Annotated in this window: 79 protein-coding genes, 1 riboswitch and 1 other annotated feature (1 of these 81 only partly in view); of the genes, 16 read left to right on the forward strand and 63 right to left on the reverse strand. The window is 45.4% G+C overall.

The features are described 5' to 3' along the window. From lepA to gpr, 4 genes are all read right to left on the reverse strand, one after another. A protein-coding gene (gene lepA, locus GC093_RS20200) for a translation elongation factor 4 (protein WP_171653680.1) crosses the window boundary here: on the reverse strand, positions 1-1,751 show its 5' portion. 61 nt of this gene lie to the left of the window's left edge; the window shows 1,751 of its 1,812 coding nt (coding positions 1-1,751); its start codon is at positions 1,749-1,751; the stop codon falls past the left edge of the window. A gap of 78 nt (positions 1,752-1,829) precedes the next feature. Beyond that, positions 1,830-2,249 (reverse strand): hypothetical protein, encoded by a 420-nt coding sequence (locus GC093_RS20205; protein ID WP_171653681.1) that lies wholly within the window; start codon positions 2,247-2,249, stop codon positions 1,830-1,832. Positions 2,250-2,304: 55 nt separating this feature from the next. Then, positions 2,305-3,552 (reverse strand): stage II sporulation protein P, encoded by a 1,248-nt coding sequence (locus tag GC093_RS20210; protein ID WP_171653682.1) that lies wholly within the window; start codon positions 3,550-3,552, stop codon positions 2,305-2,307. Between the two features lie 391 nt (positions 3,553-3,943). Then, a complete protein-coding gene (gene gpr, locus GC093_RS20215) occupies positions 3,944-4,936 on the reverse strand; it encodes a GPR endopeptidase (RefSeq protein WP_171653683.1) in 993 nt (330 codons plus the stop codon). A gap of 192 nt (positions 4,937-5,128) precedes the next feature. Between gpr and rpsT the strand changes: the two genes are divergently transcribed. Next, complete coding sequence (gene rpsT, locus GC093_RS20220; RefSeq protein ID WP_171653684.1) at positions 5,129-5,401, forward strand: 30S ribosomal protein S20; 273 nt, start codon at positions 5,129-5,131, stop codon at positions 5,399-5,401. Positions 5,402-5,470: 69 nt separating this feature from the next. Here the strand turns inward: rpsT and holA are convergent, their stop codons facing one another. The 3 genes from holA to GC093_RS20235 all read right to left on the reverse strand — a co-directional run bounded on the left by holA (position 5,471) and on the right by GC093_RS20235 (position 8,900). Next, entirely contained in the window at positions 5,471-6,490 is a 1,020-nt protein-coding gene (holA, locus tag GC093_RS20225) for a DNA polymerase III subunit delta (protein WP_171653685.1), read from the reverse strand. Between the two features lie 366 nt (positions 6,491-6,856). Next, positions 6,857-8,209 (reverse strand): hypothetical protein, encoded by a 1,353-nt coding sequence (locus tag GC093_RS20230; RefSeq protein ID WP_171653686.1) that lies wholly within the window; start codon positions 8,207-8,209, stop codon positions 6,857-6,859. Positions 8,210-8,342: 133 nt separating this feature from the next. Further along, entirely contained in the window at positions 8,343-8,900 is a 558-nt protein-coding gene (locus GC093_RS20235) for an RNA polymerase sigma factor (protein ID WP_171653687.1), read from the reverse strand. Positions 8,901-9,191: 291 nt separating this feature from the next. On the opposite strand from GC093_RS20235, the gene GC093_RS20240 reads away from it, so the two are divergent. After that, a complete protein-coding gene (locus GC093_RS20240; RefSeq protein WP_171653688.1) occupies positions 9,192-10,334 on the forward strand; it encodes a DUF2264 domain-containing protein in 1,143 nt (380 codons plus the stop codon). A 141-nt stretch (positions 10,335-10,475) separates the two neighbouring features. Here GC093_RS20240 and GC093_RS20245 read toward each other — a convergent pair whose 3' ends face one another. Both GC093_RS20245 and GC093_RS20250 read right to left on the reverse strand, forming a co-directional pair. After that, positions 10,476-11,174: an S-layer homology domain-containing protein gene (locus GC093_RS20245; protein ID WP_171653689.1), complete on the reverse strand. Its 699-nt coding sequence runs from the start codon at positions 11,172-11,174 to the stop codon at positions 10,476-10,478. A gap of 13 nt (positions 11,175-11,187) precedes the next feature. Continuing rightward, on the reverse strand, positions 11,188-12,114 hold the full coding sequence (locus GC093_RS20250) for an EamA family transporter (protein WP_171653690.1): 927 nt from the start codon (positions 12,112-12,114) through the stop codon (positions 11,188-11,190). A gap of 251 nt (positions 12,115-12,365) precedes the next feature. Between GC093_RS20250 and GC093_RS20255 the strand changes: the two genes are divergently transcribed. Next, positions 12,366-12,809, forward strand: a complete 444-nt coding sequence (locus GC093_RS20255; RefSeq protein ID WP_171653691.1) for a hypothetical protein — start codon at positions 12,366-12,368, stop codon at positions 12,807-12,809. A gap of 50 nt (positions 12,810-12,859) precedes the next feature. On the opposite strand, the gene GC093_RS20260 is transcribed toward GC093_RS20255, so the two are convergent. The 4 genes from GC093_RS20260 to GC093_RS20275 form a co-directional block, all read right to left on the reverse strand. Then, a complete protein-coding gene (locus tag GC093_RS20260) occupies positions 12,860-15,490 on the reverse strand; it encodes a DNA internalization-related competence protein ComEC/Rec2 (RefSeq protein WP_171653692.1) in 2,631 nt (876 codons plus the stop codon). 156 nt (positions 15,491-15,646) lie between these two features. Then, entirely contained in the window at positions 15,647-16,159 is a 513-nt protein-coding gene (locus GC093_RS20265) for a deoxycytidylate deaminase (RefSeq protein ID WP_171653693.1), read from the reverse strand. 16 nt (positions 16,160-16,175) lie between these two features. Continuing rightward, on the reverse strand, positions 16,176-17,468 hold the full coding sequence (locus tag GC093_RS20270) for a homocysteine synthase (protein ID WP_171653694.1): 1,293 nt from the start codon (positions 17,466-17,468) through the stop codon (positions 16,176-16,178). Positions 17,469-17,564: 96 nt separating this feature from the next. Continuing rightward, entirely contained in the window at positions 17,565-18,173 is a 609-nt protein-coding gene (locus tag GC093_RS20275; RefSeq protein ID WP_246314874.1) for a ComEA family DNA-binding protein, read from the reverse strand. A gap of 169 nt (positions 18,174-18,342) precedes the next feature. Between GC093_RS20275 and comER the strand changes: the two genes are divergently transcribed. Further along, positions 18,343-19,176, forward strand: a complete 834-nt coding sequence (comER, locus tag GC093_RS20280) for a late competence protein ComER (protein ID WP_171653695.1) — start codon at positions 18,343-18,345, stop codon at positions 19,174-19,176. Positions 19,177-19,244: 68 nt separating this feature from the next. Here the strand turns inward: comER and leuS are convergent, their stop codons facing one another. The 10 genes from leuS to GC093_RS20330 all read right to left on the reverse strand — a co-directional run bounded on the left by leuS (position 19,245) and on the right by GC093_RS20330 (position 29,062). Further along, complete coding sequence (gene leuS, locus GC093_RS20285) at positions 19,245-21,695, reverse strand: leucine--tRNA ligase (RefSeq protein WP_171653696.1); 2,451 nt, start codon at positions 21,693-21,695, stop codon at positions 19,245-19,247. An 84-nt stretch (positions 21,696-21,779) separates the two neighbouring features. Next, positions 21,780-22,037: a binding site (T-box leader), on the reverse strand. 284 nt (positions 22,038-22,321) lie between these two features. After that, complete coding sequence (locus GC093_RS20290; RefSeq protein WP_171653697.1) at positions 22,322-23,116, reverse strand: class I SAM-dependent DNA methyltransferase; 795 nt, start codon at positions 23,114-23,116, stop codon at positions 22,322-22,324. Positions 23,117-23,179: 63 nt separating this feature from the next. Continuing rightward, a complete protein-coding gene (locus GC093_RS20295; protein ID WP_171653698.1) occupies positions 23,180-24,079 on the reverse strand; it encodes a CvfB family protein in 900 nt (299 codons plus the stop codon). Continuing rightward, entirely contained in the window at positions 24,076-24,423 is a 348-nt protein-coding gene (rsfS, locus tag GC093_RS20300; protein WP_171653699.1) for a ribosome silencing factor, read from the reverse strand. The genes GC093_RS20295 and rsfS overlap by 4 nt, the downstream gene beginning before the upstream one ends. Positions 24,424-24,463: 40 nt before the next feature. Next, positions 24,464-25,063 (reverse strand): bis(5'-nucleosyl)-tetraphosphatase (symmetrical) YqeK, encoded by a 600-nt coding sequence (gene yqeK / locus GC093_RS20305; protein ID WP_171653700.1) that lies wholly within the window; start codon positions 25,061-25,063, stop codon positions 24,464-24,466. Further along, complete coding sequence (locus GC093_RS20310) at positions 25,053-25,640, reverse strand: nicotinate-nucleotide adenylyltransferase (protein ID WP_171653701.1); 588 nt, start codon at positions 25,638-25,640, stop codon at positions 25,053-25,055. Before GC093_RS20310 ends, yqeK begins: the two co-directional genes overlap by 11 nt. A gap of 29 nt (positions 25,641-25,669) precedes the next feature. After that, positions 25,670-25,963 carry a ribosome assembly RNA-binding protein YhbY gene (gene yhbY / locus GC093_RS20315; RefSeq protein ID WP_171653702.1) on the reverse strand — a complete coding sequence of 98 codons (294 nt, stop codon included), beginning with the start codon at positions 25,961-25,963 and terminating at the stop codon, positions 25,670-25,672. A gap of 406 nt (positions 25,964-26,369) precedes the next feature. After that, a complete protein-coding gene (locus GC093_RS20320; RefSeq protein WP_171653703.1) occupies positions 26,370-27,227 on the reverse strand; it encodes a shikimate dehydrogenase in 858 nt (285 codons plus the stop codon). Between the two features lie 208 nt (positions 27,228-27,435). After that, positions 27,436-28,557, reverse strand: a complete 1,122-nt coding sequence (yqeH, locus tag GC093_RS20325) for a ribosome biogenesis GTPase YqeH (protein ID WP_171653704.1) — start codon at positions 28,555-28,557, stop codon at positions 27,436-27,438. A gap of 7 nt (positions 28,558-28,564) precedes the next feature. Beyond that, entirely contained in the window at positions 28,565-29,062 is a 498-nt protein-coding gene (locus GC093_RS20330) for a YqeG family HAD IIIA-type phosphatase (RefSeq protein ID WP_171653705.1), read from the reverse strand. 211 nt (positions 29,063-29,273) lie between these two features. Here GC093_RS20330 and GC093_RS20335 point away from each other — a divergent pair, with 211 nt between their 5' ends. Together GC093_RS20335 and GC093_RS20340 are read left to right on the forward strand one after the other, a co-directional pair. Continuing rightward, on the forward strand, positions 29,274-29,684 hold the full coding sequence (locus tag GC093_RS20335) for a MarR family winged helix-turn-helix transcriptional regulator (RefSeq protein WP_171653706.1): 411 nt from the start codon (positions 29,274-29,276) through the stop codon (positions 29,682-29,684). 139 nt (positions 29,685-29,823) lie between these two features. Then, positions 29,824-30,663 (forward strand): SDR family oxidoreductase, encoded by an 840-nt coding sequence (locus GC093_RS20340; protein ID WP_171653707.1) that lies wholly within the window; start codon positions 29,824-29,826, stop codon positions 30,661-30,663. Positions 30,664-30,742: 79 nt separating this feature from the next. Here the strand turns inward: GC093_RS20340 and GC093_RS20345 are convergent, their stop codons facing one another. From GC093_RS20345 to GC093_RS20390, 10 genes are all read right to left on the reverse strand, one after another. Next, entirely contained in the window at positions 30,743-32,977 is a 2,235-nt protein-coding gene (locus GC093_RS20345) for a transglutaminase TgpA family protein (RefSeq protein ID WP_171653708.1), read from the reverse strand. Beyond that, the gene (locus tag GC093_RS20350; protein WP_171653709.1) at positions 32,974-34,221 is read right to left on the reverse strand and encodes a DUF58 domain-containing protein; all 1,248 of its coding nucleotides are present in this window, start codon (positions 34,219-34,221) and stop codon (positions 32,974-32,976) included. Before GC093_RS20350 ends, GC093_RS20345 begins: the two co-directional genes overlap by 4 nt. 2 nt (positions 34,222-34,223) lie before the next feature. Further along, positions 34,224-35,183 carry an AAA family ATPase gene (locus GC093_RS20355; RefSeq protein WP_171653710.1) on the reverse strand — a complete coding sequence of 320 codons (960 nt, stop codon included), beginning with the start codon at positions 35,181-35,183 and terminating at the stop codon, positions 34,224-34,226. 305 nt (positions 35,184-35,488) lie between these two features. Continuing rightward, entirely contained in the window at positions 35,489-35,839 is a 351-nt protein-coding gene (gene spoVAE, locus GC093_RS20360; protein WP_171653786.1) for a stage V sporulation protein AE, read from the reverse strand. A gap of 12 nt (positions 35,840-35,851) precedes the next feature. Beyond that, positions 35,852-36,868: a stage V sporulation protein AD gene (gene spoVAD / locus GC093_RS20365; RefSeq protein ID WP_171653711.1), complete on the reverse strand. Its 1,017-nt coding sequence runs from the start codon at positions 36,866-36,868 to the stop codon at positions 35,852-35,854. Position 36,869: 1 nt separating this feature from the next. Continuing rightward, on the reverse strand, positions 36,870-37,352 hold the full coding sequence (gene spoVAC / locus GC093_RS20370; RefSeq protein ID WP_171653712.1) for a stage V sporulation protein AC: 483 nt from the start codon (positions 37,350-37,352) through the stop codon (positions 36,870-36,872). A gap of 680 nt (positions 37,353-38,032) precedes the next feature. Then, positions 38,033-40,906: an RCC1 domain-containing protein gene (locus GC093_RS20375; protein WP_171653713.1), complete on the reverse strand. Its 2,874-nt coding sequence runs from the start codon at positions 40,904-40,906 to the stop codon at positions 38,033-38,035. A gap of 70 nt (positions 40,907-40,976) precedes the next feature. Next, positions 40,977-44,111 (reverse strand): efflux RND transporter permease subunit, encoded by a 3,135-nt coding sequence (locus GC093_RS20380; protein WP_171653714.1) that lies wholly within the window; start codon positions 44,109-44,111, stop codon positions 40,977-40,979. After that, positions 44,108-46,174, reverse strand: coding sequence for an efflux RND transporter periplasmic adaptor subunit (locus GC093_RS20385; RefSeq protein ID WP_171653715.1), 2,067 nt, complete (start codon positions 46,172-46,174; stop codon positions 44,108-44,110). The genes GC093_RS20380 and GC093_RS20385 overlap by 4 nt, the downstream gene beginning before the upstream one ends. Before the next feature lie 527 nt (positions 46,175-46,701). Next, the gene (locus GC093_RS20390; protein WP_376768666.1) at positions 46,702-47,205 is read right to left on the reverse strand and encodes a L,D-transpeptidase; all 504 of its coding nucleotides are present in this window, start codon (positions 47,203-47,205) and stop codon (positions 46,702-46,704) included. Positions 47,206-47,388: 183 nt separating this feature from the next. On the opposite strand from GC093_RS20390, the gene GC093_RS20395 reads away from it, so the two are divergent. Beyond that, complete coding sequence (locus GC093_RS20395) at positions 47,389-48,027, forward strand: GGDEF domain-containing protein (protein ID WP_171653717.1); 639 nt, start codon at positions 47,389-47,391, stop codon at positions 48,025-48,027. 180 nt (positions 48,028-48,207) lie between these two features. Here the strand turns inward: GC093_RS20395 and GC093_RS20400 are convergent, their stop codons facing one another. Next, complete coding sequence (locus tag GC093_RS20400; protein WP_171653718.1) at positions 48,208-48,972, reverse strand: sugar phosphate isomerase/epimerase family protein; 765 nt, start codon at positions 48,970-48,972, stop codon at positions 48,208-48,210. A gap of 263 nt (positions 48,973-49,235) precedes the next feature. Between GC093_RS20400 and GC093_RS20405 the strand changes: the two genes are divergently transcribed. Beyond that, positions 49,236-50,291, forward strand: coding sequence for a tartrate dehydrogenase (locus tag GC093_RS20405; RefSeq protein WP_171653719.1), 1,056 nt, complete (start codon positions 49,236-49,238; stop codon positions 50,289-50,291). 84 nt (positions 50,292-50,375) lie between these two features. Here the strand turns inward: GC093_RS20405 and GC093_RS20410 are convergent, their stop codons facing one another. The 10 genes from GC093_RS20410 to GC093_RS20455 form a co-directional block, all read right to left on the reverse strand. Then, positions 50,376-51,140: an SDR family NAD(P)-dependent oxidoreductase gene (locus GC093_RS20410; protein WP_171653720.1), complete on the reverse strand. Its 765-nt coding sequence runs from the start codon at positions 51,138-51,140 to the stop codon at positions 50,376-50,378. Positions 51,141-51,159: 19 nt separating this feature from the next. Next, positions 51,160-51,942, reverse strand: a complete 783-nt coding sequence (locus tag GC093_RS20415) for an SDR family NAD(P)-dependent oxidoreductase (RefSeq protein WP_171653721.1) — start codon at positions 51,940-51,942, stop codon at positions 51,160-51,162. Positions 51,943-51,952: 10 nt separating this feature from the next. Then, positions 51,953-52,948 (reverse strand): sugar phosphate isomerase/epimerase family protein, encoded by a 996-nt coding sequence (locus tag GC093_RS20420; protein ID WP_171653722.1) that lies wholly within the window; start codon positions 52,946-52,948, stop codon positions 51,953-51,955. A 43-nt stretch (positions 52,949-52,991) separates the two neighbouring features. Then, positions 52,992-53,759: an SDR family NAD(P)-dependent oxidoreductase gene (locus GC093_RS20425; protein ID WP_171653723.1), complete on the reverse strand. Its 768-nt coding sequence runs from the start codon at positions 53,757-53,759 to the stop codon at positions 52,992-52,994. Positions 53,760-53,901: 142 nt separating this feature from the next. Beyond that, positions 53,902-54,744, reverse strand: a complete 843-nt coding sequence (locus GC093_RS20430) for a carbohydrate ABC transporter permease (protein WP_216624709.1) — start codon at positions 54,742-54,744, stop codon at positions 53,902-53,904. Positions 54,745-54,762: 18 nt separating this feature from the next. Continuing rightward, positions 54,763-55,641 carry a carbohydrate ABC transporter permease gene (locus tag GC093_RS20435; protein WP_171653724.1) on the reverse strand — a complete coding sequence of 293 codons (879 nt, stop codon included), beginning with the start codon at positions 55,639-55,641 and terminating at the stop codon, positions 54,763-54,765. A 48-nt stretch (positions 55,642-55,689) separates the two neighbouring features. After that, positions 55,690-57,036 carry an ABC transporter substrate-binding protein gene (locus tag GC093_RS20440; RefSeq protein WP_171653725.1) on the reverse strand — a complete coding sequence of 449 codons (1,347 nt, stop codon included), beginning with the start codon at positions 57,034-57,036 and terminating at the stop codon, positions 55,690-55,692. An 82-nt stretch (positions 57,037-57,118) separates the two neighbouring features. Beyond that, positions 57,119-57,925, reverse strand: a complete 807-nt coding sequence (locus GC093_RS20445; protein ID WP_171653726.1) for an SDR family NAD(P)-dependent oxidoreductase — start codon at positions 57,923-57,925, stop codon at positions 57,119-57,121. Positions 57,926-58,013: 88 nt separating this feature from the next. Continuing rightward, positions 58,014-59,012, reverse strand: coding sequence for a zinc-dependent alcohol dehydrogenase (locus GC093_RS20450; protein WP_171653727.1), 999 nt, complete (start codon positions 59,010-59,012; stop codon positions 58,014-58,016). Between the two features lie 32 nt (positions 59,013-59,044). Further along, positions 59,045-60,193, reverse strand: a complete 1,149-nt coding sequence (locus GC093_RS20455) for a mandelate racemase/muconate lactonizing enzyme family protein (RefSeq protein WP_171653728.1) — start codon at positions 60,191-60,193, stop codon at positions 59,045-59,047. A 206-nt stretch (positions 60,194-60,399) separates the two neighbouring features. On the opposite strand from GC093_RS20455, the gene GC093_RS20460 reads away from it, so the two are divergent. Then, a complete protein-coding gene (locus tag GC093_RS20460; RefSeq protein WP_171653729.1) occupies positions 60,400-61,206 on the forward strand; it encodes an IclR family transcriptional regulator in 807 nt (268 codons plus the stop codon). Positions 61,207-61,310: 104 nt separating this feature from the next. Here the strand turns inward: GC093_RS20460 and GC093_RS20465 are convergent, their stop codons facing one another. The 5 genes from GC093_RS20465 to GC093_RS20485 form a co-directional block, all read right to left on the reverse strand. Then, the gene (locus GC093_RS20465) at positions 61,311-62,309 is read right to left on the reverse strand and encodes a glycerophosphodiester phosphodiesterase family protein (RefSeq protein WP_171653730.1); all 999 of its coding nucleotides are present in this window, start codon (positions 62,307-62,309) and stop codon (positions 61,311-61,313) included. A gap of 171 nt (positions 62,310-62,480) precedes the next feature. Further along, positions 62,481-63,971 (reverse strand): L-arabinose isomerase, encoded by a 1,491-nt coding sequence (gene araA / locus GC093_RS20470; RefSeq protein ID WP_171653731.1) that lies wholly within the window; start codon positions 63,969-63,971, stop codon positions 62,481-62,483. A gap of 329 nt (positions 63,972-64,300) precedes the next feature. Further along, entirely contained in the window at positions 64,301-65,971 is a 1,671-nt protein-coding gene (locus tag GC093_RS20475) for a ribulokinase (protein WP_171653732.1), read from the reverse strand. Positions 65,972-66,036: 65 nt separating this feature from the next. Further along, entirely contained in the window at positions 66,037-66,726 is a 690-nt protein-coding gene (gene araD, locus GC093_RS20480) for an L-ribulose-5-phosphate 4-epimerase (protein ID WP_171653733.1), read from the reverse strand. 81 nt (positions 66,727-66,807) lie between these two features. Next, complete coding sequence (locus tag GC093_RS20485) at positions 66,808-67,902, reverse strand: GntR family transcriptional regulator (protein ID WP_171653734.1); 1,095 nt, start codon at positions 67,900-67,902, stop codon at positions 66,808-66,810. 240 nt (positions 67,903-68,142) lie between these two features. On the opposite strand from GC093_RS20485, the gene mraY reads away from it, so the two are divergent. Next, the gene (gene mraY, locus GC093_RS20490) at positions 68,143-69,090 is read left to right on the forward strand and encodes a phospho-N-acetylmuramoyl-pentapeptide-transferase (RefSeq protein WP_171653735.1); all 948 of its coding nucleotides are present in this window, start codon (positions 68,143-68,145) and stop codon (positions 69,088-69,090) included. Between the two features lie 80 nt (positions 69,091-69,170). On the opposite strand, the gene GC093_RS20495 is transcribed toward mraY, so the two are convergent. The 8 genes from GC093_RS20495 to GC093_RS20530 all read right to left on the reverse strand — a co-directional run bounded on the left by GC093_RS20495 (position 69,171) and on the right by GC093_RS20530 (position 79,887). Continuing rightward, positions 69,171-70,163: a Gfo/Idh/MocA family protein gene (locus GC093_RS20495; protein ID WP_171653736.1), complete on the reverse strand. Its 993-nt coding sequence runs from the start codon at positions 70,161-70,163 to the stop codon at positions 69,171-69,173. Between the two features lie 6 nt (positions 70,164-70,169). Beyond that, the gene (locus GC093_RS20500; RefSeq protein ID WP_171653737.1) at positions 70,170-71,381 is read right to left on the reverse strand and encodes a Gfo/Idh/MocA family protein; all 1,212 of its coding nucleotides are present in this window, start codon (positions 71,379-71,381) and stop codon (positions 70,170-70,172) included. Positions 71,382-71,412: 31 nt separating this feature from the next. After that, complete coding sequence (locus GC093_RS20505; RefSeq protein ID WP_171653738.1) at positions 71,413-72,225, reverse strand: AraC family transcriptional regulator; 813 nt, start codon at positions 72,223-72,225, stop codon at positions 71,413-71,415. 924 nt (positions 72,226-73,149) lie between these two features. Beyond that, positions 73,150-73,971, reverse strand: a complete 822-nt coding sequence (locus tag GC093_RS20510) for a sugar phosphate isomerase/epimerase family protein (protein WP_171653739.1) — start codon at positions 73,969-73,971, stop codon at positions 73,150-73,152. Positions 73,972-74,233: 262 nt separating this feature from the next. Beyond that, positions 74,234-75,394 (reverse strand): dihydrodipicolinate synthase family protein, encoded by a 1,161-nt coding sequence (locus GC093_RS20515; protein ID WP_171653740.1) that lies wholly within the window; start codon positions 75,392-75,394, stop codon positions 74,234-74,236. Positions 75,395-75,409: 15 nt separating this feature from the next. After that, positions 75,410-76,561, reverse strand: coding sequence for a Gfo/Idh/MocA family protein (locus tag GC093_RS20520; protein ID WP_171653741.1), 1,152 nt, complete (start codon positions 76,559-76,561; stop codon positions 75,410-75,412). Positions 76,562-76,823: 262 nt separating this feature from the next. Beyond that, positions 76,824-77,933, reverse strand: a complete 1,110-nt coding sequence (locus GC093_RS20525; protein WP_171653742.1) for a slipin family protein — start codon at positions 77,931-77,933, stop codon at positions 76,824-76,826. Between the two features lie 535 nt (positions 77,934-78,468). After that, positions 78,469-79,887 (reverse strand): RtcB family protein, encoded by a 1,419-nt coding sequence (locus GC093_RS20530; RefSeq protein WP_171653743.1) that lies wholly within the window; start codon positions 79,885-79,887, stop codon positions 78,469-78,471. A gap of 167 nt (positions 79,888-80,054) precedes the next feature. Here GC093_RS20530 and GC093_RS20535 point away from each other — a divergent pair, with 167 nt between their 5' ends. Continuing rightward, positions 80,055-81,365: a helix-turn-helix transcriptional regulator gene (locus GC093_RS20535; protein ID WP_171653788.1), complete on the forward strand. Its 1,311-nt coding sequence runs from the start codon at positions 80,055-80,057 to the stop codon at positions 81,363-81,365. Then, complete coding sequence (locus GC093_RS20540) at positions 81,352-82,152, forward strand: WYL domain-containing protein (protein WP_171653744.1); 801 nt, start codon at positions 81,352-81,354, stop codon at positions 82,150-82,152. Before GC093_RS20535 ends, GC093_RS20540 begins: the two co-directional genes overlap by 14 nt. Positions 82,153-82,804: 652 nt before the next feature. Here the strand turns inward: GC093_RS20540 and katA are convergent. The 6 genes from katA to GC093_RS20570 form a co-directional block, all read right to left on the reverse strand. Then, positions 82,805-84,256 (reverse strand): catalase KatA, encoded by a 1,452-nt coding sequence (gene katA, locus GC093_RS20545; protein ID WP_171653745.1) that lies wholly within the window; start codon positions 84,254-84,256, stop codon positions 82,805-82,807. 113 nt (positions 84,257-84,369) lie between these two features. Then, the gene (locus tag GC093_RS20550; RefSeq protein ID WP_171653746.1) at positions 84,370-84,963 is read right to left on the reverse strand and encodes an ABC transporter ATP-binding protein; all 594 of its coding nucleotides are present in this window, start codon (positions 84,961-84,963) and stop codon (positions 84,370-84,372) included. Next, complete coding sequence (locus GC093_RS20555) at positions 84,953-85,876, reverse strand: ABC transporter ATP-binding protein (protein ID WP_171653747.1); 924 nt, start codon at positions 85,874-85,876, stop codon at positions 84,953-84,955. The genes GC093_RS20550 and GC093_RS20555 overlap by 11 nt, the downstream gene beginning before the upstream one ends. Positions 85,877-85,989: 113 nt before the next feature. After that, the gene (locus GC093_RS20560; protein WP_171653789.1) at positions 85,990-86,838 is read right to left on the reverse strand and encodes an ABC transporter permease; all 849 of its coding nucleotides are present in this window, start codon (positions 86,836-86,838) and stop codon (positions 85,990-85,992) included. Between the two features lie 14 nt (positions 86,839-86,852). Then, complete coding sequence (locus tag GC093_RS20565; protein ID WP_171653748.1) at positions 86,853-87,839, reverse strand: ABC transporter permease; 987 nt, start codon at positions 87,837-87,839, stop codon at positions 86,853-86,855. Between the two features lie 18 nt (positions 87,840-87,857). Further along, positions 87,858-89,420 carry an ABC transporter substrate-binding protein gene (locus tag GC093_RS20570; protein WP_171653790.1) on the reverse strand — a complete coding sequence of 521 codons (1,563 nt, stop codon included), beginning with the start codon at positions 89,418-89,420 and terminating at the stop codon, positions 87,858-87,860. A gap of 244 nt (positions 89,421-89,664) precedes the next feature. After that, positions 89,665-89,857: riboswitch (cobalamin riboswitch) on the forward strand. 142 nt (positions 89,858-89,999) lie between these two features. Between GC093_RS20570 and GC093_RS20575 the strand changes: the two genes are divergently transcribed. From GC093_RS20575 to GC093_RS20590, 4 genes are read left to right on the forward strand one after another with little or no spacing between them, the layout of a single operon-like run. Further along, positions 90,000-90,767, forward strand: coding sequence for an energy-coupling factor ABC transporter permease (locus GC093_RS20575; protein ID WP_171653749.1), 768 nt, complete (start codon positions 90,000-90,002; stop codon positions 90,765-90,767). Beyond that, positions 90,764-91,048 (forward strand): cobalt ECF transporter S component CbiN, encoded by a 285-nt coding sequence (locus GC093_RS20580; protein WP_171653750.1) that lies wholly within the window; start codon positions 90,764-90,766, stop codon positions 91,046-91,048. The genes GC093_RS20575 and GC093_RS20580 overlap by 4 nt, the downstream gene beginning before the upstream one ends. Then, complete coding sequence (cbiQ, locus tag GC093_RS20585; protein ID WP_171653751.1) at positions 91,045-91,848, forward strand: cobalt ECF transporter T component CbiQ; 804 nt, start codon at positions 91,045-91,047, stop codon at positions 91,846-91,848. Before GC093_RS20580 ends, cbiQ begins: the two co-directional genes overlap by 4 nt. Further along, positions 91,848-92,684: an energy-coupling factor ABC transporter ATP-binding protein gene (locus GC093_RS20590; protein WP_171653752.1), complete on the forward strand. Its 837-nt coding sequence runs from the start codon at positions 91,848-91,850 to the stop codon at positions 92,682-92,684. The genes cbiQ and GC093_RS20590 overlap by 1 nt, the downstream gene beginning before the upstream one ends. Positions 92,685-92,921: the final 237 nt, after the last annotated feature.

The raw sequence follows: 92,921 nt of genomic DNA on the forward strand, positions 1-92,921 counted from the left end.
TGCTTCATCCGCTTTTTGCCTTCCTTCTGCTTATCCAGAAGCTTCCGTTTCCTTGAAATATCACCGCCGTAGCATTTGGCTAAGACGTTTTTACGCATCGCCTTAACGGTTTCCCGCGAGACGATTTTTTGACCTATCGCTGCTTGGATTGGCACCTCAAACATTTGGCGAGGAATTAAATCCTTCAGCTTTTCGCAAATAATCTTGCCGCGGTGGTAGGCTCTGTCCCGATGAACAATGAACGAAAGCGCATCAACCTGCTCGCTGTTAAGCATAATATCCATTTTGACAAGATTGGATTTCTTATAGCCTGACAGCTCATAATCGAATGAAGCATATCCTTTGGTGCTTGATTTTAACTGATCAAAGAAATCGTAAACGATCTCTGACAAAGGAATCTCGTAAGTCAATGTTACACGTGTTGTATCCAAATATTCCATATTGATAAATTCGCCGCGCTTGCCTTGGCACAGCTCCATGATAGCTCCAACATAATCGTTAGGTACGATAACTGCAGCTTTTACATAAGGTTCTTCAACAAAGTCAATTTTACCAGGCTCCGGAAACAATGACGGATTCTCGATGGTCAGTACCTCGCCACTCGTCTGTGTTACTTTAAACACAACGCTTGGCGCGGTAGTAATCAGGTCGATATTAAACTCACGTTCAATCCGCTCCTGGATAACATCCATATGCAGCAAACCGAGGAAGCCACAGCGGAAACCAAAACCTAACGCAGTAGATGTCTCGGGCTCAAAGCTAAGTGATGCATCATTCAACTGCAGCTTCTCCAGTGCTTCGCGAAGATCGTTGTAGTCGCTTGTCTCAATCGGGTAAAGTCCGCAGAACACCATAGGGTTGATTTTACGGTAACCCGGCAGCGCTTCAGGCGCTGGGTTCTTCGCATCGGTAACAGTATCGCCGACACGCGTATCGCCGACATTTTTAATTCCGGCAACGATGAAGCCTACGTCTCCAATCTCAAGCGAATCTACGGTTGACATCCGAGGCTTAAAAGCACCAACCTCTATAACCTCGAATACTTTTTCCGTCGCCATAAACTTGATTTTGGAACCCGACTTGATGGCGCCGTCAATAACGCGCACATAGACGATTACACCTTTGTAAGGATCATAATGAGAATCGAATATAAGCGCTTTAAGCGGCTTGCTCGGATCTCCCGTTGGAGCTGGAACAAGCTTGACCACCTGCTCTATGATCTCTTTAATCCCAATTCCTGCTTTAGCTGAAGCCAATACGGCTTGGCTCGTATCGAGCCCTATTACATCCTCAATCTCCTGCTTAACCCGCTCAGGGTCTGCGCTCGGCAAATCGATTTTGTTAATAACCGGCAATATCTCCAAGTTGTTATCAAGCGCCAAGTAAACATTGGCTAATGTCTGCGCTTCAATTCCTTGCGCCGCATCCACAACGAGCAAAGCCCCTTCACAGGCTGCAAGACTGCGTGATACTTCATACGTAAAGTCGACATGCCCTGGCGTATCGATTAAATTCAAAATATATTCTTCTCCATCGTCCGCACGATAGCTTAGACGAACGGCTTGCAGCTTGATGGTAATGCCCCGCTCCCGCTCCAAGTCCATTTGATCCAACACCTGCTCTTGCATTTCGCGCGTAGAGAGAGCTCCCGTATATTCAAGTATTCGGTCTGCCAGCGTCGATTTTCCATGGTCGATGTGAGCAATAATTGAAAAGTTCCTAATCTTTTTCTGTCTGGCTAGAATATCCATTTGCGCTGACCCTCACTAACCTACAAATTTACAATACCTCTAATTATAGCAGTTGTGAGGGAAGGCATCAATGCAAGGTTATCCGGTAATCATTTCGAACAGAGAAACGAACAAGCGGATTCCATGGTAGGCCACAATTTGCAGGAGCTCGCCCGCTTTGTTCCCCAGCCTTGAAATACCCGAAGTTTCGTTTATTTCAGCTTTGGGTTCCACTTCCTCCTTAGCCTCTTTCTTGGCTTTAGCTTCCGCTTCTTGAGCTCTTGTCGCTGTTCCGCCTAATTTGCTTCCATTCTGCGCTGCGGCTCCGCTAGCCATTTTCGCTTCCTGAGGTTTTTCCGCTTGCGGCCATAAACGAACACCACTTGACTCTGGAGCTGCCTTTACAATTGGTCCCTGAATCCGTTCCACCCCGCGGGTAGCCAGGTCAACTCCGAAAAAAATACAAAACCCCATCCCTAACACTATCAGCAGCAGCTTGATATAAAAATTATTCCTCATCGCTTAATCCCCCAGAACGAACTCGTTCTCTCTTTTGCTAATTGATTTGTATCACTTAATTTTGCTTTTTCCCGTTTGCACCCGCAGGTGTTCCATCCACCTTTTGCACATTAAGCACCACTTCAGAAATCGCTTCAGCCAATAGATCTACGGTTCTATAGCATTCCTCCAAGGAATTGTCCACGCCTCCAACCTCAATCAACACACTATTAGGCGAAAAATTTTGATTGTAAACTCCGTTCCCTTCTGCCGCTTTAGCAAAGCTGCCTTTAGATATACCCGGATATTTACTTTCCAGAGCATGATGAATATCTGATGCAAACTGTTCGTTTTCTTTCCAATTCGCATTTTTACCGCCAATAACAAAGTAGACCTGAGCATAATCCTTACCCTTTATTTCAACCGTAGTCTTATTCCTCCGTTGTGAGTCTCTATGAATATCAAAATAAAATTTAAGATCCGGATGGGAGGCACTGGCCTCTTGCAGCGTTTTAAGAGAGTATTTATAAGAGAAGTAGTAGTTAAAGCTTTTCTCGATAGCCGGATAGTTTTTATCCGAATGAACGGCTCCTATACCCTCTTTCTCCAGCATTTGAGCCAGTCTCAAGCCTACTAACGTCACATTTTTTTTCGGATCATAGGCTTTATCGGGATCCTTCACCCCATCTAGCTCCGGCAAATACGATTCCTGATTATGTGATTGATAGATGAAAGCGACATTACGTCCTGCCATCCTTGGAGGCTGTGCAGCCGGTATTTGGGGTCCATGCGCCGCATCGTTAGTTTCTGGGGGAGCCGTCGGGTTTGCCGTTATGGACCCTTCTCCTCCTTCGCCATTCTTCGGAATGGCATCACCCTTCGGACCATAATCTTCAGGCCCATCCTCACCTGTAGCTGCACTACTCCTCAGCACCACCGAGCGGTCTTGAGCCAAGCCCGGCATTTCTCTTGCAATGAAAGTTTTCGGATCCTTCCAGTTCAAGTCGGTAAGCAGAGAAAATAGAAATCCCGACACATTAGACTGAGAAAAGGTAAAGGTTTGACGATCCGTCTGCATGTAAGGCACTTCCATTCCCATCATATCCATAAAAAAACGACTCGAAACCGACGAAGCCAATCCCTTCATGGATGAGACAGGAGCGGAATTGTTCATTTTGGTTTGAGCATATCCAAGCAATCCAAGTGCTATAAAAAACAGCAAACAACCTGTCACCAAGGCCGTTATTACCCGAAAATACAGACCAAAATCTTGTCCAGCTTTACGGTATTTGTTCACATTAATAGTCACTGCTGTCCATTTCATACGCATTCCTCCTGAGAGTTTTCGTGAGAAAACTTACTTCGTAAGCATGGGCTGAGTTTCTGTGGCGAAACTTTCTTCTTTAAGCATCGAACATTCTGAGCATCTATCAGACTATCTACCGAAATAATTGACCGCCGACTACTAGTATCAAATCTATGAGCATTTACTAGAAGATAGAACCAAACTCATCGAATACTTTATTTGCTATAAACTGATAGATTGCTTGAAGATGTATATCGATACACTCTGGCAGAGGACTCCCTCCATTGGATTAGGCGCTTTCTATTTCCAAGATTGCTAGCTGTAAAAAGAAAAAAGGCATTAATCACGGCTGCAGATACAGTCGGATGAATGCCCTTTCGGGTACAACCTCTTTAGTGAGAACCTCAAATTAATGTGTGTAGGCTGATACATTATCTACATCAACAGCCTCATGCAAAGCTGCATTCAGGCCGCTCGCAATAATATTAGCGACATCCTCGATAAACTCATCAATTTCCTTCGGTGTAACAAGCAGGTCATGACCAATGGGGCTTAGAACTTCTCTTACCAGCTCAAGCCTCTCCTGCTCCTCCATATTATCCAGAAGTCCGAGAATTTGCGCCGTGTTCGCGGTTTGCTGTTGAAAATGAGTGCGCATCATGTCTATAGTGTTGTTCACGATAGTAGAAGCATACACTACGGTCGGAACCCCTATTGCGATAACAGGAACTCCCAGCGTATCGATGGTTAACCCTTTGCGCTTGTTTCCAATGCCTGACCCTGGATGAATGCCTGTATCCGCAATTTGAATGGTGGTATTAACCCTTTCAAGAGATCTCGAAGCTAATGCATCGATAGCAATAACTAAATCCGGTTTAGATTTTTCCACGATTCCTTGTACAATTTCTCCGGTTTCAATTCCTGTCGTCCCCAACACACCGGGAGCGACAGCACTAACCGGCCGATAACCGGGACTCACCTCGCCAGGCATCAACTCAAAATAATGCCGGGTAACCATTACATTTTCTACAACAATCGGACCTAGAGCATCAGGCGTCACATTCCAGTTTCCCAATCCAATGATCAGAACCTTGCCCATCGGGCTTATATTCAGCTTCGCTAAAAAAGCCTCGAACTCCCTTGCAAACACCGTAGCAACCCTGTCCTGCAAATTACTGTCCTTTTTTCGTAATTCCGGTACCTCTATTGTGATATAATGACCAGGCAGCTTTCCGATAGCAAGGGAACCCTCCTGGGAGGTTATGTCGGTTTTACTGATCCGAATGCCTTCTATATTTTCCGATGACGTAAGTACGCCGGGAATCACTTCACCGGATGGGGAGGCCAAATTATGTGCCTCTAGGGCTAGGTCGGTCCGAACGGAATAATTACTTAAATCCATCGTGCCATCTCCTTTCAGCATAAGCATGCTCATTTATTGTGTGATAAAGCACAGCGCCTTATGCAAAGTATTGTCAGAACCATCTTTGGGACTCTATTGCATTTTGATATATGGCATGTTAGAATATCTAGAGTTGTCAACAAAATGAAAACTATATGCTTTAATGCAAGTTGTAGTAGGAGGTGAACGTCAATGCCGAACATTAAATCCGCAATTAAAAGAGTAAAAGTAAATGAAAAGCGTCGTCTGATCAATGCATCACACAAATCCGCTCTTCGCACTGCAGTTAAAAGTTTTGAAACTGCTGCAGCCAGCAGCAATGTGGACACTGCAAAAGCAGCCCTAGTCACTGCCAGCAAAAAGCTGGATAAAGCAGCGACCAAAGGTTTAATCCATAAAAATGCCGCTGCCCGCAAAAAATCTCGCTTAGCGAAAAAGCTAAACCTGATTTCTGCTCAGGCGTAATGCGAAAAAAAGGATCGATTCCTCTATTTAGGAAACGGTCCTTTTTTTATTAAGCTGTACGGTCTCATCTTAAGCAATTAAGCGCAGCAGGAACATTTCCAACCCCAGAGCCTTATCGATCTTTCCACTCTTCATCTGATAATCCAGATCGGCCAATTGCCCCAATATATCAGCCAACCGTTTTAACTCGAATCGGTTCGATTGCCCTGAGGCAATTTTTACGGCGTAAGGATGCAATCCTAGCTGTGACGCCATTTGCTGCTGAGAATAGCCCTGCTGCTGCAAATCCTTCACTTGAAACATAATGCGAAATTGTCTAGCAATCAGCGCCATAATCTTGATTGGCTCTTCCTTCCGTCTCAGCAGTTCGGACAGCATGGTAAAAGCCTTTTCAAGCTGCAGCTGCACGATGTGTTCAATCAGAATGAATATATTTTGCTCAATACTTCGTGTCACCAGCTGATCCAGAGCATCCTCGGTTATAACGCCACCCCGCCCAACATACAGCGCGCATTTCTCCAGCTCACTAGACAATGCATTCAGGCTTGTTCCTGTATACAGAATGAATTGCTCTTCCACTCCAGGTGCAAAAGAAAAACCGGCCTTCTCCGCTCCCTGCTTGACCCATTGCGTCAGCTCCTCGGCAGACAGAGTCGCACATGGCACCAGAAAATTGGATTCCTTCAACGACTTCACCAATTTTTTACGCTCATCAAGCTTATCTGCACTCACCGTCAACACCAGAACCGTAAAATCGGCTGGCGTCTTCAAATATTCGGTTAACCTCTCCAGCCTATGCTCCACCTTGGTGCTCTCTTTGGCACCTGTCAGAAATAGTGCATTCGAAGCTATAACCAGCTTGCTCGGAACCATAAATGGAAGTGTCTCTGCTTCCTCAATGACGGTATCAATGGAGGTTTCTGTCAAATCATATTTGGAAACCGCAAACTCCTTGTGCTCCGGATCGATGAGTCGGTCTGTCAGCTTATGAATCAGCTCTTGAATCAAATAGGATTCAGCGCCATAGCATATGTAGATGGGAGCAAATATACCCTTTTGTATTTGCTTTAATGTTGATTTATAATCCATTTCAGGCTCAGCCTCTTCTCGATACATTCGTGTTTTAGCTTATACTTTCTGACATTATAACAAAAATCTAAGATCGAAGATCACTCGACGATGATACATTCGTGTTTTAACGGTAATTTTTGTTGCAATGTCAGAAAGTGAACCTACGGTTCTTGGCTTTCTGACATTATAACAACAACAAAGAGATTACGTCAAAACCTTACGGTTCATTCGCAATCCCTCTGTTCGGTACCCCATCTATATAAACACATGAAGATAGGCCCTAGAAACCTACCCTCACATGGTCATACGACGAACCTCGGCTAATGTAGTTTATCATACGCGGCGATAGCTGCGAACGTGAATTCTTTTTGATAATACAGCGAGTTATTTTTTCACATCGGTCTTTTCTGTCACATTAATGACATAAATGGTCGCACCCGAGTCATTACTAATCTGATAGGCCAACATACTTCCTGATTCCCACTTCACCAAAGTGACGACATCCTTCTCAGCAACAGAACGATTAGTAGTAAATACGGCTTTACCCTGCTGATCTGTGATTACAACATGACGCTCGCTATTAATTGAAGCTGAATACACCCCATCTGGAGAAGGCAAAGCTTGGGGAATAGCCGCCCTAATGCCGAAGGTTCCCATATTATCTGTTAAACCCGTCACATTCGAATCTAGATTGCCGCCCGTTATTCCTGCTTTCGGCTGTTCAGGAGCCGGTTTCAATGCAGGACCTTGAGGGACAGTTGCAGATATCTTGGGCGTCGTATCCTGCGCCATTGAAGATTGCGCATCTGAAGCTGCCGCTGCTGGAGTCTTATCCTGTTCCGCAGATTTTTTAGCTTCAGGAACAGCCCCCAGCGGTTGAGCAAACTTAGAGATCTGATCAATCGCCTTGATTTGATTCTCTTGGGGCTGAGAGCTTACAGCCTCTTGTTGAGTATTTCCCGAATCTACTGGTGCTTCCACAGGTTCTCCAGCTTTGCTCTTAGCAGCATCATCAGGCACCACCATGGTCGGAGACTGATTTCCCTGCTGCGCGTTATTACTCTTATCCTGCGCCGAAACAGGTGTTTGTTGCTTAGTCGGTGCCACTTCTTCATTCTTGGCAGCCTTCGCAGGCTCATCTGCTTTAGTTAATTCTTTGCCTGCTGGAGTTGCTGAAATCTTTGCCGAGCTCTCAGCTGAATCGGGCTTAGATTCTGGAAGTGCAGACTTTTTGTCAACATTAACCGACTTGGATTGTTTGGCTGAATCTTGCTGCGCTGTACCTGTTGTGGAGAGTAAACCGTCAGCATTTTTCATACTGCCGCTCTGCTGCTGTTGTTCAAAGACGAAGAAACCGAGAACCAGCCCCGCTGCCACTACTCCTCCAACAATTCGGGTAGAAACTAACCCACGCATTCGTCTGCGCCAGCCGACTAGTTCTTCTACGTTCGACTTGTTGTCTTCTGCCAGCGTTGTGTCCGGTACAATAGGAGCCGCTGCTGCGTGTCCTGTTAACAGAACATCGTCTACAGACATCCCCATGTCAATACGCTGCAGCTTAGGCATAATTGCATCAACTAAACTATAAGCCGGAGTGACTTTAGGAAGCTGCTCTAATTCATGCGACAGTGCAACCAGCCTTTGAAACAGCTCCGTGCAATCCGAGCACTGCTGCATATGTCCTAGCATCTGATTATATTCCATTTCATCGAGATCCTGATCGAGGTATCTCTGCATGAGTTCGATCACCTCTTGACACTTCATCCCCGCACACTACCTTTCTGATCGATTCAACAACTGACATATACAATAACGAAGCATCGTAACAAGAATCCCCTAATTATTATGAACGGTTGTTTAAGTCTTCCGTTCAGCCGCGAATGATATCGCTTCGGGTCTTTTTGTAATCCTGCAATAACGTTTGTAATTGCTGCCTTGCCCTAAATAAATAAGACTTGACTGTGTTGATGGGCAAATCTAATGATTCGGCAATTTCGTTGTAGGAAAAATCCTGCAAATATCGCAGTACAACCACCGATCGATGATGTTCCGGCAGCTTATCAATCGCCTCTCTAATATCTTGGGCAATATACGCAGACATAACCTCATCTTCAACTGTTTTATTTGCAGTAAAATTTAATTCATGTTGTTCTATAGAAACGGTGGGCTTGGTCCTTCGGAATTTATCAATGCATAAATTGGTAACAATCCGCTGCACCCATGTTTTAAACTGAGCTTTCTCTTCATAGGAATTAATTTTTGTATATATACGTAATAATGCTTCCTGTGCCGCATCCATAGCGTCCTGCTCATTTCCCAGAATGTAATAAGCAGTCCGGTACACATGATTTTCAATTTCACGCAGTAGGGTAATTAGAGCGTCGCGATCGCCCGACTGGGCAGCCTTTATCAGTTCTGGCGCTACCACTGAGATCCCCCTCTCTTGCAACCTTATAAACGTTGCTTGGTTCCATAATGTTGCACTCTATTTTCAACTCATATGATCATTTCTATTAACTATTCTATAAGAATATCAAATTTTTAGTAGAAGGTACATATAAGGAGCATATTGGCAATGCTTATTAAAGATGATTGAATGTCGAACTAAGGAGATTTACACAAATATAATTGTTATGTTCACTAATGATTCCTGTCTGAATTTGTTATAAAATGATCAAAAGAAGATTTTATTGTCGAAACATTCGGGAGGGAAACTTTCATGCCGCAAGCTAATGAAGATCGCATATATTGGATTGATACACTGAGCAGAATTGCCCAGCCTGTACTCCATCACTTATCAAATCGCAATTTAAAAGAAACAATGCCAATTGAAGGAAAACTGGATGACCGTCCCCTTTTCACCCATTTAGAAGCGCTTGGCAGACTTCTGACAGGAATGGCCCCCTGGCTTGAAACAGGAAGCCGTGAAGGTGAAGAAGGCCGTCTGCGCGAGCATTATGCGGTATGGGCACGTCAGGCTATCGATGCAGGAACGGATCCTTCCTCTCCGGATTTCATGAATTTTTCCGAGGGTCATCAGCCCATCGTAGATGCGGCTTTTCTAGCTCATGCCATCATACGTGCTCCACAAGAGCTATGGGAGAAGCTCGACCCGCGAGTTCAGCATAACGTTATTAACGCAATGAAGGCAACACGTACACGTAAGCCAGGATACAATAACTGGCTGCTGTTCTCAGCCATGATTGAAGCTGTTATATACCGCGCAGGAGCTGATTGGGATCGCATGCGTGTTGACTACGCCCTCAGACAGCATGAATTATGGTATAAAGGCGACGGCATATATGGCGATGGCCCGGACTTCCATGCGGATTACTATAACAGCTTCGTGATTCAACCTATGCTGATTGATATCATTAATACCCTCGGCCATGAAGATTCCTTCTGGGCTGGAATGAAAGAAAATGTAACTAAGCGCGCTCAGCGGTACGCGACACAGCAAGAGCGCATGATCTCACCTGAGGGCACGTTCCCTGCTGTTGGCAGGTCATTGGCCTACCGCTTTGGAGCTTTTCAACTGCTAAGCCAGATTGCCCTGCAGCACCAGCTTGAAGCTACTCTGGAGCCTGCCCAAGTACGCTGTGCTTTGACGGCTGTTATACGCCGAATGATCGAAGCGCCAGGCACCTTTGATGAGAATGGCTGGCTGACCATCGGCTTCTGCGGCCACCAACCGGAGGTCGGGGAACCCTATATCTCTACTGGAAGCTTGTATTTGTGCGCAGCAGCTTTTCTACCGCTTGGCTTACCTCAAGATGATCCTTTCTGGCAAGGAGAAGCGGATTGGACAGCCAAGAAAGCCTGGAGCGGACAAAGCTTCCCTATCGATAAAGCTTTGTACTAATATTGTATTTCTGTTGTCTATACTTACATGCTTGGATAAATATATATGCGAGTTAAAAAGGAGCTGCCGCGGCAGCTCCTTTTTATGAGATGTTCTTAGATAACCAGTAAATGAGCTTCCAAACAAATGACAATGAAACGGTTAACTGGTTTTCTCCATTTGCTTAATCGAAGGACCGCAGCCACAATACGTTACAGTTATCTCATCCAAGCTTAGCAGGAGCATTCGACGATTAGCAGGCAGCGTACCGAAGAAAGGCTCTTCAGAACGTAGAAAAGCAAACAGATGCTTAGATAAAGCGACATGATGTTTCGCATACTGAGAAACTGTTCCATCCTCTCTCTCTATCTTAGTTTCTCTCGCATCTGCATCTTTATTTAAGCTGCGAATCGCAAATATCGCTAATTGTTCCCTAGTCACCCTACCACTAGGATCGAACAGATTGTTACCTATTCCATCGGTAATATCCACCCTCCTAATAGCTTCTATATAAGGAAGAGCATAACCGTAGACCGAATCATTTACCGATACATCGCTAAAACTCGAGGTTTTCAATGTAGGGTCTATCTTTAATCCTACAGTAAAAGCAATAATCTTGGCGAACTCGGCGCGACTTATCGTTTCATTTACCCCGAACTCATCCTCCGATATTCCCTCAAAGTATCCTTTGGCTAGCCATTTGTCTATTTTTACCTTCAATGATGCATCCAAATCCTTGAGGTCTTTGAAGTCTGCTGATGTTTTGGGCTTCGGTTTCGATTCAGCTGCTTGCGTCACTCCATTTCCAGTCACAAAAGCAAGTGTCAAACTTAAGAAGACTATCAAAAATGACTTCCTCATGCCCTCACCTCTTTCAAAGTGCTGTTTTCCCTTTAATGACTGACGTTTTAGCAGGCGATCTACCTATCTTCTTTTCCGATACAAAAACACCAAGTAAAATAATAACGACACCCAACCATTGCAAGGTGCCCTGTGATTCTTGAAGCAGCAGAGCTGAGCATACGATTACAACCGGAAGTTCGACTGCCCCGAGTACTGAAGCTAATCCGGTCTCAATGAAAGGCGCCCCTTTGGCTAAGAAATACGACGGCACAATCATTCCGAATACGCTCATCAAGCAAGCCCAATACCACAGTCCCTTATCCAACGAGCCGTTCCACAGAAATTGTGGAGGCATTAGAATAAATACAATCATCATGGCCCCAGTCACAACCCATGTGCTTCGTACCAATGGTGGAAAATGAGTAGCTACCCTACCGCTGAAGCAAATAAACAATGTGTAGCACACTGCTGCTAATAGTCCTAGTGCAACCCCGCCCAAATTAACGCCTTCCCATGATCCAGAAAGAACGCCTGAGGATAGCAAGGTTCCTATAAGGACAAGCACCATAGCCAGCCACTGAAAGCGGTTAGGCGCTTTTTTATCCAGCAGCCAGCCAAGCAGCATCCCCATCCATGTAAATTGAAATAAGAGTAAAACTGCAAACGAAGCATCCAAGACCTGCAAAGAAAGATAATAAAAATATCCTGTCAATCCCGTGAAAACCCCGCTAAACAACAGTTTCAGAACGGTTCCGAGTGTAATTCCTTTCATTTTGCGCAGCTGAGGCAAACAAATCAACCAAAGAGCAATAAATCCAAAGAAATTTTGACTTCCTATAATCTCTCCAGGTGTAAACCCATTCTGATAACCAAGCTTAACTAATGTTGATAACACGCCATATGAAGCTGCGCCCAACAACACGAGCCAGATTGCTGTCCAACGATTCAATGATGTCATTTCACATATCCTTTTTTATTAAAACCCTCACCCACCCATGAGATCCCCAAAGAGATGCACACATCAGGAAGTCTAACAGAAGGCCTGAGATTTTTCAAGAAATAGGGATTGGGTTTGAACCCGAAATAAATTAGCCATTTTTGACAGCGAGCTTCGACAGTATCCTTAGAACAATTCCTTTACTATGAAACTATAATATGAAATTCAAATCTCAACCTAGCATTTACTTTTAAAAGGAGGCCGTTCCCGTGATGCAAGAAGTAATCCGTAAAGAGGAATTAATGCTGCAGATCTCATCGGATTCCCATAAGCCCAAAAAGCCAGATAGAGAGCAATTAGAGCAATCTAAAAATCCAGATCCACCAAAAAATCCGAAGCTCACGATGAAGCTACTACACGAGCTCATAAAAGAGCTGCAACAAGAGAATGCCAACCTTTACCAACATATAAACGAATTAGAACAGCAATTGAATCAATTTATTCAAACTCAAGGAGCAGTGGCGGCAGCTGCTGAAATGTCGAATCTAACCGATACTGTGAACAGAGGTGGGATGGAAGCAACTCCTTATCCCGCAATACCGAAATCTATACTTATCTCCCGTTCCGAACGACATCCAACTCCCAAAAGGAAGTCATTGGGGGATTTATGGGATTTACTGTTCCGCCCCTCGCCACAGCGCCACAATAGAATCTGAGATTTCAATAGATGATTCTTAATAATTTACTCTAACCCAGGTTGGCAACGCTAATTAAGAGCATGATCTTCATTCCTTATTAGCTTCGTACGAACTTGAATCTTACCGTCCTTGACTCTCATCTGAACCTCACCGTTCCTATCGGTCCGTAAAATGCTCACATCCCGCTCCTCCAATCGACTGAGCACTTGCGGGTTCGGATGACCATACGAATTGAGTAAACCCACGCTAATGACAGCCAACCGAGGCTTCCAAGAATCCAGCCAGGCTGTACTAGACGATGTTTTACTTCCGTGATGTGCTACTTTTAGCACATCTATATTTGTCGCTATCGTCGTCATCGTGATCTTCCTTTGCACATTCGGGGCCGCGAAGTTAATATTAGCCGAAGCTGCTGAGGGAACGGGGGGTATGATCAGATTCCAGTCCGCCTCAAGCATACGTAATACGGCTGTTTCTGAAGCCTGATCCATATCACCGGTAAATAGCCACCTCGTCCCAGACATCTCCATCATAAAAACAACTGATTCCTCGTTCTGCTCCTTTTCCAGCCGCAGCCCCCCAGCAGCATCCCAAGGTACAGGGGCCAGCATACTAAGAACCGTTTCGGAATCTGCTTGAAGCCTATCTCCTGCAAAAGCCTTAACCAGCTTGACCTGCTTGTCCAAAGCAGTCTGGAATAGCTTCTCCACTCCGATTCCCGGCTTGAAGGTACCATTGAAAATAAGCTTGCTCACCGGTATTTGTTCTAAAACTGCTTGCAATCCACCAATATGATCCGCATCCTGATGAGTGACGATCAAATAATCGATCCTCTGGATTCCGCGCTTCTTCAATAGTGGGACAAGCAGCTTCCGGCCAACCTCATAGGAATCCTTGCGCTGCTTCCACTCATCACCTGGTTTACGAAATGAAATCGTGCCGCCGCCATCCACTAGAATAACTCTACGGTTCTGGGGAGTTGTTATTATTATGCTGTCCCCCTGACCCACATCGATAAAATCAACCTGTCCCTCACGTTTCCACAGCTCAGGCTTGTAACCGAGTCCCAGCAATAGCAGCAGTGATAAAATACAAATGGGCAAACCAACTATAGAAGCAGCATTCTGTATACGCAAGGCTTGAATGCTCTTCCTTGTAAGATTAAGCGATAGCATTGGACCTTGGTGCTCGTTCTTTTTGCGCTTCTTTTGGAGCAAAAACCAAACAAATGCTGTACAGCTTGCATAGTAGCAAACTATCCAACCGATGCCAGGTGTAGGCCAAATAGTTTGAAACCAATCCCACCGGCTAGACATGTCAACCAGATCAAATATCCACCCATTAATCTGAGCTATAATCCATGCGACGGCTTTTCCAGCTGGCACATATGCGAAACCAAGGATTAAAGCTGCTGTTCCACCTGGCATGGTTACCATACTGAATATGGGCACAAGGAAGAAGTTAGCCAGGAATGACAGCAACGAAAACTGATTGAAATAATAAATAGAAACCGGAAACGAAACGCATTGCGCAACAAGTGTGATCGAAACAGCATTTCTCCAGACAGTGGAGCGGATTGGCAAAAGGCTATTGACAGGAGGTACCCCTATAATTAACCCGATGGTTACTAAAAAAGATAGCTGAAAGCTCACATCCAACATAAAATATGGCTCCCATATCAACATGCCAAGTCCCACCAGCAGCACAGTATGCAAGCCATCCTTGAGAGTATGCCGATAGGCTGCATATAATGCAAGCATCGCCATTAAGCCTGCCCGAATGATAGATGGAGAAGCACCCGTTACAGCAATATAGAAAGGCATTAAGGTAATGGCAGTCAATAAATACGTCTCTCTAGTGAACCTCAGCCTGCGCATTAGCCATAATAAACAAGTCAAAAATATAGCTACATTTAGACCAGACACTGCTAAGATGTGAGTCAAGCCGAGCTGTGAAAACTGCTGAAATTGCAGCGGATCCATATCATCCGTTACTCCGATCAGCATGCTTTTCATAAAACCCGTTTGCTCCGCCGGAAAGATCCTGCCAATTCCCTCCCCAAGCATTTCCCTAAATTGATCATTCCACCTCATAACAATGTCCCAGGTCCACGAATTAGATGGGACTATTTTAACCTGATTAGCTCCTTTCACAGTCAATTGCCAATGAACATGCTTAAACCGCAAAAAACTGCGATAATCAAAACCGTCAAAGTTCCGCGCCTCTCCGGGCAGTTGTAAGGTACCCGTCAATCCAACATGATCCCCCCGCTGCCAAGTTTGAGCCGTGTACTGCTCTTCCTTGCTTAACAGCTTTATGGATACTGCAAACAGCTCACCCTCATCCCGGTCTGAACGTACCGTAAAGGAGGCTTTATCTCCATCCACATCAACCCTTGTTGTTATCAAGCCATCTAACCCGTAAGGAATCTCCTTCTGCTTCTCTGCTGCTTCCACAGATATGGAAAGCTTGGTCTGATTATGACGATCATAATCTTCATAATAACCTGCTGAAATCATTATAATAAGCAGACAGCACATAGCTGTTCTTCCTGGAACTCGTGTAAACCAAAGCCCAATTGCAGCAATCCCCAAAAATAAACTTATGTACACGGACAACCAATCCCATTGAACACTGAATGCCAGCACATAACCAGCTGTCCATAGCAACGCAGCTGCAACCACTGGCCGACGACTCACAAGCAGCCCACCTCCTTTCCCAGAAACAACAAAAAGAACCTCTCCCGCAAATCACTACGATTGCGTCAAGAGGTTCTTCCTCAAAGTTACATTACCGTATTCATTGAACAAAAAAGTTTGAGGATTATAGATCCACTAACCCACTGCTAAGCTGCCTTAATTCTGTACTTCTGATACTGTGCCAACCGGAGGCTCGTACGTTTCTAGCCGACGGAAGGTGATGCCTTTTTGCTGCATTAAAGTTTTAAATTTATCGCTGTCTTTCGGGTAGGGTCTATGGTACACAATTTCGATAATTCCGCTGTTAGCAAGCATATTGGCGCAGGTCCAGCAGGGTTGATCTGTCACATAAACAACTGAACGCTCACGATCCTTCGGATCCGTAAACAGCAGAAGGTTCTGTTCAGCATGAATGGTACGGATGCAGCGCTGCTTCTTTACAACCTGTTCGGCCCCGTCCTGATCTGCAAGCTCGTATTCCTCGACCAGCATGCAGCCTGCTTCAGAGCAATCCGGAACTCCCATAGGTGCCCCGTTATAGGCTGCTCCAAGCAGCTTCTTCCCTTGAACCAGCACCGCCCCCACATGCCTGCGGCTGCAGCGTGATCTTGTCGAAGCCATATAAGCCATATCCAGAAAATAAGTGTCCCAGTCTTTGCGTGTTGTCATTAGATAATATCTCCGTTTAATTCTGGCTTGCTTGAATTGCCTGGTTCAAGTCATAAATAATATCGTCAATCGATTCTGTACCGATCGACAAGCGAATCATTCCAGCCGATACTCCAGCTGCGGATTGCTCCTGCTCGTCCAATTGCGCGTGCGTCGTGCTTGCCGGATGGATAATCAACGACTTCGAATCGCCTACATTGGCAAGGTGCGAGAACAACGAAACATTGTTGATCAGCTTCCGGCCTGCTTCTATGCCTCCCTTGATGTCAAAGGTCATAATCGCGCCCTGACCTTTTGGCAAATACTTTTGCGCAAGATCATAAGAAGGATGGCTAGGTAGTCCTGCATAGCTCACACTTTCAACTGATTCATGTGCTTCAAGGAATTGAGCTACCTTCATAGCATTAGAACTATGACGCTCCATACGCAAATGCAATGTTTCCAGTCCTTGCAGCAGCTGGAAGGAATTGAACGGGGAAATAGCAGCTCCCATATCACGCAACAATTGAACTCTTGCTTTTATTATGTAAGCTACCGGCCCTACAGCAGTGGTATATACAACACCATGATAGCTTGGGTCAGGTTCGGTCAAACCCGGGAATTTACCGCTTGCTTGCCAATCAAAATTACCACCGTCCACAATAACGCCGCCTATTGATGTTCCGTGTCCCCCGATAAACTTAGTCGCTGAATGAACGACGATGTCAGCACCATGCTCAATTGGACGGCACAAGTAAGGACTAGGGAATGTATTATCAATAATTAAGGGAATTCCATTATCATGAGCAATAGCCGCTACCGCTGCAATATCAAGTACATCGCCCTTAGGATTCCCAACGGATTCAGCATACAGTGCTTTTGTTTTCTCTGTAATTGCCTTCCGGAAGTTTTCCGGGTCGGACGGATCGACGAATACTACTTTAATGCCCAGTTTAGGCAGTGTAGTAGAAAACAAATTATAGGTACCGCCGTAAATACTAGCAGCAGAAACGATTTCGTCGCCTGCCTCTGCAATGTTCAAAATTGAATAAGTAATAGCAGCTTGTCCTGAAGCTGTAGCAAGTGCAGCAGGAGCTCCTTCCAAAGCAGCAACCCTTTTCTCAAAGACATCCGTTGTAGGGTTCATAAGGCGTGTATAAATGTTCCCAAATTCCTTCAATGCAAATAAATTTGCGGCATGATCCGTATCACGGAATCCATATGAAGTCGTTTGGTACAACGGTACAGCTCGCGACATTGTAGTCGGATCGATTTCTTGTCCAGCATGAACAGCTAATGTTTCCAAGCCAAGCTTACGTTCCTTCGACATTGAAAAACCCTCCCTTATTTCGGAAAAATAAATTAGAATAATTATCCACCCTATTTTCTCACATTTAGCTAGAAAACGAAAGCGCTTCTAATTGGGTTACGGTTCTATTATAAGATAAGGCTTGATTTTGGCAAGCAACTTGTCCCCAATCCCCTTGACATCCAGGAGCTGCTCGACCGTTTTGAAACGTCCCCCTAGCTGTTTTCGATATACAATAATAGCATTTGCCTTGCTTTCTCCAATGCCGGGCAGTGTTGTGAGTTGTTCCACTGTCGCTTTGTTTAAGTTTAAAATACCTATGGTGATCGCAGCCTTAGCGTCCGATGTACTTTTCGGCAGTGATTCGTTATTCCCATACACCTCAGGATTGGATGGGTCCTTCTCCTTCCTAATTGCTTCATTTCCAATCTGTATGGACGGTTCAATCGCTAGTTGTTCACCTGTTAATGGCGGCTTCACTCCGCTCTTGTTAGTGGGTGTTTGGGTCTGCTGTCCATCCTTTACTTGACCAGCTGCTATTCCCTGCTGCTTGTTCTGCTTGGCTTCTGATTGCTGCGCAAGCAGTTTGAGCATCTCCTCGTCTGCCGACCTCCACTCAGCAGTCGTCTGCATAGAGCTCTGCCACACCGTAAAACCAAACCAGCTTGTGAGTGACACAAGTACACCAATAATTACTAGCAGCATCTTATTACTCCATACATCCATCAATCGCAAAAATAATTTCCCTCCTTCGTTTTATTATTAGTTTCATTTTACATTTATAGGAAAATAGTCATATTCACCTCACTACCAACATAGGGATTAAGAAGGCTTCACTTAAGTCTAGGCTTTCGAAGCAAGTTTTGCTTCGCAAAACTCTAAAGGAGGGATGGCCATGAGAGTTGGGTTCATAGGTACCGGCAGCATGGGCAGTATACTCATAGAAGCGTTCATCCAATCCGGAGCTTTGAATCCGGAGCAAATAGTGGCGACTAACCGAACTATCTCCAAAGTGGAACGATTGGCTGCAACTTATTCGGGCCTAAAGGTAGCCCGTTCCAATATAGACGTCGTCCGCCACTGCGATATTCTTTTTTTGTGTGTCAAGCCTACGGAATTTAAAACCGTTATTGATGACATCAAAATCGAGGCAAGTCCTGAACAAATAATCGTATCTATTACGAGCCCCGTACTAATCCGGCAGTTAGAAGATTTGCTGCCAAGTAAAATTGCCAAAATCATTCCAAGCATAACCAATTTTGTATTCAGCGGCGCCACGCTTTGTGTCTACAGTGACCGAATGGCGGATGAGGATATTGAACTATTGGAAAATCTGCTTTCCCATATTAGCGCACCTATCCGTATATCTGAGGCGAATACCCGTATCTCTTCCGATCTTTCCAGCTGTGGTCCTGCTTTTCTAGCTTTTTTCATACAAAAATTCATTGATGCTTCAGTTGAAGAAACTGGTATCTCAAGAGAGGAAGCTACTCAACTAGCAAGTGAAATGACTCTTGGCACCGGTAAACTATTGACCACAGGCGGCTTTTCCCCTGAAGCCTTACAGAAAAGCGTTGCTGTTCCGGGTGGAATTACAGCCGAAGGCCTCCATATGATGGAAAAAGAGCTGCGCGGATTGTTTAACAATCTGATCCACACAACTCATGCCAAATACGAAGAAGACTTGGAAAAGGTGGAAACCCGGTTTTTCGGCACGAAGGTCGAATAACGTGATGCTTTCACGCTTTTCCTATATGAACCGCCCTGTACAACAGCAGAGCGGTTATTTTTATTTGACTAACCAACAACTATATTAACAAGCTTGCCTTTAACCGCAATGACTTTACGAACACTTTTACCAGACATCGCTTCTTGAACCTTATCCATAGCCAAAGCCAGTTCCTGTAAGGCTGCTTCATCCGCATCTTTAGAAACCAGCGCACGTTCAACTATTTTACCGTTGACTTGCACTACGATTTCAACCTCGTTGTCTACAGTCCATGCCTCATCGAATACCGGCCAATCGGCATAAGTAACAGAGTCCTGTTGTCCCAGCTTCTCCCACAGCTCTTCCGCGATATGAGGTGCAATAGGTGAAAGCATTTGTACAAAGTCTGTCATTGCTTGCTTAGGCAACTGATCCGTTTTGTAGGCCTCGTTAGTGAAAATCATCAACTGGCTGATTACCGTGTTGAATCGAAGCGCTTCGAAATCTTCCGTAATTTTCTTGATAGAGCGGTGCCAAGTGCGCTTGAATGCTTCACTACCTACGTTCTCATCGGCACTGATTTTGGCATTCAGCTGACCCTCATCACTAACAAATAATCTCCAAATCCGGCTTAAGAAACGGTGAGTTCCTTCTACGCCATTCACATTCCAAGGCTTAGTCGCCTCTAATGGACCCATGAACATTTCATACATACGCAGCGTATCCGCACCGAATTCATTCACGATGACGTCCGGGTTGATTACATTGCCGCGGGATTTACTCATTTTCTCATTATTCTCGCCCAGGATCATGCCCTGATTAACCAGCTTATGGAAAGGCTCTTTAGTCGAAACTACTCCCAAATCGTAAAGCACCTTGTGCCAGAAGCGCGCATACAGCAAGTGAAGCACCGCATGCTCAGCACCACCGATATACAGATCAACCGGCAGCCATTTCTTCTGCAACTCCTGAGAGCACAGCTCTTGGTCGTTCTTCGGATCGATGAACCTCAGGTAGTACCAGCAGCTACCTGCCCATTGCGGCATCGTATTCGTTTCACGGCGCGCCTTCATGCCTGTTTCTGGATCAATGGTTTCGACCCACTCCGTAACGTTGGCAAGCGGTGACTCTCCAGTTCCTGAAGGTGCTATCTGATCAACATCAGGCAGCAGCAGAGGCAGCTGATCCACAGGTACTGTTTTCATAGTTCCATCTTCCAAGTGAAGAATAGGAATTGGCTCGCCCCAATAACGTTGACGGCTAAACAACCAATCGCGCAAACGATAGGTCACTTTCCCTTGCCCTTTGTCATTAGCTTCCAACCATTCTATCATAGAAGCAATGGCCTGCTCGTTGTTCAATCCGTTCAACAAGCCCGAATTCACGTGAGGGCCATCACCAGCATAAGCTTCTTTAGCTACATCTCCGCCTTGGACAACCTCGAGAATAGCAATATCAAACTTCTTAGCAAACTCCCAGTCACGCTGATCGTGAGCAGGCACAGCCATAATTGCACCAGTACCGTACCCTGCAAGCACGTAATCGGCTACCCAGATCGGAGTTCTGGCACCATTAACCGGATTAATGGCATAGGCTCCTGTAAATACTCCGGATTTATCTTTGGCTAGATCGGTGCGTTCCAGGTCGCTTTTACGTGCAGCCTGATCTTGATATTCCTTAACAGCGGCAGCTTGTTCCGATGATGTGATACGCTCTACCAGTTCATGCTCTGGTGCAATAACACAGTACGTAGCTCCGAATAATGTATCGGGACGAGTAGTAAAGACCTTCAAGCCTTCGCCTTCAGTTCCCTCGATCTCAAATACAACCTCGGCTCCCTTCGACTTCCCAATCCAATTGCGCTGCATATCCTTGATGGATTCAGTCCAATCAAGCTCCTCCAAATCCTCCAGAAGCCGCTCTGCATACTGAGTAATGCGCAGAACCCATTGACGCATTGGCTTACGAACAACCGGATGGTTACCACGTTCGCTCAAGCCGTTGATTACCTCTTCATTAGCAAGTACTGTTCCCAATGCCGGACACCAGTTCACCGGTACTTCATCGACATAAGCAAGCCCTTTATTATACAGCTGGATAAAAATCCACTGAGTCCATTTGTAGTAATCCGGATCCGTCGTGCTAACCTCACGATCCCAATCATATGAGAAGCCGAGCGATTTGATCTGACGACGGAAATTGTCAATGTTTTTAAACGTAATATCGCGTGGATGCTGACCCGTATCAAGTGCATGCTGCTCCGCAGGCAAACCGAATGCATCCCAGCCCATTGGATGAAGCACGTTGTAACCGCGCATTCTTTTGAACCGTGATACGATGTCAGTCGCTGTGTAACCTTCAGGATGACCTACATGCAAACCAGAGCCGGATGGATATGGAAACATATCTAATGCGTAAAACTTCTTTTTACTATCATCATCAAGCACTTTAAATGATTTATTTTCTTCCCAATAAGCTTGCCATTTCGGTTCGATGACCAGCGGGTTATAGCCCTGCTGTTCTTTAACTTCTTGTGTCATTTCGTTATGCCCCCTCGTTCATTCAACAAATTCCAAATTTCGTTTCCTAAGCAACAAAAAAGCCCCTTCATCGCTAGCGCAACGGCTAGGGACGAGAGGCATGCTTCCCGTGGTACCACCCTAGTTAACTGCGGGCATGCTTTACCCGAGTTCACTCTTCCCCTTAACGCGGGGGATTCGATCAGGTTAGCGCTCTGCTTAGAAGGACTTCCTTCTAAATGCGAAGCGGATTCACCATCTGGCTCCAAGACGAGTTCACTCCTACCATGTACCAGCTCTCACCGACCGCTGGCTCTCTGAACAATGGGGACCTGAGTTACTACTTCTTTTCACTGCCGTTAGTCATGATATAAAGCGATTATATGTAAAAACAGGTAATCATGTCAAGTATACTTCTATCTCTATAGCTGAGCAGAGCGTTTTGCAAGTTAATTAGGATAGGTATACAGGCGAACTGATTAGGGTCTGAATACTATGGAAAAGATGTATATAAGCGTATGTTCAAAAGTCAACTAATAAGCAGAGGTGTTCTATATGACAGGATTGTTTAATGGTATTGCCTTGTCTCTTCCTTTATGGGGAGTTATTCTGACCATCGTGCGTTTGATCTTGAAGCACTGAAAAATTTACTTTCGAGCTACAAAAAAAGCTCTCTGCGTTGTCTCTGTCACCGGCTTCCACAAAAAATCCGCGTAACAATCAATCTCCTGGAATCCGGCTGCATGCAGCTGTTCTTTCAGCCAATCAAGCGGGTAGGCCCGTTGAACGTGATACTCCTCGATCCTCCTGAAGCTGTTTGACCCAGCATCATCGATACTGCCAACATTAGCGGCTGTGTCTTGGGCAAAGATCGTAAGCGCATGCTCAATTTCACAACGCTCCTCATTCAGCTCACTCGTCCAAATATAAGCAATATCATCCTCATTAAGGAAAAACGGCTGCGCCTCTGCATATGCCTTCAGCTGAAACGGAGTATGGACGTCAAACACGAACACCCCGCCGTCCTTTAAGCCGGAATAAGCTTGAGTAAATGCCAGTGAAATATCTTCTTCTTCCAGCAAATAATTGAAGCAATCACATAAGGAAATAACAGCATCAACAGGACGCATTAGTTCCCAGTCCCGTAAATCCTGCTGCAGCCAAGTCACCCCGCCTATGCCCGGAAACGGAAGACTCCGCTCTGCATCTAACGATTTGTTCTGCGCTACCGCCAGCATATCCTCCGATAGATCAATACCGTACACCTCATAGCCTAGCTGCGCTAATGGTATGGCTATGCTGCCGGTCCCGCATCCTAAATCAGCAATTGACCGCGGCTGACCGTGCTTATCCCAGCACTGACTTAGAAAGCCGAGCCACTCCTCATAAGGCATATCCTCCATCAAACGGTCATAATGATAGGCAAACAAATCATAAGCCATTGCTTTTCAGCAACCTTCCTGATGAAATTTATGAGTAAACAAAAATTAAGTCCCCTCAGGGACTTAAGATTGCTCCAGCTTTTCCTTGTCCTGCTTAAGATGCGTCCAGCTTCCTTCCTGATAAACCAAGCCTTCCTTCATCAACTTGCCAAGAGCTCGTTTAAAGGCAGACTTGCTGATTTGAAACCTTTGACTGATAACATCTGCAGGTGTCTCATCAGAGTAGGGCATAGAGCCGTTAGGTCTGTCCCGTAATATAGCAAGGAGCCGCTCTGCATCTTCGTCGCGTCCAACTTGCTTAGGAGCTCTCATGGAGCAATTCACATTGCCGTCCTCTCGGACAAAGGTAACCCGCACTTCCACTTCTTCTCCTAATCGTAGAAGTCGAGTACGGTCAGCATCATGAATCATCCCGATGAAACCAAATCCGACAATTCCACCTTCACATACGACGAAAGTGCCCATTTGCAGCGGTTTATACACCCTCGCTAGCACTTGTTTATTTTTCCACATGGCAGGTGCATCAAAGCACAAAGGCTTCAATTCCGGCTCACCCGCCACCTTGGCAATCAATCGTCCTTGACGGTCATGGTTCAAAATAACGAATACCTTATCGCCTACCTGTGGCCTTAGCTCCTTTAATTCGGGTTGTTCCTTAAAGGGCAGAAGGAGATTGCGTCCTAAGCCCATCTCCAGAAAAGCGCCGAACCGTGGATGAATATCAACCACTTCAAGCAACGCCACTTCACCAAGCAAGATTAAGGGCTTGCGCATTGTTGCGGCCAAACGGTCCTCAGTATCGTAAAATAGAAATACTTCCACGTAATCTCCGATTTGAATCTCGCCGACTATTTCGCTGTAATGCAGAAGTATTTCCTGAGCTCCATCTGTCACATAGTATCCGTTAGGCGGAACTTCTTTGGCTACTTCAAGCCTAAACAGCTTTCCAGCATCCAGCCTCATACCTGCCCAACCACTTTCGCATCGGACCATAAACGCTCAATATTATAATATTCCCGGTCATCCCTGTGGAAAACATGAACAATAATGTCGCCCATATCAACGAGTACCCAGCGTGCCGTATCCATGCCTTCCATCCCGCGGACCCGAACGTCCTTCTCTTCAGCTTTTTTACGCACCGCTGTAGCTATTGCCTGCACTTGCGTCTCGGAATTTCCGTGACAGATAATAAAATAATCAGCTATTCCGGAAATACCTTGTAGATTCAAGGTAATGATATTCATTGCTTTTTTGTCGTCAGCCGCATCTACGATCAGGGGCATCAATTTATCCGGGGTTATACTCATTCAATTTCCTCCTCAAGAATCTACCTAATAGTGAACTTCATCATAAATCATTGGCTTGGTTGCCTGCTTGCTCTTGTTGTTTCAATTCATCAATCAAGCCGTTTCGGGCTAATATCGTTAACGGATATACCTTTTTACCCTTTTCTAATAGAAATAGGATCGTTCCGTCAAATGCGGTAAGCAAAGCCCTCTCTATGCTATGTTCAGCGATTTCACGAATATTATGCACGCCTGGAAAATCTCGGCCTGGTTCGATGTAGTCAGCCAAACAAACGACTTTATCCATTAAGGTCATTCGCTCGCGTCCAGTAGTGTGGTAGCGTATCGCATCAAGTACTTCTTCATCGTCCATGCCATAATCCCTTTGAGCTACAAAAGCGCCTGCAGGCGCGTGCCAAATTTCTTTGTCATAGTCCAGCAGGTCGGCTGGCAAACCGTTATTACGTATGATATCACCTTGGTCTTTGACTGGCCAATATTTGACGACATCATGCAAGATCGCAGCCGTGTAAGCTTTATCAGGATCACATCCATACTTACGCGCTAATAGAACCGCCGCCTCCATTACACCTAACGTATGCTCCCATCGTTTGCCGGGCATTTGAGACTTCACCGCTTCAATTAGCTGCTTACGATCCATAAAATCCGTTCCCCTCAATATAATCATATACACGGTCAGGCACCAAATGCCTAATACTTTTTCCCTCGGCCTTACGCTGCCTTATAGCCGTTGAGGATATCTCGATGAGCGGCATTTCGGCTAATTGCACCGCATGCCTCAGCGATGCGGGCAATTGCCCCATTTCCAAGGTATACCCCGGACGCCCAAGTCCGATAAAGGAAATGAGTTGGACTAGCTCATCAATCTTATACCACTTAGGCAAGTATTGAACCATATCTGCACCGATAATATAATAAAAATGAATGCTGGGGTGCTCCTTACGCAGCAAGCTTACCGTATCAAACGTGTAGGAAACGCCGCCCTTCTTCAATTCCATATCGAATGGAAGAAAATGAGCCTGACCTTCCACTGCGCAGCAAACCATATCCCATCTTTGCTGGCTGGTTGCTTTGGGGGCATGCTGCTTATGAGGCGGAACATTGGTTGGCATAAACCATACCTCATCCAATCCCGCATGCTCATAAGCGCATTGAGCCGCGATCAAATGGCCTATATGGATCGGATCAAAGGTTCCTCCCATGATACCAACCTTCATCCTTGCACCTCTTTTTTGCGATTTTGCCGTTAATTCGGCAGAACGATCGTCTTTTGGTCGCGTGATTCCTTATACAGCACAACTATTTTCCCAATAACCTGCACCAATTCCGCGCCAGCTCCTTCAGCCAGCTGTTGACCAACCTCATTGCGGTCTTCCCCGCTGTTGTTAAGAACAGTTACTTTTATAAGCTCTCTTACTTCCAGAGCCTCTTCGATATGACGGATTAAATGATCGTTGATACCGCCCTTACCTACTTGAAAAATTGGATTTAAATGATGCGCCATAGAGCGTAAATATCTTTTTTGTTTACCTGTTAGCATGTTTTTGCCTCAATTCGAGTGAAGTTATGTGTTGGGGGTAGGTGGCAAAAAGAGCCTCGGTTGATGAAAAGGCTGGGGCGGCTGCGGGCTGAAGTCGAAGTTTCTCCGATCGCTGTTGTCAGCTTGTTGTTATTAATTATTACCTTTTTCAAAGGTAACAACAAGCTGACAAAGGCGACCACTATAGTTTCTCCGAAACTTCACTTCACCCTCCGCCGCCCCATCTTTCAACGGGGCTAATTGCAAGACCTAGCCCCCAACACAAATAGTGTGTTGGTAGAGATCAGGAGCTTGACCTTTACCTGCTGGTCAAGCTCCGTACCCTTATAAACCATAAAACTTAAACCATAAACCATAAAACTTAAACCAAAAAGCTTAAACCATAAAACATAAAAAAACTTAAAGATTACTCATTAAACGAGTCAATAACGACCTGACGCATAGCGGCGGTCGGAGCAGCGACTCCAGTCCAATATTCAAAGGCATAAGCCCCTTGATAAATAAACATCCCTAAGCCGCTGTGAATTTTAGCGCCGCGAGCTTCGGATTCCCTCAGAAACCGCGTAATAATCGGATTATAGACGAGATCGCTGACAACGAGATGGTCACCGATTAACGATGTATCCATAGGGACAGCATCCTCATTCGGATGCATACCAAGAGATGTATTGTTAACGATCAGACTCACATCACTAACTACCTCGGATATTTCATCCAAGCCAATACCGCTGGTGGAAGTAAATTCGGACATCGTACGTGCCAGCTCATCTGCTTTTTCACGTGTGCGGTTAGCAAAGTAAATGTGCGTTGCGCCTTCCTTAGCAAGAGCATAGCCCACACCGCGAGCAGCGCCGCCGGCTCCGATCATTAGTACCTTTTTACCGTTCAAATCTATTCCGGTTTCTTCCTTTAGGGAACGCACATAACCTATTCCATCTGTATTATATCCGATCAAGCGACCGTTATCGTTAACAATTGTATTGACTGCACCAACAATTCGGGCTCCCTCGTCGATCTCGTCCATAAAGTTCATTACTTCTAACTTATGAGGGATCGTTACGTTGACTCCACGAAATTGCAAAGCTCGGATTCCATTCACTGCATCCTTCAACTGACCTGGCAATATATGAAAAGCCGCATAAGCCGCATTGAGACCTGCTTCTTCAAAAGCGCGGTTTAACATAATCGGCGATTTGGAATGACGAATCGGATCCCCGAATACAGCATACATAATCGTGTGACTGTCCAGCCTGTGTTTCCCCATAGCTTTTCTTCAGCTCCCGTTCCCTTTAAGAGGTTGTTCAAAAAGTCCCCTTTTGATCACGAAGGATCTCAGGAAGCGTATTTGGCACGAATCTTGCATTCAGGCTCGAAGTCCGGTGCTCATTTAGGTTTTCCTAAACTCCACTCCTCCTTCTTCACCTTCTTGCAACCTTCTCGGTGCTGAAAAGCCGACTTTTTGAACTCTTACCCTATATGATCGAATCACGAACAGCAACTTTCACGCCTTTAGGAGCATGGATCATCAAATCCGCACCCACATCGCTGTTCACCTTAATCCACCCCAAACCCGAGATAGACACGTCATAAAGCTTGCCCTTCGGAATCCGCACAGGATGCTTCGTCAGCTTAGGCAATAGCTCTAACGCTTCTCGTGAAGGAGGTGCAAGCAGCTCTCCCTTGTGCTCATCGTACAGCTCATCGGCCTTATCCAGCTTCGTACGGTGCACTCCCATCCCATTAGATACGAAGAATGTGAAGGACTGCCTTGCGCCTTGTACAAAATCAAAACGGACTAGGCTGCCAAAAAACACCGTTTGCCGTTCATTCAATTGAAACACCAATGGCTTCACAGGCTTGTCTGGCATTAGCTTCTGTAAATCCTGCTTATTGACCAGCTCGGTTAACCTATGTGGATACACAATACCCGGCGTATCAATGATGAAGGTTCCATCTTCCATAGGAATTTTCACCAAATCCAACGTTGTCCCCGGGTACTGAGATGTCGTAAGTTCAGAATCAAGGTCACTGTAATCACGGATTAAGCGGTTAATCAAAGTTGACTTGCCGACATTCGTTGCTCCCACAACATAAATATCACGCCCACCTCTGTGCTCATCCAAGGCTGCGATCACACGATCAAAGCCCATATTTTGCTTAGCTGAGCATAGCACCACTTCAACAACTTTTATGCCGAAATCCTTAGCCTGCTTGCGCACCCAATTGACGATTTTATTAAAATTGGTCACCTTTGGCAAAAGATCGATTTTATTGACGCACAGCACAACCGGATTATCGCCCACAAAACGCGGCAAACCACTGATCAAGCTGCCTTCAAAGTCGAAAATATCGACAATGTTAACCACCAATGACTTCGTGTGGCCAACATGACTCAATAATTTTAGAAAGTCATCATGGTTAAGTGTAATTCCTGACGATTCATTGTAATTCTTAATACGGAAGCACCGTTGGCAAATGACCGGCGTACGTTCCAATGCTTGAGGCGGCACATAGCCTAGCTTTTCAGAGCTTTCGGTTTGCAGCTTGACGCCACAGCCGGCACAGCCTGTTTGTTCAGATTGCAATTCTGTCATGGTATACCTACCTTTTCATCCAAGTTAAAGCAGCCTTTTCCAGCGAGCGATTGATCACTTTAGTAAAAAAGCCTTCATCTCGCTTAGCTATCGGTAAAACTAAAATCGTATACAACCCCATCCGGTTACCGCCCAATACATCCGTCATCATTTGATCCCCTATCACCGCCGCCTGCTCCGGCCTCATGTTCATCATCGACAAGGCTCTGCGGAATGAGGCGCTTGTTGGCTTTTTTGCACGGTAAATAAAGGGCAGAGACAATGGCTCGGCAAATTTGGAAACGCGCAGTCTGTTATTATTGGACACAATGACTACTTGAAATCCGATCTGTGCGACAACCTTCAGCCAATCGATCAGCTCAGGTGTAGCTAATGGCGCTTTAGCCCCGACCAGCGTATTATCCAGATCCGTAATGATGCCGCGCACTCCTTGTTCCCAAAGAGCGTTCAAGTCAATGTCGTAAATTGTGTTTACTTGTAAACGGGGTAGCAGCTTATTTAGCAACGAATTCACCTCAAGAACTAGCTCATATACGTCAAACTATACCATATATGTGCTTTTTGTTGCAAAAACCCGAATAATATATTTTACTTTACAAAGCCTATTCATGCAATCTACTACTATGTTCTCCACATCACTTGAAATATGAACTTGCTGCATATATCAGCCATTTTGCTATAATAGATAGACATAAACATATAAGAAGGTGCATGTGATGGAAGATTATCAGCTGGTTGCCTATAAATTCCGGGAAATTAAAAATACACTCACATCTTTTTTGACGCAGGTTTTGCCACACTATCAGATTTCACCCATTATGATGTATACGCTAGAATTTCTCCGCAAACATCCTGAATGCAGAGCCATTGATCTTGCAAACGAATTTGGCTTGACGCGAGGTGCTGTAACTCAGCTTTTGGACAGGCTGGAGCTGCAAGGCCTTGTTGTTCGCAAGCCTCATCCGACTAGCCGCAGAAGCTTGCATATTCATATTACTGAAAAAGGCTATGAGCGGTTAGATGCAATCATCCATACGTACAATAATAAAATCGAACAATTGTTTACCAACTATTCTTCAGAAGAACTAGCCAAGCTAAGAGAGCTATTATCCAAAATGTCTTTATGAACCAAACGAACTATGCGGCTTCATATTAAAGACTCCGATCCCCGATCAGGAGTCTTTTTGTATCTTGACACAACATGTTTAACAAGTATATTGTATAGTTATTAAACAATAATAACATAGAACGTAGGGAGAGTGTTTGATGAGCAAAACGATATTTATCACTGGAGCTTCATCAGGTGTTGGACTGGCAACCGCTTTGAAATTAGCCAACAGCGGCTGGAACGTATATGCTGGAACCCGGCATTTGAACCGTGATCAGGAGCAGTATGCTTACCAAGAAAACCTTCGTTTTCTTGAAGTTGATGTAACGGATCCAAAGTCTCAACAAGCAGCACTTGAAGTAATTGAACAAGAGCAAGTTCATCTTGATGTATTGTTTTGCAATGCTGGTTTTGGATTTTTACGAGCTTTAGGTCAAGCGACAATTGAAGATATTCAACGTGTGCTCGATACCAATCTATACGGCGTTATTCATTCCATTCAAGCGGCCCTCCCTATGCTGCGCAAAGCGGACTCCGGACACATCATAGCCACTTCAAGTGTTGGCGGACTAGTTGGGCAGCCTTTGAATGAAATCTACTGTGCAAGCAAATTTGCTTTAGAAGGACTATTAGAGAGTATGGCTACTTACTATAAGCCTCTATTTAATATCGATATCACTTTAGTTGAACCAGGTGCTATAGCGACTAATTTTGCCAATACCGTTTTGGGAGATATGAAAAAAACAGGCGGAATTCTGGATGATGAATATAAGCCAATAGTTGAAAGCTACATCGAAGCTTTCTCCCAAAGAAACGTTGAGCCGCAAAGCGCTGAATCTGTAGCAGAGGTCGTGCTGGACTTATTACAGATGGAAACAAAGCCCTTGCGGCTCCGCACCTCGGAACGAGCTGAATTATTCGTAAGCCATAAAGTTGCATCCGATCCAAGTGGTCTACAAGGGATCACAACTACGCGTAAGCTTCAGCTAAACATGTAAATAAATTGAAACCCCATCGCAGATCTTTCCACGATGGGGTTTCAATATTTAAGAACTGTATAAATTATTTCCGGTGTTCTTATACCTGTGAGCGCAGCTTTTCAACAAGCTGTGAAGTACTCTGCCAATCCTCTTCCGTAATTTCAGCTCTGCTGTATTTGGCTTTCTCGAAGATGAACAACACCTGCTCCAAGTCCGCTTTCAGCCATTTACTCTGCTTCGACCATCTGCGTACAGCTTCACGAAGTGTTTCATGCTCTAGTCTCGTATATCCTTTACGACGGCATATACGCAGCATCCGTTCGCATTCCACGATTACTTTCTGCTTTAACAACGACGCACGCCGGCGTTCAAGCTTTTCGCGAATCAGTTCAATTACCTGCAGCCTCCAAATAATGAAACCAGCTAATGCCGCAAACAATAGAATGATTACACCAATCCCAGCCGCTTGACCTGTATTGTAAAATCCGTTGGACTCCTCTGTCTCAGCTGCTGCATCAGGCAGTGTCGCAGGATCAAAGGAAAGCTCTTGCTCTGGTATAGCACGTGGAAGCACAAAGCCAGAGGTCGGCTCAAACGGTATCCATCCTATCCCGCTGAAATAGACTTCAACCCATGAGTGCGCATCCGCATTCCGAACGGTGTATACACCAGCCCCATCGGGATCTACAAGCCCTTGGTCGCCCATTGAATACATCATTTCCTCTTGTATTGGAGATAAGCCGGAGGCATACCCTTTCACCCAACGGGTAGGCAAGCCTACTGATCGTGAGAGCACCGCCATCGCCGAGGAATAATAATCGCAGTAGCCCTCCTTAATTTCAAACAAAAAGCGGTCGACAAAATCTCGGCTGCGCCCTTTGCTAAGATCCGGTTTGTTCGTGTACGGATACTTTTCGCGTAAGTATTGTTCAATTTTTTTGGCTTTATCGTACGGATTTGGTGAATCCTTAGTAATATCCGCAGCTAATTGCCTTACACGGTTCGGCACATTCTCGGGTACCTGGAGATAAGGCGCAAGCTCCGCGCGGTTAGGCAGCTCCAACGGCGCAAGACGTAAAGCTTCTTCATCGATGATAGGCATCTGGGATACTAACGTGTATGACTTCGGATAAGCAGGCTGCCGCTGTTCATTGAAACGAAGCTCAGACTGTCCCGGAGCCCATAGGATGGAATCAAGTCCAGCTTTGGCACCGTTTAAATCGACTACCTTTTGAGCGGTGAACGCCCCAAACAGCACAGGGTATTTTTCTTCGGATAGCATGGTAATATTCTGAGTAATCTCAAACGTTTTTAACGGACTTCCGGCTGACCGCGGATCCGATGGAAGAATATTGTCTGAACGCACTCCTACGGTTGTAGCACGTTTGTCACTGTCGCTTGCTTCCCAGCCTTTACCGCTATACAAAGACCTTGTTTCGCCTCTCCAGTAGCTGCGATGTGTCGTATCTACAGACATAACCGGCGTATAATCGTATTCAAAGCCGCCTCCAAGTGAAGCATCGCTCCGACTGTAGCCTGAAGATGCATCACTGCCTGCAGATGATGGAGCCGCCTCAATACCTTTTCCTGTAGTAAAGTTAACAGGCTCTCCGCGGAAATTACGCCATGCGGTATAAGGGTCAGTCAGGAGAGGGTTAACCTCAGGCATAACGGATCCGAATACCAAGGTTAAACTGACCAGTGAAATTACAGGCACTGCAATAGAGGTTGGGTAGTCAGCCAAATAACTCCAGGTATTCGGATCTTTTTTGCGCAGCTGCTGAAAATGGCACAGAATCAACAGAAATAATCCACAGCCCACTGTCATAGCCACCTGCGGCCATAAATAGACGGTTGAGAATGAATCTCGAATACACATACCAAGCACACCGATGATCATTAGCGCATAAACACGCCACTTCACCTCGACCCACCAGATTAAGGTCAAATAAATGACCCAAGCGCTAAGACTGAACCATAAATAAGGCGTGAGCTGATACAAGTTCAAAAATAGCTTCGAAGAGAAAAAACTGCTCAATGACATTTCTTCAATCACATTGTACTGGATAAGGACACGAACATTTATGGTAATTAGTACAATCAGTTGAATAAGTCCGCGAAAAAGCCAATGAAGTTTAGGGATATGCTCCAAAAGAAAGGTTGCAAGAAGCGCAAGTTCAACAATTAGGATCGTTTCCGGAAGCCACGTGCCCTCCTCCTTTGAAATCCAAATTACAATCTGATACAAGATCAGACCTACTAGCAGGGCGGTTAATCGGTGGGTCCAATTCTGCCACAGGAGCTTCTGCCACCAAGTAGTGGTTTCGTTCATCCGTTTCGCCCTCCCAACACAACAGGCAGCTCTTGCAATGAGCCGACTGCATAGCCTACTACTCCGAGCGAATGCAGTTGACGCAGCCATTTATCCTTGTCGTCCTGTTCCGAGCAAATCCATAGATGGCAAGGATTTAACTGTAGCTGCTTAAGCCAGCTGAAAATGGGCAGAAGAGCATCGCCATGAATGGGTGTAATCAATGCTACGAAGCTGCCTGGCACCAGAGTTTGCGCCTTCTCCCTCAAAACTTGTTTAAGCGAGTAAGTACCGTCCGCTTCCACATGTATAAAATGCTGCTGTACGGCTTTTAATTGATTTCTCCCTGGTCTAGGCTCATAATACACATCGTCTGACCCTGTTGAAACTAGACCCAACGCTAAACCTCGGCCTGACCCATATTGGAACAATGAAGCCGCTATAGACACCGCAAGCTCGAATTGCTCAGTATCCTTATAGGTCTTGCGTTGCCGATCTAAAACCAAATAGCTCTTCGGCAAGGATTCCCTCTCGAATTCCTTCGATTTCCATGTTCCCGTCTTAGCTGTTGCATTCCAGTGAATCCGCGATAAACGATCACCATACATATATTCCCGCACTCCGTTAATTTGAGTTGTTTCACGTACAGCGCGGGTAGTTGTTGAGTGGTGGTTCGTCCCCTTCATCATCTGATGGAACTGGTGCCATTCACGGATAGGAACGGTTTGTGGCAGAACAACAAAACTATGGGGAAGGTTCAGCATGCCGCCATGCTCGAACAAACCGAATATATCTTCGGTAACACATTCTGTAGAACCAAAGGAGTAGAAACCTCGGCGAAGTGATGGAGTTCGATATTCCAATTCGCCGCGGCGGCGCCAGTCAGGCACCATAGTTGCCTCGAAGACCAGCTCGCTTCCATTTTTGTGAAACAGACGATCTTTGACAAAAATATAAGGCATCGGCCAAAACCCGGGAATTTGCAGTTGTATGGATACTCCTAGTGTACTGCCGGCTTCCAGCATATTGCTATGCTCCATGTTTTGCAGATTTCTTACACCCTGCGTACGTTTGATGCCGCTCCATTGCCCAAGAAGCAGATAAATACTTAATACCAACATAATAACGAAGAGCATAAGCGCCAGCTTGCCGCCTTGAAACAGTAAAAATCCAAGACTGCCGACAAAGCTAATTAATACTGCCCAAAATTGTTTGCTCAAACGGGGAATTTCAGTAAGCTTTTGTACGATCGATTCCCTCATCATACTCACTTCTCCATTCGTACGGGCACTCTAACCTGCTGAAAGACGGATTGGAGTACGGATTGGACAGTAGCGCCATCCATTCGTGCTTCAGCTTGCAAAATGATACGATGCCCCAGCACAAAAGGTGCCAAGAACTTAATATCATCGGGTATCACATAATCGCGCTCTTGAATCAGTGCATAGGCTTTCGACGCTTGGACTAATGCGAGGGTAGCGCGTGGACTTGCTCCAAGAAATATAGAAGCATGCTCACGGGTCTGTCTAGTAACTGCTACTAAATAGCTGGCAACCGCATCATCCAGATGAACATGCTTAGCCCGCTGTTGGATTTCTAAGATATGCTCAACATCAGCCACTGGCTGAAGATTCTCCAACGGATGTATGACGCTTTGTGAAATAATCATTCGAGTCTCTGTCGCTTCATCAGGATAACCCAGGCTGAACTTCATCATGAATCGATCCAACTGAGCTTCCGGGAGCGTATAGGTACCTTCAAAATCAATCGGATTCTGAGTAGCAAGCAGCAAAAATGGTTTAGGCAGCTGATGTGTCTCCCCATCGACTGTAATATGCCCTTCTTCCATGGCTTCAAGAAGCGCTGATTGCGTCTTCGTCGTAGCTCGGTTAATTTCATCCGCCAGCAAAATATGAGTCATCACTGGGCCGGGTCTAAAAACAAAGACCTCATCCTTGGGATGATATATGGATACCCCTGTGATATCCGTAGGGAGTAAATCAGGATTACACTGGATACGACGAAATTGACCATGAATTGATTTAGCTAACGATTTAATTAGAACTGTTTTTCCTGTTCCGGGTACGTCCTCCAGCAGCACGTGACCGCCAGCAAGCATCGCTGTTAGCAGCAGTTTAATTTCATCTGTTTTGCCAAGGATACAAGATTCCAAATTTGCTTGTATGCGCTTAAGGATTTGTATGTCTTCTTTGACTAGTGCCTCCATGTTCCTGATCCTCCTTGGGGTATATGGTTTTTATGGTAGAATAACTCATCTTCTATTTTACAGGATTCAAAAAAAGCCGTATACATGCAAAAATGCTGAATTTGTTTGTATAAATACACATTTGGGCGCTTTTTCTCCATTTTAGAACCATAATTGACTGATTCCTAACGACCCTAGCGTAAGAAAAATCGAACGAAAAGTTCACAACTAAAAAAACCTAAGGCTCAAAATGAGTCTTAGGTTAAGTTGAATCGCTAGCCTTATGGAGAAAGCTCACTAACAAATCGCCCGTATTCCAAACTGCATCAGCCCCTAGGTCTGCACACAACAGCAGCAAGGAATGAAAAAATAATAGCGGCTGAAACCCCTGCGCTAGTTACTTTGAAAATACCGGTAATAATGCCAATGGCTCCGTCTTGATTCAGCTCTTGAAGCGCTCCATGAACCAATGCATTGCCAAAGCTCGTTATCGGTACTGTCGCTCCTGCACCGGCAAACTTAATGAAAGGATCGTACCAACCAACACCATCTGCAATTGCTCCTGCAACAACTAGTGAACTCATTGTGTGAGCAGGGGTCAGCTTGCCCACATCCATCAACAGCTGCCCTATAACGCATATTGCGCCTCCGATAACAAAAGCCCAGACAAAATGCATAAAAGTATCCATTTAATGTACCCCGCCTTCAATTGATACAGCATGGGCAATGCAAGGAATGCTTTCTCCCTGCTGAAACGACAACGGGGATAGCAAGGCTCCTGTTGCAATAACCAACACCCGTTTGAGATCTCCATTGCGAAGCTGCTTCATAATATGTCCATAGGTCACGGAAGCAGAACAGCCACAGCCACTGCCACCAGCAATAACAACAGGTTGCTTCTCAATATCATAAATCATTAGACCGCAGTCCTTATAAATAGTTTGACTGATTGGAATCTTATGCTTTTCCAGCAATTCATTCGCAATTTCATACCCTACCGAAGCCAAATCGCCTGTCACAATAAGATCGTAATATCCTGGTTCCCGATCGAAATCGCGAAGATGCGCCTGCAATGTATCCACAGCTGCGGGGGCCATCGCAGCCCCCATGTTAAAAGGGTCTTTGATCCCCATATCAATAACTCTGCCGATTGTAGCTCCTGTTACTATGGGGCCATCCCCTTTTCTAGACAGCACTGCCGCCCCTGCTCCAGTCACTGTGTACTGAGCTGTCGGCGGCTTCTGCGAGCCATATTCAGTCGGGTAGCGGAATTGTTTTTCCGATGTACAGTTATGACTGCAGGTGCCAGCCATCACATAATCAGCATCACCTGAATTCACCATCATCGCGGCCAGTGCCAACCCCTCCATTGAGGTCGAGCATGCACCAAATATCCCCAAATACGGAATGGTTAAAGTTCGTGCGGCAAACGTATTGCTAATAATTTGATTCATCAGATCGCCGCCAACATAAAATTGAATCTGCTCTTTCGTTAATCCGGCTTTCTTAATAGCAAGTTCAGCGGCTTCCTCCATAAGCTTACGTTCCGCTTTCTCCCAGCTTTCCTGCTCTAACTGCAAATCACCATGAACAATATCAAAATCATTGGCAAGCGGCCCATCCCCTTCGTCAGGACCAACTACGGTTCCAGTCGCTTGAATTACAGGGCGATTCGTAAATGCCCAGCTCTGATGTCCCTGCAGCATGTTATCCTCCCGCTGTCGTCATATTTATTAGCAAATGTACCAAGCCTACAAAAAATGCAGCCACCGTTCCGAACACGATAACCGAACCTGCTAGCTTGAACATATTGCCACCTACACCCAGCACCAGCCCCTCGCTTTTATGCTCTAGAGCCGCGGAACACATCGAATTGGCAAATCCAGTAACGGGTACCCCGGAACCAGCCCCAGCCCATTGCGCGAGTTTGTCATAAACACCCATGCAGGTCAAAATAACAGATAATAAAATCAGGATAGCCACCGTTGGATTACCGGCTGTTTCCTGAGTAAATCCGAAGCCATGAATGAATAACTCCATCAATGCTTGTCCAATTGTGCAAATGATTCCACCTACTAAAAAAGCGCGAAAGCAGTTTCGTGCAACCGGTCTTGGAGGCTCACTTTTCTTAGCAAGCTCTTGGTACTCCTGCTGTGTCCATGTTATTTTTTGCTTTGCCTTTGAAGCCATCTGAAGTCATCCCTTCTTTTTCTTGTGTAACGCTATTTTCTCCTATTCAGCGCTCAACCATGCACTAAGTCTTTTGGGCCGTTATGTAACTGCGTGAAATGTAGATGGAGGAACGGATGCTTACAAGCCAGCTTACTTATGAAAAGCTAGTTTGTTAGCATCCGCTTTAAGCAAACCCGAGTAGAACACTGGACTTTTGAAATTGAAGGACAGCTTCGGTATCGATTAAGCTTTCTTGGAAACTTCATGAGCCAAGGGGGCCTTTGGAACCACCTCTTTAAAGGTATTATGTTGAAATAATCTAAAACTATACTGGAAATGTAAGCAGTTGCAGCAGCTTCAAGAAATACCTCCACATGAACCGGCCAACACGAGGATCGGTCTCGCATAAGTAGGAGGGCAGTGCCTTAATTCCGAATTTTTATGCCGATAGCTCAGGTAGTTAAATCAAATCAAAGCTAATAACAGCATTGCCAATAAAATAAATAACACTAAAACAATAACAATTGCTGAATTATGCATAGGTGCTGACTCCCATTCTGCATGTTTTGTAAATGCTATATCCTATGTCTAAACCGTTGGGTTGGACTGTGCATCTGCCCAAACGTAATAAAAAGCAAAGGCGATTTCCTAGAGGGAAATCGCCTTTGCTTTTATGTTAGTAAGGAGAACACTCACATTCAGTTAGCTTTCTGCGCGTTCTCCAACGCTTTGGCATCAACTTGAAGCGTACTGCCGTTCTTCAACGTCAGCATACGTTCAATGATTGTAACCCCTTGGGCGCGATTGGTTGTCGCTTGCGGTGCAAGGCTTCCATTCTCTAACCCCTGCAGTATACCTGATTGCACCGCTGTTAGCATGGCAAACGGTTCCGTAACTGCCGTGTTCGCTGATTGAAGCTCTTTATGAGTCACGCGTACTGTGATCTTTGCCATTTCAGCGCGTGTGATTGGCCGATCCCAATCTGCTTGGGATTCATCCTGCCCGATATACCCTGCTTTCAACAGCGCATCGGCATAGGTTCTGTACCAAGCCTGATCGGCAGAAGGCGCAGTGACCGGCAGCTTAAGAGCGGCTGCCACAAGCTTGGCGAACTCGGCGCGCAGAACGATTCGTTCAGGTTGAAACGTGCCGTCCGGATAGCCGTCCACGTAGCCTTTATCCACCGCGGCGGAAATAGCCGCAGCGGCCCAATGTCCGGTCGCGTCACTAAAGGATGACGCGAACCCGGTCACAGCTGCAGGCACGGTACGGTTCTTGAACGTACCGTCGCCCAGCTGCCCGGACATATTGGCCCCCCATGTCCATACTGTACCATCCGCTGACATTGCAGCGGAATGGTTGCTTCCTGCGGCAATAGCTGAAGCGCCGCTAATGCCTTTCGCTTGAACCGCGCGCTGCCGGTTCATTGTCGTGTCATCGCCCAGCTGCCCGAAGGCGTTGGAGCCCCAAGCCCAAACCGTTCCGTCAGACTTAACGGCTAAGGAATGATAATTGCCTCCGGCAATGGCAACGGCATCCATCACATCAATGACTTGAACTGGCGTTGAAGTATTCGATGTGGAATCATTGCCCAGCTGTCCAAAAGCATTGTATCCCCAAGTCCAAACCGTACCATCGCTCTTAAGAGCCAATGAATGGTTTCTTCCTGCTGCAATGGCCTTCACATTGGTCAAATCTGTCAGCTGCACGGCACTCCTGCGCAGCGCAGTCGTACCGTCACCCAATTGGCCATTGCTATTATCGCCCCATGACCACACAGTACCATCACTAGCCAAAGCAAGAGCGTGATTATAACCTGCCGCGATAGCTTTAATCTTAAATAGTCCAGGTATTTCAACCGGTATCAGGCTTGGTTTGGAACTGCCATTAGCCAATTGGCCGAATGTGTTATCTCCTACAGCCCAAACCGTTCCATCCTTTTTCAACGCAACTGTGAACAGGTTGCCGCCTGCTATATCTGTCACATCGCTAAGCAATGGCGATGGGGCCGGTGTGTTTTTATTTGCTGTTGTAGTATCAATCAATTGGCCGCTAAGATTTAACCCCCAGCTCCAAACCGTACCGTCCTTCTTCAACACCAGCGCATGGCTGGTCCCTGCTGCTGCCACAGCAATTTGATCAGCAGCATCGACTGACGCGGGAGCATTCTTCGCACTGCCGGCACCTAATCCAAGCTGGCCGAATATATTTTCCCCCCACGTCCAGAGCTTATTGTTTTTCCATACAAGGTTAAAGCTATCCCCTGACGCAAGCGGCTTACTCGACATTGTATTGCTGTAGCTGCCCTCTGTTTGGTCTGGCGGACGAACAATCATCGAAAACCGCGGAACCAAGACCGGTAATATCCGATTTGTTGCCGCTCCGTCCCCCAACTGGCCCAGAGCACTGTTACCCCAAGTCCACAGAGTTCCATCGGGCTTTATAGCCATTGAATGAAAATGCCCGGTTCCAATGAGCGAAACATTTTTCATAATACTTACATCGACTATACTGTTTTTATAATCTCCTGTACCTAGCTGCCCGTAATTATTTAACCCCCAGCCGCTGACTGTGCCGTCTTTATGCTGAACAATCATGTGGGAGTTACCTGCAGCAACACTTACAGCATCCTTAAGGCCAACAACTGCTAATGCAAAATTACGATTATCTTCGTTTCCACTGCCAAGCTGACCCGAAACATTATAGCCCCATGTCCATACGGAGCCATCTTCCTTCAAGGCCACTGAGAAATTACTCCCGGCAGCAACTGTTTTCGTAGCGAAAGTAAAATTAACCCTAGTTGGTTTATTCGTCCGGGATGAAGTCTCCGCATCTCCAACTTGCCCATAGGTGTTATCCCCCCAAGCCAAAACATGATCGTCCGAAGCTATAGCAAGTGAATGATTGCCTCCAGCTGCTATTCCTTTTATTCCGGAAAACGATGTTAATTGATTCGGCTTCAGTCCATCATCGTAAGTACCGTTACCCAGTTGACCTTTAGAGTTATCTCCCCACGTAACGATGGTCCCATTACTTTTCAAAGCTATGGAGTGATTGTTACCAGCTGAGATTGCTATAACGTCACTAAGATATTCAATTTGAAAAGGTGTGGTCCGGTCCTCTAGAGTACCGTCCCCGATCTGCCCCTTTGAATTTTGGCCCCAAGCCCACACGGTTCCATCCTTGCGCAATGCAAGTGTGTGATTCATTCCTGCGGCAATTGCGGTTATATCAAATAATTCCTTAACCCGAGTAGGAACATAACGCTGCACATCCGTTCCAGTTCCCAGCTTTCCGTGAAGGCTATCGCCCCAAGTCCAAACGGAGCCATCGCTTTTCAATGCCACAGTATGGCTTAATCCGCCTGTAATTTGTGCATATCCAAAAGAAGGTATAACGGATGATACAGAAGAGTCCGTTTTGGCGGTAATTTCCTTAACCGCCTCCCCAGTGCTTGGGGAGGTTTCTGCATGTACAATGCTTGCAGCTAGCATCGCTTGGAGCAATAAAGCTAATGTGAGCCAGCATGCAAGCCATCTGCTGTTATTTTGTTTACGACGGTTCCGAGCCATAGTGCTTATCTCCTCCATCTGATTTTCGTCGATTGGTCCCCGCCTAACTATTGGTGTTAAACAACCTTTATTAATGGTCAGCTGGCAGGGCTGGAGGGGATTGCTTTTTCCATTTGCTTACCAATCTATCCTTAAGACCATCCATTAGCGTATAAACTACTGGTACAAGCAGCAATGTAATCATCGTTGAGAGCGTTAATCCGAACGCAACAACCGTAGCCATGGAAGCTTGAGCTTCAGCGCCTTCACCAAAACCAATAACAAGCGGCAGCATAGCCAGTACTGTAGTTGCAGTTGTCATCAATATCGGACGCAATCGAACCTTTCCTGCTTCTAATAATGCATCATAAAGAGTATAGCCTCGTTTTCGAAGCTGGTTGGTATAATCGACCAAAACAATGGCATTGTTGACCACTATCCCGACCAGCATGATCATTCCCATAACAGAGTTCATATTAATCGTACGGTTGGTCAGATAGAGACCCAGTATGGCTCCAATAAATGTTGGAGGCAGTGAGAACATGATAATAAAAGGTCCATACAAAGATTCAAACTGACTTGCCATAACCATGTAAACCAAGACTACTGAAAGTAAAAGCATAAAGTATAAACTAGAGAAAGCATTATTGGAGTCAGCCTGCGATCCAAGCGTGATGGTATATCCATCAGGAGGTTGAATCGTGGCAAGCCGAGCCTGTACTTCTGTGGAAACATCCCCAATTGGAGCGTTAAAAACTGAACCTTGGATGGTAGCTAGTCTTTGTTGGTTAATATGTCTGATTTGCGCAGGACCAGAGCCCGGCTCCACCTTAGCTATTGCATTCAATGGAATTTGCGCTCCAGATGCCGTAGTAATGACAACTTGATTCAAGTTTTCCAGGTTATTTGTAAACTCTGACGGATATTTAACAAGCACAGAAATCTGCGTATCGCCTGTCTTGAAGTTGGTTGCCACCGATCCCTGGTATGCGGTACGAATGGAAGTCATTACCTCTCGAACGGAAATGCCATAATAGCTGGCCGCTTCGCGGTCAATAGTCATATCGAATTCGGGAATGTTACGATCCAACGTATTCTGTACGTTCCTAAGTGTAGGAATGGCGCGCAGCTCTTCAGCAACCATATCACCCAACTTACTCAATACAGCCATGTCAGGACCGTTTAGGTTAACCTGAATATCTGCACCGCCACCGCCGCCAAGTCCTGGCAAACGAATAGAGGAACGAGCATTTACAGAAATTTGCGCCCCTGCGTTACCGGTGGTCAAATTACGAATTTGTTCCACAATTTGTTCAGTTTTCATCTTGCGTTCTGCTAGTGGCTTAAGGGTTACTTGAATATTAGCCGAGTTCGTTGAGGCGCTCTGGAAAGCTCCTCCTCCCCCGCCACCGACGGTGGTAAATATCGACTCAATGTCCGGGATATCCTTTATCAAACCCTCAACCTTTGTTGCAAGTGCATTAGTGATTTCAAACTTGGTACCCTGAGCCAAGCTCATATTAATATTAAGCTGTCCTTCATCGGTTTTGGGAGTAATCTCCGAACCGACAAATTTGGCGAGATACACACTGCCGCCTAGCATTCCGATAGTTAAAAGGATTATGATCCAGCGATGCCCCAAAGACCATTTGAGCAAACCGCCGTATATTCTTGTCAAATGATTCATCCCGCGTCCAAACCATACAGCAGGATTAAAGGATCTCCCTTCCGGAAGCGACTCATCATGAGAATGCTTCTTCAAAAGCTTAGCCGCAAGCATAGGTACTAGCGTGATAGCAGCAAACAATGCGGCTATATGCGAAAAGCTAACCGTTAGTGCCATAGGTACAAAGAAGTTTTTCACCAATCCGTTAATAAATAGAGTAGGTGCAAAAACGGCGATTTGTGCCAAAGCTGAAGCCATAACTGCGGTCCCGACCTCGGCCGTGCCTTGCTTGGCGGCTTCAACCGGTGATAAGCCTTCTTCTCGTTTCCGGAAAATACTTTCTAATACTACGACTGCAAAGTCAACGAGCGAGCCTAAACCTAAGGCAAGACCGCCCAGTGTAATCGTATTTATTGTCTGTCCGGAAAAGTACATCATGCTGAATGCGCTGATTACCGATATCGGAATAACAACTCCAATGATCAGAGTGGCACGAATACTGTTCAGGAACAGCATCAAGATAATGACCGAGAATACGCCACCGAGCAAAGTGTGCTCTATAACCGTATTAATCGAGCTTTTAATGAACTTGGACGAATCATTTAAGATTCCAAGCTTAACGCCTTCAGGTAAATTTTTCTCGATATCCACCATGGCTTTACGAATATTATCCGCAACCGAAACCGTATTCCCGTCAGATTGCTTAAGTATTGAAAGACCTACGCTTCGCTCTCCGTTACGGCGTGATTCGAATGTAATCTCTTGATAGGTGTCAATAATTTTTCCGAGCTCGCCAATTGGAATCGACTGCCCTCGAGATAGCGAAACTCTAACCTTTTCGATCTCAGATGTCGATTTAAAATCACCTTTAATCGTTAATGGAACGAGTTGTTCACCTTTATAAACAAGACCGGCATCGGTTGATTGATTATCATTGCTTAAAGCTGAAGTAACTTGATTGAACGTTAGTCCGTATTGTGTAAGCTTATTCTGATCAACTAGAAGCTGAATTTGGCGAACCCGGCCTCCTGTTACGCCAACTGATGCAACTCCGTTGGCACGCTGAACTGCAGGACTAACCACGTTATCCGCCAGATCGCGTAGTGTGATCAGATCTACACTGTTGCTATATAACGCCAAGTTTAGAATAGGCTGGCTGTTCGGGTCGGCACGAGAAACAACCGGAGCATCAGCGTCCGTTGGAAGCTGCCGCTTCACCCTATCTAACCGGTCTCGCATAGTCAAAGTTGCCTCACTGATATCCGTCCCAAAATTGAACTGCACCGTAACATTACTCGATCCCGTTCGTGAGGTTGATGAGACGGACTGCACATTGGCTATCGTTGCCATTGAAGCCTCGATTCGCTTGGTCACTTGACTTTCCACTTGTCCCGGTGACGCCCCAGGCCAGTTAACGCTTACGTTGGCAGTCGGGATTTCCATGTTCGGGTACAAATCAACCGGCAAAAGCGGTGCTGCGATCGAGCCTAAAATAACCAGCGCGATCATGAGCATAAAAATGGTAACGGGGCGGTTGACTGAAAAATTAGCTAAATTCACTGACCTCCACCTGCTCTCCCCGTTTGACCGGAGGCACCGCCATTTGCATTAGCAGGCTGACCGCCTTGGCCGCCCGCAGCGCCTTGCTGACCCTGACCTCCCTGACCACCTGAGGTACCTTGTTGTCCTTGTTGTCCTTGTTGCCCTTGCTGTCTTTGTCCACCCTGTTGACCCTGACCTTGGCCGCCTTGTTGTCCTTGGCCAGCACCTTGCTGACCCTGCGGTTTCTGAGCTTCCTGCCCCGGCTTAAGAACTTGAACCGCCGCTTTGTCAGACAGCAGCTCTTGCCCCTTAACGACAAGCTCATCACCCTCAGCTAATCCTTCTGTAATCTCGAACATTGCGCTTGTCAAAGTTCCGACTTTTACAGATACTTTCTTCACTCGTCCATCCTTCACGACAAATGCAGCATTTCCGCTCGGTTGGCTCAGAATAGCGTCAGCGGGAACCATGATCGCTTTACGACCTTCGCTTTTTAAGCTGGAGGTAGCAAACATCCCCGGGAGCAGCTCTTGATTCGGATCGTTTACTCTAATATCAACGCCGTAAGCTTTGGTCACTGCGTCCATCGTCGGACGAATCGCTAATACTACACCATCAAATGTTTTGTTTAATGTAGGCACATTAACTTTCATTTGCAAGCCTACTTTGATTTTACCGATATTGGCTTCTGATATGTTGACCGTCGCTTGCGTTGGATCTAACGCTGCAACGGACACAATGTTTGCTGCATTCGTAGCGTTCTGTCCTACTGGGGTATTAATCAGACTCACTACTCCATCAACCGGAGATAATAATACACCATCATTCAACTGCTCATTAAGAACTTGAAGGTTTGTCTGAGCTTGTTGGTATTGTGCACTGCTAACAGCAATTGCATCGGTTGACTTAGCCGTTACCAGCGCTTGCTCGGACTGCTCTACTTGCGCCTTGCTCACATTTAAGCTCAGCTCTTGAGTAGCCTGCGTATTCGCAAAAGATAGCTGATCCTTCTGCAACGTTTGCTGGTTGGTTTCCAAAATAACGGCAAGTGTATTTTGCGCATTGGCAAGAGAAATGGAATCGCGGTTTAGCTGTTCCTGCGAAATCTGTACGGTTTGTGAATTTTGTGCAGTCGTCAAGTCTCCCTGCGCCTTAAGCAAAGCAGCCGTAGCTGTAGTAAGCGAGCTTGGTGTAGTCTGCTGAGCCTGATCAAGAGCAAGTTGGGCCGACTGAACCTTCTGCAAAGCCGTATCTACGGCCGTATTATTGGAGCCTTGGGCAGCTTTCACGTTAGTGTAGTTAATGATAGCCTGCTCCAACTGCAGCTGCAGCGTATCCATTGAATTATGTGAATTGACTTGCGAGTTTTGAATGCTATCCTGCTGTGTATTTAAGGTATTTTGTGCATTAGCCAAATTAATACTGTATGTAGTAAGTGAATTATTAAAGTTTTGCTGAGAAATCGCCACCTGCTGCTTGGCGGTTGCAATTGCATTTTGTTGATCGTTGATCGCTTTATTGTAATTAGCTTGTGAAAGCGCGACCTGTTGTTTGGCAGCGGCAACTGCATTTTGTTGATCAGACATTGCTTTATCTAGATTGGCCCGTTGAATAGCAAGCTGTTTTTCAGCGGTAGCCGCACTGTTTGCTTGATCATTGGCCGTTCGCTGCAATTGAGCCGCGCTTACAGATAGGGCGCTCTCCGATTGAGCAATTTGCTGCAGTAAGGTGCTTGTGTCGATTCTGGCTAGTGGCTGCCCAACCTTAACCCGATCCCCAGGCTTCACCATGATTTCAGTTACTCTGCCTGTTACACGAGAAGAAATATTCGTTGTATATATCGGTGTTATAGCACCGGTAAACACTTGTCCCCCGCCCACATCCGCAAGCTTAACGATCTGTGTTTCTACAGGAAATTGTCTGGCCGCACCGGCTCCTGGTCTTTGAGCTGCGCCCGGTTGTGCTGTTTTTACCGCGCCTCCCCAATTGATAAATGTTGCCCCGACAACTGCGATAACCGCAATAATAGCAATGGCGGCAACCACCCATTTTTTGGATACATTCTGGATCCACCTGATCATTTCCATACCTCCATGTATTCTTGTCCGTCCATCATCCATGACTAAACGCTCCCAGAGGGAATGTTTTGTTCATATTTTATTGCAACGGATCCGGATGCTTGCTTGCTGATGCCCTAGCATAACATCAACTTAGCGCATATTCATGATGAAACTATGATATAAATGTAAAAAAAGTGTGAAAAAAATATAATAAACTAGGTCTATTTACCTAATTCAGGAAACCACTGCTCTAACTTTCATTTTTTATTTGTACATGACAAAAAAGAACCCCTTTCGGGGTCCTTTTGCGGTGAATTGATTTTTGTATTAAAGCCTCGAGCACCTTCCAAAAGGCAGGTCAGAAACCTTGTTCACTTTATTGCAGTACAGGTACTACCCTAACGTGTCTTTGGCACATCCCTCCGCTTCTATCTGGAGTCTAATACCATACTAATGGAATGTTTCGTTGAATCGTTCAACGGAACCACACCTCTCTTTTCACCGCTAATAATAGTATGTCCGCAACTTTCAATTTCATACACAGGCATTTACTTTTCTTTAATAATAACCATGGTTCCTAGAGGGATATGGCGGTATAGCCATTCTACATCCCTGTTATGCATGCGGACGCAGCCTGATGACGCGTAGCTTCCTATAGAGTAAGGGCGATTGGTTCCATGAATTCCGTACGTATACCCACCTGTCCCTTTAACGCTGATTCCCATCCATCTGGATCCCAAAGGATTCTTTGGATGACCACCAGGAATTTGTTTTCTCACATACCAGGGCTTAACGATTTTGGTTACAATATGGAACTCGCCTATTGGAGTCAGCTCTTTTCTGCGTCCCGTTGCAACTGGAAATCCGTACATGGCGCGGCCATTAACATATACGGTAAGCCAATTTCTCTTTTTATTAATTTCGATATACACCCCTTCTTCCTGAAGAGCCTCCAAAGGAATAGGAGCTTGGGAAGCGAATACAGCCTTCGAAGACGGTAAACATAGGAGTAGGCACATGATAAAAACAATCACTGCTTTTGGGATTTTCAATCCAATCATCCTTTACCTTTAATGCAAGCTTATTGTTCACTAAGTTAAAATATTTATGTGCAGCCGAAGGAAGAGAATTATTACAAAAACCAATAATTGACAATTAAAGAAATCATGCATATTATGTATTTATATATATACGAATATATATAATCTTATATATTATGGAGCTGATTAAACATTATGAAAACAAGACAAGATTCATTAACAGAGCTTATGAACCGTGAAGCTTTGGAGCTTCAGCTTAAGCAAACGATCAAATCAGATGAAGTTGTAGCTCTGGCCTTAATAGATGTCGATCATTTTATGGAAATCAACAATGAATTTGGACATGACACCGGAGATCATGTACTTCAAACTATTGCCGAACTATTGAAAGAAGCTGCAGGAGAGTATGCGTTTCGCGTATCAGGGGATGAATTTGGGATCATTCTGGTGGGAGAAAGTCTTGAGCAGGCATTTTTAAAAATGGAAAACGTCCGAGCAGGAATCTATGCAGCTCAAGACCGCTTTCAAATCCGATTGGACAACCCGCCCTTAATAAGCGTAACTATTGGCGTAGCCCAATTTCCAAGGGACTCCAAAGATGAACAATCATTAATGCGTACCGCAAATGCAGCTCTGATGGCTGCAAAAGAAGCCGGGAGAAATCAGGTTTCATTACCGCCTAATGAAGACATGATAATGAAAACTTGCTATTATCCCGCCACATTGGTGCGTCGTCTTAAAACATTAGCGGAAAAGTCAAAAAAGAAGGAATCCTTCTTATTTCGTGAAGCATTAACCGATTTGCTAAGGAAATACGATCGTATAGAGGAGTGAACTTACAATTCAACTTGTTGGATTCCGTTCCAGCCGAAACTAAACAAGCTCCCATGATATCCATCATAGGAGCTTGTTCCATTATAACCTAGAGTCTTACTTACTCGATAATAATCACCAGTATGTATCAGCTTCCTTGTTAATTTGCAGCTTTTGATACATTAATTCTGATACATTAACCTATACAGCGCCTAATTTTTTCAGGTTATTAAAGCTCGTTGCTAGGCATTCGAACGGATCGCGTCCGTAGCTTTGATCCTGCTCAACCGCAGCCCATTCAACACCAATTTCACGGCATGCATTTAAGATTGCCGGGAAATTCATGTTGCCTTCACCAACTTCAGCGAATAATTGTTCTCTGTTGGCAGTAACCGCCATATCCTTCAAATGCACAACTTTCATACGTCCATCAAACTTCCGAACCCATTCCACAGCATCACCGCCGCCGGCTTGTACCCAATAAACATCAAGCTCGAAATCAAAAGCACTTGGGTCAGATTCTTCCAACAAAATTTCCATTCCTGTTTTCCCATCGAATTTAGCAAACTCAAAGTTATGGTTATGATAAATGAATTTGAGTCCTGCAGCATCTAATTTTCTGCCAATTTCGGATGCTTGTTTAGCAAAGCTGATGTAGCCTTCCTTGCTATCTCGGTATTCATTAGGCATACCACCAAGTCCCACATATTTACAACCCCACAGCTGGTGCTTTTGAATTACCTCATCCAATCTCTCCGTTAGATCCTGATATGGAATATGAGTAGCGCAAATAGTCAATTGCTCACCATCAGCGAGATCTTTCAGTTCTTGATTTCCAATCGGACCTACTCCAGAAACTTGCACGGCGTCATATCCAATTTGCTTTACTTTCTTCAAAGATTCAGCTATGTTTTCAGGTGTTTTCAAAAAATCTCGAACGGTGTAAAGCTGTGCGGCAATTTTCATTTCATTCGCTCCTTTTAGGTGTTTACTTGTTAAAGCTGGTAATGGAAACACTTACATAGGCATTCCACTAAACTCTACCACACATGCCAAGCCATTTCACTGCACTATTGTTACAAAAAAAGCTGTCATATTGACCGCTCTTCCCGAAGGGTAATTCAGTTGACATCCGCATACTCCATAGATATAATCCATTCATAAATGCCATCCACGCATTGAAAGCGCTAGCATCAAACTTTATTGGTTATAGAAGGAGGATACTTGAAATGTCCAAGCATGAAATTGCAGTAATTCCTGGTGATGGCATAGGCAATGAGGTTGTCCCTGCCGCTCTTGATGTATTGAATACAGTGGCTGAAGTGCACGGAGGTATTACCTTCGAGTTTACGAATTTCCCTTGGAATTGCGATTATTATTTAAAGCATGGCCAAATGATGCCCGAGGACGGGTTGAATACATTACAGTCATTCGAGGCTATCTTCTTAGGCGCTGTCGGCGATCCTGCCAAGGTTGCAGATCATATTTCATTATGGGGATTACTCATTAAAATTCGCCGTGAGTTCGAGCAAGTGATTAACATCCGTCCGGCTAAATTTATCAATGGCATAGTATCCCCACTGACTAATCCTAATGATTTCGATCTTATCGTCGTACGTGAAAACAGTGAGGGCGAATACAGCGAAGTCGGAGGAAGAATCCATAAGGGCGAGGACCAGATTGCCATCCAGAATGCCATTTTTACTCGCAAAGGCACGGAAAGAGCAATCCGCTACGCATTTGAACTGGCCGCCAAACGTCGGGGACATGTGACAAGTGCTACGAAGTCGAACGGTATCTTCCATTCCATGCCTTTCTGGGATGAAGTTTTCACTGAGACTAGCCGTGACTATCCTGAAACCAGAACATCTTCTTATCATATCGATGCATTAGCTGCCTTTTTCGTTACTAAGCCTCATATCTTTGATGTTATTGTTGCCAGTAATTTATTCGGCGACATCCTGACTGATATCGGTGCAGCCATCATGGGCAGCATCGGCATTGCCCCGGCAGCCAACATCAATCTCAATGGGAAATATCCTTCCATGTTCGAACCCGTACATGGTTCTGCTCCAGACATATGCGGCAGAGGCATTGCCAATCCGACAGGTCAAATATGGACAGCCAAAATGATGCTCGACCATCTCGGTCAACAAGAGCTTGGACAAAAGGTTCTGACGGCAATGGAAGAAACGATATTGAGCGGCATTAAGACCCCAGATATTGGCGGAAATGCGTCAACAAAAGAAATGACCGAGGACATCTGCCGCAGATTGAAGAAGTAGTTAACAATTCCGTATTCCCCTAAGGAAAAAGAGGTTAATCCATAATTGGGATTAACCTCTTTTTCCTATTATATAATAGTCCAGCTACAGCATGCTGAAGCCAAGTCCACCGTCTACAGTCAACATTTGCCCTGTAATTTGACCTGCATTAGCGGAGCATAAGAAAACTACGGAATTGGCAATATCATCCTCTGTCTGTAATCTGCCTAACGGCATGACGGAAGAATGCTGTTCCGGCCAATCCTCGTCCTCTCCTTTTGCCCGCATGAGTGCCCTTTCACCATGAGAAGCTACCCAGCCCGGATGTACACCGTTTACTCGGATGTTATGCTTTGCTAATGCATGGGCTAAATTCCGAGTCAGCGTAACAACCCCTCCTTTGGAAATAGCGTAAGCAAACAGCTCCTCACCACCTATACTGGCATGAAGTGAACCCATATTTACAATGCATCCACCACCTTGCCTGATCATAACAGGAACCACAGCTTTACACATCAAATATACGCCTTTTAGATTAATGTCCATTATGCGGTCCCAGAAGGCCTCGTCGGTTTGGAGCAAATCCGCTCTTGGAAATATTCCAGCATTATTAACTACAATATCCAGCTTTCCAAACTGCTGTTCAGCCACACTAACCGCATTATTAACATCATTTTCCCTAGAGACGTCGCAATGTACGTAAGCGACCTCTTTTCCTTGACTCCGCCACTGCTCCATCAATTGCTCCCCGTCCGGGGAAACATCTGCAATAATAACCTTTGCTCCATTTTCCAGAAACTGTTTGACGATGGAGGCTCCGATCCCCCTGGCTCCACCGGTTACTAACGCTATCTTTCCATCAAAATTCAATTGAGTGGCTCCTTCCTTTTTACTTCCAACAAACTATCGTTTCGCCCGTCAAATAATCGGCTTGGGGGCCGCAGAGGAACATCACAATTTTGGACATATCCTCTGGTTGAGCAATCCGCTGAAGCTTGGAGAGGCCTTCTTCATTGTTGACTTTGCGAGTCGCCGAGAAGCGTGCTGTATAGGTGGGAGCAGGTGAAATACAATTTACATTCACATCATAAGGTCTCATCTGCTGGGCCAAGCTTCTCGTATAATGAGAAATACCCAGCTTCGCAGCAGCGTAAATCACTCCGGATGTGACCGGAACATGGCCTGCTATCGAGCCTACATTAACGATTTTACCACTGCCTCGCTCACGCATATGCTGGCCGACAAATTTGCATGTATACATAGTCGACAACAGATTACGCTCGACAACCGAGCGAATATCCTCGACACTAATATCCAATGAATCATTAGGCTCTGGCCGAGGTGTCTTGAAGCCGATGTCGCCACCGGCATTATTGATTAATATATCAATGCTGCCTAAGAATTCAATCGATTGCATGACCAATTGCTCGACCTGCACGGGATCAGCCAAATCGGCGGCGATAAACGCGGATTTTACACCTAAGGATGCTGCTTCCTCAGCTACTTGGTACCCGGACGCAGCTTCGCTAAATTCTGCAGATTTCGTTTCTGTTTCATCGTGAATAATGACATTCGCCCCTGCACGGGCTAAATCCATGGCATACTGTCTGCCGAGCCCCCGGCTAGAGCCGGTGACAAGCGCATTTTTACCTTTTAAATCCAAGATATTCATGACAGTCACCTCAACTTTTCACCAAATTTTCATTATCACGAAACTGCCGGATCAATGATTTCAAATAGGCTAGAGCCGTAACCATTTGCGATTGTTCGTAAGTGACTATCGATGCAGGAGACTCCCCTTTCTCGAACGGAGTTCTCCAATCGCCACTTGCTTTTGCATGGTTATGAACATAACGAAGCAAACATGTAAGCTGGCTTGCAGAACGCGCGGGATATTCCGTCCAGAAATCCTCTTCCAATACTCTAACGTTCCGTGCCTCCAATGCACCATGTTCCACCGACATCGTCATTTGCGGCGCAGCTTCCGAGTAGATACGGAACAGCTCAGGGAAATCAATCGCCCCTTGACCAAGAGGGCATCTAACCAGTCTATACCCTTCCTCATACCAATAAATCGTATAATCCTTTAAATGAACATTTTTCACATAAGGAGCTACACGACGGAAAAAATCATTAGGTTCTTCGGCCGTTGCCAGAGGATTTCCCGTATCGAGATTAATACCGAACCGTTGTGACCCAATCGTTTCGCACAGCCAGAGCAATTCTTCGGAAGCTAGATCCTGATGGTTTTCTACAGCCAAATTAACACCCGTCTGCTCCGCCGTTTCGGCAGCTTCCTGAAATGATGTAAGAAGCTGATCCAAAAAAGGCTTCCAGGTGCCGGCCATATGCCTCCGGTCACCTCCGAATTTGGCTCCGCCCACCACCGTCCGTACCGTTATCGCACCCACGCGTTTGGCAAGCAGCAGCGCTTCGCTCAATTGCTCAGGATCATAGCCTCCTGCGGCGATATTGATGAACATCCCTTTGGAGCGCGCGTAATCAGCCACTTCATCGGGATTATGTTCTTTTAAAAGTTGAAAAGGAATCTCAATGCCTTCCAGACCATGACCTTCCGTAACATCTATTAATTCTTTAGGCGTTATCGGCTTTTTGCCTGATTGCGGGTTGATACCCATATCATAAGTAGTCCCGTAAACCGTGAGTCCGTATTTCATTTGCTTCAGCCCTTTCTTTTTTAAGTTTCCAGAACATCCTCTCTTATTGCGCTGTCCAGCCTCCATCTATCACAATGGAAGAACCGGTCATAAAGCTGGAGGCTTCTGAAGCCAAATATATGATTAGTCCGGTCAGCTCATCTGGATTGCCCCAACGTTTCAATGCAAGGTGATCGAGGAAAAATTGGTTGGCCTCCGGATTATTTATAACTACCTGGTTTAATTCGGTAGCGAACGGTCCTGGACAAACAGCATTGGCCGTAATGTTGTGTTCGGCCCATTCCAGTGCCATAACCTTGGTCAGCTGAATCAATCCACCTTTACTTGAGCAATAGGCAGAGCGTTCTGCCAGCGCAATAGTCCCCATCATGGATGACAAATTAATAATTCTTCCGTATTGCTGCTTGATCATATAAGGAACCACGGCCTTGGCGCACAGGAAGGGTGCTTTCAGATTAGTGTTAAGCACTAGATCCCAGCTATCTTCGTCATAATCAAGAATCGGCTTACGGATATTAATTCCCGCATTGTTGATCAGAATATCGATGCGGCCCAAAGCCTGAGCTGTTTCTTCCGCCATACGGCGAGCCTGCCCGCCGTCCGTAACATCAACGGCTACACCGATGGCTTGACCGCCGGTTTCCTCACGGATCCGCCTCGCGCCTTCCGCTGCTTTGGCTTCATCCCGGCTTGTAACAGCAACTATTGCCCCAGCTTCCGCAAGGGCCTTCGCAAATGCAAACCCCAATCCCTGGCATCCGCCAGTAATCAAGGCAACCCTGCCGTCTAATTTGAACCTATCCAAGCTCATTTTCTTCCTCCTTAGAGTTTCGCTTTAGCGATACTTACATCGCAAGCGTTACTGAGTTTCGCTTTAGCGAAACTTGCATCGTAAGCCTTACTGAGTTTCGCTTTAGCGGAACTTACATCGTGCGTTACTGTATTTTTACACCTCAATATTTCGCTCCCCCATCGGCAAGCCCGCCAATCACGAAAGATTGTGCTCCAAGATATAAAACAGCAGCCGGGATGGTAGCAATAACCGACGAGCTCATGAGCAGCCCCCAAATAAACGTGTCGGAAAACTTAAAGCTTGCAATTCCTATCGTAGCGGTCTGCTGACTTGGACTCGTCGTAACGACCAACGCATATAGAAATTCGTTCCAAGACATAGTGAAAGCAAAGGTTGCGACAACAGCAATTCCAGGTGCAGCAATGGGAAGAATGATCTTCCATAGTGTTTGCAGCCGGTTACAGCCATCGATCAGTGCCGCCTCCTCCAACGATTTGGGAATCGCTTTGAAGTAGCTGAGCAGCATATAACAACAATAAGGTACGATAAAGGTTGGATAAATAATAAGTAAACCGAACTTGTTATCAGCAAAACCGAGCTTGCTAACAAGAACGTACATCGGAATAAACAACACAGCCGCCGGCATGAGATAGCAGATGATAATGCTCTTCGTCAGAAAATTCCTTCCTCGAAAGCGCAGCCGAGTTAGACTGTAAGAACCGAAAATACTAATCACCAACGAAACCAATGTGGCCAAACCGGACACATACAAGCTATTTTTCATATTGCCCATAAATTCCGTTTCCTTGAATAAATCCGAATAGTGCTTAGTCGTAATTTCTGTTGGGATTAATCTTGGTTTGGCATCGTACATTTGATCATTTGGCGTAAATGAGGTCTTAACCATCCAATAGACTGGAAACAGCGTCCAAATCAAACCAACAACTACTATAAAATAAATCAAAACTTGCTTTCGAATAGCACGCGCTTGGGATGCTTTCATAACCATTGCCACCTCTCCTCAATCCTCCTTATTCAGTTTGCGTGTCATAAGGAACATCAAGACTAGCAAAATGGGAATTATTGATCCTGCCACACTGAGTGATTTACCCATATTATTTTGAAGGAATGCAACTTCATAGGTGTATACAGAAATTACCGCAGAGTTGTATAATGGGCCGCCGCCTGTGATCAAGAAAATGTTCTCAAAATCATTGAAGGTCCATATCGACGATAGCATAGTGGTGATGACAATTACCGAGCTGATAGAAGGAATTGTGATGGAAAAGAACTGCCGAATCGTCCCCGCTCCATCAATCTTTGCGGCCTCATACAGCTGTCTGTCAATGGTTTGCAAGCCTCCAAGAATGCTGAATAGGAAGAAAGGAATGCCGCGCCAAATATTTACGATAATAACCGAAACCAGTGCAATATTGGCCCCGCTCAACCAAGCAACCGGCGAGTCTATCAGCCCTATATCCAACAGTACTTTATTGATGATTCCAAAAGTATCGTTATACATCCATTTCCATGTGAGCGCTGCTACCATTCCAGAAATAGCCCAAGGAACAAGGAACAACACGCGGACAATCGATCTGCCGAAAAACTGCTGGTTAACGGTCAATGCGAATATCATCCCAATTGCTAGCTTAAAGAAGACATCCGTTACAAAATAAACAAAGGTATTTTTTAATACTTTCCAATAGATGGGGTCAGAGAAAATTTCGCGATAGTTATCAAAGCCGATAAAATGGGCCTCAGCACCCACCGTTTTATCAGTTAGGCTCAGGTATAACGCATTGATAAAAGGAATGCCGATCACCACAAAGATGATGATGACGATCGGCATAACGGACGTATACCCCAAAGCCAGTTCACTCTTTCGATTCGATTGAAGCATGCTTTCACCTGCCCTTGGAAGAGTACGTCGATGTAAGGTTGCAGTGTGTTATTTTTTCTCGTAGATTTTCTTAAATTCTTTTTCCATTTCATCCAAGGCTTTTTGCGGGTCCATCTTGTTGACGACAATTTTTTGCACGCCTTTGGAAAGAATATTTTCGCTGACTGCCTGGGATGCACGTGCATCCGGTGGGCCTGGATCCCCCAATGGCACTATGTTTCTCGTTGCATCGAACCAGCTTTTATTTTCTGGCTTTTGCCAAAACTCCGTATTTTCAAGACCGTTCAACACGGGTCCCGCTAGTCCATTGAGCTTCTCTAGCAATTTTCCGTAATAAGCTTTATCGAAGAAATACTTGATGTATTGCTTGGCAGCTTCCGTATTTTTGGCTTTGTTGAACATGATGAAAACCGTACCTCCGCCTGAACCAAACTGTCTTTTAGGACCAGCAGGCCATGGCATTATTAAGGTTTTCTCAAGCAACTCAGGTTTATCTTTCTTCATTGCTGCGTATATGCTGCTGGAGTTAAATACGATTCCCGCCTGTCCAGCCAGCCACAGGTTGTTGTTGAAAGCATCATCACCGGTAATTCCGCCTTGAGGAGACAAGTTTTCTGCAAAAAAGCTGGCGTCATATTTGATAGCCTCCAAAGCCTCCGGTGTATTGATGGTGACCTTGCCCTCTTTATTGATGATATCGGTACCGAAGGTTCTGATCAGATTGTTGATCCGGCCATCGGAATCACCACCCCCGCCAAGCTGAAATCCAAGACCATAGAAGTTGTTTTTGGGATCATTGATAGCTTTCGCCACGTTTTTAACGTCTTCCCACGTTTTGGGCGGTGCCAATTTCTTTTCCTCCAGCTTATCCTTTCGGACATACATAACGTTAGGACTGTGATAAACGGGAACCTCGAACAAACCTTCCATAGCAAAAGCATATTTCTTGGAATCTTCCCTGAAATCAAACTGCTTTAATATGTCCGAAATATCCATCAGCTGATTGTTGCCTACAAATTGTTTGGCCACAAAGTCGTCGGCTAATAACAAATCGGGCGGGTTACCTGCTTCAACGGCTGCCAGCAGCTTCGTTTTTACATCAGCCGGCGGAATCGCCACATATTCCACATCGACATTAAATTCCTTGGAGAATTGTGCAACCCGTTCTTTCTGGAAGTCGTTGTAATCCTTCACGTACTCCGATTTATCCCAAAAAACGAATTTACCCTTCTTGGGCTCCGGCTTGGCATCCGGTTTAACTTCCGCAGGCTGTGCCGGTTTCGTATTCCCGCTATCCTTAGCGCTTGGAGCCGGAGTGTTGGCCCCTCCCGAACTACAGGCACTTGCAAAAATCAACCCCAACATAAGCGTCACTGACAATGTTTTCTTATACATATTTGCCCTCCTTAGAGTTTTCGTAAGAAAACTTGCATCGTAAGCGTAAACTTCGAGTATTCGTAAGAAAGCTTGCTGAATATTAAACGTTCAGTTCCTCTTCAGCCGCCCATTCATATGCCAACCGCGGCACCTGTGTAGCCAGCTTTCCTCCGCTGATGTCGATCATCGTGCCGGTAATATAGACGGCATAATCGGAAGCCAGAAAACATATCAAATGGGCTATTTCTGCTTTATTGCCCCAACGTCGCAAGGAAAGATTATCTAACAGCTCCTTCTGCTCTTGTGGAGAACGATCTGCAAATCGATTCATATCGGTTGGGATAACCCCTGGTGCATAACAGTTAACCGTAATGTTCCAGGGACCGAGCTCACCGGCCAGCACACGGGTAAAATGTACAACCCCCGCTTTGGAGGTGGCATAGGCTGAACCTCCCAAACTCGGGATAATCGCCGCAAATGAGGCTGCGTTTATGATGCGTCCTGATTTCTGCTTTTTCATAATCGGAAGCACGGCTTTGCACATTAGAAAGGTGCCCTTTAGATTTACATCGAGGTTGAGATCCCAGATCTCCTCCGACAGAGACTCTACTTGTCCTCCACTTGCTACTCCAGCGTTGTTAACCAGAATGTCGATACGTCCATACCTGTGTTCTGCTTCCTGAACCACCCTCTCGATCTGAGAGAAATCGCGAATGTCGCATACCTGCTGGAACCCTTCAAAGTCATTTTCAGCAAACTCTTGATTCAATGCAGTCAAATGATCCGGATTCACATCGATGGCGATCGTTTTCACTCCTTCCCTCGCCAAGGTGAGCGCAATCTCTCGTCCGATTCCCCGACCCGCGCCTGTAACAAGAGCAACCTTCCCATGCAGATCAATGAGCAACTGTATCCCCCCTCTAAATAATCGAACATTTAATACCATTTACTATTTGTAAGCCCTTACATTTTTCTTTTTTCAAAAAGATTTGCACTCAACTGAATGTTAATAAAAATTTGGCCACATTTCCCGGACCTGTGATCAGCCTGTCAAAGCATTGCTGTCCATCCTCTAATGGAGCATGAGCAAGCCACGGAAAGAGGTTAACCCGTCCCTCTTCAATCCATTGCAGAGCTGTTTCAAAATCAACTGCATTATAAGCAAAAGCTCCCTTCATAGCTATTTCATTACGTATTAATGAATTAACTTGAAAGTTACTGGTGTCCTCGTGCAGCCCAGTAAAAATTACACGACCACCCGGTTTAACATTGTCTATACACTGCATACGCGTGATCTCTAGCCCAACAGCATCAACAGCTGCATCGAAGACCCCACTTCCTTGCTGAAGAAGGATATCAAGCTGTACAGCAGTCACTGCTCCCAATTGTGAAGCAATTTCCAGTCGCTGCTCATTGATATCGATAACAGCGATGTTCTTTAATCCGTATACTTGTGCGGCTAACAGGGTGAATAATCCGATAGGTCCTGCGCCAACAATCAACAAACGATCCGTGGGTGTAAGCTGCAAAAGTCTGCAAACGTGTACGGCACAGGCAAATGGTTCCGTTAATGCTCCGCTATCAAAGCTTACAGAATCCTTTAGCAAATATACATTCTTCTCCACAACGGTCACATACTCCGCGAATGCCCCCGGAAGATGCGCACCGAGCAGTTTACGATGCCGGCATATTTGTGAAGAACCGGTTATACAATCACGGCAGATTCCACAAGTTATAAGCGGGTTCACCGTAACCCGGTCACCAGCGTTAAATCGGCTTACTTTAGCTCCTTTTTGTACAATGGTTCCAGAAAATTCATGTCCCATTATGAGAGGAGGCTTGCGTAGGGAATTATGTCCCAAATAACCACTGAGCTCCGAACCGCATATACCGACCCGTTCTACGCGGATTAACACCTCATCCTCTTCAGGCACCGGAATGGGCTGGTTACGGATGGTTAACACCTTCGGCCCCTCGTATATTAATACTTTCATCCTATCTCCTCCGGTCGCTGCTCAATTTACCATCAGCCATTCCCTTCCCTCTTCTCCCAGCCTTGCTTGAATAAAGGGATCCAGTTACCGGTGTGATATGGATGCTGTGCCATTAACTCGAGATTTAAATCCACACCTAGTCCGGGTCGTTCCGGGGGCTGGAGATATCCTTCTTCTATTTTAAAAAGCGGTGTCAATACTTCTTCCTCCCAAGGCTCATTAAACTCGTCAAATATTTCGTGCAAATAAAAGTTAGGAGTTGCCATATTGAGATGAGAGCAGACCACTGAGCATATGGGGCCTTGAGCACTGTGAGGAGCAATGACGCCATTATGCGCATGAACCATCCCGCAAATTTGCTTCGATGCTGAAATACCAAGAAATTGTGGTTCCAATTGGATAATATGCACCGCGTCGTGCTTAAGCAGCTCAGCGAACTGTTCTCTGCAATAATAATCCTCACCGCATGCTATAGGAATAGGACTGCGCTTAGCAACCTCGACCATGGAGGATATATGCTGCGGAGGAACAGGAGCCTCGAACCATGCTGGATTATAAGGCAGCATCGCTTCTGCGAATTGCAAAGCTGTATGAACGCTAAACCGGTTATGACCCTCTATGAGGATATCTACATCCTGACCAACGGCATCCCGCACTGCTTCGATAATGTTTAGAGCAAGCTCGAAGTCTTTACGCTCCACTGTGCGCCAAGCCGAACCGAACGGATCGAATTTCAGAGCTGTATATCCTTTTTCCACGACTGTTTTAGCTTTTTCATAAAAGTTCTCAGGTGTTCGCGGTCCGCGGTACCAGCCGTTAGCATAGCAGCGAAGCTTCTCATGGCAGCGGCCGCCGAGCAGCTTATATAACGGTTGATTCGTTGCTTTGCCGATAATATCCCAGCAAGCGGTTTCAATTGCGGCTAACGCTGAGCCTTGAATTTGTCCGCCATCCGAATAGACGTCACGAATCATTCTCAGCGTTATCGCTTCTACATCAAATGCGCTCATCCCTATGTATAAATGCTTAAGCTCGTGTATACAGGCTTCCACTGTCTTAGCAAAGCCATTCAATGTGCCTTCTCCGATGCCGTAAATGCCCTCTTCCGTATGCAGCTTGACAAACAACCAATTTTTCCATGGATTACCGACGATATACGTTTCAACATCGGTGATCTTCATCAGGCAGCAGTCCTCCTTATTTCTAATATAGAAATTAAGTTTCTACTTACAAATTTTACTATAAATAACGAACACCATTTCGTCAATATAAATATGACTTGACTTGGATTTTTTTATAAAATAACATTAAAACGAATCATTCCCCTGGTAAAAATATAAACTTCATTTCTAAAATATATGACTCAATTTCCAAAAGGAGTACTGCTATGAGCCGAAGAAATCCAAGTACAAGCGATACGAATCAAAAAGTAGCCTCCTCCACGGTCGTGAAAGCACTGCATGTTTTGGAGCAGCTCGCTACCTTGTGCGACACCAATCCGCAAGGCGCATCCGTCAGTGAAATTGCCAAGCTTTCCGGCGAAAGCCCGAGCAGTGTTTGCAAGCATCTTGCCGCCTTTCAGCAAAGTGGTCTTGTCGAACAGGATGAATATTCAGAGCGATATCGCATTGGTATCTACTCACTCCGTCTTGCTTCACTTGCGCTGAAAACAATGAATATTAGGGAAATTGCTTCGTCCTATTTGCGTAAATTGGCAGATCTCGCTGGTGAAACCGTACACTTGGTCATCCGGGACGGTTTGCGCGTTGTGTATATCGATAAGGTAGAAACGTCCAAGACCATCCGTATGCATTCCCAAATCGGGCTGCGTAACCCTATGTATTGTACAGGTGTTGGAAAAGCCATATTGGCCTTTTCTCCTACCTCTCTAACAGACGCAGTCATAGCGGAAGGACTAATCCCATTTACCCCCTACACCCTTGCTACTCAGGGTACGTTAATGGCGGATCTAGAGCTAATTAAAGCCCGGGGCTTCTCTATCGATAATTGCGAGCATGAACCCGAGGTACGTTGTGTGGCAGCCCCCATTTTCAACCATCTAAAGGAGCCAGTCGCCTCCATCAGCATTTCGGCACCCAAATGGCGCATGACCGACGAACGGATCGAAGCTTCAGGGGGATGGATACGGGATACAGCTCTGGACATTTCAAACAGGCTAGGTTATATCCAGTAGAACTGAGCTTGTCGATAATTGTCGAAAGTAAATAAAAAGCATTCCGTTCAAGCTGCCCGATAACGGCAATTGGTACGGAATGCTTTTTCGATGTTTAACTTCGGTTATTCACCCACCATTGTGTTCTTCTCGCGATATAGCTGTGCTATTCTATCAATTCTGTTCGTCCATATGCCACCTGAATAAATAGAAGGTAGTCGTTTCGTATCCTTTACTGTATCAAAGCCTTCTGACCATCCTCCATCACCTGCGACGACAATGACTCTAGTGTCTACATTTTCCATTCGTTTTACAAATTTTCCAGGCCACCCCCACAACCATGGCGCAAATTTTTCAGGAATGTGCAGCTGTGTGTTCTCACATGAAGATGGGATATATCCGGTCCAACCTTCAGCGATATAAGGAATTAAGCAGCCTTTCAATGAAGCCATAGACATAACTCGAATATTCGGGAGTTGTTTCTTTAACAGAGCAACCGGTTCATCTCCTCCATAAACCGTTAGTTGGCTTAGCCGTTTATCTGGCAACATAGAAAGATATTGAGCAAGGATTGCTCCCTCTTCTGGGTCATCACTTTTAATATGGATCAAAAATGAGCCTTCTGGAAAATAAGCAAGGACCTCTTCCATGGATGGCATAAGCCCTACTCCTTTGCCACGAAATGGATAGGTTTTCCCGTTATCAGCGGTATAGCCATAGCCAATATCGATCTTCCTTAATTCCGCCATAGTATAGTCTTTGGTAACGCCTTTTACATTTGTTCGGCAATCAAGAGTCCAGTCATGAAAAACAGCGAACTGGCCATCTTTAGTTGGTTTTATATCAAATTCTACTATATCAGCCCCAGCTCCAAATGCAGCCTCCATAGATGGAATTGTATTTTCCAAATAAGGATGATCAGGTTCAATTATATGCTCCGCCGTACATGTATCATTCTTAATGCCTTCCATGCTAAATGTTTGGGCAAGTCCCCGATGAGCAAGTAAGAACGGTACTTCTTCGCTGCTCTTAGTAAAAAGTGAACTATTATTCAGATATATGAATGAAAACAGCAAGAGAAACAATAAACCGATTTTACTTCTTACCACTTTTTTAAATCTCACCTTGATACCCTCCCAGATATGAGGTGTCTAACTATGCCAACCTCGTAAACTGATATTAATAGGATGGGTACGATCGTTCAATAGCTGCAGCCTAATAATTGAATGATAAATGAATTAGCAAAAAGACCTCACCGTAAATCTACCGTGAGGTCTTTTTGCATCTTATCTTTTTTAACGAAGCTTCCAATAAAGCTCGTTCCATCTCAATTCGTTACGGAATGCTTGAACAGATGTGTTTTTGTTAATGACCACACACTCAATTCCAACCATTTCCGCCCAATCTACGAGCTGCTCAGTGGTGACTTTGTAGGAGAACACAGTGTGATGGGCTCCACCAGCGTAAATCCAAGCTTCGGCAGAATCGCGAAGTGACGGCTGCGGCTTCCAGAGCACACGGGCTACTGGCAGCTTAGGCATTGCTTTCAACGGTTTTACTGCATCTACCTCGCTAATTATGAGTCGGAAACGGTTGCCCATATCCACAAGAGAAGCGTTAATTGCAAAGCCGGAATCCCCATCAAAGGTCAGCCTTGCAGGATCAGCTTTCCCGCCGATAGAAAGAGGGTGAACCTCAATTTGGGGACGTGTAGCAGCAATCGTTGGACAAACCTCAAGCATATGTGAACCTAGCACCAGCTCATTCCCAGGCTCGAAATGGTACGTGTAATCCTCCATAAACGAGGTGCCCACATTGCCGGAAATCATTTTCATCATACGCACCAAAGCCGATGTCTTCCAATCTCCTTCACCACCGAAGCCATAGCCCGCAGCCATTAAGCGTTGGGAGGCTAGGCCCGGAAGCTGCTTCATTCCATGCAAATCCTCGAAGGTCGTTGTGAAGGCACCAAAGCCGCCCTCTTGCAAAAATGATTTCAAGCCAAGCTCAATACGAGCCTGCTCCAGAATAGCATCTTGCACCGGTCCGCTCTCAAGTCCTTCCGGAACAATCGTATACAGCTCGGAATATTCCTTGAACAGCTGATTAACCTCGGCATCCGAAAATTCATTCATTCGCTGCACTAGATCGCCAATTCCATAACCATTCACGGACCAGCCAAACTTAATTTGCGCTTCTACTTTATCACCATCAGTAACAGCAACCTGGCGCATGTTGTCACCAAACCTAGCTACTTTCAGATTGCTTCCCTCCGTAAAAGCGACAGCCGTATGCATCCATCCGCTAATGCGGCCGCGAGTTTCCTCGTTCTCCCAATGTCCCACAACAACTTTGCGGGAAATGCCCATACGCGTTCCAATAAAGCCGTATTCGCGATCTCCGTGAGCCGATTGATTCGTGTTCATGAAATCCATGTCGATCGTATCCCATGGGATGTCACGGTTATATTGGGTGTGCAGATGCAGCAGCGGCTTACGCAGCTCGGTGAGTCCTGCGATCCACATTTTGGCTGGAGAGAAGGTGTGCATCCAAGTGATCAATCCTGCGCAGGAATCATCTGCATTAGCATCTATACATAATCTACGGATGGCATCCGGGGTAGTAAGAACAGGCTTAAACACAATTTTATAAGAAATCGCAGCATCTCGGTCCAATGATTCAACAATATGCTTGGAATGCTCAGCAACCTCGTCCAACGTTTCCGGTCCATATAAGTGCTGGCTTCCGGTTAAAAACCAAAATTCATAAGTCTTTACATTCAACATAGTTAGCCCTCCTCGGGTGCTTGGGAATAATTAAAATAAACAATGATGGCTCAACCTCAAAATCGGTGCCTGACCCTCTCACGATTATCAGCCTGCACAAACTCCTGCAAACATGCAGTTATTTTATACTGATATTTGCAATTGAGAAGAAAAAGCTGCGAAAGTACAGCAATTCTCATATGAAATGGTCCGATTTCATCTAAGAATGAAAAGGGATGCATATTACATGAATTCACGAAGACTGCCTATAAAACTTCAAAAAGGCTGTATAAATGCAGGCTTTGGGAGTAGGGAATGGCTTCGAATAATGTCTTGTATGCTTCCATTCTCTAAACAGTCGTCTCTTTAATCGCTTTCAAACGCTTCATCACGTCGTTTTCACCACGGCCGAAGTAATCATGCAGCTTGCTGTATTCCTGGTAAAGCAGCTCATAGACAGCTACATTTTCCGGAATTGGCTTATAGGTGTCCTTACGTACGCGAGCCATTTTCTGTGCAGCCTCCACGATCGTATCGTATCCGCCTTGAGCGGCTCCTGCTGCCACTGCACCGAACATCGCCGCGCCTAGAGCAGGCGTCTGCTTGGAATCGGCTATTTTGATTTCACGATTCGTTACATCTGCATAGATCTGCATGAGCAATCGATTCTTTTGCGGAAGTCCGCCGCATGCGTACAACTCGTGAACCTCCACGCCGTTATCATGAAAAGCATCTACAATTTTGCGCGTTCCGAATGCTGTCGATTCCAGTAACGCTCGATAAATTTCCTCTGGCTTCGTCAACAAGGTACAACCAATCAGCAAGCCAGTCAGATCCGTATCAACAAGCACGGAACGATTCCCGTTCCACCAATCCAGCGCCAGAAGTCCAGTCTCTCCCGGTTGATAAGCTGAAGCCTTCGCTTCCAGCCATTCATGAACATGTATGCCTTCCTTATCCGCAGCTTCCTTCACATAGGCGGGAACTGCCTGCTCCACATACCATGCAAAAATGTCACCTACCGCAGACTGACCAGCCTCATAGCCCATGTAGCCGGGAATAATGCCGTCCTCCACAACGCCGCACATACCTTCCACACGCTTTTCTTCCGTACCAAGCAGCATATGACAAATCGATGTTCCCATCGCCATAACTAGCTTCCCTGGAGTTACCACCCCGACACCTGGAACAGCAGCATGTGCATCTACGTTACCTACAGCAATCGCTATGCCTGGCTTCAAACCCATCAGCGCAGCCATTTCCGGAGTTAACTCCCCGGCTTTCGTGCCTAATGGAACTACATCTCCGCGAAGCTTGGTTTCCGTCAAATTTTCCAATTGAGGGTTCAACGCTTTAAAAAACTCACGGCTTGGATAACCGTCCTGCTTATGCCAGATCGCCTTATAACCTGCGGTACAGCTGTTGCGCACTTTATTCCCTGTCATTTGGAAAACAACCCAGTCTGTCGCCTCAAGAAACATATCCGTTTGCTCGTAAAGCTCAGGCGCTTCGTTCAGAATTTGCCATACCTTGGCGATCATCCACTCGGAGGAGATTTTACCCCCATACCTTGGAAGAAAGGTTTCCCCTCTCTGCTCCGCAATCTCATTGATCAGATTCGCCTCATCCTGCGCAGCGTGATGCTTCCACAGCTTAACCCAGCTATGTGGCTGATCCTTCAGCTCTGGCTTGAAGCAAAGCGGGGTTCCGTCAGCATCTATCGGCAGCATAGTGCAAGCTGTGAAGTCGATGCCAAGCCCAATCACATCAGCCGGGTCCACTCCAGATGCTTTCATCACCGCAGGCACGGACTGTTTAAGCACCTCGATATAATCTCCAGGATGCTGCAGCGCCCAGTCGAATTCCAATTTTACACCCGAACCAGGCAGCTGCTCATCGATGACATTATGAGGATAAGGAGTTACATGGTCTGCTACCTCTGTACCGTCCGCTAGATCAACAAGAACTGCTCTCCCTGATTCCGTACCGTAATCCACACCAATCGCGTATTTTGAGGCCATCATCATTTCTCCCTTTGCCGTTAGATTAATTTATAAATGCAGTCTGGATTTAAAGGACTATTTCATTATTTCTGTCCATAGTAAGCGTTTGCACCATGCTTCCTAAGAAAGTGACGATCTAACAGCGTTTGATCCATCGGTTCAATAGTCTGGTTTAAATTAAAGGTGTGAAGGGCAATTTTGGCAACCTCCTCCAAAACTACCGCATTATGTACGGCATCATGAGGATTTTTTCCCCAGTTAAAAGGAGCGTGGCAGTTGACCAATACACCCGGTATTTGCGTTGGATCCAAGTCTTTGAAGGTTTCAACGATCACATTCCCCGTTTCCAGCTCGTAAGCGCCTTTTATCTCGGCTTCTGTCATTTTACGTGTGCAAGGGATTTCGTCATAAAAATAATCCGCATGCGTCGTGCCTAACGCCGGAATTCCTCTCCCCGCCTGAGCCCAGCTAGTTGCCCATGGAGAATGGGTATGTACAATTCCGCCGATTTGCGGGAATGCCTTGTACAATACCAGATGAGTCGCCGTATCCGATGACGGTTTAAGGCTGCCCTCTACCACATTCCCCTCCAAATCAAGTACAACCATATCTTCTGCCTTCAAATCCTCATAGGGAACGCCGCTCGGCTTAATTACTACAAGCCCCTTATCGCGATCTATCCCGCTTACATTCCCCCAAGTGAATGTGACAAGCCCATACTTAGGTAAATCCAAATTCGCCTCAAGGACGGCCTGCTTTAATTTTTTTAGCAAAAAGTATCCTCACCTTTCCTCCTGTGAAGTGTGTTCTACGACCATTATACAATTGTACGTACAAATTTTCTATAGTCTGTTTTAAATTTTTCGAGTCGACTCTCGAATCACTAGCTCCGGTTGGAAAATATGCTTATCTGGTACATCCACTTTGCCTTCAATCCTGTCAATCAACAGCTCGGCAGCACGGATTCCCAGATCTGTTTTGGGATGGGTCAATGTGGTCAGCTTTACTTCGGTTGCCGTAGCTAAAAAAGAATCATCAAACCCAACAATCGAAATATCTTGAGGAACGCTTAACCCCGCTTGTCTAACAGCCTCCAAAATAAGGACAGCCAACTCATCGTTATAGCATACAAATGCAGTCGGCCGATTCTCCGCAGATTCAGTAAGCATAGACAGAGCCAGCTCGTAAGGCTTCGTCTGTTTCTCTTCAGTCGTATAATGCACAACAGATTGCGGCTGCAGCGGAACCTGTGAATCATGATGAGCGCGTATAAAGCCTTTCAAACGGTTCACGCCCTGAAGATCATCCATTTTGAAAAAGCCCACGATTTTCTCATGTCCCCATTGAATCAAATGCTCCGTTGCTTTATAGCCTCCAGCCTCATCATCCACTTTAATGTACGGACAATTCATTTCGGAATACCGTTCGTTTATCATCAGATAGGGAATTTTTTGATAATCCAAGGATAAATAGCAGCTTAAATTAGGATTACCCTCGGCGCTTCTGGTCGGTTCAATAATAAGTCCGCTTAAGGGCTGGCTCATCATCATCTGCAGGCTTTCCAATTCTTTGCTTTTATTGTTATCCGTACTGGATAATAGCATTCTGTAGCCTCGATTCCTTAATGCCGCTTCAGCTCCACGAACGATATGGGGAAAAATATAATCCGATATGTAAGTGGTAATAATCCCGATCGTTTGGACCTCCTGGCTCTTGTGGCTCTGCGGAGTAGAGACGAAGGTGCCTTTGCCTTGTACTCGCTGAAGCCATCCGTCCTTCTCTAGCTCTCCGAAGGTTTGACGTACGGTTTGTCTGCTCATCTGGAACCTCTCGGCTATTTCATGCTCCGTCGGCATTTGATCGTTGGCTTGCAGCTGGCCGGATTGAAACCAGGTTAAGATTTCTTGTTTTAATTGAAGGTATTTGGGAAGCTGTTTGTTATCTCTCATTATCCACCTCTAGGGACCGCCATGTCCGATTGAATTTGTATCATTATATCATCTTAGCAAGTTGTATGTACATCTCAAAGCATCAGCGTTATCCATGAGTTGGAAAATATGAAATAAATATGTATAAAGTTTCGCTTTTAAATAGTCGCCTATTATATAAAAATAAAGTACAAGACCTAAAGAGCTAAGGACAGGATAGCGGAGATTGTTAAAATAAAGCTTGGAGTGTGGGCAAATTCAATGTCAATTCTTAATGTTGTCGTAGTGTCTTTTATTATCGTTGCTTGTTTATGTCCTGTCTTGATATGGGGGCTTCGCACTTTAAGACTCATTCAACCCATTAGAACTGAATTGCCTGCAGATCATCAAGCTAAATTAGGAACCCCCTTAATGGCAGGAATCATATTGCTTGTCGGGATTATTACACCGCTTATATCCCACCCTAGCATCATGACTATCTTCCTTTGCTGTACGTTCCTCCTTTTCAGTCTGATTGGATTTCTTGACGATTTTAAGAAAGCTGCTTTCCAAGACCCCTCCGGTATTTCGGGAAAAACTAAATTATATTTACAGTTTACATGTACGGGGTTTCTTCTTTTCTTCCTCTATCGCTTCCATGGCATAAGCTCTAAGTTATTGGAGCATGGAGACTTCCAAATAGTACTCCCCATAAGTGTATACATACTGCTAGTTCTGTTGTTTATAGTTGGATCTGCAAATGCTATTAATTTTACAGACGGCTTGGATGGACTGCTTATCGTCGTATCTATCCCTACCTACTTTTTCTTTTTTGCGATTTCTAATCAATTTGAGGTACGGCTTTTTTCGATGACAATGATTGCGTGTTTATTAGGTTTATTAATTTATAACATTTACCCTGCCAGAGCTTTTATGGGGGATACGGGGTCATTAGCCATTGGAGGTTCACTTGCATTTCTTGCAGTTATCGAGAAGGTTGAAATATTGCTCCCCTTATTATTCTTTGTCTATTTTGCCGAACAATTGTCTGTGATTTTCCAGGTTTGGTATTATAGGAGGACGAAATTAAGGCTTTTCCGAATGGCTCCCATTCATTATCACTTTGCCTTAAAGTATGGTTGGAGTGAAAATAAAATTGTTACTGTATTTGGATTCGTTTCCTGGATCTGTACACTAATCAGCCTGTTTATTTGGAAATACATGTTGTGAGAGGATGGATACGTATGTCCTAAAACAAACAAAAAACGGACTAAGTCCTTAATAGAACTTAATCCGTTGTTGTTGATCTCTTAAAACTTCACAACCCTTTTCTCATCCGCAGCAATTACAGCCTTCAAGCATGCCTCAGTAACATAAAAGGATTCCTCAGCACTAACCAAGCAAGCTGTGCCATCCGTGATCTGCCGTACAAAATCAGCAAAAATCTCCACCTTAGGCAGCAAAGGAAGCTCTTGCTCACCGTTCTCCTTGCCGTTAATGAGCAGCACCTTTTGGTCACGCACCTCAAGTACGCCTTCCGTGCCCGCAATTCGAATCCGGTCGTCTCCATGGGTCGATGCTTGAGCAGGCCTCAAATAATCAATACTAACTGAAGCTGACACTTCACCTGACATCGTAAAATGACACTGGGCTGAGGTTTCCAGCTCGCCGTTGCCTTGATTATACAACGTAGAATGCGATGCATAGACGGTTTCAAACCGCTCCCCACTGAACCATTGAACCCAATCTATGGCGTGACTGCCCACCCAAGGAATGGTCCCCCCATAGGTCTCTCTTCGTTTAAAATGCTCTGCCCTGCTGCCTAGGCGATATGATTTCTGCGCATGAAGCAGCCTAATCTGACCCACTGCTCCGGCTTTAACCGCATGCCAGGCCGTATAAAAAGCAGGATTGTAGCGAATCCCGAACATGGCCGCAAGCTGCGTGCCTCCGGAGCGTTCGTAAGCCTCTCTCAGCATGGCCAAATCATCTAATGTTGTCGCAACCGGCTTTTCCACAAACACGTGAATTCCTCTGCGCAATGCTTCCGAAGCTATCTTCGCGTGATCATTAAAGTAGCAGGCCACAGCTACAATATCCGGCTTTGCCTGCTCCAGCAATTCGATATAATTAGCATACACAATTGGTGAATGCCCTTCCTGCACCGCCCTGGCTGTAAGCTTTTCAATGGATTCTCCATTAGAACCTGCAGAAACACCAACAAGACGAACCTCAGGCAATTCCCGAAGTCCGTCCATTACATAATTAATATGACCCGTCGATCCAATGATACCTAATTTCAAGGCTGTTCACCCCTTAAACATACGATAGTTAGTCAAGTCAGCTGTTTGTGCGGGAACCGCCCAAGGAACCCCTGCTTCGGATGGGAGTACTCCCTGCTCAAAGCACTGCTTCAGCACATCCTCCACACCTTCAACCCATACCGCATTCGTCTCTTCATCCAGACCTACCAGTGTCTTAGGAAATCCCGGGATTTCCGGTATCGCATCCATCATCGCATTCACGCAGAGAAGCTGTGGATATGCTGCTTCAAGACCGCATGGAATCTCATCGCTGCCCGATGCCAATGCACCTATGCATACGCGAAGCTTATCTTCGCAGGCCGTCGTACCTGTACTCGCGTACACTTTTTCCGTACCGTCATGAAAAAGAGCCGTAATCTGATTATCGTTCTGACCATCAGCGAAGGATACCGTAGCTTTTTCAAATTCGAAGCTAAAGATCGGCCCTTCATTGTTCAAAATCGTATGCGAGGTGTAAAACAGAATTTCCACGTCATCTACCGTCTTAACCCTTAAGGCACACGTATCGAAGGTTTCGATGTCATTCGCCCGGTAAAGCTCTGCTGCCACATTCTGGAGCTTCGCACTCGCATCGGTTCGGGAACCGGTTAAATAAAACATATTGTGCAAGAAGTGAGCGGTTGCATTATGAGCGACACTATCCAAAATCCAATCGCCTGATGCGCTTTTTCTCTTGCCCTTCCAACCGCTTTGAAAATAAGCAAGAGGGCGTCTCCACAATACGATCGTTTTCAACCGCTTTGGTTTGCCGAAGGTTCCGGATAAAATATCCCTCTTCAACTCTTGAATTTGGTCGTTGAAGGATAGATTATAGCCAATAGCAACAAACTTCCCGCTCTTATCCCTTGCCTCTATCATTTTCTGTGCGTCCTGTACGGTAGCAGCTATTGGCTTCTCGCATAATACATGGCTCCCATTCAATAAAGCGGTGCACACATGCTGGCAGTGAAATTGAATGGGTGTGGAGATAATAGCCAGATCCGCCTCAGACACAGCGTAGAAGCTCTCCAGATCCGAGTGAAAAGTGATCCCTCTGTCCTTTAATTCTTGAACATACCGGCTGCGGTCCGGGTTAACCTCTACAACACCTGCGATAGTAAATTGACTGTCATCTGTTACTTTAAGAAGTTCTTCCACATATCTATTGCCGTATCCACCAATTCCTACCAATAATATGGAAACTTTTTTACCGTTCATTATCCCTATCACCTCTATCACGATTCATCGATCAGCTTTTATTCTGCTGTCTGAACATGTTCGGGGACATTTTCACAATATTTTTAAATGCCCGGTAAAATGTAGGCAGCGTCTCATACCCAACCTCAAAGCAAATGGAAACAATGTCTTTATCCGTCTCGATAAGCAATTTTTTAGCCAGACTAATACGTATCTCTGTCAAATATTGAATCGGAGTCATCCGGTAATGATCTTTGAAAATATTATTCACATGCCTGGCCCCAATTCCTAACCTGGCAGCTATATCACCCGCTGTAAGCGGTTCAAAATAATGCCTATCCATATAACTGCGGATCCGCTCTGCACGAAGACTATTGGAATCCGTCACCAGCGACGTTTGGCTCGAACGTGCAAGCACCAATAATATTTCCAAAATATAAATTTGCAGCGCCCATTGATTCAGATCGTCCTGATGTGTCTGCTCGAATAGCATTTTACGCAGCAATTGTCTTAAATCCGCCGCAGCAAAAGGGTTCAATTGCAAAAATGCAGATGATTTAAAGCAGGAATAAAGCAGACCTGAGCGTGCATTTGAATCTAGTACTGTTTCCTCAAAAGCAAGAACTAGCAAGGTCAGCTTCGATTCGGAAAATACGGAATGATTCGAATGCGGAACAATCAAAGCCACGCTGTCCTGCTTAAACTCATACTGCTTGTCATCCAGCGTAATGGTTCCTTCGCCTTCCAAAGCATATAAAATCTGATGAATCGCATGATGATGCTCGTCAACGACATCCCCATCCAGATGCTTGCTTTCATATAAATGAATCCCGCGCAATGGCAGTTCAATCCTTTTCAACTTCATAAGAGGCCCCCAAAATGCCCGAAAATAGCAATGATACCTTCATCTTAACGTTTTGGGAACCTGCTCACAAGTAATATTCTAAAGATAAACCTGAGGCTGCGCCTCAGGTCATTGCCTAAACCCACACAATGGTGCGTTGGGAGGGCGCATATGTGGTTACGGCTGCAGTTGAAAGTCGTAATCCTTTTTTGAATAGTTCTTCAAAGGAGGTCATACCCGAGTAGCACCGGAGGTGACTCCACTCCTTATGCCTCATACTTCATGCTTCATGCTTCGCACTTCACACACCATGCTTCATGCTTTACAGATCACACTTCACACTTCACACTTCACACTTCACACTTCACACTCATTCTACTCTGACCTTGCTGCTACTTCTCTTCCCTAACCGATCTGTGATCCGATATTCAAAGCTATGCTTTCCCTTGAGAACTTCCGTGCGGCAAATGAGTCCTCGGTGACGGGGAACCTATTAGACGAACCCGTTTATCGATCGATCTGCCATTTAAGGGATCACTCCAATTTGCTCGCGGAACGTCGATTCGTTATTTGTTTATTACCCTCGGAGAATCATAAGTTCGCGGAACTACGATGCGTTATTTCGTCTCCATCAGGCTGAAATCCCTTATTTCAAGGAAATAAGGGATCCTCGTTCCGTTCCACTGAGATGTTCACGTGTGCACTTCAAAATAACGAATCTCAGTTCCTCTACCTGCCCGTCAATTAGGTGGCTCAAGAGCCACCAGCCAATTTTAGAGGTGAGTAGGTCGTCAAGGATGAAGAAAGGAAGTCAAATATTAAACTTCTACTCAGAGTCAGCTCAATCAAAGTACACGCTCGATTCTTCATCAAAGCAAAATAAGTCACAGTCGTAAGAAGTACGAGGTAAGGAGCGTGAGTGAATGTACTTCTCACTGATCAGCCTTAGCAATGCTCCAAGTAACGTTCTTTCATAAGTGCAAGAACCTCATCGCCCGGAGTATCCCAGACAGCACGGTTGAAAATTTCCACTTCGATTGGACCCTTGTAGCCTGCTGCTTCAACAGCTTGACGCATGCGGCGCAGCTCGATCACACCATCGCCCATCATTCCTCTGCCTAAGAGCAGATCTGGTACCGGTACAATCCAGTCGGAGACGTGGAAACCTCTGATCCGGTCGCCTGCACGAGCAATTTCACTGTATAGATTGGGATCCCACCATACATGGAATACATCTACAACAACGCCAACATCCTCCGCGTTAAATTTTTCGGCCAGCGTGTTGGCCTGCCCTAACGTCACGATAACCGAACGCTCAGCGGCATACATTGGATGCAGCGGCTCAATACCAAGCTTAACCCCATGTGCTCTTGCATGTGGAATTAGCTGCTCGATGCCTTCCTCTACCTGTTGACGAGCTGTTGCAATGTCCTTATCAGCTGATGGACCGCAGACGAGAACCAGCACTTCTGCACCTAGCTCAGCGGCTTCCTCAACCGCACGACGGTTATCATCCAACCGCTCTTGGCGTCCAGCCGCTGTTGCAGCAGGGAAATACCCGCCACGGCAAAGGCTGGACACTTTAAGTCCAGCATCACGGATGTAGCGGCGGCTTTCAGCCAGACCCGCTTCGGCAACCTTGTTGCGCCAAGGAGCGATCCAAGGAATACCCGCACGAACGCTGCCCTCTACTGCCTCGCGTAAGCTCCAGCGATCTGTTGTGATCTGATTTAAGCTGAGACGATCGAAATTTTGAAGTTTTTCCATGTGCGCTCCTTTACCCTCCCAAACCCTCCCTATAGGGAGGACCCTAAGGGCTCTGCCCTCTGGACACCCTCTAAGGGCTTGGTGAGGAAGTTTATTTAGATGCTCCCTACTTACGTAAGCGAATGATCGCTTTCGTCCTTGTGGGACACGCTTTACTTTGGGTGGTGTTAATAAAAAATAATAATTGATTTTGTTACGCTGTTTGTTTTGCGACTACATCCTTAAGAAAATCCGTTACTAAGCTTCAAGTAAGTGAATCTTACTAGATCCCAGACAATGCAAGAACTTTGCGCATACGCTCTACAGCGAGATCAGGGTTGGTAAACAAGCCGGCTTCATCAGCCATTACAAACAAGTCGGAAAAGTGGACGACAGAACGGGCGCCCTCAGCTCCAGCGATCATACGGAAGTGGGACTGGTGGCCGTTCAAGTATGCCATGAACACGATACCTGTCTTATAGGCAAACGTCGGTCTTTGGAAAATATGCCTGGATAGCGGCAGTGTTTTGTCCAATATGCTGTGGAAGCGGTCCGTATCCCCAGCGTCTAATGCGTGCAGCCCAGCGGCAGCAGCAGGAGCGATAGCGTCAAAAATACCCAATAGCGCATGGCTGAAGCCCTGCTCATCTCCACGGATCAATTCCGGATAGTTGAAATCGTCTCCCGTGTACATTTTCACACCTTCTGGTAGCAGGCGGCGCATTTTGATCTCTTTGCTCGCATCAAGCAGCGATATTTTGATACCGTCCACTTTATCGGCATTCGCACGAATTACGCGCAAGCAAACCTCCATAGCGGCATCCGGGTCTTGATGCCCCCAATAGCCCGCTAATTGAGGATCAAACATGTCACCCAACCAATGCAGAATGACAGGCTGGGAAACCTGACTTAATACTTTGCCGTAAACCCGCTCATAATCCTCCGGGCTTTTGGCGCAAGCTGCCAGAGCGCGACTCGCCATCAGAATGATACGTCCGCCTTCGCCTTCGATGAAGGAGCATTGCTCCTCATAAGCAGCCTCAACGTCTTCCAACGTTACGTTTGCACCGGGAGCCAGATGATCGGTACCCGCTCCGGAAGCCATATTACCTCCAACAGAACGAGCTTCCACGATGGAATGCTTGATCAATTCCTTGGAAGCATTCCAATCCAAGCCCATGCCGCGCTGAGCCGTATCCATCGCTTCCGCAACGGATAGGCCAAGCGACCACAGGTAATGACGGTACTCCATTGTCGCTTTAAAATCGATTTTGGATTGCGCCAAAGGGTCAGTATTTGCAAAAGGATCACAAACTACATGCGCCGCGGAAAAAGCAATGCGGCTTTTCAACGGGCCTTTCGGTATTTCAAACGCTTCGGAGCGGCTGAGCTCATAAGTATAGAGCTCCCCTCCGGCACGTGGCAATTGTATCGTTTGAGCCAAAATAATTACCCCCTCTTACAATTTCAAATCAGGAATGTCGATCCAACGGCGCTCTTTCCACGATTGAAGCCCAAGCTCAGACAGCTGTGTACCTTTTGCACCTTCGAGCAAATCCCAAGGGAATGGTGTGTCGATGACAATATGCTTCAAGAACAGCTCCCATTGAATTTTAAAGCCGTTATCGAAAAGCTGATTATCCGGAACGTTCTCCCATTGCGCTGTGAAATTGAAAGGATTGGCGATATCTGGATTCCAAACCGGCTTAGGCGTATTTACTTTATGTTGGGTTTTGCAATCACGAAGTCCTGCTACTGCGCTGCCGTTCGTACCGTCTACATGAATCGTTACCAAATCATCACGATCTACACGTGTGGTCCAGGAAGAGTTCACTTGCGCTACAATGCCTCCCTCAATTTCAAAGGTTGCATACGCAGCATCGTCTGCTGTACATTCGTATTTGTCGCCTTTCTCGTCAAAACGCTCATGAATATGAGTTACCCCAAGGCAAGATACAGACTTTACTTCTCCGAACAAGTTGTCCAACACATAACGCCAGTGAGCAAACATATCCGTGATGATACCGCCGCCATCTTCCTTACGATAGTTCCATGAAGGGCGTTGGCAAGGAATCATATCTCCTTCAAATACCCAGTAGCCGAATTCCATACGTACGGACAAAATGCGACCGAAGAAACCGGAATCTATCAATCTTTTCAGCTTAATAAGGCCTGGCAGGAACAATTTATCTTGGACGACACCATTTTTGATGCCTTTATCACGTGCCAATTTTGCAAGCTCCAATGATTCAGCCAAGCTCTCAGCCGTCGGTTTCTCGCAATAAATATGTTTACCCGCTGCAATCGCTTTACGAACGCCTTGCGCACGAAGCACAGTAGTTTGGGAATCGAAATAAACTTGATTGTATGGATCTGCCAAGCATGTATCTACATCAGTGCTCCAGCGTTCTATTCCGTGAGCTTCAGCCAATGCCTTCAGCTTACCTTCTTGTCGGCCTACCAAAACCGGATCTGGAATGATAACATCACCATTAGGAAGTGCAACTCCACCTTGCTGGCGGATCGCAACAATGGAGCGGATCAAATGCTGATTCGTTCCCATACGTCCTGTTACACCGTTCATAATAATACCCACTTTAATAGTTGCCATTGTTCTTGCTCCTTTCAAATTGAGAGACCTAATATGTTTTGCTTGCTCTCATTGTAATCCCTCAGGCATCAACCGTCTTATGAATATCAGAAATCAATTCTTAATTTTGGAACCGTTTGCTGCAATTCGTTATGTCAATTGTATTGATTACTTTTTTCCCAAGAAAAAAGCAGTTGGGTATTCCCAACTGCCTAGCGGTCTTATTGTATTTTTTTCCATATCCATCATACAAGGTACTCTTCAGCTTCCACTCATTCACTCTTTACCCATGCTTTTCTCCCCCCAGCAAAGAGTTCAATTGTTCTAACAAATTACCACCACCGGTAAGCGAAATCGTTCCGATTTTCTCACAGATTTTTTCCAGAAACTCAAGCTCCTTCAAACGATAAAGCGTCTGGTTCTCATCCATAAGCTTGGCTGTATTCAACAGGCTACGAGTTGACGCGGTTTCCTCCCGGCGGGTAATGATGTTGGCCTGTGCCTTTTTCTCTGCGAGGAGAACCGTATTAAGAATATCTTTGATATCGCCTGGTAGAATAATGTCCTTCACTCCTGCTGATATGAAATGTACACCGTAATCCTGACTCTTCTCATTCAATCGGGATAATACGAAAGACGCGATTTCTTGTTTCATTTTTAGTAGATCATCGAGCTTCAGAGTTCCAATATATTCTCTCAAAATAAGCTGTAATTGGATGTACATTTGATCCTCAAAGGACTTGATCTCCAATGCACGAAGCGGATTCATAATTTTATACTGATAGACAAAATTTAATCGTAAAGTCACTTTGTCTTCGGTCATCATCTCTTGTCCGGTCAAGTCCATCTGTTGCTGCCGCAGGTCCACTGTTTTGACAGATACCGTAACAGGTCCTTTCCAGAAGTAATACTTGCCGGGCTTAAGCTCTTGTTGCATTACATTGTTATAAAACAAAACACCGGATTCATAATTCGCTACCTCGAGCACCTGATAATAACCTGTTAGCTTGGGCAGAACAGCAGTATCAACCTCCGCAGGCAATTCGGGATTACGAGTATCTACTCGAATGTAAGCATGCTTCTTCAAAACATTCCAGAACGCATATCTTCCAGCCGACAGAAGTGCGGCGAATTTCCCATCCTCGTAATGCAATACATATTCATGGTCCAGCACCTGTATTACATCAAGCTCTTGTACAAGTTTTTCATCGTGCAAAAATAATTGTAAGTCTTTACCCTGAACCACAAAGGGCTTCGTTATATTGAGAACAGCTACCGTATCCTCGGAAAAAGGTGAGAATCGGTATGTGCCAGGTTGTAATAATTTTTCATAGCTGCCTTTTCTGAAAAGCAAACCTCGTTCATCTGTTTGTATGATCAATTTTTTAAACATTATAAATCCCCCTTAAGCAGACTAATAAGCTGCTCTTGATTTGTGACCTAAAGAAAGGAATCCTCCTGCAGCCCTAGCGGAATCTCATTTGAGAAACTGAGGAAGCCTAGCATCATCCTGCCGGAAAATCCATGAACTGAATTGGGTTAACCTGCAGCCAATCACAATTCACCTCTTTTTTAGCGTATGAGCTCGCATACTCGTTTCGGTATCCACGGATTGCAAAGCTCAGCAACAGCGTGCATATAAAGCCACTGAGGATTCCAATTAAAGGCCATCATCATTTGTACAATCACTCGATTGAAAGTCGAGTTGCTATACCACTAATCGTTCCACACGATAGGGGAGTCGAACCCCTGCATTGGTGAATTCATGCCGAAATGGACCGTACAGCATACAAGCACATAGTATGTGCCAGTACTGCGGGACATTTTTGAAATCCCAGCCTTGGTACGCCATCCGTACATAAACCCAAATCTATGATAAAACGTCTACTGACGTATATCAGCATAGTTAGTTACCCCGTACCAATATATTAAACTCCCTTTATTGCAGCCATAGGCTTGCATTTGGCCACTACATCCGCGAGCGAAGCCCCAACCACACTGTCTATGATCTGATCGACATCCTTATAAGCTTGTGGACATTCATCCAGAATCGATTGCAGAGAACGGTGGTTAACCAAAATTTCATCATCCGTACCAACCTTTAAGGATTGCTCGAATTGATCCACGGTAACTAATTCTTTGGTAGCTCTTCTGGATCTTGCCCTTCCTGCGCCATGACATATAGAATAGAAGTTTTTTATTCCTTCTTCTCTGCCAATCATAATGTAGGATGAAGTTCCCATCGACCCTGGTATTAATGCGGGATGCCCAGTTTCCTTATAAACAGCAGTGTTTAGAAAATGGCTCGGCGGCAATGCTCTAGTTGCTCCCTTACGGTGAACAAGCATCGGTTGATTTCGATGAAACTCCTTCAGTGCATAGTTATGCATTAGGTCATAGAGCACCGGCATTTCCAAATTAGCCCCAAACACTTCCTTAAAAGCTTCACGAACACCGAACGCAATCATATGTCTGTTGCTAACCGCAAAGTTTAAGGCGGAATACATAAGGTTTAAATAAGTTTGCCCCTCATTGCTAGCAATAGGTGCATAAATAAGATTGCGATCCGGATTTTCCACGCCCCAACTTTGCATAGCTCCTCTGAACACTTTCGTGTACTCCTGACCCAACATAGCTCCCCATGCCCGGGATCCTGAGTGAATCATTACGACAATCTGACCGTCAAACAAACCCCATTTTGCAGCTAAATCCTTCTGTCCTTCCTCAATTTCCAAATATTGAATTTCAATGAAGTGATTTCCGCCTCCAAGTGTCCCTAATTGTCCGTGAGCATACTTACGGATTTTGGCCGGTAGCTTATCAAGATACTGATGTTCGAACTTGAACGTGGACTCCTCTACGTGCGTCAGCCATTGTTCATGAGGAACATATCTTTCAGGCAATCCCTTCAAACCATTTTGAACAACATACATAATGTCAATATCCGCATAATGTGTATTCGTCCGTTCGTTAGTGGGAACATATTTTTCAATTGCTTTAATTAGAGCTCTTCGTACTTCCTTATCTTGGATATCCCTTTTGTGCAGTGAGGTAGTGTGTACCCGCATTCCACAGCCAATATCAACACCGACGATAGATGGAGAAACAAACCCGTCTTTCATACTCCAAACAGCCGTTGTCCCTATACAAGTTCCTACGCCCACATGTGCGTCAGGAGTATAACTCATATGAACATTACGTGGGATTCGCAGATTGTTATCCGCCATCTCATATACTCTCGATTCAAAAGTTTGAAAAACATCCGAGTTGGCAAACACATGAAGATTTCCGTGTTGCAGCTCCATTTCGTAATGATTGTTTCCGTGAGTGATTTCTTTAATGTTCATCATGAAACCTCCGATTCATTTGTTAAGCCTTATGATTACTATCTTCGCTTATTTGAGGTGAAACGAACATGGCGAAAGTATTACGACAAACAAAAAAGTTTACCATTTTCTACATATTCACCTCCTGTTACAATGGAGAAAGGTTACATGAAGAGCGAGGGATGGATTTGGCCAAAGAAGGCTTTGATAAAGAAATTCAATTTTTGCGAATGCTTGTCTTAACAAGTGGGGCATACAGCCGTCAACAGTTTGCAGAACGACTCGGTATTTCCGTCCATACATTCGATAAAACGCTTCGTCGTCTTAAAACAATCGTCAGTATCATACAACAAACACCCGATACCCAGGGGAAGGAATTTGCTGAGACATTACGTTACAGCTACTATAATTCGACCGACCCTATGCTCCTGTTCCTTTATCGAGCCAAGTCCCTTAAAGAATCAGAAACCCAAAGAATTTCGATTATTATTGCTGCTATGAATGAAAAAGCTCTCACTGCCATGGAGCTCCTTGATGTTTGCTGTAACGGACTTTCTACGGAAACTGCACTTCCTGATGAAAAAACAATTCGATCGGACCTTAAATATTTGGAAGAAGTCGGCGTTATCCGTAAAGAGCCGGGTCTACGTCCTTACCGCTACCGTATACATAATGACTTAGTTCAAGAGCTTACCAACGATGAACTTATCGATTTATATGACTTTGTAGACATTATGGCCAACACACAGGTACCTTCTGTACAAGGCTATTTACTGAGGGATGGATTAAAAAAGTACATGAGCCGAACCTCGTCCATGCCTGCATCTACTGAGCCCTTCTTATATAAATATCACTATTACTCACGTATTTTGGACGAAGCGCACTTGTTCACTCTACTGACTGCCATTCAAAGCCGTCGCAAAGTGCAATTTCTTTATTTTTCGCCTAAAAATTCGCAAAGCTATACATCCCAAAATACGAATCCTTTGTTCGAACGTGAACTGGAAGGTAAACAGGAGAAAACTCTTCCCCTTAAAATCGTGTACGATCACCAATATGGGAGATGGTATCTTCTTGCCTTCGATTCCCGGCATGGAATCAAAAAGTACCGAATGGAAGGAATCACGCAGCTCGAAGAAGATGCAGTTGTTCCCAATGAATTATTTGAAGAAAAATGGAATGATTTAGAGGGAAAAATACAATATAGCTGGTTAATTGATACTGGACGTTCGGTAACAGTGAAAGCCCGATTTTTTAAACCGGAAGAGCCACAGCCCGACTTCATTAAAGACAGGGTTCTGCTTCAAGGACAATGGGGTCTGATTAAGGAAGAAGATCAGGAATCATTTATATTTGAGATTGTGGTCAATGGCACAACGGAGATAAAGCCTTGGATAAGAAGTTTCGGGTCCAGTTGTGAGGTACTAGAACCTCACTCTCTTCGAACTGAAATGATGGCTGAGTGGAAGGAGCTTAGAGAATATTATGAATCTGTTTGAGAAAATATTTAATTATCAAATCATATCACGGCTAGAGGACTCCGGTACCTTCATGATTACCTCTCAAGAGAGATCTTGGCTCAAAACGATGCTGCAACATCCATCTGCTTCCGATGCCTTCTCATCTATAACTTTAGACAAACTTCAATCCATCCTAGATTCTGAACCCTCGCTTAATATATCTGGGGTTTTTATTGAGAAGGCTCGTAGTATAGAAAAACAAGTATATCATCCGCTCATCCGCTCGCTACGACGCTATATTACGAATAAAACCGGAGTTCGATTGACTTACAGCATTAAAGATTGCCGCACTATTTATAATGAAATCGGATTTCCTTACAAGCTGGAGTATTCTATCGTAAAAAAAGAATGGTACCTACTATGGTACCATTTGCGGCACAGAGCTATGATGAGCACAAAGCTGCAAAAGCTCGTCTCCGTGACGGAATTGCCTGTTTCTGAGGAAAGAGCTAGTATGATTGTATCTGAAATTGAGGATCTTCTAGATAAACGTAAGCAGCATGCAACAATTGAGGTAATAAAGGAATACAATCGCGAGTTGTCGAGGATACTGTATGCTTTTTCCTGCTTCGAAAAAGAAGTGGATTATGATGACATTATAGATAAGTATGTTATTCGATTGACCTTTCTTAACAATGAAAGTGAGTATGTTTTATCCAAGATTCGTTTTCTCGGTAAGCGTGTTAAGGTTATTCAAGGCGAGCATTTAAAAAGGAGGATGCTGGATTCAGCTACAAAAGCTATGAGACGATATGAGAACTCCTAATTCGAGTAAACCAAAAACCCGCAAAATCGCGGGTTGATAGACTAATAATAAGTCACTTCACAGCTTGAGCCTAACGGAATCAACTCACTTAGATAATTGCACATTAACTCCTTATCTGCTTGATTTACAGATACGGTCGAGTGAAAATCAAAATATATGGTTGCATTACTCGAATCGTACCTATTAAAGGTTAATTCGCCGAATGAAAATAAACGATTTATTAACGACATTATTTCATCCTGATCTAGTTTTCTGCTCATAGCTGTTTGTATTACAGAATGCGGCAGTTCATGTACTTGGGGAACCCTATCGGTTTGGACCATATTATATGATTTTACTTTAAAACAGACGTAGGGATGTAAATGATCGGAAGCAAATAATTTCAAGCTGCGTATTTCCTTATGGGGTAATTGCAAATCATCATTCCACGCATAAATGGTCGCTGTATTTTTTCCATGAGTATGAACCCTTATATATCTTAAATGCGGGAAACGTTTTTTAATTAATTGCTCTGATAATAAACGGGTCCTCACTACCATCACCTCGTTTTATCCATTTTTTAATTGATTGCGTTTTCATATAATATGATACTAATTAAAAAAAAGGCAGCTATCTTGGATGAGAAATAGATAGCTGCCTCCTACTATTCAATTCATTCAGGTACAGATAAACCAAGACCCTCCGCAACGCGTTGGCCATACTCCGGATCTGCCTTATAAAAGTGCCCGATTTGTCTAAGCTTAATTTCATCCTTCTCCACAGGCTCCATAGCTCCCACAATAGTTTGAACCAGCCGCGCACGTTCATCTTCATTTAACAGACGGTATAAATCTCCAGCTTGCGTATAATGATCATTATGATCATAGGCCACGCTATCTGCTAATCCCGAAACTTCGTAAGGTGCTTGCTTATTCTCTGGTGTTTCCGTCGGTCCGCCATAGCTGTTAGGCTCGTAATAAACTGAACCTCCACCATTGTTGTCATGACGCATTTGTCCATCGCGTTGATAGTTGTTCACCACATTTTGAGCTCGATTAATTGGCAAATCCTGATGATTGGCCCCCACACGATAACGATGTGCGTCATGATAAGCAAACAATCTGCCCTGAAGCATTTTATCTGGGGAAACATCGATACCAGGAACGAGAGTTCCAGGAGAGAATGTCGCCTGTTCAACCTCTGCAAAATAATTTTCTGGATTTCTATTTAGAACCATTCGACCTACTTCAATTAACGGATAGTCCTTTTGAGACCATACCTTGGTTACATCGAATGGATCAAACCGGTACGTATTAGCGTCTTCTAAAGGCATGATTTGTACGCACAGCTTCCACGTGGGGAAATCGCCATTTTCAATTGCGTTAAAGAGATCCTCCGTGTGATAGTCCGCATTAGTTCCAGCAATTTGTGCAGCAACCTCTGGAGCTAAGTTTTGAACCCCTTGTTCGGTTTTAAAATGATATTTTACCCAAACGCCCTGCCCTTCCGCATTCACCCATTTGAAGGTATGGCTCCCAAAGCCGTGCATATGCCTGAGTGTCGCCGGAATGCCGCGATCGGACATAAGAATCGTAACTTGATGCAAGGATTCAGGAGATAAGGACCAGAAATCCCACACCGCATTCGGGTTTTTCAAGTGGGTTTGAGGATGACGTTTCTGTGTATGAATGAAATCCGGGAATTTAATTGCATCACGAATAAAGAAAACGGGCGTATTGTTTCCTACCAAATCATAATTTCCTTCTTCTGTATAAAATTTCACTGCAAATCCTCGCGGGTCACGCACCGTATCTGCAGAACCAAGCTCACCGGCAACCGTAGAGAATCGGATGAACATTGGCGTGCGTTTGCCTACTTCTGATAAGAAATTAGCCTTGGTGTATGTAGATAAATCGTTGGTTACTTCAAAATATCCGTGAGCACCTGCACCTTTCGCATGAACCACTCGTTCTGGAACACGTTCTCTGTTGAAATGGGCGAGCTTTTCTAATAAATGCACATCTTGAATGAGTATGGGACCGCGAGGACCTGCTGTAATTGAGTTTTGGTTGTCCCCAACGGGAGCGCCCCAACTGGTTGTAAGCTTGTTCTTTTCAGTACTCATAATAGAATCACCTCTTTAATGTAATTTAAAAGGTTGAAGCGTATCATAATAGCGTACAACACTTGCCTTACTCATATTTATGACAGCATTAGGACATTCATTCTTAGTAAGTATTAGAATTCGATCAGCCTGCTGCACAATCTATGCAGCAGATGACGTTCGTGACTTATGACCAGTACACCTAATCGGCGTTCAGTCACCCTGTCTCGAACAGCTTGCCATAGCTGCGCCTGCGTTATAGCATCCAGCATTGCCGTCATTTCATCAGCAATGAGGTAACGGGTGCCCGGTCCCAGCGCCCGGGCAATGCAAAAGCGCTGCAGCTCGCCGCCGGACAGCTCATTAGGCCATCGGTCCAGCCAAGCCGGACCGATTCCTAGCGCGGCTAGAAGCTGCGGATCAGGCTCCCCCGCTTCCAGCAGCGTCTTACGCATCGTCCAGCGGGGATTAACCGCCTTCTCCGGGTGCTGGAACACCATCTGCACCGGATGATAACCGCTTGGGGGCAGCGGGGCGCCGCCAAGTGTGACTTCCCCCTGCAGAGGCTCATCATAGCCGGCCAGCAGCCGGCCTAAGGTTGACTTGCCGCAGCCGCTGGGTCCAACAAGTCCCACGATTTCGCCAGGTTCTATTCGAATATCAACCTTCTCAAATAACCATTGCTTCTTATTATAGCGATAACCAAGCTTACTTCCTTCAAGAGGCATGGATGCACCTCACCATCCCGCCGCGGATCTCCCTCGCATCGGGCAAGCCTTCCGTGCATGCCTTAGTCGCTAAGGAACAGCGCGGCGCAAACGCGCAGCCTGTTGGCATTGCCCCAGCTAACGGCTGTGAGCCGGGAATGGGAACAAAATCATTATGTGGAAGCGCCTTCCACATGGCTTTTGTATAGGGATGGCGCAGCTGCTCTCCATTCCCCCTGAAGTCCTCTGCGCTAGCTATTTCAACCGTCGTCCCTGCATAAAGCACCGCAATCCGGTCCGCTATGGTAAGAGCCGATTCGATGTCATGGGTAATCAACATTACTGCGCACCCTTGATCCGCGAGCTCGCGCAGCTGACCAAGCGCTTCCTTGATTGAGGCAGCATCAAGGCCAGGCGTCGGCTCATCGGCAATGACGAGCCTCGCTCCACTAACCGTAGCTGTTGATACGAGAACTCTTCTTGCCATCCCGCCGGACAGCTGAAACGGAAACATCCGTTCCACTTCGGCTTTTAATCCATAACGCTTAAAAATACCCCGTTGGGTCTTCACAGGATCTTCTGTCTTCACAGCATATCTAACCTGCTGACCTACACGCATTAAAGGGTCCAAGTACTGCACCGATTGAGGAACCAAAGCAATCTCGCTCCCCCGCAGCTTGACCTGTTTGCTTGGGGTCAGCTCCTCCCCATCCAAATAGATACTGCCGGACACATGCGCATTGCTAGGAAGAATACCCAGTACCGCATGAGCCAGAATGCTTTTACCCGAGCCGCTGGAGCCTATTACCGCAACTACTTCACCCGCAGCTACAGAAAGCTCCAGGTTATGAATAACCTGAAGACGCTTTTGGCGCAAAAGGCTTATATATTGAGTAAATTCTACAGATAAACCGTTAACCTTAAGCAAGGACACATCAGCCCCTCCTTTACTCTTGTTAATCTACGATCTACACTAGCTTCCGCAACAATGCCCTAACTACCTACCGCTCAGAAAATAGCTATTTTCCAACGATTGTATGATCCAACCTACTCATGTGCTCTACCCGGATCTGCAAGCAGTCGAAGGTTTTCACCTAACCGGCCAAAAGCAATCACAATGATTAATAAGCATAACCCGGGGAACAAAGCTAACCACCACATGCCGGTAGACAGATAACGCATCGATTCCGACAGGATAATCCCTATCGCAGGCTCATGCGGTGACAGTCCCATCCCTATAAAGGTAACTCCAGCCTCGTGCAAAATGGCATGCGGAAAAATGAGCAGCAGCCCGATCAGCAGCTGTGGTAGCAAATGCGGTAGGATGTGCCGCGTTCCGATCCACCAGCGGGATTTGCCTAAACGCCTGGATACCTGCACATACTCAGCGGTTCGCAGGTTCATCACTTCCGCGCGAATCACTCTGGAGAGGCTCGGCCAATGGGTCAAAGCCACACCTACTATTACGCCCTCTGCTCCGCCGCCCATAACAAAAGCGATCAGAATTAAAGTAACCAAATGAGGAACGCTCAGAAACAGATCGATTAGCCAGGTAATAAGACGGTCGGCGACCTTCCCCATAGTAGCTGCCATCAGTCCCAATAGGGCAGCTATAATGACACTCACCGCTCCCGCTATCATTCCCGTTTTGATACTTAGGACAAGTCCTTTGAGTGTACGCGTTAGCATGTCCCGCCCGAGCCAATCGGTACCGAAAGGATGTGTCAATGAAGGAGGCAAGTTGCGGGATATCAGGTTGACGGATAGATTATCGGATCCAAGCAGTGTAGCTCCAAGCCATACAGCTGCTAATAATACAGCGGTAAAAAGTGCAGACAGCCAGGTTCTGTGCCTCCGGTGCAGCTTGGGCAGCTGTATGGAGCCGCTTCTCGTCATTTCGTTTATTCTGCTCACAGGGCATCTCCTTCCCGCATTCTCGGATCCACCATTCGGTATATAAGATCAGCCAGTAAATTACCTGTAAAAACAAACAAAGCGCTGCATAGCACGATTCCCAGCAGCAGCGGTACATCTCCCCGAAGTCCCGCCTCCACTGTAGCTTGTCCCATCCCAGGATAGGAGAAAACCTGTTCAGCCAGCACGGCTCCTCCGAACAGTTCACTGAAGGATGTGAACTGGAGTGTCACCGCAGGCATTACCACATTGCGCAAGCCGTGTCTCCAGAACAATGTAAATCCACTCTCACCCCTGGCTCTCGCAAACAAAATATAATCACTGTCCAGCACGGATGTCAGCTTTTGTCGAGTATGCAACGCTATCGTGGAAATACCTGTAAAGCTTAAGGTAAGAGCAGGCAAAAACATATGAACCATCCGGTCCTGCCAAGTGACATCTTGAGCCAATACACCTGCTGGAACACCCAGACCAATGGGAAACCAACCCAGCCATACAGCAAAAATGAGCAATAAAACAAGCCCCAGCCAGAAGGTAGGCGTAGAGGCAAGCGTGTAACAATACCATTGAATTAACCGATCTATCCATGTATCCTTTTTCATTGCGGCAACCACACCCACACTGAAGCCAATAATGCCGGATAGCAGCCATGCTGTGCCCATCAAAGCGGCCGAGCTTAGAAACCGCTCCTGAATAACTTCAAGTACAGGAATTCGGTATATCATAGACATTCCGAAGTCGCCGCCAATCAGTGAAGTGATCCAGCGTAGGTAACGCTCAGCTGGAGGTTGGTCAAATCCCCAATGTGCCGCTATTGCCTCGCGCTGCTCAGGGCTAACCCTCAGCATATCCGCCCCCACATAAGCTTGAACGGGATCAATTGGCGAGAATTCAACAAGCGCGAATGAGACGGCGCTTACTGCAAGCAGAAGGAGAACCAGCTTCAAGATTTTCTGCATTCCATATAACATGATGTTAAGCATCCACGATATCCCCCTACTTTACTTAATGCGCCATTCCTCGATATTGCTTGTTACAGGCCAACCGTGTCCGTGAGGATGAATCTGTTGTTTGCCGATATCTAACCCATCTCTAACCAAATATAAGTGGTCAATATTGACAAGCCATGCCCAAGGCGCATCTCCGAGTGCACTTAACCCTGTACTGCCATCCCACTGAGCTTTTTTCCAGAATTCATTGGCATCCTTGTCGTTTACAGCAAGCAGCGCTTGTTTCATATAATTCTCTACTGTCGCATTGTTGTAATAGCCTGGATTCAAATAATCGATACCGCTGTATTTACTGCTGTAAACACTGTATACCTCTGTCGGATCGTGGCTCCCCCAGCCCAAAAGCACTGCATTTGCATGCATAAGCTTATCAAGCTCATCCCAGCTCTTTCCTTCAACCTTAACATTAATCCCAAGGGGTTTGATCATATCAGCAGCAGCAATCGCCAGAGATTGGCGGGTAACATCGTTGGATGGATACAGGAGATTGAATTCGGCCTTTATGGAGCCCTTTTCGAGAATGCCATCACCGTCGCTGTCCTTCCAACCGTCATTGGCGAGTATTTGCTGCCCTTCTTTTATATTGGCATCTGTGAATACGGCTTTCGGATTAAACCAGGGTAATCCATCATTGATTGTAAATGCAGGAGTACCGTGCCCTTCCAATACTCCTTGTACAAGAGCTTTTCTGTCGATAGCAATATTAATGGCTTTACGGATCGATAATTGCGATGTTACATCATTACCTATAGGATAGCCGTCCTTTGTTTTAGCGCCGGATTTTACATAAGGGAACATGATTCCGCGATTATCTACCGTATGAGCAGTCTCCAGTCGCATCCCGGCTACAGGCTGGTTACTGAATGCTGCTGGGATATAAGATATATCAACCTTACCGGCTTTAGCCGCAGCATAAGCAGCATCCTCGCTCAGAAACAAAAAGGTCAGCTTCTTAAACGCAGGTTTAGTCCCGTAATACTCAGGGTTAGCTTCTACTATCACCTGCTGCCCTTTATCCCACTGCACAAGCTTATAGGGACCTGACCCGATCGGTTTCTGAGCATACTCCTTACTATGGGCATGCTTGGGCACGATTCCCGTTGCAACCAGCATTTGAATAAAGGTCGAATTAGGTTCCTTTAAAGTAAATTTTACCGTATATTCATCAACCGTCTCGATATTCTTCATATAGCTCAAATCAATCGAAGATCCGCTCTTAGAGGCGGTCTCGAAGGTGTATTGGACATCTGCCGCCGTTAAGGGTTTACCATCTGTAAACTTAGCATCTTTACGTAGATTGACCGTCCACACGATTCCACCGTTCCCGACTTCATAGCTCGTCGCAAGATCATTTTTAATGCTCAGGTCATGCTCCCTCTTCAGCAGCGTGCTCTGGAAAAGCGGTGAGCCATAACGTCCCCAGCCTGTTGTCGGATCAAAGCCTGCTTCCGGTTCACCGCCAACCGCCAAAACTAGTTCGTTAGAAGCTCTGGATGCTCCTTCCTTTGGTTTCGCTGAACAACCATTCATTACCATGGCCAGAACCAAACTCATAAATAGAATAAATCCAAATCTTTTTCTCACACTATTCCACCCCTAGCCCTTTTTATCTGCAGCATCTACTCAAACTCCTGGATGTTTCTCGCTGCTAGTAAAATCATCCAGTAACACGAATAGTTAAAATAGTAACACACTTGAAAATTGGAGTCACTACTTTGTGCTATTTTTCGAAAAAATTGTGTCACAAAAAGGAATTAGCTTCTTTATATCGAATATAGTTAGATTGCAGCTAAAAAAATCGCATATTTACTAATCAGGTGCCTTTGAATTAAAAAAAGGATAACAGGGAATCGGGTGCAAATCCCGAGCGGTCCCGCCACTGTAACCGGGAAGTTTTTTTCCAATATATCACTCGATAGACGCTTATCGGGGAAGATGGGAAACGATGAAGATCCGGGAGCCAGGAGACCTACCTGATTAGCACACCCACAGGCCTTCGCGGAAAGGAGCGGTGTACGAACATGGATTCAGCTTATTACTCATGCTGTCGTCTATTGGCACGTACCCATAACCAATTCCAACAGGATTGGTTTTTTTAGGTTTTCACTATTTTTGAAACAGGAGGATTTGACAATGAAAGCAAAAAAGCTACTAACCACCTCGCTCTTAGTATTGGGATTTACTGTGTACCTGACATTTAATGAGCCCCAATCAGCCTATGCCATGCACATTATGGAAGGATTCCTGCCGGTAGGCTGGGCGATTTTCTGGTGGGCGGTATTTATTCCGTTCTTCATACTAGGGCTTCGGGCTTTAACCAGAATCACTAAGGAAACACCAGAGCTGAAAATTATGCTCGGATTGGCAGCAGCCTTCACCTTCGTTCTGTCAGCGCTCAAAATACCATCTGTAACGGGAAGCAGCTCTCATCCGACAGGAACCGGTCTTGGTGCTGTCATGTTCGGCCCACTGCCTATGAGTGTGTTGGGCTCTATCGTTCTATTATTTCAGGCGCTGCTTCTGGCGCATGGCGGCTTGACCACTCTGGGAGCCAATGCATTTTCGATGGCTGTTGCCGGTCCTATGGTTGGTTATGGTATCTATAGATGGATTATGAAAAGTACAGGAAAGCAACGGCTTGCCATCTTTATGGCTGCGGCGCTTGCAGATCTATCGACTTACATAGTTACATCACTTCAGCTCGCATTAGCCTTTCCGGCAGAGGTAGGTGGAATCGCCGCGTCATTCGCCAAATTTGGGGCTATCTTTGCTTTTACACAGGTTCCGCTTGCGATCAGCGAAGGCCTGCTCACCATCTTGATCTGGAACTGGCTGCAAGCCTACAGCTCTGAGGAACTATCTCTGCTTCAGCGCAAAATGAAAGGAGTTCAAAAATCATGAAAACAGGCACTAAAAATGCTTTGATTATAAGCGCAGTTGTACTGTTAGCAGCTCTCCCTCTTTTACTCGTCAATGGAGAATTTGGAGGTGCAGACGGGGCTGCGGAGGAAATGATTGCAACGCTTTCTCCTTCCTACGAGCCTTGGTTTACCCCCTTAGTGGAGCCTCCAGCGGAAACTGAAAGCATGCTGTTCGCCTTACAAGCGGCACTTGGGGCAGGCTTCATAGGCTATGTAATCGGGTTATTTAAAGGAAGAGCCTCCAAAACAAAAACACAATGATTACACTAATCGATTCGCTCTCATACACTAACAAGCTGCGGACTGTTTCTCCCATGTGGAAAATTGGATTCGCAGCCGTCCTATTTCTTATGTCTTACATGTCCCATCCAGTTATACAGCTTTTTATAAGTCTTTGGCTGCTTATATGGACAGTCAGCTATGCCCAAATACCAGCCCTCTATTATTTAAGACTCATTGGTGCCCCTTGTTTGTTCTATGCTGCCAGTCTTCCAGCCCTCCTTATCGAGTTCCAACGATCAAGTGAGCTGTCGACCTTAGCCTATTCAAGCACCCTATTATTTACAGTCTTTCATTGGACAGCCTTTCTGACTGACAACGGAATGCTTACAGCCATTACTTTACTCACGCGAATAATAGCCTGTTTGTCATGTATGACTTTTATTATGCTGACTACCCCGATTTCTGAGCTGTTTCAAGTTATGAAACGGCTGCGAGTACCCGCATTAGTGTTGGAAATGATGCTGATCATGTATCGCTTTTTATTTTTGCTGGAGAGTATAGCCCTTGATATGTACACAGCCCAAAAATCACGCGGTGGACAAACCGGATTTAAAAACAGGCTTAACGATACAGCCATCCTAATTGTGCGATTGTTCGCCAAGTCGATGCAGCGCTATAAAGGTGTTTCATATGGCTTGATAACCAGAGGCTTTATCGATGAAATTCATATGGCTCCCTATCAGGGTAAGCCAATTCCGTCACGCTATCTATGGGAGAGCTGTACCGGGATATTGATCTTAGTACTGCTTGAATTATTGCTTCGCTGGAGGGAAATCTAATGAACTCAATTTTGGAAGCGCTAGATGTAAGCTATACCTATCCTGGCGCCAAGACTGCCGCTCTCCATGGATTAAATATGAGAATCCCACTGGGAAAGAAGACTGCTATTTGCGGACATAACGGATCAGGAAAATCAACGTTTTTTCTTCATGCCATAGGCATACATCGTCCTGCAGCAGGCCAAATGATATGGAAAGACCATGCTATATCCTATCATTCCAAGGATTTGCAGCAGCTTCGACAGCGCATTGGCCTTGTATTTCAAGACCCTGAGCAGCAGTTGATCTTGAATACGCCTCAGGAGGATGTTTCCTATGGCCTGCGTAATGCCAGGGTGCCAGAGACTGAGATAAGCGGTCGCACACAGAGCATTCTTGAAGCAATGGGACTTACAAATTTGGCAGATACCCCTATTCACCACCTGAGTCTGGGTCAGAAAAAAAGAGTAGCTCTCGCAGGGGTGCTGGTGTTGGAGCCTGAGCTGCTGATGCTGGATGAGCCGACAGCTTATTTGGATCGTATTTCCGAGCAGCAATTAATAGCTCAGCTTGACCGGGTTCATGAAAGCGGCGTTACTGTTGTTATGGCAACGCACGATATGAATCTTGCTTATACCTGGGCTGAGCACATACTCGTTATGGATCAAGGACAGTGCCTAATGGAAGGCACACCAAATGAGGTCTTTAAGGATGAAGACAAGCTCAAATCCATCGGCCTGGAGCTTCCCATGCTGCTCGAAATCTGGCAATCGCTACCCGAATCGGTACGTCAAGGTATGACTCCTCCGACCTGTATGAATGAGTTTAAACAAACTATGAATAGATTGTTTGCATAACATATTCAGGTAGATAAGGATGATTCCCACTCGGTTGTCTTAAGGAACGTCAATCCGCTAATCATCATGAATCCCATCGAATTTATGTTTCCCCGGAACTACGATGCCTTATTTCGCCTCTAACCTAAGGAAATGCTACAATTTGATGCAAATAAAGGATCGTATGGACCTCTGTCAAGAAAGTAGACACCTACTAAGAGAATTTACAAAACGCTTTGGTAGTACAGTTCTTCAAAT

The organism is Paenibacillus foliorum, from assembly GCF_013141765.1.
GTDB classification, from domain to species: Bacteria; Bacillota; Bacilli; order Paenibacillales; family NBRC-103111; genus Paenibacillus_S; species Paenibacillus_S foliorum.

What these genes read in the sequence shown, in the direction of transcription:
- GC093_RS20505 (WP_171653738.1), bottom strand. Translation starts at nt 72,225, where the DNA reads ATGAAGTTGAAAAGGATTGAACTGCCATTGCGCGGGATTCATTTATAT.
- GC093_RS20255 (WP_171653691.1), top strand. Translation starts at nt 12,366, where the DNA reads ATGCAAGAAGTAATCCGTAAAGAGGAATTAATGCTGCAGATCTCATCG.
- GC093_RS20400 (WP_171653718.1), bottom strand. Translation starts at nt 48,972, where the DNA reads ATGAAAATTGCCGCACAGCTTTACACCGTTCGAGATTTTTTGAAAACA.
- yhbY (WP_171653702.1), bottom strand. Translation starts at nt 25,963, where the DNA reads ATGCTAACAGGTAAACAAAAAAGATATTTACGCTCTATGGCGCATCAT.
- GC093_RS20510 (WP_171653739.1), bottom strand. Translation starts at nt 73,971, where the DNA reads ATGGAAAAACTTCAAAATTTCGATCGTCTCAGCTTAAATCAGATCACA.
- GC093_RS20245 (WP_171653689.1), bottom strand. Translation starts at nt 11,174, where the DNA reads ATGAGGAAGTCATTTTTGATAGTCTTCTTAAGTTTGACACTTGCTTTT.
- GC093_RS20460 (WP_171653729.1), top strand. Translation starts at nt 60,400, where the DNA reads ATGAGCCGAAGAAATCCAAGTACAAGCGATACGAATCAAAAAGTAGCC.
- GC093_RS20530 (WP_171653743.1), bottom strand. Translation starts at nt 79,887, where the DNA reads ATGAACATTAAAGAAATCACTCACGGAAACAATCATTACGAAATGGAG.
- comER (WP_171653695.1), top strand. Translation starts at nt 18,343, where the DNA reads ATGAGAGTTGGGTTCATAGGTACCGGCAGCATGGGCAGTATACTCATA.
- GC093_RS20590 (WP_171653752.1), top strand. Translation starts at nt 91,848, where the DNA reads ATGAACTCAATTTTGGAAGCGCTAGATGTAAGCTATACCTATCCTGGC.
- GC093_RS20580 (WP_171653750.1), top strand. Translation starts at nt 90,764, where the DNA reads ATGAAAACAGGCACTAAAAATGCTTTGATTATAAGCGCAGTTGTACTG.
- GC093_RS20340 (WP_171653707.1), top strand. Translation starts at nt 29,824, where the DNA reads ATGAGCAAAACGATATTTATCACTGGAGCTTCATCAGGTGTTGGACTG.
- GC093_RS20375 (WP_171653713.1), bottom strand. Translation starts at nt 40,906, where the DNA reads ATGGCTCGGAACCGTCGTAAACAAAATAACAGCAGATGGCTTGCATGC.
- GC093_RS20485 (WP_171653734.1), bottom strand. Translation starts at nt 67,902, where the DNA reads ATGAGAGATAACAAACAGCTTCCCAAATACCTTCAATTAAAACAAGAA.
- GC093_RS20295 (WP_171653698.1), bottom strand. Translation starts at nt 24,079, where the DNA reads ATGAGGCTGGATGCTGGAAAGCTGTTTAGGCTTGAAGTAGCCAAAGAA.
- GC093_RS20540 (WP_171653744.1), top strand. Translation starts at nt 81,352, where the DNA reads ATGAATCTGTTTGAGAAAATATTTAATTATCAAATCATATCACGGCTA.
- rpsT (WP_171653684.1), top strand. Translation starts at nt 5,129, where the DNA reads ATGCCGAACATTAAATCCGCAATTAAAAGAGTAAAAGTAAATGAAAAG.
- GC093_RS20210 (WP_171653682.1), bottom strand. Translation starts at nt 3,552, where the DNA reads ATGAAATGGACAGCAGTGACTATTAATGTGAACAAATACCGTAAAGCT.
- GC093_RS20475 (WP_171653732.1), bottom strand. Translation starts at nt 65,971, where the DNA reads ATGGCCTCAAAATACGCGATTGGTGTGGATTACGGTACGGAATCAGGG.
- GC093_RS20425 (WP_171653723.1), bottom strand. Translation starts at nt 53,759, where the DNA reads ATGAGCTTGGATAGGTTCAAATTAGACGGCAGGGTTGCCTTGATTACT.
- mraY (WP_171653735.1), top strand. Translation starts at nt 68,143, where the DNA reads ATGTCAATTCTTAATGTTGTCGTAGTGTCTTTTATTATCGTTGCTTGT.
- GC093_RS20250 (WP_171653690.1), bottom strand. Translation starts at nt 12,114, where the DNA reads ATGACATCATTGAATCGTTGGACAGCAATCTGGCTCGTGTTGTTGGGC.
- GC093_RS20230 (WP_171653686.1), bottom strand. Translation starts at nt 8,209, where the DNA reads ATGCAGAGATACCTCGATCAGGATCTCGATGAAATGGAATATAATCAG.
- GC093_RS20435 (WP_171653724.1), bottom strand. Translation starts at nt 55,641, where the DNA reads ATGCTTCAATCGAATCGAAAGAGTGAACTGGCTTTGGGGTATACGTCC.
- GC093_RS20310 (WP_171653701.1), bottom strand. Translation starts at nt 25,640, where the DNA reads ATGAAGGTTGGTATCATGGGAGGAACCTTTGATCCGATCCATATAGGC.
- GC093_RS20345 (WP_171653708.1), bottom strand. Translation starts at nt 32,977, where the DNA reads ATGAACGAAACCACTACTTGGTGGCAGAAGCTCCTGTGGCAGAATTGG.
- GC093_RS20565 (WP_171653748.1), bottom strand. Translation starts at nt 87,839, where the DNA reads ATGCTTAACATCATGTTATATGGAATGCAGAAAATCTTGAAGCTGGTT.
- GC093_RS20440 (WP_171653725.1), bottom strand. Translation starts at nt 57,036, where the DNA reads ATGTATAAGAAAACATTGTCAGTGACGCTTATGTTGGGGTTGATTTTT.
- GC093_RS20575 (WP_171653749.1), top strand. Translation starts at nt 90,000, where the DNA reads ATGAAAGCAAAAAAGCTACTAACCACCTCGCTCTTAGTATTGGGATTT.
- GC093_RS20240 (WP_171653688.1), top strand. Translation starts at nt 9,192, where the DNA reads ATGCCGCAAGCTAATGAAGATCGCATATATTGGATTGATACACTGAGC.
- GC093_RS20270 (WP_171653694.1), bottom strand. Translation starts at nt 17,468, where the DNA reads ATGTCGAAGGAACGTAAGCTTGGCTTGGAAACATTAGCTGTTCATGCT.
- spoVAC (WP_171653712.1), bottom strand. Translation starts at nt 37,352, where the DNA reads ATGGCTTCAAAGGCAAAGCAAAAAATAACATGGACACAGCAGGAGTAC.
- GC093_RS20430 (WP_216624709.1), bottom strand. Translation starts at nt 54,744, where the DNA reads ATGAAAGCATCCCAAGCGCGTGCTATTCGAAAGCAAGTTTTGATTTAT.
- GC093_RS20335 (WP_171653706.1), top strand. Translation starts at nt 29,274, where the DNA reads ATGGAAGATTATCAGCTGGTTGCCTATAAATTCCGGGAAATTAAAAAT.
- spoVAD (WP_171653711.1), bottom strand. Translation starts at nt 36,868, where the DNA reads ATGCTGCAGGGACATCAGAGCTGGGCATTTACGAATCGCCCTGTAATT.
- GC093_RS20450 (WP_171653727.1), bottom strand. Translation starts at nt 59,012, where the DNA reads ATGAAAGTATTAATATACGAGGGGCCGAAGGTGTTAACCATCCGTAAC.
- katA (WP_171653745.1), bottom strand. Translation starts at nt 84,256, where the DNA reads ATGAGTACTGAAAAGAACAAGCTTACAACCAGTTGGGGCGCTCCCGTT.
- GC093_RS20520 (WP_171653741.1), bottom strand. Translation starts at nt 76,561, where the DNA reads ATGGCAACTATTAAAGTGGGTATTATTATGAACGGTGTAACAGGACGT.
- GC093_RS20275 (WP_246314874.1), bottom strand. Translation starts at nt 18,173, where the DNA reads ATGGATGTATGGAGTAATAAGATGCTGCTAGTAATTATTGGTGTACTT.
- GC093_RS20290 (WP_171653697.1), bottom strand. Translation starts at nt 23,116, where the DNA reads ATGGCTTATGATTTGTTTGCCTATCATTATGACCGTTTGATGGAGGAT.
- spoVAE (WP_171653786.1), bottom strand. Translation starts at nt 35,839, where the DNA reads ATGCATTTTGTCTGGGCTTTTGTTATCGGAGGCGCAATATGCGTTATA.
- yqeH (WP_171653704.1), bottom strand. Translation starts at nt 28,557, where the DNA reads ATGACAGAATTGCAATCTGAACAAACAGGCTGTGCCGGCTGTGGCGTC.
- GC093_RS20570 (WP_171653790.1), bottom strand. Translation starts at nt 89,420, where the DNA reads ATGAGTTTGGTTCTGGCCATGGTAATGAATGGTTGTTCAGCGAAACCA.
- GC093_RS20265 (WP_171653693.1), bottom strand. Translation starts at nt 16,159, where the DNA reads ATGACAACACGCAAAGACTGGGACACTTATTTTCTGGATATGGCTTAT.
- araA (WP_171653731.1), bottom strand. Translation starts at nt 63,971, where the DNA reads ATGTTGAATGTAAAGACTTATGAATTTTGGTTTTTAACCGGAAGCCAG.
- GC093_RS20550 (WP_171653746.1), bottom strand. Translation starts at nt 84,963, where the DNA reads ATGCCTCTTGAAGGAAGTAAGCTTGGTTATCGCTATAATAAGAAGCAA.
- GC093_RS20320 (WP_171653703.1), bottom strand. Translation starts at nt 27,227, where the DNA reads ATGGGGAAACACAGGCTGGACAGTCACACGATTATGTATGCTGTATTC.
- GC093_RS20415 (WP_171653721.1), bottom strand. Translation starts at nt 51,942, where the DNA reads ATGAATATCTTGGATTTAAAAGGTAAAAATGCGCTTGTCACCGGCTCT.
- holA (WP_171653685.1), bottom strand. Translation starts at nt 6,490, where the DNA reads ATGGATTATAAATCAACATTAAAGCAAATACAAAAGGGTATATTTGCT.
- GC093_RS20525 (WP_171653742.1), bottom strand. Translation starts at nt 77,933, where the DNA reads ATGTTTAAAAAATTGATCATACAAACAGATGAACGAGGTTTGCTTTTC.
- GC093_RS20395 (WP_171653717.1), top strand. Translation starts at nt 47,389, where the DNA reads ATGAAAACAAGACAAGATTCATTAACAGAGCTTATGAACCGTGAAGCT.
- yqeK (WP_171653700.1), bottom strand. Translation starts at nt 25,063, where the DNA reads ATGGATCGTAAGCAGCTAATTGAAGCGGTGAAGTCTCAAATGCCCGGC.
- gpr (WP_171653683.1), bottom strand. Translation starts at nt 4,936, where the DNA reads ATGGATTTAAGTAATTATTCCGTTCGGACCGACCTAGCCCTAGAGGCA.
- rsfS (WP_171653699.1), bottom strand. Translation starts at nt 24,423, where the DNA reads ATGAGTATAACCCCGGATAAATTGATGCCCCTGATCGTAGATGCGGCT.
- GC093_RS20205 (WP_171653681.1), bottom strand. Translation starts at nt 2,249, where the DNA reads ATGAGGAATAATTTTTATATCAAGCTGCTGCTGATAGTGTTAGGGATG.
- GC093_RS20355 (WP_171653710.1), bottom strand. Translation starts at nt 35,183, where the DNA reads ATGGAGGCACTAGTCAAAGAAGACATACAAATCCTTAAGCGCATACAA.
- cbiQ (WP_171653751.1), top strand. Translation starts at nt 91,045, where the DNA reads ATGATTACACTAATCGATTCGCTCTCATACACTAACAAGCTGCGGACT.
- GC093_RS20350 (WP_171653709.1), bottom strand. Translation starts at nt 34,221, where the DNA reads ATGATGAGGGAATCGATCGTACAAAAGCTTACTGAAATTCCCCGTTTG.
- GC093_RS20420 (WP_171653722.1), bottom strand. Translation starts at nt 52,948, where the DNA reads ATGAAATACGGACTCACGGTTTACGGGACTACTTATGATATGGGTATC.
- GC093_RS20455 (WP_171653728.1), bottom strand. Translation starts at nt 60,193, where the DNA reads ATGAAGATCACCGATGTTGAAACGTATATCGTCGGTAATCCATGGAAA.
- GC093_RS20405 (WP_171653719.1), top strand. Translation starts at nt 49,236, where the DNA reads ATGTCCAAGCATGAAATTGCAGTAATTCCTGGTGATGGCATAGGCAAT.
- GC093_RS20500 (WP_171653737.1), bottom strand. Translation starts at nt 71,381, where the DNA reads ATGAACGGTAAAAAAGTTTCCATATTATTGGTAGGAATTGGTGGATAC.
- GC093_RS20560 (WP_171653789.1), bottom strand. Translation starts at nt 86,838, where the DNA reads ATGACGAGAAGCGGCTCCATACAGCTGCCCAAGCTGCACCGGAGGCAC.
- leuS (WP_171653696.1), bottom strand. Translation starts at nt 21,695, where the DNA reads ATGACACAAGAAGTTAAAGAACAGCAGGGCTATAACCCGCTGGTCATC.
- GC093_RS20385 (WP_171653715.1), bottom strand. Translation starts at nt 46,174, where the DNA reads ATGATCAGGTGGATCCAGAATGTATCCAAAAAATGGGTGGTTGCCGCC.